At 43.5% G+C, this 115,343-nt stretch carries 108 protein-coding genes, 2 tRNA genes, 1 other RNA gene, 1 riboswitch and 3 other annotated features (2 of these 115 only partly in view); of the genes, 12 read left to right on the top strand and 99 right to left on the bottom strand.

Annotated features, from left to right (window positions below; translation table 11 throughout):
• The 4 genes in view from LCL96_RS03280 to LCL96_RS03265 are tightly spaced (at most 2 nt apart) and all read right to left on the bottom strand, a layout consistent with a single transcriptional unit that may run on beyond the window.
• On the bottom strand, positions 1-664 hold the 5' portion of the coding sequence (locus tag LCL96_RS03280) for an ABC transporter ATP-binding protein (protein ID WP_224940035.1). It extends 263 nt beyond the left edge of the window; 664 of the gene's 927 nt are visible here — the first part of the coding sequence; its start codon is at positions 662-664; its stop codon lies beyond the left edge, outside the window.
• A complete protein-coding gene (locus LCL96_RS03275; protein ID WP_224940034.1) occupies positions 661-1,374 on the bottom strand; it encodes an ABC transporter ATP-binding protein in 714 nt (237 codons plus the stop codon). The genes LCL96_RS03280 and LCL96_RS03275 overlap by 4 nt, the downstream gene beginning before the upstream one ends.
• A 2-nt stretch (positions 1,375-1,376) precedes the next feature.
• Positions 1,377-1,751, bottom strand: a complete 375-nt coding sequence (locus LCL96_RS03270; RefSeq protein WP_224940033.1) for a GntR family transcriptional regulator — start codon at positions 1,749-1,751, stop codon at positions 1,377-1,379.
• Positions 1,752-1,753: 2 nt separating this feature from the next.
• A complete protein-coding gene (locus LCL96_RS03265; protein WP_224940032.1) occupies positions 1,754-2,533 on the bottom strand; it encodes a hypothetical protein in 780 nt (259 codons plus the stop codon).
• A gap of 139 nt (positions 2,534-2,672) precedes the next feature.
• Between LCL96_RS03265 and LCL96_RS03260 the strand changes: the two genes are divergently transcribed.
• Positions 2,673-3,035: a hypothetical protein gene (locus LCL96_RS03260; protein WP_224940031.1), complete on the top strand. Its 363-nt coding sequence runs from the start codon at positions 2,673-2,675 to the stop codon at positions 3,033-3,035.
• A 62-nt stretch (positions 3,036-3,097) separates the two neighbouring features.
• Here the strand turns inward: LCL96_RS03260 and LCL96_RS03255 are convergent, their stop codons facing one another.
• From LCL96_RS03255 to LCL96_RS03235, 5 genes are all read right to left on the bottom strand, one after another.
• Positions 3,098-3,862 (bottom strand): ThiF family adenylyltransferase, encoded by a 765-nt coding sequence (locus LCL96_RS03255; protein ID WP_224940030.1) that lies wholly within the window; start codon positions 3,860-3,862, stop codon positions 3,098-3,100.
• Positions 3,863-4,059: 197 nt separating this feature from the next.
• Positions 4,060-4,249, bottom strand: a non-coding RNA gene (gene ssrS / locus LCL96_RS03250) — 6S RNA.
• Between the two features lie 70 nt (positions 4,250-4,319).
• Positions 4,320-6,086 (bottom strand): aspartate--tRNA ligase, encoded by a 1,767-nt coding sequence (gene aspS / locus LCL96_RS03245; protein WP_224940029.1) that lies wholly within the window; start codon positions 6,084-6,086, stop codon positions 4,320-4,322.
• A gap of 30 nt (positions 6,087-6,116) precedes the next feature.
• Entirely contained in the window at positions 6,117-7,391 is a 1,275-nt protein-coding gene (gene hisS / locus LCL96_RS03240; RefSeq protein ID WP_224940028.1) for a histidine--tRNA ligase, read from the bottom strand.
• 65 nt (positions 7,392-7,456) lie between these two features.
• Positions 7,457-7,686, bottom strand: a binding site (T-box leader).
• Positions 7,687-7,756: 70 nt separating this feature from the next.
• Positions 7,757-7,933: an RNA polymerase subunit sigma-70 gene (locus tag LCL96_RS03235; protein WP_098353229.1), complete on the bottom strand. Its 177-nt coding sequence runs from the start codon at positions 7,931-7,933 to the stop codon at positions 7,757-7,759.
• 177 nt (positions 7,934-8,110) lie between these two features.
• Between LCL96_RS03235 and LCL96_RS03230 the strand changes: the two genes are divergently transcribed.
• Positions 8,111-9,871 (top strand): SH3 domain-containing protein, encoded by a 1,761-nt coding sequence (locus LCL96_RS03230; protein WP_224940027.1) that lies wholly within the window; start codon positions 8,111-8,113, stop codon positions 9,869-9,871.
• A 59-nt stretch (positions 9,872-9,930) separates the two neighbouring features.
• On the opposite strand, the gene dtd is transcribed toward LCL96_RS03230, so the two are convergent.
• The 8 genes from dtd to LCL96_RS03190 form a co-directional block, all read right to left on the bottom strand.
• On the bottom strand, positions 9,931-10,374 hold the full coding sequence (dtd, locus tag LCL96_RS03225) for a D-aminoacyl-tRNA deacylase (RefSeq protein ID WP_224940026.1): 444 nt from the start codon (positions 10,372-10,374) through the stop codon (positions 9,931-9,933).
• A 13-nt stretch (positions 10,375-10,387) separates the two neighbouring features.
• On the bottom strand, positions 10,388-12,577 hold the full coding sequence (locus LCL96_RS03220) for a RelA/SpoT family protein (RefSeq protein WP_224940025.1): 2,190 nt from the start codon (positions 12,575-12,577) through the stop codon (positions 10,388-10,390).
• Positions 12,578-12,836: 259 nt separating this feature from the next.
• Positions 12,837-13,349 (bottom strand): adenine phosphoribosyltransferase, encoded by a 513-nt coding sequence (locus LCL96_RS03215; protein WP_044339542.1) that lies wholly within the window; start codon positions 13,347-13,349, stop codon positions 12,837-12,839.
• Positions 13,340-15,703 (bottom strand): single-stranded-DNA-specific exonuclease RecJ, encoded by a 2,364-nt coding sequence (gene recJ / locus LCL96_RS03210; RefSeq protein WP_224940024.1) that lies wholly within the window; start codon positions 15,701-15,703, stop codon positions 13,340-13,342. The genes LCL96_RS03215 and recJ overlap by 10 nt, the downstream gene beginning before the upstream one ends.
• Positions 15,704-15,819: 116 nt before the next feature.
• Positions 15,820-16,155, bottom strand: a complete 336-nt coding sequence (locus tag LCL96_RS03205; protein ID WP_224940023.1) for a lipopolysaccharide assembly LapA domain-containing protein — start codon at positions 16,153-16,155, stop codon at positions 15,820-15,822.
• A gap of 14 nt (positions 16,156-16,169) precedes the next feature.
• The gene (locus LCL96_RS03200; protein ID WP_224940022.1) at positions 16,170-17,096 is read right to left on the bottom strand and encodes a cation diffusion facilitator family transporter; all 927 of its coding nucleotides are present in this window, start codon (positions 17,094-17,096) and stop codon (positions 16,170-16,172) included.
• A 104-nt stretch (positions 17,097-17,200) separates the two neighbouring features.
• Positions 17,201-19,465, bottom strand: coding sequence for a protein translocase subunit SecDF (gene secDF / locus LCL96_RS03195; protein WP_224940021.1), 2,265 nt, complete (start codon positions 19,463-19,465; stop codon positions 17,201-17,203).
• A 129-nt stretch (positions 19,466-19,594) separates the two neighbouring features.
• Positions 19,595-19,915, bottom strand: coding sequence for a post-transcriptional regulator (locus LCL96_RS03190; protein ID WP_224940020.1), 321 nt, complete (start codon positions 19,913-19,915; stop codon positions 19,595-19,597).
• Between the two features lie 125 nt (positions 19,916-20,040).
• Here LCL96_RS03190 and spoVB point away from each other — a divergent pair, with 125 nt between their 5' ends.
• Complete coding sequence (gene spoVB / locus LCL96_RS03185) at positions 20,041-21,591, top strand: stage V sporulation protein B (protein ID WP_224940019.1); 1,551 nt, start codon at positions 20,041-20,043, stop codon at positions 21,589-21,591.
• A 45-nt stretch (positions 21,592-21,636) separates the two neighbouring features.
• Here spoVB and LCL96_RS03180 read toward each other — a convergent pair whose 3' ends face one another.
• Together LCL96_RS03180 and LCL96_RS03175 are read right to left on the bottom strand one after the other, a co-directional pair.
• A complete protein-coding gene (locus tag LCL96_RS03180) occupies positions 21,637-22,281 on the bottom strand; it encodes a DUF421 domain-containing protein (RefSeq protein ID WP_224940018.1) in 645 nt (214 codons plus the stop codon).
• Positions 22,282-22,350: 69 nt separating this feature from the next.
• Positions 22,351-23,646 (bottom strand): SLC13 family permease, encoded by a 1,296-nt coding sequence (locus LCL96_RS03175; protein ID WP_224940017.1) that lies wholly within the window; start codon positions 23,644-23,646, stop codon positions 22,351-22,353.
• Between the two features lie 161 nt (positions 23,647-23,807).
• On the opposite strand from LCL96_RS03175, the gene LCL96_RS03170 reads away from it, so the two are divergent.
• Positions 23,808-24,179 carry a TIGR04086 family membrane protein gene (locus tag LCL96_RS03170; protein ID WP_224940016.1) on the top strand — a complete coding sequence of 124 codons (372 nt, stop codon included), beginning with the start codon at positions 23,808-23,810 and terminating at the stop codon, positions 24,177-24,179.
• 71 nt (positions 24,180-24,250) lie between these two features.
• Here the strand turns inward: LCL96_RS03170 and yajC are convergent, their stop codons facing one another.
• From yajC to nadB, 13 genes are all read right to left on the bottom strand, one after another.
• Positions 24,251-24,523: a preprotein translocase subunit YajC gene (gene yajC / locus LCL96_RS03165; protein ID WP_224940015.1), complete on the bottom strand. Its 273-nt coding sequence runs from the start codon at positions 24,521-24,523 to the stop codon at positions 24,251-24,253.
• 41 nt (positions 24,524-24,564) lie between these two features.
• Complete coding sequence (gene tgt / locus LCL96_RS03160) at positions 24,565-25,731, bottom strand: tRNA guanosine(34) transglycosylase Tgt (protein WP_224940014.1); 1,167 nt, start codon at positions 25,729-25,731, stop codon at positions 24,565-24,567.
• A gap of 24 nt (positions 25,732-25,755) precedes the next feature.
• On the bottom strand, positions 25,756-26,781 hold the full coding sequence (gene queA, locus LCL96_RS03155) for a tRNA preQ1(34) S-adenosylmethionine ribosyltransferase-isomerase QueA (protein WP_224940013.1): 1,026 nt from the start codon (positions 26,779-26,781) through the stop codon (positions 25,756-25,758).
• 38 nt (positions 26,782-26,819) lie between these two features.
• Positions 26,820-27,002, bottom strand: a complete 183-nt coding sequence (locus LCL96_RS03150; RefSeq protein ID WP_263628096.1) for a DUF2905 domain-containing protein — start codon at positions 27,000-27,002, stop codon at positions 26,820-26,822.
• 14 nt (positions 27,003-27,016) lie between these two features.
• Positions 27,017-28,018, bottom strand: a complete 1,002-nt coding sequence (gene ruvB, locus LCL96_RS03145; protein ID WP_224940011.1) for a Holliday junction branch migration DNA helicase RuvB — start codon at positions 28,016-28,018, stop codon at positions 27,017-27,019.
• Between the two features lie 28 nt (positions 28,019-28,046).
• On the bottom strand, positions 28,047-28,658 hold the full coding sequence (gene ruvA / locus LCL96_RS03140) for a Holliday junction branch migration protein RuvA (protein ID WP_224940010.1): 612 nt from the start codon (positions 28,656-28,658) through the stop codon (positions 28,047-28,049).
• Between the two features lie 221 nt (positions 28,659-28,879).
• Positions 28,880-29,428: an intercompartmental signaling factor BofC gene (locus LCL96_RS03135; RefSeq protein WP_224940009.1), complete on the bottom strand. Its 549-nt coding sequence runs from the start codon at positions 29,426-29,428 to the stop codon at positions 28,880-28,882.
• Positions 29,429-29,594: 166 nt separating this feature from the next.
• On the bottom strand, positions 29,595-30,332 hold the full coding sequence (locus tag LCL96_RS03130) for a YhcN/YlaJ family sporulation lipoprotein (RefSeq protein WP_224940008.1): 738 nt from the start codon (positions 30,330-30,332) through the stop codon (positions 29,595-29,597).
• A gap of 102 nt (positions 30,333-30,434) precedes the next feature.
• The gene (locus tag LCL96_RS03125; protein ID WP_224941274.1) at positions 30,435-31,301 is read right to left on the bottom strand and encodes a phosphotransferase; all 867 of its coding nucleotides are present in this window, start codon (positions 31,299-31,301) and stop codon (positions 30,435-30,437) included.
• Positions 31,302-31,410: 109 nt separating this feature from the next.
• On the bottom strand, positions 31,411-32,979 hold the full coding sequence (gene safA, locus LCL96_RS03120) for a SafA/ExsA family spore coat assembly protein (protein WP_224940007.1): 1,569 nt from the start codon (positions 32,977-32,979) through the stop codon (positions 31,411-31,413).
• 159 nt (positions 32,980-33,138) lie between these two features.
• Entirely contained in the window at positions 33,139-34,245 is a 1,107-nt protein-coding gene (nadA, locus tag LCL96_RS03115; RefSeq protein WP_224940006.1) for a quinolinate synthase NadA, read from the bottom strand.
• Between the two features lie 2 nt (positions 34,246-34,247).
• Entirely contained in the window at positions 34,248-35,093 is an 846-nt protein-coding gene (gene nadC, locus LCL96_RS03110; protein WP_224940005.1) for a carboxylating nicotinate-nucleotide diphosphorylase, read from the bottom strand.
• Entirely contained in the window at positions 35,062-36,645 is a 1,584-nt protein-coding gene (nadB, locus tag LCL96_RS03105) for an L-aspartate oxidase (protein WP_224940004.1), read from the bottom strand. Before nadB ends, nadC begins: the two co-directional genes overlap by 32 nt.
• Before the next feature lie 121 nt (positions 36,646-36,766).
• On the opposite strand from nadB, the gene LCL96_RS03100 reads away from it, so the two are divergent.
• On the top strand, positions 36,767-37,909 hold the full coding sequence (locus tag LCL96_RS03100; RefSeq protein WP_224940003.1) for an IscS subfamily cysteine desulfurase: 1,143 nt from the start codon (positions 36,767-36,769) through the stop codon (positions 37,907-37,909).
• Between the two features lie 53 nt (positions 37,910-37,962).
• Positions 37,963-38,505, top strand: a complete 543-nt coding sequence (locus LCL96_RS03095) for a transcription repressor NadR (RefSeq protein WP_263628045.1) — start codon at positions 37,963-37,965, stop codon at positions 38,503-38,505.
• A gap of 75 nt (positions 38,506-38,580) precedes the next feature.
• Here LCL96_RS03095 and pheA read toward each other — a convergent pair whose 3' ends face one another.
• The 30 genes from pheA to LCL96_RS02945 form a co-directional block, all read right to left on the bottom strand.
• Positions 38,581-39,435, bottom strand: coding sequence for a prephenate dehydratase (gene pheA / locus LCL96_RS03090; protein ID WP_224940002.1), 855 nt, complete (start codon positions 39,433-39,435; stop codon positions 38,581-38,583).
• A gap of 91 nt (positions 39,436-39,526) precedes the next feature.
• A complete protein-coding gene (locus tag LCL96_RS03085) occupies positions 39,527-39,982 on the bottom strand; it encodes an ACT domain-containing protein (protein WP_044339521.1) in 456 nt (151 codons plus the stop codon).
• Between the two features lie 135 nt (positions 39,983-40,117).
• Entirely contained in the window at positions 40,118-41,404 is a 1,287-nt protein-coding gene (gene obgE, locus LCL96_RS03080) for a GTPase ObgE (protein WP_224940001.1), read from the bottom strand.
• A 32-nt stretch (positions 41,405-41,436) separates the two neighbouring features.
• Positions 41,437-41,970, bottom strand: coding sequence for a Spo0B C-terminal domain-containing protein (locus tag LCL96_RS03075; RefSeq protein WP_224940000.1), 534 nt, complete (start codon positions 41,968-41,970; stop codon positions 41,437-41,439).
• A 391-nt stretch (positions 41,971-42,361) separates the two neighbouring features.
• Entirely contained in the window at positions 42,362-42,652 is a 291-nt protein-coding gene (rpmA, locus tag LCL96_RS03070) for a 50S ribosomal protein L27 (protein ID WP_032087495.1), read from the bottom strand.
• Positions 42,653-42,664: 12 nt separating this feature from the next.
• Complete coding sequence (locus LCL96_RS03065) at positions 42,665-43,000, bottom strand: ribosomal-processing cysteine protease Prp (protein WP_224939999.1); 336 nt, start codon at positions 42,998-43,000, stop codon at positions 42,665-42,667.
• Between the two features lie 11 nt (positions 43,001-43,011).
• Complete coding sequence (gene rplU, locus LCL96_RS03060; protein ID WP_224939998.1) at positions 43,012-43,320, bottom strand: 50S ribosomal protein L21; 309 nt, start codon at positions 43,318-43,320, stop codon at positions 43,012-43,014.
• 12 nt (positions 43,321-43,332) lie between these two features.
• Positions 43,333-43,411 (bottom strand) — a sequence feature (ribosomal protein L21 leader region).
• Positions 43,412-43,478: 67 nt separating this feature from the next.
• Complete coding sequence (locus LCL96_RS03055) at positions 43,479-44,915, bottom strand: Rne/Rng family ribonuclease (RefSeq protein ID WP_224941272.1); 1,437 nt, start codon at positions 44,913-44,915, stop codon at positions 43,479-43,481.
• Between the two features lie 106 nt (positions 44,916-45,021).
• Positions 45,022-45,888, bottom strand: a complete 867-nt coding sequence (locus LCL96_RS03050; protein WP_224939997.1) for a M50 family metallopeptidase — start codon at positions 45,886-45,888, stop codon at positions 45,022-45,024.
• Positions 45,881-46,657: a M23 family metallopeptidase gene (locus LCL96_RS03045; protein WP_224939996.1), complete on the bottom strand. Its 777-nt coding sequence runs from the start codon at positions 46,655-46,657 to the stop codon at positions 45,881-45,883. Before LCL96_RS03045 ends, LCL96_RS03050 begins: the two co-directional genes overlap by 8 nt.
• Positions 46,658-46,889: 232 nt before the next feature.
• Entirely contained in the window at positions 46,890-47,693 is an 804-nt protein-coding gene (gene minD / locus LCL96_RS03040) for a septum site-determining protein MinD (protein ID WP_224939995.1), read from the bottom strand.
• A gap of 1 nt (position 47,694) precedes the next feature.
• Entirely contained in the window at positions 47,695-48,375 is a 681-nt protein-coding gene (gene minC, locus LCL96_RS03035) for a septum site-determining protein MinC (protein ID WP_224939994.1), read from the bottom strand.
• Positions 48,376-48,458: 83 nt separating this feature from the next.
• On the bottom strand, positions 48,459-48,980 hold the full coding sequence (gene mreD / locus LCL96_RS03030) for a rod shape-determining protein MreD (RefSeq protein ID WP_224939993.1): 522 nt from the start codon (positions 48,978-48,980) through the stop codon (positions 48,459-48,461).
• Positions 48,977-49,855, bottom strand: a complete 879-nt coding sequence (gene mreC, locus LCL96_RS03025) for a rod shape-determining protein MreC (protein WP_224939992.1) — start codon at positions 49,853-49,855, stop codon at positions 48,977-48,979. Before mreC ends, mreD begins: the two co-directional genes overlap by 4 nt.
• 163 nt (positions 49,856-50,018) lie before the next feature.
• The gene (locus tag LCL96_RS03020) at positions 50,019-51,026 is read right to left on the bottom strand and encodes a rod shape-determining protein (protein ID WP_224939991.1); all 1,008 of its coding nucleotides are present in this window, start codon (positions 51,024-51,026) and stop codon (positions 50,019-50,021) included.
• Between the two features lie 255 nt (positions 51,027-51,281).
• On the bottom strand, positions 51,282-51,992 hold the full coding sequence (gene radC, locus LCL96_RS03015; protein WP_318246398.1) for a RadC family protein: 711 nt from the start codon (positions 51,990-51,992) through the stop codon (positions 51,282-51,284).
• A gap of 28 nt (positions 51,993-52,020) precedes the next feature.
• Positions 52,021-52,593, bottom strand: coding sequence for a Maf family protein (locus tag LCL96_RS03010; RefSeq protein ID WP_224939990.1), 573 nt, complete (start codon positions 52,591-52,593; stop codon positions 52,021-52,023).
• Between the two features lie 147 nt (positions 52,594-52,740).
• Positions 52,741-53,718, bottom strand: coding sequence for an SPOR domain-containing protein (locus LCL96_RS03005; RefSeq protein ID WP_224939989.1), 978 nt, complete (start codon positions 53,716-53,718; stop codon positions 52,741-52,743).
• Positions 53,719-53,818: 100 nt separating this feature from the next.
• The gene (locus LCL96_RS03000) at positions 53,819-54,259 is read right to left on the bottom strand and encodes a type II secretion system protein (RefSeq protein WP_224939988.1); all 441 of its coding nucleotides are present in this window, start codon (positions 54,257-54,259) and stop codon (positions 53,819-53,821) included.
• Between the two features lie 11 nt (positions 54,260-54,270).
• Complete coding sequence (locus LCL96_RS02995; RefSeq protein ID WP_224939987.1) at positions 54,271-55,035, bottom strand: hypothetical protein; 765 nt, start codon at positions 55,033-55,035, stop codon at positions 54,271-54,273.
• Positions 55,032-55,655: a hypothetical protein gene (locus LCL96_RS02990; protein ID WP_224939986.1), complete on the bottom strand. Its 624-nt coding sequence runs from the start codon at positions 55,653-55,655 to the stop codon at positions 55,032-55,034. The genes LCL96_RS02995 and LCL96_RS02990 overlap by 4 nt, the downstream gene beginning before the upstream one ends.
• Positions 55,655-56,617, bottom strand: a complete 963-nt coding sequence (gene pilM / locus LCL96_RS02985; protein WP_224939985.1) for a type IV pilus biogenesis protein PilM — start codon at positions 56,615-56,617, stop codon at positions 55,655-55,657. The genes LCL96_RS02990 and pilM overlap by 1 nt, the downstream gene beginning before the upstream one ends.
• Positions 56,618-56,632: 15 nt before the next feature.
• Positions 56,633-57,388, bottom strand: coding sequence for a prepilin peptidase (locus LCL96_RS02980; RefSeq protein WP_224939984.1), 756 nt, complete (start codon positions 57,386-57,388; stop codon positions 56,633-56,635).
• 34 nt (positions 57,389-57,422) lie between these two features.
• Positions 57,423-57,866, bottom strand: coding sequence for a competence type IV pilus major pilin ComGC (locus LCL96_RS02975; protein WP_224939983.1), 444 nt, complete (start codon positions 57,864-57,866; stop codon positions 57,423-57,425).
• Between the two features lie 107 nt (positions 57,867-57,973).
• Positions 57,974-59,188 (bottom strand): type II secretion system F family protein, encoded by a 1,215-nt coding sequence (locus LCL96_RS02970; protein ID WP_224939982.1) that lies wholly within the window; start codon positions 59,186-59,188, stop codon positions 57,974-57,976.
• Positions 59,189-60,232 (bottom strand): type IV pilus twitching motility protein PilT, encoded by a 1,044-nt coding sequence (locus LCL96_RS02965; RefSeq protein ID WP_224939981.1) that lies wholly within the window; start codon positions 60,230-60,232, stop codon positions 59,189-59,191.
• Between the two features lie 9 nt (positions 60,233-60,241).
• Positions 60,242-61,903, bottom strand: coding sequence for a GspE/PulE family protein (locus tag LCL96_RS02960; RefSeq protein WP_224939980.1), 1,662 nt, complete (start codon positions 61,901-61,903; stop codon positions 60,242-60,244).
• Positions 61,904-61,924: 21 nt separating this feature from the next.
• Positions 61,925-63,277: a G5 domain-containing protein gene (locus LCL96_RS02955; protein WP_224939979.1), complete on the bottom strand. Its 1,353-nt coding sequence runs from the start codon at positions 63,275-63,277 to the stop codon at positions 61,925-61,927.
• 25 nt (positions 63,278-63,302) lie between these two features.
• Positions 63,303-64,043: a PRC-barrel domain-containing protein gene (locus LCL96_RS02950; protein WP_224939978.1), complete on the bottom strand. Its 741-nt coding sequence runs from the start codon at positions 64,041-64,043 to the stop codon at positions 63,303-63,305.
• A 23-nt stretch (positions 64,044-64,066) separates the two neighbouring features.
• Positions 64,067-65,221: a hypothetical protein gene (locus tag LCL96_RS02945; RefSeq protein WP_224939977.1), complete on the bottom strand. Its 1,155-nt coding sequence runs from the start codon at positions 65,219-65,221 to the stop codon at positions 64,067-64,069.
• Positions 65,222-65,335: 114 nt separating this feature from the next.
• On the opposite strand from LCL96_RS02945, the gene LCL96_RS02940 reads away from it, so the two are divergent.
• Genes LCL96_RS02940 through LCL96_RS02930 form a run of 3 tightly spaced genes read left to right on the top strand, consistent with a single transcriptional unit; the run spans position 65,336 to position 68,291 of the window.
• On the top strand, positions 65,336-65,866 hold the full coding sequence (locus LCL96_RS02940) for a prepilin-type N-terminal cleavage/methylation domain-containing protein (protein ID WP_224939976.1): 531 nt from the start codon (positions 65,336-65,338) through the stop codon (positions 65,864-65,866).
• Entirely contained in the window at positions 65,808-66,395 is a 588-nt protein-coding gene (locus LCL96_RS02935) for a Tfp pilus assembly protein FimT/FimU (protein ID WP_224939975.1), read from the top strand. The genes LCL96_RS02940 and LCL96_RS02935 overlap by 59 nt, the downstream gene beginning before the upstream one ends.
• Positions 66,396-66,410: 15 nt before the next feature.
• Entirely contained in the window at positions 66,411-68,291 is a 1,881-nt protein-coding gene (locus LCL96_RS02930; RefSeq protein ID WP_224939974.1) for a polymer-forming cytoskeletal protein, read from the top strand.
• 40 nt (positions 68,292-68,331) lie between these two features.
• Here LCL96_RS02930 and LCL96_RS02925 read toward each other — a convergent pair whose 3' ends face one another.
• The 4 genes from LCL96_RS02925 to LCL96_RS02910 all read right to left on the bottom strand — a co-directional run bounded on the left by LCL96_RS02925 (position 68,332) and on the right by LCL96_RS02910 (position 77,268).
• On the bottom strand, positions 68,332-71,217 hold the full coding sequence (locus LCL96_RS02925) for a vWA domain-containing protein (protein WP_224939973.1): 2,886 nt from the start codon (positions 71,215-71,217) through the stop codon (positions 68,332-68,334).
• Positions 71,218-71,350: 133 nt separating this feature from the next.
• Complete coding sequence (locus LCL96_RS02920; RefSeq protein WP_224939972.1) at positions 71,351-73,063, bottom strand: sensor domain-containing diguanylate cyclase; 1,713 nt, start codon at positions 73,061-73,063, stop codon at positions 71,351-71,353.
• Between the two features lie 109 nt (positions 73,064-73,172).
• Positions 73,173-74,486 (bottom strand): bifunctional folylpolyglutamate synthase/dihydrofolate synthase, encoded by a 1,314-nt coding sequence (locus LCL96_RS02915; RefSeq protein WP_224939971.1) that lies wholly within the window; start codon positions 74,484-74,486, stop codon positions 73,173-73,175.
• A 130-nt stretch (positions 74,487-74,616) separates the two neighbouring features.
• On the bottom strand, positions 74,617-77,268 hold the full coding sequence (locus LCL96_RS02910; protein WP_224939970.1) for a valine--tRNA ligase: 2,652 nt from the start codon (positions 77,266-77,268) through the stop codon (positions 74,617-74,619).
• Positions 77,269-77,334: 66 nt separating this feature from the next.
• Positions 77,335-77,561, bottom strand: a binding site (T-box leader).
• Positions 77,562-77,725: 164 nt separating this feature from the next.
• Between LCL96_RS02910 and LCL96_RS02905 the strand changes: the two genes are divergently transcribed.
• Positions 77,726-77,914 carry a hypothetical protein gene (locus tag LCL96_RS02905; RefSeq protein WP_034760497.1) on the top strand — a complete coding sequence of 63 codons (189 nt, stop codon included), beginning with the start codon at positions 77,726-77,728 and terminating at the stop codon, positions 77,912-77,914.
• Between the two features lie 35 nt (positions 77,915-77,949).
• On the opposite strand, the gene ysxE is transcribed toward LCL96_RS02905, so the two are convergent.
• The 8 genes from ysxE to hemA form a co-directional block, all read right to left on the bottom strand.
• Positions 77,950-78,987 (bottom strand): spore coat protein YsxE, encoded by a 1,038-nt coding sequence (gene ysxE / locus LCL96_RS02900; RefSeq protein WP_224939969.1) that lies wholly within the window; start codon positions 78,985-78,987, stop codon positions 77,950-77,952.
• A gap of 138 nt (positions 78,988-79,125) precedes the next feature.
• Positions 79,126-80,331 carry a stage VI sporulation protein D gene (gene spoVID, locus LCL96_RS02895; protein ID WP_224939968.1) on the bottom strand — a complete coding sequence of 402 codons (1,206 nt, stop codon included), beginning with the start codon at positions 80,329-80,331 and terminating at the stop codon, positions 79,126-79,128.
• 354 nt (positions 80,332-80,685) lie between these two features.
• Positions 80,686-81,978 (bottom strand): glutamate-1-semialdehyde 2,1-aminomutase, encoded by a 1,293-nt coding sequence (hemL, locus tag LCL96_RS02890; protein WP_224939967.1) that lies wholly within the window; start codon positions 81,976-81,978, stop codon positions 80,686-80,688.
• A gap of 55 nt (positions 81,979-82,033) precedes the next feature.
• Positions 82,034-83,008: a porphobilinogen synthase gene (gene hemB / locus LCL96_RS02885; protein ID WP_224939966.1), complete on the bottom strand. Its 975-nt coding sequence runs from the start codon at positions 83,006-83,008 to the stop codon at positions 82,034-82,036.
• A gap of 25 nt (positions 83,009-83,033) precedes the next feature.
• A complete protein-coding gene (locus LCL96_RS02880; RefSeq protein ID WP_224939965.1) occupies positions 83,034-83,816 on the bottom strand; it encodes a uroporphyrinogen-III synthase in 783 nt (260 codons plus the stop codon).
• Positions 83,816-84,748 (bottom strand): hydroxymethylbilane synthase, encoded by a 933-nt coding sequence (gene hemC / locus LCL96_RS02875; protein ID WP_224939964.1) that lies wholly within the window; start codon positions 84,746-84,748, stop codon positions 83,816-83,818. The genes LCL96_RS02880 and hemC overlap by 1 nt, the downstream gene beginning before the upstream one ends.
• A gap of 17 nt (positions 84,749-84,765) precedes the next feature.
• Positions 84,766-85,599, bottom strand: coding sequence for a cytochrome c biogenesis protein CcsA (gene ccsA, locus LCL96_RS02870; RefSeq protein ID WP_224939963.1), 834 nt, complete (start codon positions 85,597-85,599; stop codon positions 84,766-84,768).
• Positions 85,600-85,614: 15 nt separating this feature from the next.
• Positions 85,615-86,967, bottom strand: coding sequence for a glutamyl-tRNA reductase (hemA, locus tag LCL96_RS02865; protein ID WP_224939962.1), 1,353 nt, complete (start codon positions 86,965-86,967; stop codon positions 85,615-85,617).
• A 399-nt stretch (positions 86,968-87,366) separates the two neighbouring features.
• On the opposite strand from hemA, the gene LCL96_RS02860 reads away from it, so the two are divergent.
• Positions 87,367-87,852 carry a LiaI-LiaF-like domain-containing protein gene (locus LCL96_RS02860; RefSeq protein ID WP_224939961.1) on the top strand — a complete coding sequence of 162 codons (486 nt, stop codon included), beginning with the start codon at positions 87,367-87,369 and terminating at the stop codon, positions 87,850-87,852.
• Positions 87,853-87,901: 49 nt separating this feature from the next.
• On the opposite strand, the gene LCL96_RS02855 is transcribed toward LCL96_RS02860, so the two are convergent.
• The 24 genes from LCL96_RS02855 to LCL96_RS02740 form a co-directional block, all read right to left on the bottom strand.
• Positions 87,902-88,636 carry an amino acid ABC transporter ATP-binding protein gene (locus LCL96_RS02855; RefSeq protein WP_318246397.1) on the bottom strand — a complete coding sequence of 245 codons (735 nt, stop codon included), beginning with the start codon at positions 88,634-88,636 and terminating at the stop codon, positions 87,902-87,904.
• A gap of 22 nt (positions 88,637-88,658) precedes the next feature.
• Positions 88,659-89,306, bottom strand: coding sequence for an amino acid ABC transporter permease (locus tag LCL96_RS02850; protein WP_219166796.1), 648 nt, complete (start codon positions 89,304-89,306; stop codon positions 88,659-88,661).
• A gap of 84 nt (positions 89,307-89,390) precedes the next feature.
• The gene (locus tag LCL96_RS02845) at positions 89,391-90,173 is read right to left on the bottom strand and encodes a transporter substrate-binding domain-containing protein (RefSeq protein WP_224939960.1); all 783 of its coding nucleotides are present in this window, start codon (positions 90,171-90,173) and stop codon (positions 89,391-89,393) included.
• A 576-nt stretch (positions 90,174-90,749) separates the two neighbouring features.
• The gene (gene yihA, locus LCL96_RS02840; RefSeq protein WP_224939959.1) at positions 90,750-91,334 is read right to left on the bottom strand and encodes a ribosome biogenesis GTP-binding protein YihA/YsxC; all 585 of its coding nucleotides are present in this window, start codon (positions 91,332-91,334) and stop codon (positions 90,750-90,752) included.
• A complete protein-coding gene (gene lon, locus LCL96_RS02835; RefSeq protein ID WP_224939958.1) occupies positions 91,331-93,655 on the bottom strand; it encodes an endopeptidase La in 2,325 nt (774 codons plus the stop codon). Before lon ends, yihA begins: the two co-directional genes overlap by 4 nt.
• A 173-nt stretch (positions 93,656-93,828) precedes the next feature.
• Positions 93,829-95,487, bottom strand: a complete 1,659-nt coding sequence (gene lonB, locus LCL96_RS02830) for an ATP-dependent protease LonB (RefSeq protein WP_224939957.1) — start codon at positions 95,485-95,487, stop codon at positions 93,829-93,831.
• Positions 95,488-95,775: 288 nt separating this feature from the next.
• Positions 95,776-96,492, bottom strand: coding sequence for a diphthine--ammonia ligase (locus LCL96_RS02825; protein ID WP_224939956.1), 717 nt, complete (start codon positions 96,490-96,492; stop codon positions 95,776-95,778).
• Positions 96,493-96,574: 82 nt separating this feature from the next.
• On the bottom strand, positions 96,575-97,846 hold the full coding sequence (clpX, locus tag LCL96_RS02820; RefSeq protein WP_113969530.1) for an ATP-dependent protease ATP-binding subunit ClpX: 1,272 nt from the start codon (positions 97,844-97,846) through the stop codon (positions 96,575-96,577).
• Between the two features lie 643 nt (positions 97,847-98,489).
• Entirely contained in the window at positions 98,490-99,776 is a 1,287-nt protein-coding gene (gene tig, locus LCL96_RS02815; protein ID WP_224939955.1) for a trigger factor, read from the bottom strand.
• Between the two features lie 160 nt (positions 99,777-99,936).
• Complete coding sequence (locus LCL96_RS02810; RefSeq protein ID WP_224939954.1) at positions 99,937-100,935, bottom strand: tetratricopeptide repeat protein; 999 nt, start codon at positions 100,933-100,935, stop codon at positions 99,937-99,939.
• A gap of 108 nt (positions 100,936-101,043) precedes the next feature.
• Positions 101,044-101,120 (bottom strand) — tRNA-Arg (locus LCL96_RS02805).
• A gap of 142 nt (positions 101,121-101,262) precedes the next feature.
• A tRNA-Arg gene (locus tag LCL96_RS02800) sits at positions 101,263-101,339 on the bottom strand.
• A gap of 170 nt (positions 101,340-101,509) precedes the next feature.
• A complete protein-coding gene (locus LCL96_RS02795) occupies positions 101,510-102,019 on the bottom strand; it encodes a metallophosphoesterase (protein WP_224939953.1) in 510 nt (169 codons plus the stop codon).
• 12 nt (positions 102,020-102,031) lie between these two features.
• Positions 102,032-102,628, bottom strand: coding sequence for an XTP/dITP diphosphatase (locus tag LCL96_RS02790; RefSeq protein ID WP_224939952.1), 597 nt, complete (start codon positions 102,626-102,628; stop codon positions 102,032-102,034).
• Positions 102,629-102,643: 15 nt separating this feature from the next.
• The gene (gene rph / locus LCL96_RS02785; RefSeq protein ID WP_224939951.1) at positions 102,644-103,381 is read right to left on the bottom strand and encodes a ribonuclease PH; all 738 of its coding nucleotides are present in this window, start codon (positions 103,379-103,381) and stop codon (positions 102,644-102,646) included.
• Positions 103,382-103,500: 119 nt separating this feature from the next.
• Positions 103,501-104,577, bottom strand: a complete 1,077-nt coding sequence (locus tag LCL96_RS02780) for a GerMN domain-containing protein (RefSeq protein ID WP_224939950.1) — start codon at positions 104,575-104,577, stop codon at positions 103,501-103,503.
• A 570-nt stretch (positions 104,578-105,147) separates the two neighbouring features.
• A complete protein-coding gene (gene racE, locus LCL96_RS02775) occupies positions 105,148-105,948 on the bottom strand; it encodes a glutamate racemase (RefSeq protein ID WP_224939949.1) in 801 nt (266 codons plus the stop codon).
• Between the two features lie 9 nt (positions 105,949-105,957).
• A complete protein-coding gene (locus LCL96_RS02770) occupies positions 105,958-106,416 on the bottom strand; it encodes a MarR family winged helix-turn-helix transcriptional regulator (protein WP_224939948.1) in 459 nt (152 codons plus the stop codon).
• A gap of 259 nt (positions 106,417-106,675) precedes the next feature.
• The gene (locus tag LCL96_RS02765; RefSeq protein ID WP_032087424.1) at positions 106,676-106,900 is read right to left on the bottom strand and encodes a helix-turn-helix domain-containing protein; all 225 of its coding nucleotides are present in this window, start codon (positions 106,898-106,900) and stop codon (positions 106,676-106,678) included.
• Between the two features lie 144 nt (positions 106,901-107,044).
• Positions 107,045-107,515 carry an acyl-CoA thioesterase gene (locus LCL96_RS02760; RefSeq protein ID WP_224939947.1) on the bottom strand — a complete coding sequence of 157 codons (471 nt, stop codon included), beginning with the start codon at positions 107,513-107,515 and terminating at the stop codon, positions 107,045-107,047.
• Between the two features lie 445 nt (positions 107,516-107,960).
• Positions 107,961-109,559, bottom strand: coding sequence for a bifunctional metallophosphatase/5'-nucleotidase (locus LCL96_RS02755; RefSeq protein ID WP_224939946.1), 1,599 nt, complete (start codon positions 109,557-109,559; stop codon positions 107,961-107,963).
• Positions 109,560-109,670: 111 nt separating this feature from the next.
• Positions 109,671-110,438, bottom strand: coding sequence for a succinate dehydrogenase iron-sulfur subunit (sdhB, locus tag LCL96_RS02750; RefSeq protein ID WP_060671328.1), 768 nt, complete (start codon positions 110,436-110,438; stop codon positions 109,671-109,673).
• Positions 110,438-112,201 (bottom strand): succinate dehydrogenase flavoprotein subunit, encoded by a 1,764-nt coding sequence (gene sdhA / locus LCL96_RS02745; RefSeq protein ID WP_224939945.1) that lies wholly within the window; start codon positions 112,199-112,201, stop codon positions 110,438-110,440. The genes sdhB and sdhA overlap by 1 nt, the downstream gene beginning before the upstream one ends.
• Positions 112,202-112,273: 72 nt before the next feature.
• The gene (locus LCL96_RS02740) at positions 112,274-112,882 is read right to left on the bottom strand and encodes a succinate dehydrogenase cytochrome b558 subunit (protein WP_098439694.1); all 609 of its coding nucleotides are present in this window, start codon (positions 112,880-112,882) and stop codon (positions 112,274-112,276) included.
• A 408-nt stretch (positions 112,883-113,290) separates the two neighbouring features.
• Between LCL96_RS02740 and LCL96_RS02735 the strand changes: the two genes are divergently transcribed.
• Entirely contained in the window at positions 113,291-113,671 is a 381-nt protein-coding gene (locus tag LCL96_RS02735; protein WP_397549668.1) for a YslB family protein, read from the top strand.
• Positions 113,672-113,735: 64 nt separating this feature from the next.
• Here the strand turns inward: LCL96_RS02735 and LCL96_RS02730 are convergent, their stop codons facing one another.
• Positions 113,736-114,974 carry an aspartate kinase gene (locus LCL96_RS02730; protein ID WP_224939943.1) on the bottom strand — a complete coding sequence of 413 codons (1,239 nt, stop codon included), beginning with the start codon at positions 114,972-114,974 and terminating at the stop codon, positions 113,736-113,738.
• A 192-nt stretch (positions 114,975-115,166) separates the two neighbouring features.
• A riboswitch (Lysine riboswitch) is annotated at positions 115,167-115,343 on the bottom strand; it runs 2 nt beyond the window's last position.

Raw genomic sequence — 115,343 nt, 5'->3', positions numbered from 1 at the left:
CTACAAAGTCCCTAACTTGTTGCACATCGACTAGCTTTCCGGATTGGATGATCCCGATTCGGTCACACATCATCTCCATTTCGGATAATAAGTGACTCGATACAATGACCGCCATACCTTCTTCCTGAGCGAGCTTTCTGATATAAGCACGAATCTCACGGATCCCCGCAGGGTCGAGACCATTTGTCGGTTCATCAAGGATGAGGAGCTTCGGCTTATGGAGAAGGCACTGGGCGAGACCCAAACGCTGTCTCATTCCAAGGGAGTACGTTTTTACCTTGTCATTGATGCGGTCAGTCAGTCCGACCAGTTCAATGACTTCTTTCATTCGTTCATCGGTAATCCCCTTTTGCATGCGGGCAAAGTGCTTTAAGTTTTGATATCCTGACATGAACTTGTATAGCTCGGGGTTTTCAACGATGGCACCCACATCCTTGATGGCACCTTCAAAGTCTTTCTTGATGCTTTTGCCTGAGATAAGGACATCTCCATTTGAAATATTCATCAACCCTACGATCATACGGATCGTCGTCGTTTTACCGGCTCCGTTTGGCCCGAGGAAACCGAACACTTCTCCTTCATACACGTCAAACGTTAATTGATCAATGATGGTCTTGCCTTTGATGACTTTGGAAACACTTTGTAATTGCACAACCGGCTTCATCGTTTCAACTTCCCTTCTGATTTTGTTGTTTTCTTCAACCATTGCAGGACTGATAGACCTTCTGATTCTCTCAGCTCTTCCACATCGCATTGTCCTTTGATTTCGCCGTCGGAGATGATGTATGCCTCATCGAGAATCGCTTCGATCTCATCGATTTCATGCGTGGCAATGATCACAGTCTGATTTCCGAAATCAATATAGGATAGGAGACCTTTCACGATTGTATCCCTCACCATGGGATCCAGTCCCGAGAAGGGTTCATCAAGAAGCAGCACCTCGGTATTCCGGGAAAGTGCCAGTACCAGCTTCAGCCTGCCCCGATTCCCTTTTGACAAGTGCTTGATCTTCTTCCCCCTGTCGAGTTCCATGAATGTGACCAGTTCATTCGCTCTATCTGGATCAAAATCTGGGAACTGAGAGGCATAGAACCGGATCATCCCTTCAACGGTGAAAGCTTCATAAAACATATCCAACTCAGTCAAATAGGCCACTTCATTCGCAATTTTCCTGGTGACCGGTTTGCCATTCAAGGTAACCGTCCCCTTATTGGGGAGCACAAGACCGGCAATCATCTTTAATGTCGTGGATTTTCCACTGCCGTTTGGACCAAGGAGACCATAAATCTTTCCCTTTTGAAACTCAAATGAGGTATCGTTCAATGCTATTTCGTTCCCGTACTTTTTAGTGACACCATCAAATTTTACAACCAACTCTATTCCCCTCCTTTCTCACTTAGATATTTTTCCACTCCCTGAATCATCTGTTCTTTTGTCAGACCAAGTTCCTTCATATTTTGAATGAAAGATTCGATCACTTCCTGCTGAACCTTTTCATTCATTTCGGAAAGAACGTCTTCCCTTTCCGTCACGAATGTTCCCTGCCCTCTTTTCGTCTCCACAATGCCCATCCTCTCTAATTCACTGTACGTTCGTTGAATGGTATTCGGGTTCACCCCGGATTGAACGGCCATATCCCGGACAGAAGGCAGCTTTTGCCCAGGAGATAATTCTTTCCTGACGATTTCCCGGATGATGCGGTCAGCAATCTGAATATATATCGGTTTGGAGGCTGTATAGTCTTCTGACATATCTACACCTCAACCTTGCGATCCAATAGTCTGCAGGAAATCATCAATACAATGATCATGATCACGCCTTCAAATAAGAAAGGAAGGACCGGTAATGGAATGGTTTCAGGATTAAAACCGGCATTCACCTCATTTGCTTCCACTGAGAAAAAGAATCCGGAACTTACCTTCAAAGTAAGGGTTTCAAAGAAAATCTTCTCCACCCAATCGATGCTCATCAGAAAGGCAACCACACTTTGATACAAAATGATGAATCCTGCAATAATGATCCAGCGCATGTTCTTTATGGCAGGATATTTGGAAAGGGAATGGTATAACGTCCATAAGAAGATTCCCCATCCCGAAAAGTAGAGACCGACAATGGTCACACCAAGATTAAAGAGAATCCCCTCTTTTACCGGCCAATACGAAAAGAGCGAGGACTCTGGATAAAGAAGCATCATCAGGACCCCTAAGCCATCTACTAGTAATAGAGACAATGTAGAGTATAAAAAAGCAATAATCACCTTAGGTAATAAAAGCATGTATCCCCCATGAGGACTGTGCAGCCAAAGCTGCGTCTTCCCCTCCAAACGGAGCATGGAACAGACCATTACCGGAAGAAAGGCTATATGGAAAACACCGATCATAATGAGGAAAAGTTGAGAAATACCTGGCTCATTGACATATTCACCAATGACCACCCCTATGATGAAAAGCAGAAAAAGAATGGCAATCCAGCCATAAAACCATGTGCTTGAAGTTTTAAAGTCTTTCCAGAGAAGACCTTTAAATGCAGTCATATTCACTCCTCCGTAACGTGTTTTAGTGTTCTAGTTAGATAGTACACTAAGACATCTAGAAAGGTCAATCACTTTTTCCCTTTTAATGGAATTTTTTTTTAGCACGTTGAGTAAAGCTAATATACAAGGAGGATGGAAGATGGATAAAAAAAGGCGTCACTGGACTCCAGAAGAAGAACAAACAGTAAAGGAAATCGTCCAGAATTACATGGATAAGGGCAAGTCAAAAAGAAAAGCGTTTGAAGAAGCTGCTCGAATGATCGATCGTTCTCCAGGCACATGCTCCCATCGATATTATTCAAAGATTCATAAAAAGCAGGATGAGTTTTCATTGGAAATGTGTATCGCCTTTCTAAAACAGGGATTAAACGATGATTCCACAAAAGAAAACCTTCAGCTACTCAATGAAAAAGAGCGATTACTGTTGGAACAGAAGGAACTGAAGAAAAATTATACGAAATTAAAAATGATGCAGGCTAAAGAGGTTCATCATCCACTATGAGGCATTGATTGGACAAAAAAAGGACTGAATTCACCTTGGAATTCAGTCCTTTTTGAAGGCCATTATTTATCTTTTACCCTTTTTATTTCAATGTCTTTCAATAGCTGATTCATCACATGGCTTGCTGCGATCAAACCTGCCACTGAAGGAACAAAGGCGTTGGAAGATGGAGGTAGCTGCGCTTTACGAATCTTCGCATCGTCTTTTCCTACTTCCTTGCGAATATCTTCACGAATGACGATTGGACTTTCATCAGAGAAAACGACCGTCACTCCTTTTTTAATGCCCTCTTTTTTCAAGCGTGTACGGATTACTTTTGCAATTGGATCTGTATGGGTCTTGCTGATGTCGGCAATTTTAAAACGTGTCGGATCGGTTTTATTTGCCGCACCCATGCTTGCTATTAGAGGAATATCCCGTTTCAGGCATTCCTTCATCAAATGAATTTTATAGGAAATCGTATCAGAAGCATCAATGACATAATCCAATCCCTGATTGAAGAATTCTTCGTATGTTTCTTCTGTGTAGAACATTTTCAAAGCGATGACTTCACAGTCTGGATTAATATCTTTAATGCGGTCCCGCATGAGATCGACCTTTGGCTGGCCCACTGTCGACAGCAGCGCATGCACCTGACGATTCACATTCGTGATGTCCACATCATCTTTATCCACTAACACTAGACGGCCTACACCTGACCGGGCTAACGCCTCAGCTGCAAAGGATCCCACTCCCCCGATTCCGAGTACTGCCACCGTGCTGTCTTTAAGGGTTTGAAGGCCTTCCTTGCCGATCGCTAGTTCATTACGTGAAAACTGGTGTAGCAAAATAATCAACTCCATTATAAGTATTCAACTAGGTTTATACTGAATTAGAATAAAGGATACAGAACCGAAAATCAATATGAAATGTTGTCCTTCTCTTTCGTTTACCCTAATAACGGGAGGTTTAGTCCCATTAAAAAACCAGGCTGGTACCAGCCTGGCTCTCACTCTATAAGATCATTGTTATCATTCGTGATTGGACGAGTCCCAATCGTGCCGTCGCCATCATTTCCTTCGTTTTGAACCCGCTCTCGGCAGGTGGGTGCTTTATTCCACTATTTGTTAGTCCCCGGCACGGGGCATGAACGCCTAGCAGAAATGTCAAGCTCCCAAAGTTTGAAGTGTTCGGTCAAAACTGTTAGGTAAAAACGTCGCACACATCAGGACTCGTTTGTGATTGTATACATAATATCATATCACCATGCTGATTTCAACGAATGACCCCCGGTATTTAGTTACATTATTCTACATCGAGCGACAAAGATAGCTCTTTTAATTGTGTGTGGCTGACTTCACTTGGCGCATTTGTCAGTACACAGCTTGCACTCGCCGTTTTCGGGAAAGCAATCGTATCACGAAGATTCGTGCGACCTGCAAGAAGCATCACTAAACGGTCAAGACCAAGGGCAATCCCCCCGTGTGGAGGTGTTCCATATTCAAATGCTTCCAATAGGAAACCGAATTGCTCTTCTGCTTCTTCTTTAGAGAAACCAAGTACCTTGAACATTTTCTCCTGAATGTCGCGCTCGTAAATCCGGAGTGATCCCCCTCCAAGTTCGTAGCCGTTCAAGACAAGGTCATATGCTTCGGCGCGAACAGATGCCGGGTCTGTTTCGAAAAGCTCTAGATCTTCTCTTACTGGCATCGTGAATGGGTGGTGGGCAGCATAGTAACGGTTCTCCCCTTCATCAAACTCAAGGAGCGGCCAGTCCGTCACCCACAGGAAGTTAAATTTTGTTTCATCAATCAGTTTTAAATCTTTTCCTAATTTCAAACGGAGAGCACCAAGGGCATCTGCCACTACTGATTTCTTATCCGCAACAAACAGTAGCAGGTCTCCTGTCTCTGCATGTGCTGAAGCTGAAATCGCGGAAGCATCTTCTTCTGTCACAAATTTAGATATCGGCCCTTTCAAGCCTTCCTCTTCCACCTTCAGCCAGGCTAGTCCTTTGGCTCCGTAACGGGAAACAAATTCCGTCAACCCATCAATGTCCTTACGGGAATACTGTGAAGCCGCACCTTTCACATTGATCAATTTCACCTGTCCACCGTTTGCGACAGCACCTGAGAAGACTTTGAAACCTGATTCCTTCACGATTTCAGATACATCGATCAGTTCCATTTCAAAACGTGTGTCCGGTTTATCAGATCCGTAACGGCTCATGGCATCGTCATACGTCATTCTTGGAATAGGCAATGAAACATTCACGTCTTTCACGTCACTCATCAGCTGTTTCATCATGTCTTCGACTAGTAAGATGATCTCCTCTTTGTCCATGAAGCTCATTTCCATATCGATTTGTGTGAATTCAGGTTGACGATCAGCACGAAGGTCTTCATCGCGGAAACAACGGGCGATTTGATAGTAACGATCGAAGCCGGATACCATCAAGAGCTGTTTGAAAATCTGCGGTGACTGAGGCAGTGCGTAGAATTCCCCTTCATGTACACGGCTCGGTACCAAATAATCACGTGCACCTTCTGGCGTACTCTTTGTTAAGATAGGTGTTTCAATGTCCAGGAATCCGTTGTTGTTCAAAAAGTTTCGGAACGATGTGGTGACATTATGACGCATTCTCAAGGTTTCCATCATCGCCGGACGACGAAGATCCACATAACGATGTTTCAAACGTACATCCTCTGACACTTCCATTTGATCATCGATCATGAATGGCGGTGTTTTGGCTTCATTAATGATTTGAACCTCTTCTACGTGAATTTCCACTTTTCCGGTCTTCAGGTTAGTATTTACCGTTCCTTCGCCTCTTGCCACAACCGTACCAGTAACGCTTAAGACATATTCATTACGAATCTTCTCAGCAAGGGCAAGCGCTTCTCCAGATAAGTCAGGATTGAACACGACTTGAACGATTCCCTCCCTGTCACGCAGATCGATGAAGATCAATCCACCAAGGTCCCTCCTCTTCTGTACCCAGCCTTTAATCGTGATTTTTTCACCGATGTATGATTCTGTTATGTCTCCACAATACGCCGTTCTTTTCGTCATCTTGTTCTCCTCCTTGTATAATCAACAGGTCTATTTTCCAAGCTTGTTCTTGATATTTTCAACGAAGCGGTCCAGGTTTATTTCTTCCTGTTCACCTGTAGACATATCTTTCAGGTTAATTTTATTCTCCTTTAATTCGTTATCCCCGATCACAGCCACGTATTTCGCTTCATATCGATCAGCCGCTTTAAATTGACCCTTCACCTTACGATCGAGATAATCCTTCTCTGAAGAAATACCGTTAGATCTTAAGTCGTGAAGAAGCTTGACGGCATAATCCTTGGCCTCTTCCCCTAGTGATACAATGAAGCACTCGACTCCCTTCTCAATCGGGAGCTCGACACCTTCTGCCTCTAATGCAGAAAGAAGTCTTTCGATACTAAAGGCAAATCCGATTCCAGGTGTCTCAGGACCGCCGATCATTTCGACCAGGCCGTTGTAGCGTCCCCCTCCACAAAGAGTCGTGATGGCTCCAAAGCCCTCTGCATCACTCATGATTTCAAAGGCAGTGTGATTATAATAATCAAGGCCGCGAACGAGTGTAGGATCCACTACGAAATCCACGTCCATACCGGATAAATGTTGTTGGACCTTTTCAAAATATGTTCTTGATTCTTCATTCAGGTAATCAAGAATGGAAGGTGCTGTAGACATCAATTCATGATCGCGGTCTTTCTTGCAATCAAGGATACGCAATGGATTCTTCTCTAAGCGATTCTGACAATCGCCGCAGAATTCATCGATTCTCGGTTTAAAATGATTGATCAATGCCTCTCTGTGGGCATTTCTGCTGCCGGAATCTCCAAGGCTGTTAATCACAAGCTTTAATTGAGTCAGTCCCAATTTCTTGTAAATTCCCATTGCGAGTGATATGACTTCTGCATCAATCGCCGGATCTTCACTTCCGAGAGCCTCGACACCAAACTGAACGAATTGACGATACCTGCCGGCTTGTGGTCTCTCATAACGGAACATCGGTCCAGAGTAGAAGAGTTTCGTCGGCTGATTGGGATGACCGAACATTTTATTCCCTACAAAGGATCGGACGACGGAAGCGGTTCCTTCAGGTCTGAGCGCTAAGCTTCTCCCTCCGCGGTCTTCAAACATATACATTTCTTTTTGGACGATATCCGTCGTATCTCCCACTCCCCGTGTGAATAATTCACTCGCCTCGAAAATAGGGGTGCGAATTTCTTTATATTGATAGTTATGACAAAGAGTCTTCGCCACTTCCTCAACATACTGCCACTTTTCCACTTCACCAGGCAGGATGTCCTGTGTACCTCTTGGAATCTGAATGGACAAGATGATTTCCTCCTTAAGCTGAACTTTATGTAAATAAAAAAAGCCCTCAATCCCTTGTATCATATACAAGGGACGAGAGCTGTTATTCCCGTGGTGCCACCCTAATTGAAGTCTATTAAGACTTCCACTTAGCCAGTTAACGCCTGGTACGTTCTTCTCCTACTAACAAAGCGTTTTCAGAGAGAAACCTCCTGAGTGTTCATTCACTAAGTCACATTGTAGAAATGCTCTCAGCCAAGGCATTTCCTCTCTTTACACGTGGGGTTTAGCTACTATGCTCGATCAACGGTTTTTGTAAATGTTATTTTATTTCTATAATGATACGGATGCCGTAAGTTCATGTCAAGAGGTTAAAGAAAATTTCGTCAGGATCTCTCCATTTTCTTTTTTAACAACTTCACTTCCCGTAACGATAACCCGAATTCAGATGCCAGCTCAACGTTAAGAGCATCTTTTTCACGTTCCAAAAACTGATGGAAGTCCACTCCAAATAACTGGTTATCTCCATTTGCATTCATAAACCCTTTTTCGCTTGACCTCAAGTCCCATCATCCTTTCAAAAACATTCCTACCCTTATCATTTCCAATTACCTATTTTTATTTCGTATTAGAGGGATTTTATTTTTTTTATCGTATTAGAACACTAAGGATTTTTTCAGGAAATATACAGTGTTGTTCAACACTTGGGGAGGAAGATCCGATATTAATAAGGGTGTTTGATGAATATTATGGAGGTGAAGAAGATTAAGAAAGTACTAGCATCAATATTGATTGTGCTCTTGATGTCCCCATTTCAGCCTGGTGTGGAAAATGTGCGTGCTGAAACAGGAAAGGCGACGATCAGCGTTTCGACCCTGAACGTCCGGACCGGACCTGGACTCAGCTTCCCGGTTCTCACAAAAGTACATAGAGGGGAAGAGTACAAGATAGTAGACTCACAAAAGGATTGGTATAAAGTAAAAACAAAAAGTGGTGAAGGCTGGGTCGCAGATTGGCTCGTCTCAGTAGAAACCGCAGCGACAGGAGACTCCTCTTCCTCCTTTAATGGCCGGGTAAACACCGACGGTCTCAGGGTTAGAAAAGGGCCCAGCACATCCGACGGGATTGTGACGGTACTTCAAAACGGGGATACTGTGACCGTGACAGATAAAGAGGGAGATTGGCTTCTTATTGAATCCGGGAGCACCCGTGGATGGGTTCACCATGATTTTATTTCGGAAACAAATTCCACTCCGTCTAAAAAAAGTGTGAACAAACAAGGAATCATCACAGATGACGCCTTGAACGTCCGGAATTCTCCATCTCTGCAAAGTAGCGTTCTCGGGGTATTAAATAAAGGGGATGCTGTAGAAGTGACAGGGAGCGTATCCGGATGGTACGAAATAAAGTTCGGGAACGATAAAGCCTGGATCAGTGAATCTTATTTAGAATTCTCTTCAGGCGGTGGTACTTCAAGTGAAAAAGCTGAAGAAACCTCAACCTCTGAAAACCTGACAGGTATCATCACGGTTCACGGCTTGAACGTTCGGGATGATACGTCCCTGAATGGCCGCATCGTCGGTAAAGTATCCAAAGGGGAACGATACACATTATTGAAAGAGAAAAACAACTGGTATCAAATTAAGCTCTCCAACGGAAATAAAGGATGGGTTGCCGGCTGGTATGTACAAAAAACGGTGACAGCCGCTGCTCATGAGGATAACACCTCGGATGAAAATATCACCATTTTATATAACGGGACCAATGTTCGCAGCGATGCAAGTACCTCTGCAAATGTCTTACTACGTGCGACAAGCGGTGATTCATTCCCCGTCAAAAGTAAAGACGGAGATTGGTATGAGGTAAGATTACCTGACGGCAGCTCTGGTTTCGTAGCCGGCTGGGTCGTGTCGATCCGTTCTGCTGCAGGGGAAAATACCACGCCGCGTAAACGAAGCGGCGGCCTTCAAGACAAAGTGATCGTAATCGATCCAGGACATGGAGGAAGAGATAGCGGGACTACAGGAGCCAGTGGGACACTGGAGAAGCTCTTGACCATGAAAACCGGGGAACTACTTGCTGAAAAATTGAAAAGTGCCGGGGCAAAAGTCATTTTAACCAGGAAAACCGATGAATATTTATCTTTACCTTCAAGGGTATCATTATCTCATTATTATCAGGCCGATGCCTTTATCAGTATTCATTTCGACAGCATTATGGATTCTTCCATCGCAGGTCATACCACATACTATTATCAGAATCAGCAAAAGGATCTGGCAGATGATATCCACGGAAGCCTTTCAGATCGATTACCTACCATGGACCGCGGTGTCCGCATAGGTGATTATCACGTCATCCGTGAAAACAATCGGCCCGCTGTCCTATTAGAGTTAGGTTTCCTCAGTAACCCTACTGAAGAAGCGAATGTAAATACTCAGTATTTCCAAGATCTTGCCGCCACGGCAATCTACCATGGGTTAGGCGATTACTTCTCAGAGTGATGCAAGGCAACAAGCAATAAAAAGGCTGATCCCGAAAACATATGGGATCAGCCTTTTTATTAAGATTTACTTTCGATTATAAGAGTCACTGGACCGTCATTGGTGAGATTCACATCCATCATCGCTCCGAAAACGCCTGTTTCCACCTTTACCCCTTTACTTTCCAGAATAGCATTAAAGGAATCATAGATGGACTCAGCATGAACAGGTTTGGCCGCATTCATGAAATTCGGTCTTCTTCCTTTTCGGACGTCACCATAAAGGGTGAATTGAGAAATAGAGAGAATCTCTCCCCCTGTATCCAGAAGGGAATGATTCATCTTCCCCTCTTCATCCTCAAAGATGCGCAGATTGACAACCTTATCTGCAGCATAACGGGCATCCTCTTCCGTATCCTCATGGGTGATCCCTACAAGCAGGACAGCTCCTGAACGGATTTCCCCTTTTACTTCTCCATCAACAGTGACAGAGGCTTCTTTACTTCTTTGAAGTACGACTTTCATAAAGAAATCTCCTTTAGTTCATGATTCTTCTTACGGCATAAATATCTGATATCTGTTTGATCCTTTCAACCACCTTGTGCAGATGAGAGATGTTTTGAATCGAAATCGACATATTGATTGTGGCTACTTTGTTCCGGTCCGATTTGCCACTGACAGCCGATATATTCGTCTTCGTTTCATTCACCGCCTGAAGTACTTCGTTCAAAAGGCCTCTCCGATCATAACCGGAAATTTCGATATCGACATTGTATTCCTTACGATCATTGCCATCACTTTCCCACGATACAGGAATAAGTCGCTGCTCGACCCCGTCTGCCATGACATTGGTACAATCGGCACGATGCACTGAAACACCGCGACCTTTCGTAATAAAGCCGACGATTTCATCACCCGGAACAGGGCTACAGCATCGTGAAAGCCGGATGAGGAGATTATCGATGCCCTCTACCTGTACGCCTGCATCTTTTTTACGTTTGACAGGTTGAGCATTCAATTCCTTCATCGTTTCTTCCAGGCTGTCTTCCTGTTCACGCTGCTTCCGGTGTTTATCCGTTAAACGGTTGGCGATTTGAGCCGCTGTGATCCCGTTATATCCAACAGCGGCATACATATCATCCTCGTTGGAGAAATTGAATTTTTCGGATACACGCTTTATATTTTCAGGGTTAAGGATTTCTTTCACATCAAAATCCTGATTCTTGATTTCTTTTTCGACCAGCTCACGGCCTTTTTCAATATTTTCTTCCCTACGCTGCTTCTTGAAGAACTGTTTGATCTTATTTTTCGCCTGGGAAGTCTGAGCAAGTTTCAGCCAGTCTTGACTCGGCCCGTAAGAATGTTTGGACGTGAGAATCTCGATGATATCCCCCGTTTTCAGCTTGTAATCCAGGGTGACCATCTTTCCGTTAACTTTTGCTCCAATCGTTTTGTTTCCGATCTCAGAGTGTATGCGGTAGGAAAAGTCGATGGGAACGGATCCTGACGGCAATTCCAATACGTCGCCTTTCGGTGTAAATACAAAGACCATATCGGAAAAAAGGTCGATTTTAAGAGACTCCATGAATTCTTCTGCATTGGCTGATTCATTCTGGAACTCCAATATCTCCCTGAACCAAGAGAGTTTTTTCTCAAATGAGACAGGTTCGTTAGCTTCTTTCCCTTCTTTGTATGCCCAGTGTGCGGCTACCCCGTACTCGGCGATCTGGTGCATTTCAAGGGTCCTGATTTGAACCTCAAGCGGATCTCCCTTAGGACCGATGACCGTCGTATGAAGAGATTGATACATATTCGGCTTCGGCATGGCAATATAGTCCTTGAATCTGCCCGGCATCGGTTTCCAGCACGTGTGGACAATTCCTAACACAGCGTAGCAGTCCTTGATGCTATCGACTACGACTCGTACGGCCAATAGGTCATAAATTTCATTGAACTGCTTGTTTTGAAGAGCCATTTTTCGATAGATGCTGTAAATATGCTTAGGACGCCCCGAAATTTCCGCAACAATTTTCACATCGCCCAGCTTATCCTTTACCTCATTGACGACTTCCTCTAAATACTCTTCACGCTCAGCACGCTTTTTCTTCATAAGATTGACAATTCGGTAATACTGTTGAGGGTTTAAATATCTCAACGAAGTATCTTCTAATTCCCACTTAATCTTCGAAATCCCTAAACGGTGCGCTAAAGGAGCAAAGATTTCAAGTGTTTCATTCGCAATTCTCCGCTGCTTTTCCTGTGGTAAATGTTTCAATGTCCGCATATTGTGAAGGCGGTCAGCCAATTTAATCAGGATGACACGAATATCCTGAGCCATGGCCACAAACATTTTCCGGTGATTTTCAGCCTGCTGCTCTTCATGTGATTTGTATTTAATTTTTCCGAGCTTCGTGACCCCATCAACGAGCATAGCCACTTCTGCATTGAACGCTTCTTCAATTTCACCAAGAGAAATACCCGTATCCTCCACCACATCATGAAGAAACCCTGCGGCGACGGTTGCCGGATCCATTTCTAAATCCGCCAGTATCCCTGCCACCTGGATGGGATGGATGATGTAGGGTTCACCAGACTTTCGGTATTGCTCACTATGGGCATCCCTTGCATATTCATATGCTCTCTGGACCATCTTGACGTTCTCATCATTTAAGTATTCTCTTGTCTTATCAATAACCTGTTCAGGGGTTAGTACTTGATCTTTCGCCATGATCAAAATCACCTTTGTATTTTAATATTGTTCAGTATGACTCCATTTTAATGTTGTTACTATTATCAAAAAAAAAAGAGGTTCTGTAAAGTGTTTAGAGAAAAAATATCAGAATCCATCTAATTTTGTCGAATGATGTCGTTTCTGTAAGAAATCATTAGAAATTAAAAAAATAAGGGCTGACATGTAAACCAGATGTCAGTCCCTTATTTCAGTATATCACAAAGTGTGTCCGTTTATCAGATTTTGATAATCGAAATTAATATTGCATTAATGTAAGAATGTCGTAGTTATCAAGCTTGTCACGACCGTCAAGGTAGGTTAGCTCGATTAAAAACGCAGTACCGGCAACAATTCCACCAAGCTCTTCAACAAGTTTGATCGTTGCTTCGATGGTACCACCTGTTGCAAGTAAGTCGTCCGTAATCAGAACACGCTGACCAGGCTTGATGGCATCTTTATGGATCGTCAGAGCATCTTTACCATACTCAAGTCCGTATTCCTTCTGGATCGTTTCACGTGGTAATTTACCAGGTTTACGAACTGGGGCAAAGCCAACACCAAGTGCATAGGCCACTGGGCAGCCGATGATGAAACCTCGTGCTTCCGGTCCTACAACCAGGTCGATTTGTTTTTCTTTTGCATATTCGACGATTTGATCTGTCGCGTATCTATAAGCATCACCATTATCCATCAATGTCGTGATGTCTTTAAACTTAATTCCTTCTTTCGGCCAGTCCTCAACGATTGTAACATATTGTTTTAAGTCCATGCTTTTACTTCCTCCTCAATTGTAACAGACTCTTCCATCCTTTCATTAAACCAAGTCTTCAACTCTTGATAGGAAGAATATAACAATTCGTTTTCAAGCTCGTATTGTTGTTGTTTCTTCTGATATGTTCGAGATTCAGAAAGATCTTTCTTGGTTTTCGCAGGATTAAGAGAAATAAATCCATTGTCTATTGTAACAAACTTCAAATCAAAAAACACCTGTGACATGAAATCGATCGTTTCTTTTGACCAGCCTTTGTATTTGGCCAGGTCATCTCCGTGCTTATTGACATCGAATGATCCACGCTTGGTCAAGAAACCGTAGTACCATTTGAAATGGTCACGGGTCGGCATTGTGCTGAAGAAATGATCTTCTTCCTGGAAGAAGTGAGCATAGACCCGATCCGGTCGCCCCTTCTTCAGAAGCTCAGCAAGCAGAGGCTTGGAGGACGGCAGATCCAGGAGAACGAGGCTCGCCTTGTCAGTTGACAGTCCCTCAAGATCTGAGCTTTCTTCTAATAGAAACACTTCTTCTTTTTGGAGATTCAGTCTAGTCAAAGTGGACGGATGAAAACAGATTAATTTCTTGTTTCCTGCAGGAATCAGTTCATTCCATTTATGGAATTGTTTAATCCCCCGCACATCAAATAATTGCCAATGATCGATTTTCACATCATGCAAAAACACCTGAGGTTTTTTGCGGTTATTCCATTCATTTATTGATAATTCACCAATCACAGAAGCGTTCGAGAATGGTGTCATATGGTCAGCGAGTTCACCAAGGCCGAACCCTACACCATCCAATTGGACACCGTTATCCTCTAGGACAAGCTTCAAATGATTCTGTTGGGATCCTATTTTTTTATAGTGTCCGATGCTTACGTTATCGATGATCCACTTTGGCTTCGGATTCTTCATTCCAAACGGTGCCAGAAGCTGAAGCTTTTCAATCGATTCCACTGAGATTTCATCCACCGTGACAGGTGCATCAAGTTGGGTGACGGGGATGAAGTCCTCTTTCGTAAGTTCTGCCTCGGCCAGCTCGTTCAACCGACTCCTCAGCTGTTCGACATCGTCTAATTGCAGGGTCATCCCGGCAGCCATAGGATGCCCCCCAAAGTGGGGAAGGATATCACGGCAGGTGGAAAGATTCTTGAATAAATCAAATCCGACAATGCTTCGCGCCGATCCTTTCGCCGTTCCTTTTTCTGAATCGTAGCTGAGCACGATGGTTGGACGATAAAACTTATCCGCCAGACGTGACGCAACAATCCCGACGACTCCAGGGTTCCAGCCTTCTTTTCCGATGATGAGTACAGAATTAGTTTCAAGAGGAAAGTCCTTCTCCACCATCTCCACTGCTTCCTCGGTCATTTTCGACACAATCGCCTGTCTTTCTTTATTTAAGCTGTCTATTTCTTCTGCAAGCGCCTTTGCTTCCTCTGCATCTTCTGTAAGCATGAGATCGACGGCAGGATCTGCATCCCCTAAACGACCGACGGCATTAATGCGGGGAGCAATCATGAAACCGACCGTTTCTTCCGTTATCTCCTGCTGCTGGGCATTGGCAAGTTTGCATAGAGCTTTAATGCCCAATCGGTTTGTGACACGGAGCTGAGCCAGACCACGCTTAGCGAGAAGCCGGTTCTCTCCTCTTAGGGGAACCAGGTCAGCAATGGTACCGATTGCTGCAAGATCCAGTAAGTGGGTAGGCAGTTCACCATAAAGGGCATGAGCCAGTTTGAAAGCGACCCCTACCCCGGCAAGTTCCCCGAATGGATAAGCCGTTTCCCCGACTTTTGGATGAAGAAGGGCATACGTTTGAGGCAATTCCGGACCAGGTTCATGATGATCGGTAATGATCAAGTCCATATCAAGCTCTTTGGCCAACTTCGCTTCGTTTACCGCCGATATTCCCGTATCGACTGTAATGATGAGTGAAAAATCCTCATCCTTCGCCCAGCGGAAAGCCCCTTCATTCGGGCCATACCCTTCACTAAAACGGTTCGGGATATAGAATTCCACTTCCGCTCCAAGGTCTTTGAGTACGGTCATCATCACCGACGTACTGCTGACCCCGTCAGCATCATAATCACCATAAACAAGAATTCGTTCACCGTTTTCGATAGCTTTATGAATTCGTTCGGTTGCTTTTTTCATATCTTCAAATAAAAATGGATCATGAAAGGAGTCGCCTGTATCAAATAAAAAATTCCGGGCTTCTTCAACATTATCCAAGTCCCGGTTGATCAATAATTTCGCCACAAGCGAGGGTACCTTTAGTTCATTTGCAAGTTCTGCTATTTTATTTTCGTCTGATTCTGTTAATATCCAACGTGTTTTTGAGTTTAACATACGTTCACCCCTCAGCCTTACTCATTATACAAAAGTGAGGGGGTTGTTTCAATGTAAATACGAGGCTGGTATTCCCGAAAACAAAAAAAGCCTGGTGACAAAAGCCACCAAGCCTATTATTCTCCTACTTCCCCTACTGAGTCAGGGGCTCGTTTCTTTAATGGGATATCTTCCGTTTTTACTTTATGCATTCCTTCAGCCTGTTCCCTCAATAACCGGTTTTCTTTTTCCAGGGATTTTACCTTTCGCTGGACGACGAATAATCGGAACAGTCCAACGGATCCGACGATGATGCCACCCATGAAGACAGATCCAAGTATGACTAAAATAAGAGGCCAGTCGGATTCACCGAATAAATAATTGACAGTGACGGGATCGACGTTGATGACAGCGAAAACCGAAACAACCAACGCAAAGAAAATACCTAATAATAAAGTCCATTGAAATTTCATGAGATTTCCCTCCCTTAACTTAAGTCTATTTGGTCATCACTTTCTTCAGAAGTCGGATTGAATGGATTGATATGGATAAATACATCATTCACATTCGATTCCACCAGGAGCTTCTCTTTCACTCTCTTCCCGACGCGGTGACCCTCTTCTACCGTCATGAAAGGATCAACGCTGATCTTTAAATCAATGATGACGTAGTGTCCATGTTCCCTTGCATGCAGCTCGTTGATTTCTTTCACCTCGGGGACGGACTCAACGATTTTTCGAAATGGAAGGATATCTTCTTCATGCATGACGTGATCAAGTGTCGTATGTATGGATTCCGCCCCTAAATGCCAAGCCATCCTAAGTACAAGCAGGGAAACGAATATCCCTGCGACCGGGTCCGCATATACGAGCCAGCCGATATCGAACTTGCCGCCAAGGATGGAAGCTGAAATCCCCACTAGAGCCGCAATGGAAGAGAAGACATCCGAGCGATGCTCATACGCATTTACGATCAATGCATCACTCTTTATTCTCTTACCCAAACGATATTTATATTGAAACATCGCTTCTTTCACAATGATGGAAATGATGACAGCATAAATCGCGATGGCTGTTGGAGGAGAAAGAGGATGAAAGAATGATTCGATCGATGATTTCCCAATTTCAATCCCCACCAAGAACAACAGGACCGCAACGATGATGGCAGCAATCGATTCCGCCTTTCCGTGACCATAAGGGTGATCTTGATCAGGAGGCTGTTTCGCAGCCCGTAAACCGATGAAGACGGCAAGGGATCCCGCTACATCCGAAGCAGAGTGAACCGCATCGGCAATCAGTGCTCTACTATTTCCAAGAATACCGGCTGCCCATTTAATAATCGCCAGTACAATATTCCCCACCACGCCGATCATGGCGGCAAATTCAGCTTTTTTAAAACGATCATCATGATTCATTTCGCGGCACCTCCCTTATAACTCCTATTATTGTAACCCAATGCCGTAAAAAAACAAAAAAGAATAGGTCCGGGAAGATACATCCCCCGCACCTATTCTCCATGTTATACCTGTGGTTCATCCGACCACGTTTTCTTTTCTCTTACGGTTTTGATGGTTCCTTTTTTCTTCAGTTCTTTCTTCTTCATGACAAGCCATACCTGAGAGGCAATGAACACAGAAGAATAGGTACCAGATATCAATCCGACCAATAATGCAATGGAGAAGTTACGGATGGACTCACTTCCGAAGATCATGAGTGCAAGGACCGTGAACACAACGGTCAGAACCGTATTGACGGAACGTCCCATCGTTTGCCTGATACTTTGGTTTACCACATCTTCAATGTCTTTATCCGTCTTCAATCTACGCTTCTTGTGCAGGTTTTCCCTGAGCCTGTCGAAGGTGACGATCGTATCATTGATTGAATACCCGACAATCGTCAGGACGGCTGCGATGAATGTGATATCCACTTCAAGCCTTGTAAGACTGAAGAAAGCGATGATGAAGAATGCATCATGCAGGAGGGCAAGGATTGCACCCACTGCCATTCTCCACTCAAAGCGGAAGGTCACGTAAATGATGATCCCGATGGACGCAATCGCCACAGCAATCATAGCGTTCTTCGCAAGCTCTTTCCCTATTACTGGCGATACGGTGCTGACGTTAGGCTCGGCACCATACAGCTTGTTAAAATGATCTTTTAGTTTAGCGACTTCATTCTTGTTCAGGTCATCCGTATAACGTACGACAGCAATATTATCTTTATCTCCTGATATCACTACATCATCAGAAGGTAATTTCATTTCCTTGAGTTCGTCCTGAACCTGTTCCGTCTTCAAACTTTGATCGGCCAGTATTTCCATACGGGAACCATGAACAAAGTCGATCCCGAGATTCAATCTGAAGATCGCAAGGATAATGATCCCGGCTGTAATGAGTATAGCCGACAATGTAAAGAATTTCTTACGCTGTGCGGCAAAATCAAAGCGGTCAAAACGGGTAGGCAGATCCAGTGTATCGTAGTTCTCCGCCAGATCTTTGATTTCGGATTTTTTGACCCCGAACCAGCCCGGCTTTTTATTAAAGATACGGCTGTTTACCCATAGGCCGAGTAACAGTCGTGAACCCCATACCGCCGTAATGAAGCTTGTCAGGATACTGACTATCAGCATCGTTGCGAATCCTTTAACCGAACTTGTCCCATAGAAGAAGAGTACGGCCGCTGCAAGGATGGTGGTTACGTTGGCATCCAGGATCGTTAAGAAAGAAGATTTATTACCTGCCTGGAATGCCGATCGTATCGGCTTCCCGACCCGCATTTCTTCTTTGATCCGTTCATACGTGATGATATTGGCATCGACGGCCATCCCCACCCCGAGGATAAGGGCTGCAATTCCCGGTAGGGTAAGAACCCCATTCATCAGATCAAAAATCAACAGTATCAAGTAAATGTAAACTGAAAGGGTGATTGTCGCGATCAGTCCCGGGAAGCGGTAATACGCTATCATGAATAAGAAAATGATGGCGATTCCGATAATCCCGGCAGTAACGGTTTTATCCAGTGCCTGCTGACCGAATTGAGCTCCCACAGATGTGGAATATTTCTCATCCAGTTTAACAGGTAGTGCCCCTGCATTTAAGAGGGAAGCGAGATTCTGGGCGCGTTCAACCGTGAAGTTCCCTTCAATGATGACTTCATCCGAGTTGATTGGCTTGCTCACCCCAGGATCGGAGATGAATTTCGGATCTTCCTTCCCTACTTCAGCTTTGTAAGAATCTTTTCCTTCCTCGAAATCCAGCCAGATGACAAGCTGATTCTGAGGAGCCATGGCTGAAATTTCTTTTGTTAACTCATAGAATTTAGAACGATCTTTCAGTTTCAACGAAACGATCGGGTTGTTCTTATCATCAAATGTTTGCTTGGCTGAATCTGATTCAAGATCTGATCCGTCCAGACGGACTTTGTCGTTAACGTCACGGAACGTCAGATTAGCTTGAGTGGAAAGGATCTCCCTTGCTTCGTTCTGATCCTCTACACCCGCAAGTTGAACACGGATGCGGTTCCCGTCTTCAATTTGGATGTTAGGTTCACTGACTCCCAGTACGTTAATACGCTTGTCCAGTGCATCTGCTGTATTGGCGACGGTCTCTTTCGTAATTTCCTGACCTTTTTTGATCGGCTGAACTTCATAAAGAACTTCAAACCCACCCTGCAGGTCCAATCCCAATTTAATGTTATCTACAATACTCTTCGTTGTTCCTCCCATAGTACCTGCAAGCAATACCACAAGTATAAAGAAGGCGATTATTCGGCCACGCTTTACCATTATGTATAGATCCTCCTTGCCGTTTTAAAAACCATACGAACTATGTGCTTCAAAAAGTAATATAATTCCTGAAAACTTCACCTTTCTCATTATCTACGAGAAAGAAAAGGGTGTCAATTTCTTTTCGGGTTATTTTCCGTTCTTGTTCGGGCGAAGAAGCTCATTCAATTCATCTTCATTCACTTCTGCGAACCAATTAGGAGACCTGTATGCTTCAATGGTTTCAAAACTCATATACTCTCCAGGCTTGACCGTTAATACATCACTCACCAACTGAAAGAATTTTACATCCACCTCGGGCTTTTTCCATTTTTTCTTCGTTAAGTAGGCCCATAGGCGGTCAGCGTCGGCCTTTCCATACCCAAGCACTTCAAATTCTTCTACCTTGCTTACAAGCGCTGGTACTAATGATTCATAAAAATGGTCATAAGGATGCTGATTATTCTTCATTCCCCGTTCACCCCATCTGGGCTATATTTAGCCGGAATTATTCACTACTTGTCATGCTTTGTCCACCTTTGTGCATATACATCATTGTAAACGATTATACCAATTTTGAGAAGGCAGGGAATTTTATGTCAAAATTTCTGAAAGGTACCATGATCTTAATGATGGCCGCCTTTATAACTAGAATATTAGGGTTCGTCAATCGGATCGTCGTTGCCAGATTCATCGGGGAAGAAGGCGTCGGCCTCTTTATGATGGCCTTTCCCACCCTCATCCTCGTCATCACCATCACTCAACTCGGACTTCCTGTAGCCATCTCGAAAAACGTAGCCGAAGCGGAATCAAAGGGAGATATCCGGAAAGTCAAAAAAATATTGGTCGTCTCATTATCTCTCACTTTGGGGTTATCCCTCATCTTCACCCCGGCTCTCATTCTCCTTGCCCCCTACTTAACAGACGTATTGTTCACGGATGACCGGATCTATTATCCTTTGATCGCCATTGCACCGATCATTCCGATCGTAGCTGTATCATCCGTCATCAGAGGGTACTTCCAGGGAAGGCAGAACATGAAGCCGTCCGCTTATTCCCAGGTCATCGAGCAAGTAGTCCGGATAACGCTGATTGCCTTATTGACCAAAACGTTTCTACCCTATGGAATCGAATATGCAGCCGCCGCTGCCATGGCTGCTTCAGTACTTGGGGAACTTGCTTCCCTCCTTTATCTGTTCGCGAGCTTTAAGGTGAAAAAGAAGTTCAAGATCAGGCGCAACTTCTTTACCTCCATCCGGAATGGTCGGGAGACGTTCAATGAGCTTATGAGTGTTGCCTTGCCTGCCACGGGGAGCAGGATGATCGGGTCGATCGCCTGGTTTTTTGAACCGATCGTGGTTGCAAACAGCCTAGCCCTTGCCGGAGTGGCGGCAGGTATGGCGACGAAGCAGTATGGTTCCCTGACAGGATATGCCCTTCCCCTCCTGTTTCTTCCATCATTCGTGACCTTGTCTTTATCACAATCCCTTGTACCTGCGATAAGTGAAGCCAATTCCCAAAAAAACTTCATCTTAATCGAGCACAGACTACAGCAGGCCCTGAGGTTCTGTTTGATCACCGGGGGAATTTCAGTCGTTATCCTCTACATCTATGCGAAGCCGCTCATGCAGGTTATGTACGGGAATGAAAACGGGGCAGGCTTCCTGATGATCATGGCTCCATTCTTTTTATTCTATTATTATCAAGGACCTTTACAAGCTGTTTTGCAGGCGTTAAACCTCGCGAGGGCCGCCATGATCAACAGCCTCATCGGTGCCGTGGTCAAGACCGGTGTCATTTTTGTTCTCGCTTCACAGCCCGCATTCGGAATCAACGGGGCGGCTCTCGGAATCGTGACGGGATTCATGCTCGTGACCCTGCTTCATTTCATGACAATCTTAAAATATATCCCGATGACGATTTACGCGAGGGATTACGTTAAGACGATCATTGTTCTCTTGGCAACTGGAGTATGGGGACACTATTCATACCTTTACCTGTTTGACGATGAATCTGCCATATTCAGATTACTATTTGGAGTACTGACTTCTTCAATTCTGTACACCATGCTCTCCATCGCGATGAAGCTCATTGTGAAAAACGACCTTGCAAGGATCCCGTTCATCAAGAGGTTCATCACTCTTTAGTTTCTCCATTAAAAAATACTCCTTAACATTGGTTAGGAGTATTTTTTAATGGTTTTTTTCATCAATATAAAACTGACCGTTTTGAAAGCTGCAAAAGGAGATTTCCTGGATATTCTTAAATCCTCTTTCCCTTAATTCCTTCCGTAACCAGAAAGCCGTTTTACCGATCATATCGAGATGTGTGGTTTGGACCTGCCCATCGAGAATCAAGGGCAGGGTGAGGGTTTGCGGCGTTTTTTTATCTTTCTTTAACACAGATAGTTTTCCTGAAGGTTCCAAAATGGCGAACTCTACATCCGCTAAGTTAAAAATATCTTTTTCCCGTAGTTGAAGGAGTAAATCATCATAATTGTATCGTTGTTTCTTCATGGCTTTGTCGTCTATCTTTCCGTTATGAATAATGACGGATGGCTTACCGTCCAACAGCTCCCTGAAGGATTTGGAACGAAGGGAAAACCATGCAAACAGGATCTGCACCAGGACGATGACCCCCATGGGAAGCACCGTATGAATAATTGGGTCATCCGGCTGTTCGATGGCCATGACAGCCATTTCGGCGATCATCATGAATACGACCAGATCGAGTATGCTTAATTCGCCAATCTCCCTTTTCCCCATGATTCTAAAAATAAATATGATCAAAAAATAAAGAAAAAGAGTGCGTGCAATGATGATAACGTATTCCTCCACTGCTTCTCCCTCCTATACACATGTCATTATGTAGTATCGACAGAAGGTTAAAATAAATCGGAGGAATTATTATCCACCTAAAAACGGCCGAATATATTTGAAATATACATACACAGTGGATACGGCAAGGGATATGATGGTGACGGGGATCCCGATAAGCAGATACTGATGGAATTTGATATGTACATTTTCCTTCGAAGCAAGTCCGGCGATGACCAGATTTGAAGAAGAACCGAGGAGTGTACCATTCCCACCAAGGCATGCACCCAAGGCCAACGACCACCATAAGGGATCCATGTTGACCATCCCGAATTCACCGAATTCCTGGATGACGGGTATCATAGCCGCCACAAATGGAATATTATCCACAACGGCAGATAGTAACCCTGTTCCCCACAGAATGACAAAGGCTGTTTTCTTCATATCTCCATCCGTTGCACGTAAAATCTCCCGTGCGATTTCATCAATGAATCCTGCCTCTTCAATCCCCCCTACGAGCAGGAATAATCCCATAAAGAAAAAGAGTGTCCCCCATTCCACTTCCCTCAAAATCTTCTCAGGAGGATAAATTTTTTCTAAGAGCAGCATGAGCAGAACAGCGCCTGCCAGGGATAGTGTCGTCACATCCAGATGAAACACCGGATACACAGAAAACCCCACCAACACCAGTGCAAGTACAAAAACAGACTGAAAAAGCCCTCTGTTTTCCTTTACATATTCGTTGGGATCGATCCCTTTCAGCAAAAGCTTCCGGTCCTCTTTCACATGTAGTACTTCCCTATATAGAACACACATGATCAACAGTGTCACACCATAAACCATTAAAACGACGGGTAACAAATTTTCCAGAAAGGCATTGAATGTAAAATGTTTCACTGCCTGCCCGATCATCATGTTTGGGGGGTCACCAATCAGGGTGGCCGTCCCTCCTATGTTACACGCAAGGATCGTCATGATCAGAAACGGGATGGGCGGAAGATCCAGGAGCCTGGTCAATTTGAAGAGGATTGGAACCAGCAGCATCGCGATGGTGACGTTTGCCAAAAAGGCGGAACCCACTGCGGCAAGTAAGGAAAACAGGATGAGGAGTGCCAACCCGTTTCCGTTCACCCATTGTGCGATCCGAATGGCAATATACTCAAATACCCCTGTTTTACTTGTAATGGTTACGATCAGCATCATGGAAAACAGAAGAGTGATGGTTTTCCAGTCGATATAGGTAAACAGCGCCTTTTCTATGGGAAAGGCCCCGATCAGGAGCATGGCGACCCCACCGGTCATGGCAGCAAGTACTCTATTCCACTTTTCGGTCATCAATAGGATGTAAACAGAAACAAACACGATTAACACAATCATCGGAGACATGGTCCCTTACCCCTCCTTCTCAAGGAAGTTTCATACTAGTCTATGAGGCTTGACCACTGAAAATTTCTAGTCTTTTTTTGGATTGCGATGAATATGCTTGTACTAATACGGAACAAAATTATCGAGATAGAAGGGAGAGGACCGTCATCGAAGCGAAAAAAATGGGTGGTGCCGTCCTTTACGGAACAACCACCATATTTGTCATAGCGATTGTCGCAAGTTTGTTATTTTCTTTGCTCCTCCGGTTTACTAATCTTACTGAAAACTCCATCACGTTATTTGTTACGATCATATCGTTTCTTTCATTATTTGCCGGTGGATTTATGTCAGGTGGCAAGGGGAAGACAAAAGGATGGGTACTGGGAGGATCTACTGGACTCATTTACACGCTGGTCATTTTCTTATTTCAATACCTCGGATACGATAGCCTGTTTTCTATGGAACAGCTCATCTATCACGGCTGCTACATCCTTACGGCCATGATGGGGGGCATCCTTGGTGTAAATATGAGTGGCGGTCCAAGAGAGAGCTAAGTACATCTATACAAATATGAAAGGGCCCCTCACCAATGTGCTTTAGCACCTTGATGAAGGACCCTTTTTTCTTATGCCTGCTCAGTTCTAACGACTTCCCTGATCGCATTGCGATCATATGTAAGACGGCTGCCGTCACCACACAGGATGACTATTTTACCTTCTTCGATGGCATCGATCGATCCGTGTAAACCGCCAATTGTGATGATTCTATCACCCTTCGCAAGCTCATTTTGCATTTTTGAGATCGCTTTTTGACGCTTTTGCTGAGGACGGATCAGTAAAAAGTAAAACAGAACGAACATTAATATCAAAGGTAGTATTGTTCCTAAACTTCCTCCCATTCTTTTCCCCTCCTTTCAATCATCTATTTATAGCTTGGCTTTTAGAAGTTTTTCGCATCAGGACGATTGAAGCCGTACTGCTCGAAGAATTCTTCCCTAAAGTCTCCTAGACGATCTTCACGAATCGCTTGTCTGACTTGTTCCATCAATTTTAACAGAAAATGAAGATTATGATAAGTCGTAAGGCGAATTCCGAACGTTTCGTCACATTTTATCAAATGACGGATATAGGCACGGCTATAATTTTTACACGTGTAGCAGTCGCAATTCTCATCGATCGGTCTGAAGTCCCGGGCAAACTTGGCATTTTTCACCACGAGGCGTCCTTCACTTGTCATCAAGGTTCCATTACGGGCGATGCGGGTTGGAAGGACACAATCGAACATGTCGATTCCACGCATCGAACCGTCGATCAATGAATCCGGAGATCCAACCCCCATCAGGTAACGTGGTTTATCAGACGGAAGATGCGGTGTCGTGAAATCAAGTACGCGGTTCATGACGTCCTTCGGTTCCCCGACAGAAAGTCCACCCACTGCATAGCCTGGGAAATCCATGGATACAAGGTCACGTGCACTTTGCTTTCGAAGTTCTTCATACTCCCCGCCCTGTACGATCCCGAACAATCCCTGATCCTGCGGACGCTGATGAGCTTCCAGACAGCGTTCTGCCCAACGTGTAGTACGCTCTACAGAACTCTTCATATACTCATACTCAGCAGGATAAGGAGGACACTCATCAAATGCCATCATGATATCAGATCCTAAAGCATTCTGGATCTCCATGGCTTTTTCCGGACTTAGGAAGAGCTTGTCTCCGTTCAGATGGTGACGGAAATGGACTCCTTCTTCTTCAATCTGACGAAGCTTACTTAAACTGAACACCTGGAAGCCGCCTGAATCGGTCAGGATGGCACGGTCCCAGTTCATGAATTTATGAAGTCCGCCCGCTTCCCTGATGATTTCATGTCCAGGGCGTAACCATAGATGATAGGTATTACTCAGGATGATACCGGATTCCATGGATTTCAGATCTTCCGGGGACATCGTTTTCACTGTGGCCATCGTTCCTACCGGCATAAAGGCAGGCGTCTCGAAGGAACCATGTGGCGTATGGACACGGCCTAATCTAGCACCGGTTTGTTTACACGTTTTAATCAATTCATATTTTATTGCAGTCAACTTAGGAATTCTCCTTCCAATATCCATTGGGTTTTCTAATTAGTTCTATCATTATTTAATCAACATGGCATCTCCGAAACTGAAGAATCGATACTTCTCTTTCACGGCCGTTTCATAGGCATGCATCACGTTTTCTTGACCGGCAAAGGCACTGACCAGCATGATCAGGGTCGATTTCGGCAAATGAAAATTCGTGATCAAACCATCGATCCCTTTAAACTCGTACCCAGGATAGATGAAAATGTTCGTCCAGCCGCTTTCTTCCACGAAAGTCCCATGCTTTGAAGCAATGGTCTCCAGGGTCCTGGTAGAAGTAGTCCCGACAGTTATGATGCGACCCCCATTTGCCCTGACATCGTTCAAAAGGCGGGCGGTCCCTTCAGAAACCTGATAGAACTCGGCATGCATATCATGTTCTTCAATGGTCTCCACGGAAACCGGTCTGAATGTTCCGAGTCCCACATGGAGGGTGATGAAGGCAATGTGCACACCCTTCTCTCTTAATTCATCCAACAGTTCTTCCGTAAAGTGAAGCCCTGCAGTAGGGGCTGCAGCTGAACCCCTTTCCCTGGCAAATACCGTCTGATAGCGGTCCTGTTCTTCCAATCGCTCACGGATATACGGAGGAAGAGGCATTTCACCCAATTCATCCAGTACTTCGTAAAAAATCCCGTCATATTGGAATTCCAGGATTCTCCCTCCATGATCTTTCAAACCGATACAAGTAGCTTTTAGCTTGCCATCGCCGAATACGATCTCCGTTCCAACACGGATCCGTTTGGCAGGCTTTACAAGCGTCTCCCACTGATCACCATCCTCCTGTTTCAGGAGGAGTACTTCAATATTGGCGCCTGTATCTTCTTTTTGCCCAAAAAGGCGTGCCGGCAGTACTCGTGTATCATTCAGAACGAGACAATCCCCTTCTTGAAGGTAATCGGTGATTTGTTTAAAACGAATATGATCTATGGAACCATCTTCTTTATCCAACACCATCAACCTACTCTCTGAACGGTTCTCAAGAGGAGTCTGGGCAATCAGTTCTTCAGGTAAATGAAAATCAAAATCTTCTACTTTCACAGTTCGTCACCTAGCTTATGTAAATCTCACTTATAGTCCTATTTGAATTTCCCGATAAAATAAAAGACAACGGAAAGTATAACACTTATCAGAATAGAAGTCATAAGTGGAAAATAAAATGTCGTGTTTTCTTTTTTGATGATAATATCACCCGGCAACTTCCCCAATTTGATGAATTGCATCAGAAAGCCGATCACCAGGATGATTCCACCGATGACCATCAAGAATTTCCCCGTCACTTGTCCGGCACCTCCAGCTGGAAGTGGTCATAAACGAGATGAGTGACGACTCTTCCCCTCGGCGTCCGCTGGATGAATCCAATCTGCAGCAGGTAAGGCTCGTATACATCTTCAATCGTATGTGACTCCTCCCCTATACTCGCAGCGATGGTATCAAGACCCACAGGTCCTCCCCTGAAGCGCTCGATGATGCCTTTAAGAAGCTTATGGTCAATGTGATCCAGGCCAAGCTTATCGACTTGAAGCAGTTCAAGTGCTTCCCTTGACAGAGAGGTGGTAATTTCCCCATCGCCTTTTACCTGGGCAAAATCCCTTACCCTTCTGAGCAATCGATTGGCGATACGGGGTGTCCCCCTCGATCTCTTCGCCAATTCTTCAGAAGCCGCCGCTTCGATCTTCGTGTTTAAAATCGTTGCGGTCCTCTGAACAATTTCGTTCAACTGTTCTTCATTATAATATTCCAAACGGCATAAAACACCAAATCGGTCTCGAAGCGGAGCCGATAATGCTCCGGCACGGGTCGTCGCCCCCACTAAGGTGAAAGGTGGAAGATCCAGACGGACAGATCGTGCACTCGGGCCATTCCCGATGACGATATCCAAACAAAAGTCTTCCATGGCGGGATATAGAACCTCTTCTATGGCCCGGGGCAACCGGTGGATTTCATCGATGAACAATACATCACCCGGCTCGAGTGCCGTCAGCACTGCGGCAAGGTCTCCCGGTCTCTCGATGGCAGGTCCTGAAGTGGTACGCAGGTTCACACCCATCTCATTGGCGATGACAGCGGCAAGGGTCGTTTTCCCCAACCCAGGCGGACCGTAAAGAAGGACATGATCCAGGGTTTCCTGACGCATCTTTGCCGCTTCGATGAAAACCTCCAGATTATGCTTCACCTTATCTTGCCCAATATATTGTTTTATCGTCTGAGGACGCAAGGAATATTCAAAGGAGTCTTCATGTAATTCTGATTCGCCCGATACGATCCGGTCTTCCATTTAAACTTCCTCCTTCCATACCATTCACTTATTTCAATAGAAGCTGAAGGGCCTTTCGGATGATCTCGTCCGACGAATGCCCTTCGCCTTTCAGCTTTGGAGTGATTTTCTTAATTTCACGTTCAGAGTAGCCAAGGGCTTTCAGGGCAAGGATCGCTTCATCAAACGCCTCGTCCTTCCCAGGTGACGCCTCCGCTTCCACAGGATCCGAGAAAAGGCTAGGGAAATAATCAGGCACGACATCCTGAAGCTTCCCTTTTAAATCCAGGATCATCTGACGGGCAGTCTTCTTCCCGACACCAGGAAACTTCGTCAAGAAACTTTCATTCTCTTCCTCAATGGCCGTGATCACCTGCTGAGGGGCGCCCGATGCCAAAATAGCCAGCGCCCCCTTCGGACCAATTCCCGAAACATTCAATAGTTTCATAAAAAGCAGCTTTTCTTCAATGGCAAGGAACCCATAAAGGGCAATAAGATCTTCCCTCACATGCTGATATGTAAAAATCTGAATCTCTTGATTTTGATATTTTGAATAAACAAATGGATTCGCGGTATACAACTGATACCCGATCCCATTATTCTCCACCACTACGTATTCAGGACCCACTTGACTGACTGTCCCTTTTATATATTCATACATTCCATTCTCTCCCCATACGGTACATATCGCTTACATTCATCTTTTTCTCTCATCCATATTCAAAAGACATATAAAATCTATTGTATCATATCACTATTTGAGAGGATGGGAAAGAGAGTTCAAAGAGAAACACTTGTTCTAATTTTATCAAATATTGGTTGTAATGGGGAGGGAAAATTCTGCAATAAAAAAACCAGTGTCATGTGCACTGGTTTTCATTCCTATTTAGGGACGGAATAGGGTTTATATTGTTCAAGAACCTCTTCATATTCCTGCTTCGACTTGATGGGAATGCCCTTGACCAGATCATCATGGCGCTTACTTTCAAGCTTCTCTACATCAATTTGAAAGAAGGATTGAATGATCTCTGCCTGTCCCGGTTTCCCGTTGAAAATGGACAGTACCCCTTTATCGGATATACCGAAATATCCATTTGTTTTTAAAAGAGGGGAAATATCATCCATCTTTTTCTGAAACACGATTTGTTCTTCCGTCATATCCATCAGTTGCCAGTCATCATAGGCAGCCCAGAAGTCTTCCATACTCCAGATCGTTTCCTGTACGATTTCCTCGCTCACTTCCCCATCGAGATATACTCTCTCCAGTATAACCGTGACCGTATGGGCGGATGCGACCTCAGCAGGCGTTTCATTCAGCATCTCCAGGGAACTTCCGTCAGCAGCCTGTTTCTCCTCTGTATAAAAAAAAGTGAAATAAAATGCACCGATTAACAACAACACCATAAACACGATTCGAACCTTCATCGTCATCGTGATCACCTCGAACTTGATTTATGTAACCCTCTATCCACTAGTCTTACCAAAGCCTGTTAAGAATATCCAAACTCCTTCAAACTTTTTAGGGACGGACCTTCATTCGAAAAGCAAACAAAAAAGGACTACTTAAAGAGAGGTTTCTTTAAGCAGCCCATCAAAATTATCGGTTCATGCGGTCCTTCACAGATCGGAACATATCATGAATATCAAAGTTGATCCCATCCCTCGGACCACCGTCACGTAAATCATTATCAATGTTTCTCACCCGGCTGAACGTCCCCTCATCTGTCACCACAGAAACCGTTCTTCCATGAAGATAAGGCTGCACCGCTTCTTTCACACGGGCTTTTGTTTCCTCGGTTTTACTATGATCTTCCACTTCTACAGCGATAAGGACATCCGATCCATAGGCGACGGCACGTACGTCACTGACGTTCTCTACTTTCCCTGTTACGTCCCCTATTTTCTCGGCCAGGTCGCCTTCATACGCTGTATAATAGGATCTTCTGGCATCCCTCGTATTATCATCAAGATGACCATGATAGTTTGCATCACCGTGGCTCGCACGGCCATCCCGTGCTAGGAAGTTCTGATCATAATCGGCAAGCGGCCGTGACGGGTTCTTTGGATTTCCGTTCTCATCCCTCACTTGAAGGAACTTTCGTTTCTGATTTCGGATATCCTTTCCCTCTTTGCCGACAGAATGATCATACATTTCAGTCAGAGGTCCGTCCCTCTCATCCCGGTTGTCTCCCCCATGTCCATCGTTGGAGTAGAAACCGAGTGGCTCGTAGGAGTCTGAATAGCGGTCTTGAGCTTTTTCTTCACCGCTATTACATGCAGCAAGACCGAGGGTCATAACGGCTGTTAACGGTACCATGAATAATCGTTTATTCAATGGTGATTCCTCCTTCAACCCAAACTTTGAGCATACGATCTGCTCACCATTAGGTTGTGAAAGGAGGTTATAATTCATTCGAACAAAGTTTGGAGACATCCCCTACAATTGGGTATTGATTCTCTTCAATTCAGCATGAAGCTCCTGATTGAATTGCATCCTCAAGGGAAATTGCTGCATTGTCAAATCTGTTAAATATCCCCATACACGTTGTTTATAATGCTGATCTTCCCTGATGAACCGATTCCACTCCCTGAACACGTCTGATGGATACATCAATCCGATGTAAAAGATCAGATGATCGGAATAGGACTCAAACGGCTTCATCTTCTTAATTTCACTGAGTGACCATTTCAAATATGGGGAAATCCGGTTGCAGTATTGCAGATCATCCGTTATCTCCGTAGAGCGGGACATAAGATCAAAATCGATGATATACACAATACCGTTTTTCCCTCTCAAAAAATTATGATGCGCCACATCTCCATGCGTGATGCAGTCACTATAATCATGCAGGCCGATGGATTTTAATTCTTTTAACGCCCATTTGCCCCATTCTAAATAAGTATACAAATAATAGGGCTGGATGAATGCCTGTAAATAGGGGAGATTATATTGAAACTGAATCATTCGCTTTTTCCATTTTTTCAACCATTTGTACTGAGGGATTTCTTCAGTCCATGACCCCTGGATCGTCTTTGAGATGGCATGATACCTTTTCAATACCTTTAATGCATCTTCCCTGTCTTTTGGCTGATCATAACGGATGGGGCTCGAGGTTTCCAACCACATCGTAATACCGATGGGAAACCCTTCAAATAGTAATAATTCCCGCTCATGTATAGGGTGAAACGGAAGTACGTGATAAAACTGTTCTCTTAACAGGGCTGAAATCAGCCGTTCCTGGAGTATGAATTTCAATTGATTGGGGAACCGTTTGACAAACCATTTTGTTCCTTGGCTTGTCATCACCCATTTTCCCTCTTTTATACTTTTCAGGGATGCCCCGGGATCTTGTAGCTTAAATTGTAAAAAAGAAAGGAGACGATGTGAATAATCGTCCCCTCGTGCGAGCATATTATCCCTCAAAATCATCGTCATTGAAGTTCGGCATGGCAAATGCTCTTGGACCGAACATTCCCGGTGATCCCATCTGCATTCCCGGCATCCCTTGCATACCCTGACCTTGCATTCCTGGCATCCCTTGCATACCCTGACCTTGCATTCCTGGCATTCCCTGCATACCCTGACCTTGCATTCCTGGCATCCCTTGCATGCCCTGACCTTGCATTCCTGGCATCCCTTGCATGCCCTGACCTTGCATTCCCGGCATTCCTGGCATGCCTTGACCTTGCATTCCTGGCATGCCTTGCATGCCTTGACCTGGCATTCCTTGCATGCCATATGGCATCATTGGTTGATGCATCATTGGACCATACTGTGGACCACCGCATCCGCAATCACCCTGGTCACTTGCTCCCATTACATTGGATGGTTGACCCATAGGCGATTGCGCACCCATCACTCCTGTCGGCTGACCCATCGGCGATTGATATCCGTTCATGGAAGGAGACTCTTCTGACATCGCCCCCTGTACCTGGCCTCCAGGTCCCATCGGATAACCGCCCGGCATGAATCCAGGTCCCGGCATAACTGGGGAGACTGGATAACAATTTCCCGGGTAAGGCATGTATGGAGCCTGCTGCTGCGGCATTTGAACGGATGGATAGTTCTGATCAGATGCACCCATTACTCCGGTTGGCTGCTGCATTGGCTGCTGCATTGGTTGCTGCATTGGTTGCTGCATCGGCATTTGCATCGGCATTTGTCCGTGAGGCATATACGGCATGACAGAAGAAGATTCCTCATCATAGCCCATTTGTGGCATCATCGGCATATTTTGCATTCCAGGCATCGATTGAGCACCTTGAACCTGACCGCCTGGCCCCATTGGCATTCCCTGCCCCATCGGCATCCCGTATCCTGCTCCAGGATGCATTCCTCCATGCGGCGGACAGAATCCTGATCCTGGCATGACAGGTGATACCGGTACGCAATTATTCGGGTTATAATACATAGGCTGGGTGTTCCCTCCTTGTGGTTGTGATGGCATTTGTAAGCTTTCTTCTTCTTGAACACCTTTCACGGCTTCTTGCTTTGGTTTTGGCTGTTCTTTCGCTTTAGGGAGTACATTGGTAGGTTTAGGCGGCGATTTGGGTTTTGGCATTGGTTTTGCCTGCTGTTTCGGTTGCTGCACTTGCATGTTCGCCATATTCATCATGTAGTAATTGTTAATATCAATTTCCGGGACTACTGGTTGAGGCATTTTTGGAGTAAATGGCTTTTGGACTTCTTTCGGCATTTCTTTCTTTGCTTCCTTTACTGGCATGGCCATAGGCTTTTGCTCTTTGAAAGGATGCTCTGCTTTTGGCATCTCTTTCTTTGGCATTTCCTTGGATCCGTATTTGATTTGTGTCTCTTTTTTCACGGATCCGCCCGCAGTCGGCACTTTTATTTTCATGCCGGGCATGATCATATCAGGGTTTGAAAGCTGGGCATTCATTTGTTTCAACTCTTCAAAATTCACGCCATACTTCTTGGCGATTTTCCAAAGAGTATCCCCTTTTTGAACAATATGGATTTTCACTCTGTTTCCCTCCTCAGGCATAAGTCTATATATCCTATGACAAGATAGGCAAATTGCTAATCATCTACATAAAAACTTATGAGATATCAAAAAAAAATATACCGTCCCGAGAAATGGGACGGTATATTTCAGATTGCATACATGATATTTTCACCTGCATTAAGCACGGATCAACATGCGTTCTAAAGCGAAAATCGCATTTTTTGAGACTTCATCATCCACTTTGATAATGTTTTGGGGATTTCCTTCCATCATTTTTTCCAATGACCACAGGAGATGTGGCAAATCGATTCGGTTCATCGTTAAACATGGGCACATGTAAGGATTCAAAGAAACAATCTTTTTATCCGGATGTTGATCGATCAATCTTTTGACAAGATTCATTTCTGTACCAATGGCGAAAGCTGATCCAGGGGGAGCCTGCTCAATCGTCTCTATGATATATTTTGTGCTTCCATTCAGATCGGACTTCTCAACCACTTCGCGGCGACATTCCGGATGGACGATGATCTTCATATCTGGATGATGAAGGCGGATGTCTTCAATATTCTTCTCTGTGAAATTTTCATGCACTGAGCAGTGACCTTTCCATAGTATCACCTTTACATGTTCAACATCCCCATCGTAAATGAGCTCGTTTCGTATAGGATCCCACACGGCCATCTCATGTAAGGCAATACCAAGATCAGCCGCCGTATTACGGCCCAAATGCTGGTCAGGCAAGAAGAGGATACGCTGTTTCTCCGAAAGTGCCCACTTCACCATTTTATGCGCATTGGATGAAGTAACCGTGGCACCACCATTCTTACCGACAAAGCTTTTAATGGCTGCAGTCGAATTCACATAGGTAAGAGGGATGATCGTTTCTCCATATACCTCCATGAGCTTCTTCCACGCCTTTTCTGTTTGATAAATATCCGCCATATCCGCCATGGAACATCCAGCCCTCATATCCGGTAAAATGACCGACTGATGATCCTCGGTTAAGATGTCTGCTGTTTCAGCCATAAAATGAACACCGCAAAACACAATATACTCTGCCTCTTTATTTTGTGCGGATATTTGTGCAAGCTGAAGTGAATCACCGACGGCATCTGCAAATTGTATCACTTCGTCCTTTTGGTAATGATGACCTGGAATAAAAAGCTTCTTTCCTAATTGGTGCTTTATTTCCCTCACTCTATTTTCCATCTCTTCCGTCGAGAGACTCGTGATCGATTCTGGCAATGCGCCTGTTTGTTTCGTTAATTCATCCAATAACCCCATGTTCATACCCCTTTCCCTATCCTTACTCTTGCACTGATATCAAGCGATTTCACAGAGTGTGTCAAGTAACCGAGGGAGATATACTGAACGCCAGTCTCTGCATAGGCAGGTAGACTCTCCCAGGTAATACCTCCGGATGCCTCCGTCACGATATGAGAAGGCACGAGCGGTATCCAATCACGGATCGTCTCCGGAGTGCAGTTATCGAACATGATGACATCGGCACCACTTTCAATCGCTTCCACTAATTGTTCCTTCGTTTCAATCTCCACTTCCACTTTCACCATATGACCGATTTGGGTTTTCACCTGCTTCACAGCCTCACTGATCGATCCAGCAAAGGAAATGTGATTATCCTTTAGCATTACCGCATCATAGAGACCATTTCTATGGTTAAACCCACCTCCGGTCCTGACAGCGTATTTCTCAAGCATTCGGAGTCCTGGCGTTGTTTTCCTTGTATCACATAATCGGACACCACTGCCTTTCACGTGCTCAACAGCCCGATACGTTTCCGTTGCAATACCGCTCATCCGCTGGATCAGATTCAGGACCACCCGTTCCGCTTGGAGGAGATCTCCCATGGGACCGGTGATTTCAGCAATCCTTTGTCCTGCTTCTACCCATTCACCATCTTCGACGAACAGCTGGACGGACACCGAAGAGCCGAAAAGGGAGAAGCCAATTTCCACTACATCCTTCCCACAGAAAACCCCATTTTCCTTCATTAGTAATGAAAATGACCCTTCATCACCTTTTCTGAACAAGGCATCAGACGATACATCACCATCTCCAAGATCTTCCTTATAAAATTCTTCAAGCATAGATTTTAGTTTCATTTTGTTCATGATATTCCACCCTCAATCGTCCATCATTGTTTTGCAGGACCGTTTTCCGTTTGAACCATTCATCATGATCTTCAACGGGGAAATCTGAGCGTATATGACCTCCCCTGCTCTCCCGCCGTAATAAAGCAGATTGCGTAACAAGTAAGCTAACAATCCACATAAAATACGTGTGAATTTCTTCACGTGAATTAACATCAATGTGCTCCCTGAATGTAAGCGGCTGTTCTTTCAACCATTTTAAATGGGCAAGTAAACCTTCTTCGTGCCGAATGATTCCCACGCGATTCATCATTCCTTCTCTTATTTCATCAGAATGAAAAGGAATATGCAGAGAATTTCCCTCTTTTATGTCATCTACAGGAACATGAGGAGAGCATCCTGCTCCCTTTTGTATCAGGAGATTCCCCAACCTTTCACCATATACCAATCCTTCTAACAATGAATTACTAGCCAGTCGATTCGCTCCGTGAATGCCACTGCACGCTACCTCTCCGATTGCGTACAATCCTGGTATATTTGTCCGTCCCTCATCATCCGTCACGATTCCCCCCATGACAAAATGACAGCCCGGAGAAACAGGGATCATTCCATCCTCGATTGAGATTTGATGTTTTAGGCATAGAGCGGATATCGAAGGGAATTTCTCCTGAAAATCTTTTATTCCTCTTATATCCAGATACACGCTTTTGCCCATTTGTCGTTCCTTATGAATACACTCTGCCACCACATGACGGGGCGCAAGTTCCAAGAGCGGGTCGACTTCCTCCATGATTCTCTTTCCCTCATCATTCAAGAGAATGGCGCCTTCCCCTCTTACCGCCTCTGAAATGAGCCCGCATGTTCTCCCGTTCACCCAAAGAAGGGTAGGGTGAAACTGAATGAATTCCATATCTGAAAGCTTAGCCCCTGCAAGAAAGGCAAGAGCCATCCCATCTCCCGTTACAGCCGGATGATTGGACGTAGAGGGATACAAACCGCCGATCCCTCCAGTGGCAAGCACTATATGGGGGGCATAATAAGAGCGGATTGCCTCATCCTTATTCTTCGTTTTCACCCCGCAGCAGCGCCCCTTGTCATCTTTGACAAGTTCGTAAACCATTTCTCCTTCAACGAATTCAACCTTTTCTCCTGAAAGGGATTTCAAAAGAAATTCCACTAAATATTTACCTGTCTGATCTCCACCGCTGTGAAGGATGCGCTGTTCACTATGAGCCCCTTCCATCCCAAGAGACAGACTTCCATCCTTTTGCCGATCGAATGGTGCTCCATCCTTCAACAAGGATTCTACAATCATTTTTCCATCTTCTATGAGCCGTTTCACACTATCTTCGTCCTGATGATAGCGTCCTGCTTCCAATGTATCTCTGAAATGGGCATGGACGGAATCCTTTAACCCTAAAGGTGCCGCAATGCCTCCTTGAGCAAGGTACGAGTTCCCGCTTTTAATTTTATCCTTTGTGATAATCATCACATAAAAATGGTCTTGAAGCCGGCGTGCCAATTGCAAAGCGGCAATGCCACTCCCTATGATGATAATATCGGCTTTTTCCATCAAAAAACCCTCCTGATTATTTACAGGTGTCTTGACACATATATTTACACATATTTAAACTAATGACAAGAGTTTTTTACAAGACTCATATATTCAGACAATTCCATTAAAGGCGGTTTACATGATGAACTATTTTGATTACGCTGCTACGACCCCTGTAGACCCTGAGAGTTTACGTGTCTATCAGACCGTAAGTGAAGAGTTCTGGGGCAACCCGAGCAGTCTTCACGATATTGGGGGAAAAGCACAGCAACTCCTGTCAAATTGCAGAGAGAAATTGGCAGACATGCTCGGTCTTCCCTCTAAAGGGATATACTTTACTTCCGGAGGAACTGAAGGGAACCAATTGGCGCTTGTCACACTGGCCCTCTCAAGATGTGAAAAAGGAAAACATATCATCATCGGAGGTGCCGAGCATTCGTCACTTCATTCCGCTGCCGGTTTTCTTGAACAATGGGGTTTTACCGTTACGAAAATTCCTTACAACTCTAAAGGGTTTGTTGATCTTGAGCTTTTTGAGGAATCCATAACAGATCAGACGACCGTAGTATGCATCGGACACGTCAATGGAGAAATTGGAACAATACAGCCACTACATGATATAAAAAATATCCTTCGAACCACTGACATTCTGCTTCATAGTGATATGGTTCAATCATTTGGAAAAATGGATATCACTGAGTGCACTTCCCTAGTGGACAGTTTTACCGTTTCGTCACATAAAATTTACGGCCCCAAAGGGGTAGGAGCTCTTTATATCAACCCTGCCCTCGACGTCTCTCCGATGATGCCGGGCCAGACACATGAGGGGGGTTTCAGGGGAGGAACCGTGAATCTTCCGGGGATAGCAGGATTTGTGACAGCCGCAAACATGTGCCATGACTCTTTTTCAACTCCCCATTATGTGGAGCTGAGGAATCATTTTTTATCCCGACTAGAAGCATTACTGCCAGATTCTTATACCCTTTACGGAGGTCCTGAGCACGTACAGCTCCCTCATGTCATCGGTCTTGGAATTCACGGTCTTGAGGGTCAATGGCTCATGCTCGAATGCAATAGGAGAGGAATTGGCATATCCACCGGCAGTGCCTGTGGGGCAGGGTCACAGAATATGTCTAAGACGATGGCAAGCATGGGAGTCAGTCAAAGAGCAGGAAAAGAATTTTTCAGGATCTCTTTCGGAAGAGAAACAGGGAAAGAGCAGATAGAGACTTTGGTCCACACGTTAGCTGACATACATGCTTCATATGTCTCCTTAACTTGAGATTCAACTTGTGGTATGATTTCCTATATGAATTTGGGACGGAGGAGATATCTTTGACAGGAAAAAAAATCCTTGGGGATGAAAGAAGAAAATGGATCCTCGATAAACTTATCACGGAACAGGCCCCTATAACAGGTGGAGATCTCGCCAAGCAGTCCAATGTCAGCCGGCAAGTGATTGTAAGTGACATTACGCTGCTGAAAGCAAAAGGTGAACCGATCATCGCAACAAGTCAAGGATACTTATATATGCCTGCTTCGAATCAGGACACCATGATTGAAAGAACCATTGCTTGTCAGCACACCCCTGACAAGTCGGAAGAAGAGCTCTTCTTACTGGTTGACCACGGGGTCACTGTCAAGGATGTAAAGATCGAACACGGAGTTTACGGGGATCTGACCGCATCGATCATGGTATCGAACCGAAAAGAAGTAGAACAATTCATGAAGAAAATAGATGATACAGGCGCTTCCTTTCTCTCCGAGTTAACCGATGGCGTGCATTTACATACGATCATGGCCCAATCGGAACAAACACTTGAAAGAGCTGAAAAAGCGCTTCATGATGCAGGATTTTTAATTTCGAATGATCATTAACGTCGTTGCTGTGACCCGAAAAGGGGCCAGAAGACCGACAAAAAGGCAGAATCCATAAAGGAATCTGCCTTTTTATTATTGATCCAATAAATAAGAAGAATATGTACCGATCATTTTCACCTTGCAGCCAAGTGCCTCCATTTCATTGATGGCGCCGGGCAGAAGGACATCATCCAATCCTTGAGCCACATCAATCAAGAAGAAATAATCGCCTAGCCCGGTTTTAAGGGGTCTTGATTCAATTTTGCTCAAGTTCAGCTGTCTCCAGGCAAACGTGGACAACACTTGGTGGAGTGCTCCCGATCGGTCTTTCGGAAGGGTGACCATCAAAGTCGTCTTCTCCATTGTTTTTTCCTGACCTGATAGTGTCAGCGGTTCAGCCTTCTTATGCAACACAATGAACCGTGTATGATTATAGGCAAAATCATGGATGTTTTCATGCAGGATGTTCAGCCCGTACTTTTCAGCTGCCAGCTCATTTCCGATCGCACCGAGAAAGGTCTCAGGATGCTCACTCACATATTTAGCAGCCGCAGCTGTACTTGTCGTTTGTTCCAGAGTAGTCCCCTTAAACTGCTTATGTAGAAACTTATGGCACTGCGCCAGTGCGTGAGAATGAGAGAGGACCTTCTGAATATTCTCTTTCCTCCCGCTCCATTCAGGGTGGACCATTAAATGCTGCTGAATGGCCGACGTCAACTCTGCGACAATCGATAGGTCTGCTTCATGAAACAAATAATCCACCGTAATATGCACCGAGCCTTCCAACGCATTCTCTAATGGCACTACGGCATAATCCACTTCATTCTCTATCACCGCTTCAATACAATCGGGGATCGTTACGTACGAAACGGTTTCTTCTTCAGGGAAAGCCTTCTTGACTGCTAAGTCTGTAAAGGAAGCTTCCGGTCCTAAGTATGCAATCTTCACTCTGATCTTCCTCTCACTCACTTGAAATTTATTGAACATTCTAACACGTAAAGGGGTAAAGGGGAAGGATTTCTTATAAAAAAAAGAAGCGTCAGGCTCCGGAACCCAACACTTCTACCTTCTCCACAAATTCTAATCTTCTTAGCTTTGAGAGTAAGTCTTCCAATCCGATCGTCAGGTCCGTCACGTTTAAGGAGAGCGTCACATTCGCTCTTCCCTGTAACGGGATCGTCTGATGGATCGTTAATATATTACAGCCATGCTTGGCCGTTTCACTTAATAGGTGAGACAACGTGCCTGATCGGTCCTCCAAATGAAAGAATAACGTGATGATTCTCTCCTTCACCACAGTATGGAAAGGAAAAACGGTATCCCGGTATTTGTAAAAGGCACTCCGGCTAAGATCTACCCGGTGGACCGCTTCCCACACGGAATCCGCCTTGCCCCTTTCGATTAATTCTTTTGCATCCAGGGTTTTCTTCATCGCTTCCGGCAACACGTCTTCACGTACTAAATAAAATTTGCCTTCTTGAAATTTTTTCCCCAATGACGATTCCTCCAATTGTCTAGCTGCAGAGGTCAAAGGCAGCATGCCCCTTTAAAAACCGCTTTCGCTTTCTATTGTAGAGCAGGTAGCAGCAGCCGCCACCTGCTATCTGTCTGAAATAGGTGAAGGATGGACTTAATCTACAAATTCGAACTCGTATTTTATTAATCGGATCGTATCGCCATTTTTGGCACCACGTTCACGAAGGGCATCATCTACACCATAAGAACGAAGCTGTCTGGCGAAACGTCTTGCCGAGTCTTCACGTGAGAAATCCGTCATTTTGAACAAGCGTTCTATTTTCGCACCTCCGACCACGAATGTTCCATCAGGATCACGCGTGATCTCGAAGTCCCTCTGCTCTTCTTCATGCTTGTAAACAACACGGTGAATCCCAGTCTCTTCTTCTTCATGGATCGGGAATTCATCAGTCGTTTCCACTTTATCCGCAACGGCATACAACAGTTCAGCAAGACCCTGTCTTGTAACCGCTGAGATAGGGAAAACAGGATAATCCTCCTGCATCTTTTCTTTGAAGATCTCAAGATTCTCTTCTGCATCCGGCATGTCCATCTTATTCGCAACGATGATTTGAGGTCTCTCCGTTAAACGAAGATTGTACTGCTTAAGCTCTTCATTGATGGTCAGATAATCCTCGTATGGATCTCTTCCTTCCATTCCACTCATATCAATCACATGCACAATGACGCGCGTACGTTCAATGTGACGTAGGAACTGATGACCGAGCCCGACGCCTTCGTGGGCACCTTCGATCAATCCAGGTAAGTCTGCCATCACAAAGCTTCTTCCATCACCCGTTTCTACCATCCCTAAATTCGGAACGATCGTTGTGAAATGGTAAGAAGCAATCTTAGGCTTCGCTGCTGACACAACGGAAAGTAATGTGGACTTCCCAACGCTAGGGAATCCTACCAGTCCGACATCAGCCAGAAGCTTCAATTCCATAACGATATAACGCTCTTGTCCCGGCTCACCCTTCTCAGAAAGCTCCGGTGCAGGATTGGCCGGAGTCGCGAAGCGGGAATTCCCTCTTCCTCCACGGCCGCCTTTCGTGATGACGGCACGTTGACCATGCTGCACAAGATCCGCAATTGTTTCTCCAGTATCGTCATCCTTCACAACGGTACCCGGCGGAACTTTGACAATCATATCCTCCGCATTGCGCCCATGCTGATTCTTACTCATCCCGTGCTCACCACGAGGTGCTTTGAAATGACGTTGATAGCGGAAATCCATTAAGGTTCTTAAACCTTCATCCACTTCGAAAATGACGTCTGCTCCATGACCGCCATCTCCTCCGGCAGGACCGCCTTTCGGTACATATTTCTCACGACGGAAGGCAACCATACCGTTTCCGCCGTCACCGCCCTTTGTATAAACCTTGACCTGATCTATAAACATACTTTCACTCCTAACTGATCCGTACAGTCGTCCTATTTAACGACAACATGAACGACAAGAACCTCTTCTTGAAGTTGTTCTATTTCTATATTTTCTCCGTTTAATTGTTGATTCTTAATCCAGTCTTCCACCATGCTTGTACTCTTTAGTATACCTGTGAAATCAAATATAAAACGGGATTGTTCTTTTGTAATGTCCAGTAAGATGGATAATTGATTCTCTACATTGTTCATTACATTTGATTCAAGGAATTCCAGAAACTCCTTGCACCAGTTGTAAAGTCTTCGGTCTTCAAGTCCATGTGCCGACTCGATCCGAAGGACTTCAAACTCCAGCTTGATCAAATGTCTTGACCAATTATAGGTTAATATCCATTCTGCCAATAGTGGAAGCTTTAGATTCGATAGCTTCGACTCATTTTGTGCAACGAGAACCATTTCCTCGATTACCTGCTTCGCCCGTTCCACACGGTCAAGATCCAGGTTCCCTTTAATTAATTGCAAGTCGTTCATCCAGTCGTGGCGAGCATGCCTCAATGCCTCGACTACACCCCAATTTTCGCTCATAATCTAACTCCTATACTTTAAGTGCTACCTGTAAGTATATCAAAGATAGGCGTGATGCGTATATTGTTTCTGTGAAATTGGTGGGTGGGGGATGATGGATTCTTAATGAATTGAAAATAAATCTCTCGTTTTGAAAATAAATGCACGAGAATTGAAAATAAAATTCTGTTTTTGAAAATAAAAGGGGCAAATTTGAAAATAAATCTCTTTGTGCAACTAAAATTTTAATCAAATTCTATCTATTTTAACCCTAATACTCACTAAATTCTCCCTAAGTCAGCAGTTTCAGACGTAATCCATCTAAAAAACATCAAAATCCGAGCACACACTTCTCTAATAAAAATAAAACTCTAACCGAAAGTCGGTTAGAGTTTTCGTTAAAGATATGCGATTAAGCTTCATTCGCAACTGGGTATACGCTCACTTTTTTCTTGTCACGACCCATGCGTTCGAAACGAACAACACCGTCGGTCTTAGCGAAAAGTGTATCGTCGCCACCACGGCCGACGTTTAGGCCTGGATAAATTTTTGTACCGCGTTGACGGTAAAGAATTGATCCACCAGTAACCATTTGACCGTCTGCACGCTTAGCACCAAGACGCTTTGCAATAGAGTCACGACCGTTTTTAGTCGAACCTACTCCTTTTTTAGACGCAAAAAACTGAAGGTCTAATCTTAACATCTGTTCCACCTCCTACTTTTTGAAGGTTATTTTAATAAACTCACTGTAGTCTCGTTCAATCGTTTGGAGGCTGATAAGCATGCTGTTCAACAGCAGCTGAATCTTGCCCTCTGTTTCTTCCGGAAGGTCATCAGGGATGACACAGCGAAGGAATCCACCATCAGAAGATTGCTCGATGGACGGTTCAACACCGGTTAACGCCATAATGGCATTGATACTGCCGAATGAAACAGCAGAAGCACCTGCACAAACAATGTCTTGCCCATTTTCGGCAAAATCAGCATGTCCATCCATAGAGAAAGAACGGATTCTTTTCTTGGAGGAACACTCTACGTAAACGTTAATCATGATATCACGCCTTACGCGTTGATTGTGTCAATGACAACTTTAGTGTAAGGTTGACGGTGACCTTGCTTACGACGGTAGTTCTTTTTCGCTTTGTATTTGAATACTACAAGCTTTTTCGCGCGGCCTTGTTTTTCAACTTTCGCTGTTACAGTAGCTCCATCCACTAAAGGACTTCCTACTTTAACATCGTCACCACCAACGAATAGAACTTTGTCAAAAGTTACCGTATCGCCTTGCTCAGCGTTTAGCTTCTCGATGTAGATTTCTTGACCAGCTTCTACACGGATTTGCTTACCACCTGTTTCGATAATTGCGTACATAATCGCACCTCCTTATAAACTCAGACTCGCCAATGACAGGTGTTGGATTTCTCCACACTTATGTACCTGTAATGTGCGGTTGTAGCACGGGTGCTACAATCAATAACATTAGAATCCTATCATATAAATGAATACACTGTCAATAACATTCATGAAATTCATATGATTTTCGTTATATGATAATACGGATGATCGTGAGTGATTTTCGTTAAGGTGATTTTTTTATTCAATGCGTTCTGAAGTCTATCAAGGTGAATGCCCTGTTTTCCTGCAAACACATCCACTACTTCTTGGGTGGCCTCCACTTGGATTTGTGAAGCATCCAGTCTTTCACATTCCCACAGTTCCCGTTCGAGCTTGAAAGCCATCGTTTCAGGACTCATCACCCTCCCTGTCCCGTGGCATACCGAACAAGGTATGGTCAAGGAAGCAGCGAGGGGCTGACGGGTCCTTTTTCTGGTCAATTCCAGGATCCCAAGTTTCGTGAACCCGACGATGGTTGTGCGCTGCCGGTCAGAGAGAAGGGCTTCTGAAAGTGATTCAATCACTTCATTCCGATGAATCTCCTTCTTCATATCGATGAAATCAATCAGGATCATCCCACTCAAATTACGAATAGTCAGCTGTTTGGCCATTTCTTTTGCCGCGAGTTTGTTCGTTTGAAGGATGGTGCCTTCTAAATTGTCTTTTCCAGTGAATTTTCCTGAATTGACATCTACCACCGTCATCGCTTCCGTTGTTTCTATGACTAGAAAGGCCCCGTTCTCCAGCCACACCACTTTCTTCATTGCGGTTTCCCAGATAGAGAAGATTCCATATTGTTTAAAAATATTTTCGCGACCTTGATAAAGCTCGAATCTCCATTTTTCTTTAGTCTCTTCCCCACACATCTCCTCCACCTGAAGCATGCTCTCATACTCATCGAAGACAATTTTGCCTCCCCCGCCTTTTTTCAGATGTTCGTGGAGATCTTCATAAAAGGTATCCTGCCGTGATAGGAGGGACGGACACTTTGCCCTTAGGGAAACTTTCTGAAGACGTTCATAAAGAGATCGTAAAGCGATTAATTCTTCATGTAAATCGGCTTCCTTCACACCGGAAGCATTCGTACGCATCACAACGCCTTCTTCCGGACGTTTCCATTCATTCCCTAATCGTCTTAACACCTTTCGATTCTCATCATCCACTTTTTTGGATACCGCGACATAGTGACCTTTAGGCATATATACCATATGTTCGCCCTTCATTTCAATGACCGCAGTCAACCTGGCGCCCTTTGCCCCGATCTCATCCTTGGTGACCTGAACGATGATTTTCTGACCTTCGTGGACACATTTACTGATCGGCACCGGAGGACTTCCCGCGTGATACGCTTCTACATTTTGTGGGAAATCCTTTTCGTGGAGGTACCCGTTCTTCCCCTGCCCGAAATCGATGAAGGCCGCACCAAGTCCTTTTTGTACCTTGTCGACTTTCCCCAAGTAAATATTGCCTGTTAAGCTTTCTTCTCCAGGCTGATATGTATATAAACCGATGATTTCATTATGTGAACGATGTACCCACCGTTTTTCCCTGCTTTTACTATGTACGATCATTTCTTCCACAATGGAACCCTCATTTCTTTAATGGATGCCCTGAACAACAGAAAAAAGGGTTGAATTCAACCCTTTTAATCAGTATGCCCTTATTTTATACGGTTCGTCAATATAAGTAGAGTAGATCCTTCGTTTTGGCAGAAGTCATCTTTTCAGCAAAAAAGGCGTGGAGAAGTTCGTTTTCATCGAGCTTCCCCACTTCGACTCCTTTCTCAAATACAACCAGGGGATGCTTGACTCCGCGCTGAAACCGTTCTACCACTGTAATGATGGAATCATCACTTTCAATGGGTAATGGCCGCAACTGAACAAATTGATGACTCTTCCCGTAATACCTCTCTAATAAGAACTTCATGAACGCATACCGCCTCTGTTTCCAGTCCACCCAAAGGGAGAAGTAAAGGAAAGAAAGGACAATCCACAGATTCAGGTGCAAGGGAGCCGTCATGAGCACAATCAGATGAAACAGTAGTAGTAAACCAAATGAAAAGAGGAGCGTGTATTCATACGCTCTCAAATAATTGAACTTGGTAGCAAGCATCAAAGAAACCATCTTCCCGCCGTCCAGCGGCCAGATGGGAAGGAGGTTAAACAGTAACACCATCATATTTAATTGAAAGAAAAGCGAAAAAACATCCTGACTGATCACACCAAAGGAGTGGAGTCCCCATCCTAAGGCAATGAGCCACACATGCTGCAGGGGGCCAGCTACCACCACCAGGAACTCCTCCTTTAATGAGCGATTCCCGTGCTCATCCATCTCCGCCACCCCGCCAAAAGGTAACAGGGCGATTTTCTTCACTCTCCAGGAGAAGGACTGGGCCATTAATCCGTGCCCCAATTCATGGATGGTGATGATGACGAGCAGAAGAATCAGCTCGAAAAAGTGCGCCGTCATGATGGCAATCCCGATCACAAGCCACAACAATGGATGGACGTAAAACTTCTTCATAAGTGAAATGATATTAGTCAAATGACATCACCTGTATCGGGTCGATGAATTCATCTCCCATTTTAATGGCAAAATAAAACTCTCCAGACGCTTCGTCCTGACTGCTTGAGGAAACCTTCCCTACAAGAGAGCCCTTCTCGATTGATTCATACTGTTTCACATCAATCGATTCCAAGTTTCCGTACCAGGATTCTGATTGATCTGCATGTTGAATGACCACTGTATTCCCCAGCCCCTCCTTCTTTCCTGCAAAGATGATCAAGCCTCCCTTCATGGCGGTCACATCTTCACCCAGAACGGTTTGAAGCATGATGCCCTGCCCGTTTGTCTTAAAATTCTCTACGACTTTCCCAGAGGCAGGTCTCGCATATTCGGCACTTTGTGTGGAGGTGGACTTTTTATCCGCATTGCTGGCAGGCAATAAGGCAAGTGGTTTGCCGAATTGATCTTCATACCAGGTGGATATAGCGGCGAATTGAAATTCTGTATCCATCGTCTTCATCACAACAGACTTGGCCTCGTTAAAAACCGGAGAAGGACTCTTGAACATGATGGCCGTCACCAATACCATGATCCCCGCTCCGAGAATTTTCAGCATAAAGGTTTCCTTTTTGAAAAGTGGATGAACGCCTTCCGGTGGAGGACCGCCTTCAAAGCTGGTTTGACGCTCCAGTCCATAGCGCTCCTCATCACTCGGCAAAAAGTAGGTCGGGTGCTGCGTCCCCCCTGAATTCCCCATTTTTTTTCGTTTTGCTATCCGTTTACGTATTTCATCCGCACGATTCCCCATGTACACCATTCCTTTTTGTAAGGTATTGTTTCATAACCATTGATCTCTTAACTCTGATCAAGAGCGGCTGGGTCCAATCCTGATGATGGGCAAATGGGTGTCAGATCCATACCATGATTCCATTTCACGTGTTTTGCTACAATGTATGACTTGTCCCGTGAGAATATTCATGGGTAAAATAAAAAAGCCCCGGCAGAACGCAATACGCGCCCTGCCAGGACCTTGAAGAACTCTAGGCTTTCACACCGAATAATTTTTTAATTTTCATAAAGACACCGGTTCTTTCTTCATCCAGGGATTGAAGCGGAACGGATTCTCCCAGGATTCGTCTCGCAATATTCCGGTAAGAAATAGAGGCTTTACTTGTCGAATCAAGAGCTATTGGTTCACCTTTATTGGAAGACTTGATTACATTCTCGTCATCGGCGACGATTCCAAGAAGATCGATGGAAAGATGCGTGGTGATTTCATCCACATCCAGCATTTCTCCGTTCTTCATCATATGACTTCGGATACGGTTGATCACAAGCTTCGGCGGCTCGATGTTTTCCTTTTCCAGCAAACCGATGATCCGGTCTGCATCCCGTACTGCCGAAATTTCAGGAGTCGTCACGACGATCGCACGATCCGCTCCTGCTACGGCATTTTTATATCCCTGTTCAATTCCTGCAGGGCAATCGATGATGATATAATCATAGTCTTGCTTTAAGTCCAGTACCAGCTTTTTCATCTGTTCAGGATTGACAGCGGATTTATCACTGGTCTGTGCAGCGGGCAGTAAAAAGAGTTTGTCCTCGAAACGCTTGTCTTTCACAAGGGCTTGATGGATTTTGCATCTACCCTCGACAACGTCCACTAAGTCATATATGATTCGGTTTTCAAGTCCCATCACCACGTCCAGGTTTCTGAGGCCGATATCCGTATCAATCAAACAAACCTTTTTGCCTTGTAGAGCTAATGCTGTACCAACATTGGCAGAAGTAGTCGTCTTTCCTACTCCTCCTTTACCTGAAGTAACAACTATGGCTTCACCCACATTAGCTTCCTCCTTTAAAACTAGTAATATTTGGTCTAAGATGCTTCAAAACTTGTAATCTGTCGACAACAATCTGTCCACTGTCATCCACATACGCGCATTCCATTTCACGGTGATCCCCATCTTCTACCCGATCGGGTGCCCGGTTTAAGGAATCCGCGATTCGCAGCTGGGATGGGGCCATTTTCGATGCCACAATAACCGATTCCTTATTTCCATTGCAGCCGGCATGGGCAATCCCTTTTAATGAACCTAATATGTAAATATTACCTCCAGCGAGGACTTTTCCCCCTGGGTTGATATCTCCCACAACGAGAATGTCGCCGGATACTTCCACGACCTGTCCCGAACGGATGACCCCAGTGAGGGTTTCGATATTTCGTTCATCTATAAGTTTCTCAGCATCATTCTTTGTTATGACATTGCTCAATACTTCGTTTACAACTAAATTGCGTTTTTGTCTAACAATATCCTTCAGCTCTTCAACTTGGTCTTCTGCTAAGTACCGGTTGCCGGTTTGTATATTGACCGTTAAAAGAGGGGTACCTTCTGTTTCCCGATAGTGGGCAGACAGCTTATCATCCAATTCCTTCTTTAACTCGCGAAACGAGCATTGATCGTTGAGATGAAGGGTCAGACCTTCTTTTGTTCCTTTTATCATCACATTTGGCTTCTTATTCATGTCGCAATTTTCACCTCAGTCGTCTATAAATTCGACATAAGCAGTGTCATTTCCTCTTTTTATGAAAAAATTACTAATTGTATTTATTCATCCAACCATTCTTTCCGTTTCTTCAGAAGATAGTTTCTAAATGGAAACGCAAGAATGATATAAAACAGGATATTCAAGACCAGTGTAGGCCATAAACGCCAATCCACAAACTGCATGAAAGTCAAATCCGTCCTCTTGATGATCAGATTGATCTGGTAGACCAAAAATTCCAATACAGAGATGTTCACCATGGAAATGATCCCTAACACGAAGAGGTTATTATGTAACACTTTCATCATCTGATGGGATAAAAAGATGACGAACGGAAATAACACCAGGTAAATTCCATTGATTTCAGTGTAATAGATATCAAATAGGAAGCCAAAAATGAGCCCATAAAGAAGTGCGGTCCGATATTGATAATAGGCACAAATAAAGAACAGCACAATAACAAGGAAATGGGGAACAATTATTTTCTGATCAAACCACTCTTCACTAGGGAACAAATGAACAAATAAGCTTTCGCTATAGTAAAAAATAATAGTCAATAAAGGAAGGAGGAGCCTGCTGATCATTGCTCTTCCTCCTCAACCGCATCTTCTTCTGTCACACCTTGAATTTCACGATCGATTACCATAACGTGCTCTAGATGATAGAAATCAGCAGCCGGCTTCACGTATGCCGTTTGCGTCAATCCATATTGATCAGGCTTGACTTCCTTTACTTCACCGATGACCAATCCCTTAGGAAATACACCGCCGAGACCAGAAGTCATGACTTTAGATCCTTTTTCGACCTTCATATCGTTGGAAATGCGTTTAACCAGAATCTCTTCTTCTTTGTTGTCATAACCTTCGATCCAGCCGTTAATATCCTCTTCTTTACTTTGAATGACAGTGGAAATTCGATTTTTTGTATTATTGGTCGAAATTAATTCCACTGTAGATGAAAATTTATTGACGCTTTTAATTTTCCCAATCAATCCTGCAGAAGAAATGACGGCCATATCAGACTTAATCCCGTTCACTTCACCTTTATCAATGGTGATGAGCTCCTGCCATTGATCCGGGTTTCTTGCAATGACGGTTGCCTGAATCGTACTATAGGCACGAAGGTTTTCCTTTTTATCCAGTACCGCCCGTAGTTCATCGTTATCTTGCTTCAGGTCTTTCACTTTTGTTTCAAGCTTGATTAATTCATCCAAGCGTGTTTTCAGCTTTTCATTTTCTGTGTATGTATTTTGAAGATCTTGAACGTTATCAACAACTCCGGCTACATAATTGACAGGTTTTGAAACCAACGACTGTCCGAATCCTACCATATCTTTCACAAACTGCTCAGGCCAGCTGATACTGTCCCGGTCCCGCAAAGAAAAACCGATTAATCCCACCAGGACGATGACACTGACGAGCAGAATGATCAAACGTTTATTCAGGAAGAATTGTGGCATGATGTACACCTCAACCTTTTCTCATTCTAGTAAATACTATATCAAAAATGATGATTTTTTGATATCATTCGTCAAAATATTCATGGTTCTTCGAAAAAAGATGGGGCCGGCCTTAAGGTTGCACCTGCACCCATAAGGAGACGTCCCCTATTGCTATCCTTTATTATTTTCCTCTTGTTTTGAATAAGTGAATGTGATCAAGGGCTTTACCAGTCCCAATCGCCACGCAATCCAGAGGCTCTTCCGCGATAAGGACCGGCATCTTCGTTTCATCGCTGATCACTTTATCCAAGTTACGCAGAAGTGCACCTCCACCTGTCAGCACAATCCCTCTATCCATGATATCCGCTGCAAGTTCCGGTGGTGTCTTTTCAAGCGTACTCTTAACGGCATCGACAATCGTGTATACGGTATCATGAAGGGCTGATGCAATTTCAACAGCTGTGATTTCAATCGTTTTCGGTAACCCTGTCAGCAGGTCACGACCGCGGATTTCCATCGACTCAATCCCTTCTGCATCTCCGGCAGATCCCACTTCCATCTTGATGGTTTCCGCTGTTCGGTCCCCAATCATCAGGTTATATGTTTTACGGATATAATTAATGATACTATCGTCCATTTCATCACCGGCAACACGGATCGACTGACTCGTCACGATTCCCCCTAAAGAGATGATGGCTACTTCCGTCGTTCCACCACCGATATCCACGACCATGCTACCCGTCGGTTCCCATACAGGTAGATTTGCCCCGATCGCCGCTGCGAAAGGCTCTTCAATCGTATAGGCATCACGTGCTCCCGCTTGTCTAGTGGCATCGATGACGGCTCGTTCTTCCACACCGGTAATGCCTGAAGGTACACAAACCATGACATAAGGCTTTCTGGAAAACGCACCTTTATTCCGTGTCGCCTGTTTTATGTAGTACTTCATCATCGTCGCTGTCGTTTCATAGTCAGCGATCACTCCGTCTTTCATCGGGCGAAGCGCGACTACATTCCCCGGTGTACGACCGATCATATTCTTCGCATCGTTCCCTACAGCAACGATCTGCTTGTTATCTGTCTGAAGTGCAACAACAGAAGGTTCGCGAACGACAATCCCCTTGCCTTTCACGTACACCAAAGTGTTAGCAGTTCCTAAATCAATCCCTAAATCTTTCGTTCCAAACATGGATGGTATCTCCCTTTCTGATACAAATTGGCTGGTTTTTAAAAGGTTTTATGTGTTTTCATAGGAGAGTTGTCCAATCACTCTCTATCTTCTTAATTTTCGTCACAATAATTGTTCGTTCATGCATAACGAAAAGACTCATTCTCTTGTAGAATGACTCTCTTATTTCAGTAAGCTCACGTTATATTGAATCACCATATTGTTTGTAAAAATCATAAGCTTTATTATAGCGTAACCAGGAAAAAAATCATAGTGTCATAAATACCCTTTTTCCTTTAAGCTGATAAACTTCTTCTCCCCTATTATAAGGTGATCGAGGATATCAATTCCAATGATTCGACCACACTCCACTAATCTTTTTGTCACTTCTATGTCTTCCTTGCTCGGTGTCGGATCTCCCGATGGATGGTTGTGAATACAAATGATGGAGGCTGCGGAGCGGCGGAAGGCTTCTTTAAAGACTTCTCTTGGATGAACAATGGAGGCATTGAGGCTTCCGATAAAGATGGTTTGCTTGTGGAGAACTTGATTCTTAGTGTTGAGGTATAAACAGACAAAATGCTCCTGTGCCAGGAACCTCATATCATTCATGACATAATTGGCTCCGTCTTCGGGGGAGCGGATCGAATATCTGTCGTCAAAGGCGAGATTACTGATGCGACGGCCAAATTCAACGGCAGCCATGATCTGGACGGCCTTGGCAAGTCCGATCCCTTTCGTTTTCGTAATCTCTTCAAGGGACGCATCCTTTAATAGATTCAATCCATCAAAATGAGTCAATAGCCTGTTGGATAATTGAAGTACAGACTCGGACTTTGTGCCTGTCCGGAGTAAAATCGCAAGCAGTTCCTGGTTGGATAAACTGGCTGCACCGCTTTGAATCATTCTTTCCCTTGGTCTCTCATCCTGGGGAAAATCACGGATCATCAACCTGTTTTCTTCCTGCTGAGGGATTGTTTTAACCATAGGTTCCTCCTATTCTTACGTGAAGGAGTCATTCTGAGTGAAGATAGCCCATTTCAAGTAAAACGCGGTTCACCCGTGAGATAGGCAAGCCAACGACGGAGAAATAATCTCCCTTGATTTTTTTGACGAATTTCGCTCCTATTCCCTGGATCCCATATGAACCCGCTTTATCAAATGGTTCTTCAGATGCGATATAATCATCGATCTCTTTGGAGCTCAACTCCCAAAACGTAACATCCGTTTTTTCATAAAAGAGTTTCTCCACCTCACCATGGACGATTGCGACACCTGTGTACACTTCATGGGCAGATCCCGATAGCATACTGAGCATTTCTTTAGCTTCTTCTTTAGACCCTGGCTTTCCAAGGATCTTTCCATCCTTTGTCACGACGGTGTCTGAACCGATGACATAATGAGTTGGATATTGATTTGATACTTCCTTGGCTTTTTTCTGTGCTAGATACATCACGACTTCATGTGGCATTAAATCGGATGAAAAGCTTTCATCTACATTGGAGCTCATAACAGAAAAAGAGAGTTGGATTTGTGCGAGTAGTTCTTTTCGACGGGGAGATTGTGAAGCGAGTATGAGGTTGGACACACCATACCAATCCTTTCAGAGTGAAAATTGGGAGATACAAGAATATACTACCAAAATCCCCTACTGTAAACAAGTGAAAAGAGAGCTGGTCTTAGACAGCTCTCTTCGTATGATTATTTCCTAGAAAATAGTCAGAATCAGTCGAAATCATAATCCGCCGTATAGGTGAAGATAAGATAATAATTCCCCTTGAATTTTTTGTGCATCCTCAGGAGATTTCATCGACGCAGCCATTTTCCCCGCGTCCACTAAGGACTTCTTCATCGAAGCAATGGACTCTTGACCTACCTGGATGCCTTCCAATTCCTTTATTCCCGATTGAACGGTCTTCATCGTTTCCTCATCTGGAGTCCCTCCAATCATCCCACTGCTGCTAACCTGTGCGATTGAAGTAAAGAGGGCATTCCCTTTTTCAAGAAATGTTTTCTCTTCTTTAGAGGCGTTGATTCCCTTAGATCCGAGAACAAAATCCTTAGCATACACCTCTACTCCTTGGTCCTTGAGTTTACTTCCAAGGGTTTTGGCCGTTTCCAGATCTCCCGAAACACCCAGAAATAAAAAGAATTGTCCGTCTTTCTCTACACTTGCATGAGAAAAGCCTTTTGCTGACAAAGTATCCTGCATGGCTTTTAATTGCTCCTCTGTCGAATACACACCTCCCTGAACGATTGAGGTGGAGAAATCTCCTAATTCGACGGCGGAAACCGCCTGTTGACCGTCCGCTTTCCCTGTAACTGTGTCGTCCTGCAGCGTCGCCGCCGGTGCAGCAGGTCCTTCAGTGGTTGTGATCACTTTAAGCGTCCCAAAGCCAAGGACCGCCCCCACGACAATCGCTCCGATCAAAGACATAATCAGATTAACCGAATCCTGAAAAGGGTTTGTGAAAGACCTTTTCTTCTTTTTACTTCCCGACACATAATGAATCTTTTTATATTCCTGCGGAGGCTCGGCTTCTTCATCAGGAAGGATCCAATCAAAACTGTCATCCTTCGCCTCTTCACCGGCAGCTGTTTCCGACTCCCCCAGCTTCCAATCATACACAAGAAGATCTTCATCGAACTTCGTTTTTTCCCCATTAATTTTGATAGAAATCTTTTTGTCGTTTTTCCCACGATTACCCATCATCGCCACCCTCCTTCATCTATTTTTTTCCATGCTATCACATCCCATAAAAAAAAGAACAAGACTTTTGTCGTCTTGTCCTAATAGGTTTTCGTCAAATTTTTTAGTTTTTCTTCAGGGATTTGATTGATAGAGTAGAAAACGGAATTTCTTCTTTTTCGCCACTATCATTTGTACAAAGATTGTATTCAATTCCCCTTAAACAGATGGATATCACGCTCTCCCCGTTCGCCAGGACATACGATTCATCATCCGGTGCCAAAACGGTTTTGGAATGGGGATCGAGTATCGGTTCGATCAAATTGGCCTCTACCAATTCTTTATAGGTTATCTTATTGATTTGCCGTTCCTGAAGCATGGCGTCTTTTGCATAGTATTGTGCAGAGCTTTTCATCGCCAGGGCATTGGCCACAAAGGCTTGGTGTTTGGATTTTTCAATGATCGTGTTGATCGCCAAAATGGCGATGACGGCAATGATACCTAGTATGACAATCACAGCCAGCAATTCAACAAGCGTGTAGCCTCTTTCATTTTTAATCATCATTCATCAGACCTTTAATGGGTATCTTGTTCTTCTGACTTTTGTTCTGGGAATTGCTGAAAGGGATTCTTTTTGTTTGATGGTACAGGTGCATCCAGCTTAGGGAGTTCCTTCTCAAGTTCTACTAAACCGGGTAAGTAAAAAGCAGAAACAACGATATTCAATTGAATGTTTTCGAATTCATCCTCGTACTGCAGTAATTCCGCAGGACCACTGAAAGAAATCTGTTCCACTTCGACGATGCGGTGCAGTTCTTCTAATTTCTTGATGAATTCTTCTATTTCAAAATAGCTCTTCGCTTCGACAGACATGGTGGCAGTCAATTTTTGAAGACCAGAAGGAAGAACCTCAGCAGGTTCAGCGCTGTCTGTTGATACAGCCTCATCCGTTTCTGAGGTTGCCTCAATGGGAGACGTAACCGCTTCTTCTGTTACAGGAAGAGCCACTGTACCTTCTGTAAATTCAATACTCGTTATCAAGCTATCCGAGACGATTTCAGCCTTCTCGAGGTCGATGAGAAGCTGCTGTGTCAACGGTTTTACCGGCACCTTCTGTTGAAGGGAACTTGAATTTTCAAATGAATCCTGTTTGATGGAGGCAATTTTGTTATCCAATACTTCTACCAGTTTCGTTTCAGTCTGAATTTCATTTTGTAGACTTTCTTTTTGACTCTTGACCGGTAAATAGAAAAACCAGACACAACCTAAGATCAAACTCAACACTAAAACGCTGGAGGTACCGATGAATAGCCATTCTTTTCTATCGAACTGAATGTTCATTCCGAATCGCCCCCTTGTTCATCGGAATTTCCTTCTGTTTCGATCTCTTTGATTGCGACTCTATTTAATATGATGTCATATTGAGCTATGTATCTAGGTAGAACAGATTCTGTATTGACGGCAGATTGTTCTTTTTCCGAGATGGCTTCCGTAGCCAGGGATGATAGTTTGGCATCCTCGATGTACTTAGATTCTTTCAGATGTGTTAAATAGTAAGCAGCTTCACTGCTTGTATCAAATTGAATGGATAACTGGATACTACCATCTTCTGCATATGTGAATTCTTTCATGAATCCCCGCTCCGGGAGCAATTCCACAAGATGATCCAAAACCGGTAAGGTATCGATCGGATAGTTCTCTGCCCAACCCACCGCACTTTCTAATTGTACCCACGCATCCGATGACTCAAAGTCTGAGATGTTTTGTTCTTTTTCAGCTCTTTGCTGCTTGGTACTCTGTAACTCAGTCGTTAGAGCATCGACATCTTTTCCAATATTCCCCACAAGAATAAAAAGAACGATAAGTGCAAGGATTCCGAGGGATATGACTCCTGTGACGACATACAGCCACTGGGGGCTCCTTTTTTCGCTTTGAGGTAATAAATTGATATCAACGAGCACTATATCACCTCTTTTAATCCCAACCCGATGGCAAGGAGGAATTCACTTGATAGTTTTTCATTGGAATGGGCATCACGTGCGACTGAAGGCACCTCGATGATGTCGATTTCAAATCGCTTTGACAAGAGGGTATGAATCTCCCCTACCATGGGATGATCGCCGGCAACGTAAATTTTGTTGATGGTTGATTCATCATTTGTAAGCGTATAGCGGTAAAAGCTGATCACTTTGTCGATTTCTTTCATAACGTCATCAAATGGCAGGGATTGAAAATTATTTTGATATGTTCTTTCCTCTACCACTTCCCTCTCATCCCCTAAACCGATCGGTCTGAAAAAGACAGGCTGATGATCATGGAAGATGGATACAGTGACATTTGACTGACTGAAATAGAGAAGCATTTCATGACTTTCTCTTTGAGTCATATCTAAAGAATGAATATAGCGATAATAAGCAAGCGGACTAATATCAGCCACAACGGGCTTTAAATGGGCACCGGTCAGCATCTGCTGATATTCCATGACAATATCTTCTGGTGCAGCGACAAGGATGATTTCTTTCTTATCTTCTTTATTGCCTACCACTACGACATCAAACACCGGATTCTCAAAAGGGAGATGGATACTCGTCCCAATCTCCAGGAACAAGTGACTCTTTACCTCATCGTCTTCGATATCGGAGGAGATAGACATCTTCCTGATGATCATCTGTGTATTCGGTACGATGAATTGAACTTCCCTCTTCTTCATCCCCCAATCGAGGACACATTCCTCCAAAAAGGCTTGAAATGCTTCTTTTTCAATGATTTTACCATCCGAGATCATTCCGTCCGCAATTCGTTTCTCTCCAAATTGATGGATATGTAGAGGAGATACAGACTTCAGTTCAACAAACCGAATCCATTGATCACTGATGACGATATTGATTTTGTTTTTATTCTTATTAAAGAGACGTGATAACATCTTGAATGACCCCTTTTAGCTGTATAAAGAAAAATACCAATACAGGATTGGCTGATGAAAGAAGTATGCCGCGAGCGTCCCTAAAACAATATAAGGTCCGAACGCAATGGGTTGTCCTTTTTTAAAGATGCCAAGTAGCAGTCCTGATATGCCGGCAACTGCCCCAAAAAGCGTGGAGAGGAAAAAGGAAAGCATCATTAGCTTGACCCCCACAACGAAGCCGATGACAGCGAATAGTTTAATATCACCACCGCCCATACCACCTTTACTGATAATAGCAATCAGGAGAAGAAGGCAAAAGCCGGTGAGTGCCCCCGCTATACTGTCCCACCAAGGGTGTAACGGAATGAATATGCGTTCGACGATAAACAGCCCCGAAAAAAACAACAGGACTTTATCGGGAATGACCATATATTTCAGGTCACTGACCGTGATGATCATGAACAGGGAAACAAGGGTCAGAGCGACAATCAGCTCAGCCTGTAAGCCCAGCATGGTATATGATAGTAAGAATAATAGTCCGGTTGATAATTCCATCAAAGGATAGAGAGGAGAAATGCGCCCTTTACACTGAGCGCATTTTCCACCTTGCATGATATATGATACTACCGGGATCAGTTCTCTGGCCGTCAGAGTATGCTGGCAGTACGGGCAGGCTGATCTTGGTTTGACGATTGACTTTTTTAGCGGTATCCGGAGGCCGACTACGTTGTAGAAGGAGCCTAGGAGGAGACCGTAAACAACTAGGAACAAAGTTATAACATTAACCATTTCCTAATTCTCTCGACTTATTGATATTCATTAGTTAATTTAGCTTAATATCGTCTCTTTTAAGATCTGCTGGATCTTTAGAAACAAAATATTTAGTATTATCTTCACCTATTAGAGTGACACTATAATCGTAGTTATTTGCATTTTTTGTAACTACAACTTTACTTTTTTTATCTGAATATGTTCCACCCGAGGGGTTATCCATATCTTCTACATATCCTCCGTCGACTAGTTCTTTCAAAGTAAATGTTTTTCCATCAGTAGCATCAACTTCAATTGAGGTAACTGCCAACCTAGCTGCGCTCACTATTTGCTGACCATTAGCTATGTGAGCATCTTTCTTGGAATTATTAATTAGTCCTCCAATACTTGGTACAGCAATCGCCGCGATGATTCCCAAAATAACCACAACAGCCAGTAACTCGATAAGCGTCAATCCACGCTCATTTTTCAATCTTTGACCCATTTTCTTTAACATGGTAATTCCTCCTGTTTATTTATCTTTTACTAAAAACTAGTAATCTAGTACTAGTATACAACAATCATCCGACAAAAAAATCATATTTTTTGTAAAATAATTGCTATTTACTGATAGTTCTGAACACTATTGAAGATTTCGAACATCGGAACGAGAATCGAGGTCACGATGGTCCCGACAAGTCCTGCAAGCATCACAATCATGAGTGGTTCAATCAATGATTTCAATCGGTCCGTTGCACTTTCCACTTCTTTTTCATAGAAGTCTGCCACCTTTGCAAGCATGGAGTCCAGTGACCCCGTTTCTTCTCCAATTGCAATCATCTGCGTCACTAATGGAGGAAAAGCCCAATGCCGTTTCATCGGATCCGTTAGGGAAGTCCCTTTTTCCAGTGATCTTCGGGATTCACCAATCACACGGGCGACGACTTCGTTTTCCACCACTTTTTCCACTATAGCTAACGCCTGCAAAATAGGGACCGAACTTGAAAATAATGAACTTAACGTTCTCGTCATTCTAGCAAGGACCGCTTTCTGAAGCATCCTTCCAAAGATCGGTATCCTCAGGACAGCATAATCCAGATAATATTTCGATTTCTTGTCTTTTCTTAAAACGGCAAGGATGACTGCGATAAGTACGAAAAACAATATGATGATGTACCAGAATTTTTGCATGAAATCACTTGATGCAATGACAAATTTGGTGATGGCAGGCAGTTCGCCGCCGAAATCGTTCAGCATGTTCACAAACGTCGGAACAACGGCAGCCAGAAGGAAGATCACGACCCCGATGGCAATGACGCCGACCAGCATTGGATAAGCAAGAGCTGAGATGATTTTCTGTTTCGTGATATGCTGCTTTTCATAATGGGTTGCGAGCCCTTCCAACGTTTCATCCAGGCTCCCCGATGCTTCACCTGCTTTGAGCATATTGATTAAGAGCGGCTCGAAGATTTTCTTATGTCGTGAAAAGGCTTCAGACAACGGATTTCCGTCCCTGAGCTCATCCTCGATTTCCTTCAGTGCTTTACTAAGTGCCTTACTCTCTGTCTGTTCGCCCAAAATATGAGTGGCATCGACGACGGTTACCCCGGCTTGAAGCAGTGTGGCAAACTGACGCAAAAAAATGACGAGATGCTGTAATTTAACCGGGTTCCCGATCGTGATGTCCTTTGTCATAAGAGTTTCCGGCATCTCAAGGATATCAATGACCCTTACTTCCTGCTTCTTCAACTGAATGAGGGCATCCTTCTTGGATGATGCCGTGATGATTCCCGATTTCTTTCCTTTTTGTCCTCTACCGGTATACTTATAACGTCCCATTTATTGAGGAATCTCCTCTCTGATATAAGGAAACGCCATTTCCTTAGAAATGATGCCACTCTCATACAGTTTCATTATACTGTCACTCATGATGTGCATACCTGAAGTTTTGGACGTCTGCATGACGTTTTGGATCTGATGGACTTTCTCTGAACGGATCAGGTTGGCGATTGCCGCGTTGTTCATCAAAAGCTCGGTCGCAGCCCTTCTTCCTTTCTTATCCACGGTTGCAAACAATCGTTGGGAAAGGATCCCGACAAGGACCGATGCCAACTGCACCCGGATTTGTGACTGCTGCTCCGGAGGGAATACGTCTACGATCCGCTCAATCGTGGCTGGCGCACTCGATGTATGAAGGGTCGCAAGGACAAGGTGACCGGTCTCTGCTGCCGTAATGGCAGTATGAATGGTTTCCAGGTCCCGCATCTCCCCTACAAGGATGATGTCTGGGTCCTGCCTCAAGGCACTCCTCAGCCCTTTAGAAAATGAATGTGTATCAAATCCCACTTCACGCTGATCAATGATGGACGCCCCATGCTTATGGAGGTACTCAATCGGATCCTCAAGGGTGATGATATGCTTCCTCATTTTCCGGTTCATATAATCTACAATGGATGCGAGTGTGGTTGACTTTCCACTTCCCGTAGGTCCAGTCACCAGGAACAACCCCTGTGGTTTTTCAGCGATTGTCTTTAATGCATGAGGGAGAAATAATTCTTCCATGGTCGGAATGGAGGTTGGGATGACGCGAATGGCTAAAGATACGCATGATCTTTGCTTGAATGCATTCACCCTGAATCTCGATACACCAGGAATGCCGTAGGAAAAATCCAATTCTCCTGCCTCTTCGAATGCAGGGTACATATGATCGGAAATAATCGCCTTCGCCATCAACTCTGTGCTGTCTGGCACTAAATGTTCTTTACCGAATCTTTTTAAATCACCATGAATGCGGAAGATAGGAGGTGATCCCACTGTTAGATGGATATCGGATGCCCCCAGCTCGTATGCATTCTTTAAGAGATAATCAATTTTTTCTTTCATTGCTTTCACCTACTCTGAAATCGCTACTCGTAATACTTCTTCCGTCGTGGTCAAACCTTGTTTCACCTTCAACAAGCCGTCATCGATCAAGAATATGGTTTTGTTTCGTACCGCGTGCTCCCTAAGCTTGGAGAACGGTTCGTTATTCAGGATGACTTTCTTCATTTCATCATCCATGACAAGGACCTCGTGAATGGCGATCCTTCCTTTGTAACCGGTCATATTACAAGAGGAGCATCCTCTCCCCCGGGTGATGGTCTCAATCTTCATTCCCCTTTTGGCGAATATTTCGACCTCCCGTTTAGTGGCCGGCACCTCTTGTTTGCAGTCTCGGCACACCTTCCGGATCAAGCGTTGAGCGACGACCCCGCTCAGTGAAGAAGCAACTAAAAATGGCTCCACTCCCATATCCAATAGTCTCGTCACTGTACTGATCGAATCATTCGTATGAATAGTACTCAGGACAAGATGACCTGTTAAGGAAGCACGAATGGAAACTTCTACGGTTTCCCTATCCCGGATCTCCCCGACCATAATGATATTTGGATCTTGACGCAGTATCGCACGGAGACCCTTCGCAAAGGTCAAGCCAACATTTTGATTCACACCGATCTGATTGATTCCCTCAAGCTGATACTCAACGGGGTCTTCTATGGTAATGATGTTCACCTCTTCACTGTTGAGGTGATTTAACGCCGCATATAAAGTTGAAGACTTTCCTGAACCGGTTGGTCCTGTGATGAGGACGATTCCGGTGGGCTGTTGGATCATCTTCATGAATCGCTGATGATTCACCTTGTTGAACCCCAGTTTCGATAAGTCATTCAGGCTCGATCCTAAATCAAGAATCCTCAGTACGATCTTTTCCCCATAAACGGTCGGCAATGTCGATACACGCAAGTCGATGGGATGGAAATCGATATTCACTTTTATTCGCCCGTCCTGAGGGACCCTGAATTCGGTTATGTCGAGATTCGCCATGATTTTAAGCCTGGCAATCAACATGCTTTGCATATGCTTGGGAAGATTTCGTTCCGTTCTAAGAATGCCGTCCACTCTGTAACGAATAACGACTTTCGTCTCCTGCGGGTCGATATGTATGTCACTTGCCTTTTGTGTCACCGCATTGGAGAGAATTCCGTTGACTAATCGGACGATGGGTGAGTCAGAGTCAACCACCGTCTCTTCTTCTACTCGATTTTGATTCCGATTTTCCTGGAAAAGATCTTCAAATCCATCCTCTAAGTCATAGAACTTATTGATGACTTTGAGGATGTCATCCTTCGTCGCAATCGCTGTTTCAATTTGGAAGCCTGTCGCTAAACGCAAATCCTCGATGGCGTAAAAGTCCAGAGGATCACTCATCGCCACAAAAAGCTTGTCCCCTTCTTTTTTGAGGGGAATCATCAAATTCCTTTTCGCTGATTCTTTCGGAATCAAATGGAATAAATTCGTCTCAAAAGGATATCGGTATAAGCTGACATGGGGAATCCCCAATTGGAATTCCAATACTTCAATCAACTGCTGCTCTGTTATATATCCCCTTTGAAGGAGGGCATCCCCCAACTTCTGCCCCTTAGCCTTATCTTTCAGCGTATCCTGTAATTGTGATTGTGAGATAATTCCTGCGTCGACCAGGAGGTCTCCAAGCCTCTTTCTTATGGTGGTCACCTTATCACCCGCTTTTATGGCTTATTTATAATCTTTTTTCTTTTGGGTTGTGCTTTTTTCTGATGAAGTGGAAGAATCCTGATTAGCGGATTCTTCATTTTGATCACTTTCGGAGCTGCTTCCCTGCTCAACATCATCCACTGAGGAATTCTCATCGTCTCCGCCAGTTTCTTCGCCATTTTCACTCTCTGGTACATTATCATATGTTTCACTAGGGGTTTCCTGGATCTCCTGAAGTGGATAAACCATCACCTTATGCTGTGGTGCATAAAAATCTTCGTTGATCAGTTCTTCTGAGAGGATTTCCCCTGTAGTACTCAATTTTTGTTTATAGACCCGGATCAGAATTCCGTCTTTTCCTTCCTGTTGAATATCGACGCTTCCTTTTTCAACAAACGGGCTGAACTGTTTGATTACCCGTGGAGGAAAGGTTTCTTTTTCTGACAATCGGACGTTATACGAATTCGGAAAAGGGATTCCCTGCAAATGCGCCTTGATTCTATTATCTTGAATGGCAAGCTTCAATTCATAAACGGTTGAGTTCGGATTGGTGATGACAAAGTCCTGATTATTCAATGGATTGAACTTTGCTTCAAACCCCAAGGTCGCATAGTCAGGAAGCTCTTTACTTATGTTTCGTTCAATGATGGAAAAGTTGGAATGTAAGGTGATCTGGTAGAGTAATGATGCAACTGGACTTAAGTCGGTCTGAGATTCAACTACAAATCCTTCTGTTTCCAGGAAGTCCGAGAAGGAAAACTGAGAATTCGGTTCAATGAGAATGGAGGGGTAATTGTCAATAAAGCTCTTAAGCGTTGGTGTAACCTCTAATTCATTAGAAACTGCTTCAAATATGATTTGTGTAGATTGATTACTGGATAAATAGTCGAATACATTGACCGTTTCTCCTTTGTTGAGACTCCCTGCTAAGGAAAGGATGTATTCCTTTAGAGAAGCAGAGTTCAGGTCATCACTATTATATTCTGGAAGATGATTGGATAAGAAAGAATTCAATTCTTTATCATCCATCGTTACGATTAAGCTCGTGCTATCATTATCGGTGAGTTTTTCTATACTTTCTTCCAGATGGAATTGAAAGAGTGACGGATCGAGCCTGACACTCTCTCCGTCGAGCTGGATCAGGATATTTTGATTCCGTTTCCACTCCGCTATTTTTTCGTTCAGGATCTTCACGGCTTCTTCTTTGTTTGCTCCACCCAGATGAATAGATGCAACCGCTGCATGTTTCGAAAGATTGAGTGACTTAACAAAGAACGTTTCATAAGCAAAAACGCCTAAATGAGAAAAACCATAAAGAAAAAACGTGGAAAAGAATAAAACGGTCATCAACTTTACAAGCAGACCTTTTTTCACATCAGGCGCTCCTTCCTGCTACTTCCTACTTTATATTCATCGTTAAATCAACAAACACAGACGGACCTGCATCTTGTGCGGCTTTAATATCTGATTCCGTCAAAGAGGAGCCCTTGGCAATCAACAAATCCCCCTCTAAATTATAAATATCTTCTGTCACTCTTTTTCCCGTTAATAATTCAGTCTGCTTCGATTTGATGGTATGCAAACCATATGGTTGAGTGTGGGTGTGAGTGACTTCGACCTCTTCATCCACTGGCAGAGGGCTTTCAATTTGATCAAAAGCGCCTTTAAAGTTCTCAGCAGCATCTTCGTTTACGATGATGATATCCTTTCCGAAAGTTAATACATGTTCTGTTCCAAGGAAATAGGTATTGTCCTTTGCATGTAGCTCCAATGAAACGATGGCTCCTGTTTCATCATCCACATAATATTCTTGAATGCTCCCAATCATTTGCCCTTTGCGGGTCATGACACGGGTATCATTGATTTTAATCTTTTTGTTCACAAGCTGATTGGCAATCGGAATTTCATTCAAGTCGATGACCGCATTTTCATTTTCTACTGTGACGGCGTACTCCCCGATCCCGACAACCTTTTTAAATGGTATTGCCTTGACACTTACTTGCCAATCTTCATGTTCAATCGTAAGGAAGTCTACGGATCCTTTTTCCGGGTTGATCACGAGTGATTTAACTCTCCCTATTTCACTTCCATCGTTAATACTGATAATGGGTAATGTTTTCATTTCTGCACTTTTCTTCATGTCATCTCACCTATTCTATCATTTTATTTCGTTTGATTTTCCATCGCCATTTCTTTGGTTTGCTCTATATCCAATTTGATATAAGGATACTCTTTGAACCTCTCTTCGATCCCTTTGGTGAACATAGCCAAATCTTCATATTGCTTTGTTGTCATGTAATGATCCATTAGTATCCTTGCAAATGTATAGTAATCTTGATCATGTAAACTTGGGTGTAGATAATGCTTAAGCATGTTCTCCATCTGGTCAGTGGATAATAGACTGCGAGATAATGAGATTTGTTCAATCATCGTCTTCATCACTTCCCGCATGATCCTGTTACGCTTTGGCAGTTGATCTTCATGCGATTCTTTTTCTGCCGGCTGGTATATGTCATTTTCCGGGCCTTCAAGTAGATTCTCTTCTTCCAATAGCTCAGCCTCAAGGTCTGCTTTTTCCTCTTCGTCGGCTAATTCCTCATTTTCAGTTTCATCACGGACTACTGGAATAACTTCCATTTCTTCCACTGCTTCTTCTAAATCAGAATCATTGATCATGCTTTCAATTTCACTTAAATCAACATCAATTAATTCACTTTCTTCCAGCACTTCCTGTTCAGCCATCATTTCGTTCGTATTCTCAATAAACCATTCACTTTCATCATCCTGAATCGGTGTTGATTCTGTTTCAGAAGCTGCTACAATATGTTCAAGTAATATTTCATCCTGATCCTGTAAAGGCTCTTTAGGATCATTGGACTCCAGTATCTCGGTTTCATTCTCTTCAACATGCTCTTCAAGGTCTATCTGTTCCATCTCTTCTTCTTCTGAAATCTCTTCTGTAACATCTCTCACTTCCGGAGTATCTTCTGACACTCTCTCTTTATGTATATCTAACTCTTGTGGTTCTTGGACTTCGATCTTTTGCTCCTCATACATATTCGATCCTGCTCCTGCCGTCACCAACATCAATCCACTGAATCGCTGCTCGATCATATAAGACGCCAACCCCAATAAAACGACTAACATGATCGAAATTGCCCAGATCGGGTATTGACTCGAAGCAACAATCCCAAGGAGTGTCAAACCAAATGATAAACCCGCTATCAATAATTTCCCCTGCTTACTGATGCCTATCGGGACAAAATATAAAATAGGTAACAATAGAATAAGTGCAACCAACGAAAATAGGTAAATCATCCTAAACCTAACTCCTTCCTGTGATAAATTTCTTACAAATTAGACTTTTTTTAACAAGTTTCGACTATTAAATATTGTATAATAAAGTCAGGTATTTTGAAAGCAGGTGTTGAAGTGAAACGTATAAAAATAGTAAAAAATAATAGAGGCTTGACACTGATTGAACTATTGGTTTCCATTACGATTCTTGGAATTGTTCTTCTAAGCTTCATGAATTTTTTTCTGCAATCTAGTACATATACAAACAATAATCAAAAGAAGACCGTGGGAGTCAATGTAGCCAGAAATGTCCTCATGTTCATGGAAAAACAGGATTTCCTCGAGATGAGAAATTATTTTTACGAAGTAAACACCGGACAGAAATCTTCAGATGAGGATTTCCTTGCATTATACATATGTGAAGATAAATATCATACATTCTCTAACTCTACTTCTGAATCAGAAATAAATAATGCATGCCCTAACAAAAAGAACATTACAATCAATGGATTGGAATATGAAGCCAGCATTTTTTCAGAGGAAGTATCATCCCCTGAGGAGATGGACTCCTACATTCCCATCATTATCAAAGTGAGGTGGACGATAGATGACCGTGAATACAGTACGACAGTGGATGGAAAACTTAAAAGCGAAGATATCCGATAACAAGGGAGTCACACTGATCGAATTATTAGTTACACTTACTATATCGGCCATTCTTCTACCCGTTACATACGGAGCACTTATTTCTGGCTATAAAGTCTATGAAAAGGTTTCAATTGACGCCCAATTACGGGAGGATGCTGATTATGTATCTGCCATGGTAATGAAGAATCTATATTCATATCCTTTTGACAGAATTGCAGAATGTTCACCTCAAAGGGCCAGTTGCATTACATTCGTTAATGACAGTGAAAAGAATGTGACACCCTACTCCGATAAATCTTTTTATGATGTAGAGGAGGAAGAGGTGATAAATGATCAACAGACACTTGAGCTTGTTCAAGTTGACGGGAAAGAGCAATGGAGCTTCAACGGTGAAATACTCGCCACTCCATCGGATTTTTCCGGTTCAAAAATCTCCACTAGCTGCACATCCAATCCGTGTGAAAATGCGGTCATTCAATTAACGTACAACGTGAGCCATACTAGTTTTCATAAAACACTTCAATTAGAAAGCAGCTTCGGGTTTTAGAAGGGAGGGAAATGCATGTTAACGAATCAAAGAGGAAATGCCCTGCTCACCGTATTAATCACCACCCTGGTCATGGTTACCATCGGAATGGCGATTATCAGCTCTACTATCGGCGGGGCAAAACGAACAGAAGTAAGGGAAACGGATATCGATATTACATACGAGGGCTTAAAAGCGGTTGAAGAAATTTCTGCGAAGCTTGTCTCCGAGCTTCAGCCATCGAAAAAGTTGGACATCAACCAACTGACTACAGGCACTATAAATTCAAAAGTCGCTGATTTCATACAATCTGACATCATCCCAACCTATCAATCCTCTAATACGATCAAATGCATTACAGTCGTTGATGTGAGTAGTAATAGAGCTTCGAATTTATTGGGCGATCATTGCGGGAGGGCGAATACCCTTCAGTATCACACTTTCGGATTAGATTTTTTAGACACAAACCTTACAAGAGTCTATGAGATTATCGTACACACCAAAAATCCTGAATCCGAGCAAGGAAAAGTCGAAAAGATCGTTCGAAAGAGAATCATTCTTTCTCCTATTCCAAGTTTTCTGAAATACACACTGGGATCTCGGGAACTGCTTGAGTTGAATGGCTCACCGCATCTCGTCGGAAACGTATATGCTCATTCCCTTGACATCAGTGAGGATGCAAACTACCAGCTATCCAATCAAACAGATAAAAAAGTGAGCGCACCTTTCCCTTCTATTATTGGTGATATTTACACGAGTTATGAAAAAACAAATTATACACATATGAAATCCCTGGTGGACACCCATCAGTTTTACCCGAGCATCTCAGCACCCGATATAAAGCAGGACAGTCAATTTACAGACATCTCTTTCGATCAGACATACGGAGAAGAGGTTGGCAAAGTGTTAAGCTCTCTTGACCTTTCACTTAACAACAACTTGACTCAGACAAATTTAAGGAACACCATCACCAATAACCTTCTAACAGACGGCTCTCTATTCTTCCCCTTGGTGAAGGGTATATTGAACGAAAATGTACAAGGGGTAGTAAAAGCGGATAAAAGTATCACAGTAAAGAGGCTTATTCACAGCGGAGTCGATCTTATCGTCAAAGGGGACGTTAACATTCTTGCAGACTCAACAATGAATATTGGAAACATCATCTCTACTGGAAATGTAACAATCTCGAATGTCACAGGGGATATGTCCATCGGAAATATCGTGGCAGCCGGCAAAGTGTCGATCGAAGCAAATGCACCTGTAGTACTGAAAGAAAACATCGTCAGTTTCGACAATATTTCATTCCAATCACAGAACTCAACTTCAAGCATCGAAGGGAACATCTTCTCTGGTAAGAATTTAACGATACAAGGTGACTCCAATGACCCTGATGGTGAGAATGATGAAGTGAAATTCAATTCTGTCATTTATGCCAAAGGAAAGACGAGCATATCGAACTTGAACATCACTGGAATAAAAGATGCATCTGAAACCAGTCCGACCGGACAGCTGATTTTACTTTCTAAAGGAGAACTGTTGGTCACGAGAATGAATGAATTTCACTATTATTCGAAGGAAAAAGAAAAGAAGGAGAACGACCTATTACCTGATACTTCTGAGACTATTAAACCATTACAGGCATTTCTATATACAGACAGTGATGCTACTTTATATGGTGTCGGATCTCTTTTTTATGTGAACGGCGGCGTCTTTTCAAAGGGGAACCTGACAGTAAATGCCGTTCGGGGCAAAGTAGATGACATGGACCGGATTGAAAGTGATCTATTCTCTAACCAGGAACAGAAGCTATCACGCTTTATCGTACATTATAATCGGGATGTACTTCTCTCAAAGCTGGAGGCTCTGCCAAAGGTGGAATCCCTCTCCCTCATAAGTGACGAAATAATCGTACAGTAAAAAAAGCGGGTCTATGATTTCTCATAGACCCGCTTTTTCGTTACCATCTGCCATCAATACTGCCGTCTTCTGTATCAGGATCTTCCTCTTCTTCTGATACAACTTCGAAAATAGCCCTGGCTTTAATATCCGGATTTTCGTCTGATATAACCGTAATGGTTGTCACTCCACTATTCTCCGGAACCACTTTCCATTTTCCGTTTTCCTTTATAATATCCACGACACCATTACCCGTATCCGTCACAGTTTTGATATTCTTGTTTGTTGCATTATCCGGATTGAATAGTAAATTCGAAAGGATGTCAAAATGGTCTCCCTCAAGAAGCAGGGTGTATTTTGATTGATTAAAGTCCATACTTTCTAGTTTGACAATCCTGGATTTAACGATGACTTGGATATATTTTTTGTACTTACCGTTTTTAGTTTCTACTACAACAATATCCACTCCAGGGGATAGACCGGTCATTTTATTTTCCTTAGTAGAGATGACTTGCGTATAAACCGAGTTAATCAGATTATCGTCACCTGGGGTCACGTTGACACTATAATTATTATTTGGTTTTCCAAAAGGAAACAGATCAATTTCGAATGACTTTGTTTCCCCTACATACAGTTCGATTATGGAAGGCACACGTATTAAATCGTCCCCTTCAATCCAAACGGTCTTCTCGACAATGTAGTCATCGATTGCAAAACCACCGTTCGCTTTCACCTGGATTACATTCTTCCCGAACATTTCAATGGTCTTCAACTCTTGTAGAGTAATCCCTGTCCAACCCTCTAACGGATCATCCTCATTCAGCACTCGGTATTGATAGGTCACATCATTACCAGGAACCCCGGTTGATACGCTGAATTCTGCCTCATTCGGGATAGAAGCACCATCTACCAGAATATTATTAGTAACAGCGTCTCTCACCGTCAATGCAGGAATAAATGATAGGGCAGAACTTGATCCATCTTTATACGTGATCATTAATTGAGTCGTATTCGCCACTAGATCCTTCACGGCTTTATTCGGGAAGTTATTATTCACTCCTGGTTCCAGAACTGAGACAGGAGTCTCCACCAATCCTAAAATTCTTACCTTTTTTATCGTTCCATTTGAGAAACCGTCATAGGCATATTCCTTTAAATTTTGATACTGTCGAGTACGTACTTTTGCACTGATTTCACTTTGGTCAGGATTCAAATTACCGACTACTTTTGTCCCGTATCTGGAATCAATGTAAGATACTTTCGGTTGAGGCATCTTTGCATTATGAATGGCCCAAGCGGCCTTCATCTTCATGTTGACCGAAAGTGTAGGCTGAGAAAAAGTTCCATTCTCAAAGTTCACCCTTTGAGTCAGTTTTATGATTGCGTTTCGTTGACCTTCCACATTTTCAACTGATATGCCAGTGCCTTCCACCACATCTACACCCTCAGGTAACGGCTGGTAGATGGTGATATCGCTCAAATTCCCCTTGGCATTTGGGTTCACCAGACCGCCAAATTCCAGCTGATACTTACCTGTAAAGGAGTTTGTATCTTTTCCTTGCTCAATAATTAAATTGAACAAATCCTGATTGATTTTATTCAATTCCAACTTTCCTGTCACGGAAGCAGGTGCATCATCTTTCACCTGAATGGTTACGGATTTTTTATCAGTATACCTCCATTCATTTTCTTCTGCTGTTTTATATTGTATTTTTAAATTATTAAATGTGTAAGAACCCTTTGCAGCAAATTCCACCGGTAATGATAGTGTAATAGGCGACGGAGCTCCTTGGCCAGCTTCATACACAGTGGAAAACGGTAAATATACGGAATTATTGACTACTTTATACTGATTACGGTCAACGGTTACATTTGCCGGCAATGGAACAACTATTTCGCCATCCAATTTGACTGAGTTTAATTTATTCGCTAACTTTTCAAACGCATCAGAGACACTGCCTTCGCTAGCTTTAATGAAGCTGCCGGAAGTTTGCCCAGCAAGCATTTGAAGATACCGATCGTCAAGGTCTCCCTCCCCGTATCCGAGTGTATGCATGGTGATTTTTGAGTTGTATAACTCTTTGGAGACCTCAAGGCCTTTTTGTTTGATCAAAGCCTGCATTTTCTGACTGTTTGTTTCCAGAACACCTGGATTGTACCAACCCGAACTAAAAGAAGTACCATCCATTGAAAAAGCAGAAGGTATGTATAATGACTTCAACTTACTATTTTCCGGTGAGTAAATTTTATGTAGCCAATTATTGTTACTGTATCGATTTTGATAATCATAGATTATTTGTTGATCGCTTTCAACCACTCCTGTTTCGGTACAAAAAAAATCCAGCCAATATTTCGTACAGACTTCTTTTTTCACCTTTTCAACAGAAGACGCAATCATCGGCTGTCCATCAGTCAAAAACACAATATATTTTTCATTAGGAGAATCTTTCAGCATGTATTTCGCAGCACGTAAAGGATCTGTGTAATTTGTTCCTCCATTTGCGGTGGTATATAACATAGAAGTTTTGATGGCATCGAGGTTATTGCTTAATGGAAGAATCGTTTCCACTTCAGAAGAGAAGGTAATGAGAGAAAAGCGATCATTTTGTTGCTTGTTTTTTTCAAAGAACTGAACGGCATTTGTGAGTCCATCTTTTGCGTTTTGCAACTTATTATTCGTACTGTTCATCGAACCTGATTTATCAAAAACAAAAACGACATCAATAGGAGGTCGTGTTGCCTCTTTCATCTCACCTGCAGGAATGATATTAAAGTCTAAAGACGCCTTAGCATTCCCATCAATAGGTTTGACAATCACTTCTTGTGAAGGAGTTGCATTAAAGTTCACACGTAAATTTTCATTACCAATCGCAGAGGCATTGGTTGAATGGAATAGAAACGCAAGCAGTAATATGATTAGCAACGGAATTTTTGGATGATTTCTCATAATATCCCTCATTTTGGTATCCTATAATACTTTCATTATATCAATCATCTATTTATTTTAATAGGACTTAATACTCATTTCATATATTTTTTACAAAGAAAGGATGTCCAACATATATCAGACATCCTTTTCCTCACTTCACATACTGAGCCACCCGATTCCTTCCAGCCTGCTTCGCCCCTGTATAAAGCGCCCGGTCGGCATGGCGGATCAGCGCTAGTGTATCGTCTGCATCTTCTGGTGCAGTGGATACGCCGATGCTCGCCGTGATGCGAACCATCATCTTCTTATTGGACTCGTCCAGGCTGTCATGCAGGGTGAAAGGTTGATTCGCTATCGTGCTCCTGACATACTCTGCAATACGAAGCGCCTCTTCCCGTTCGGTGTTGGGAAGGAGAATCACAAACTCTTCCCCTCCGTATCTCGCAACCGTACCTTTGAAATCGATCAATGTACGCAAGCGGTCGGCGAGCTCGATCAATATTTCATTGCCGCTCTGATGACCGTAGTTATCATTAATAACTTTGAAGTGGTCCAAATCAAGCATGATGAGTGACAGATTCCTTCTTTTTCCTGCCTCAAGATTGTTGTATTCCATGGAAAGGAGGTCTTCGAAGTAACGATAATTGTAGAGACCTGTCAGGGCACAGCGTTCACTGTTTTTCTTCGTCCGTTCATGATGCCTTGCATTGGCAATCGCAATCCCGAAATAGGAGCATAAGATATCGACAATCATCAATTGGAATTTCTCATAGGCTTTCTTTTTGGAGGAAGCGAGAAGGAGAATCCCCCTCACCTTCTGGCTTCGGACGATGGGTACGCATAGCACGCTTTCCACACCCTCCGGCATATAGCCTTCTGCGATATCGGTCCATTCAGATCGGGAAGTGTACAGGACGGATTTACCCGTTTCCCAAACCACACCGCTGATTCCCTGGTTTTTCTTGAGAGGGAGAAGATTATTCGATTTCATTTCTCCATTTTCGACACGACGAAGAAGCACTAATTCTTCCTCATGGCAATCAAGGATGTACGCATATTCGACAGGCAGGGTCTCGATGATTTTCTCGATAAAAATATCGAGTACTTCTTTGACCTTCAGGCTCTCTGTTAGCTGGTGACCGATCTCTCCTGCTTTTTGAAGGTATTCATTGATTTTTTCCGAAGAATTATACATCTTCAAGATGATGGAGAGACTGACGAATGGGACCCCAATCAGTAAGGACGCGATGGCTCCAAGGTCGAATGTTAGATAATAGAGTGATAGAGATAGAGGGAACATGATCATATTCGCTGTAAAATCCCACACAAAATCCTTACTGTAAAACCGTACATCATTGTTAGCCACATAATGATGATAGAGTAGGAGCAGGATCTGATTGATCATGATGGATACGACCTGATAGCAAAGGATCGGGAAGATCAGTAGACTCAGTTCCCTTTGAGCGATTTCCCCGCCGAGCATAAAGTAGATTAAACCGCTGGTGAGTGAAACCAAAAAGAACATCAGTGAATTTAAAGGTATTCTGTGCCAGTCATTTTTCGTCACCCTTAGCCTGATCAGTAATGGAATAATCGAAAACTGCATGAGGACGATCTCAATAAACAGACCATATTTGATGAAACCGACGAGGGTCACCCATTGGATGAAGAAAATGGTCGCGCCGTTGATCACAATGGGCATGAGGGGGATAAAAGTGGCGAATGCCACTAATGTGATAAACTCCAGCTCATTTCCTGCAATATTTTCAGGGGGATAGTATTGAAATGTAAAATACAGGCCTGCAGGTACAACGACCAGCCACGCCAGCAACAAGGAAAGCTTTTTCTTTAACGGTAAGGTCATATATATCCCCCATAGGTTTTTCATTCGTTTATTATAGTCCGATCATACTATACTAGTTAAATAGTCACAAGTTTAAGAATATTTTATCAAAGCACCCAAATAAAGTCACTTACTTTTTTCTGTAATTTTCCAATAAAGGAAGTAAATATGGTTTTACTTCAGATAAAAAGTAGAGCGATCCTGTTATGAGCAGAACTTCATCATCTAGCATGACCGGCACTTTATTCATTAGATACTCTTTCCAATCATCAACTTCTGCTTTATAAGGGTGAGAAGACGCTTCATAAAGTTCCTTGACGGATGCTACTCTGGGAAAGTCAAAGGTCGTGAATCCAATGGAATCCACTACTTCTTCCAAATCATGAATCATTGGTTTTAATTCTTTATCATGAAGCGCGGAGAAGAGCACGGTCACTCTCTTATGAAGGAAGCGTTCCTTAATTGTCTTGACCAGGGCAGCCACTCCTTCTGGATTGTGGGCGCCATCGATGTAAATATCACGAGTGCTTGATAAAGCCTCCATTCTCCCCGGCCAGGCTGCCTTCTTCAAACCAGCCTTAGTGTTTACGGTTCCTACTTTCAATCCATTACTTTTCTCGAGAAGCTCGAGAGTCTTTATGGCGATAGCCGCATTGTTGATTTGATGCGTTCCGATCATGGAAAGCTCATATGTATCATGTTGGAAAGGGGACCTATACTCGAACATCTCCCCTTTCTCCAAAAGGGCAGTCCGCTCTGCAGAAAAATCCTCACCAAATTGAAACAATTCACTCCCCATTTCTAAGGCTTTTTCTTCTATCACCTTACTTGCTTCCGGTTGATTTACTCCCGAAATGACAGGCACATGTTGTTTGATAATCCCTGCTTTTTCATAGGCGATATCTTCTATCCTGTTGCCAAGAAACTGCATATGATCCATTCCGATACTTGTGATCACTGAGATCATGGGAGTGATGACATTCGTGGAATCAAGCCTCCCCCCAAGCCCGACCTCATAGAGGACCAGATCAACGGGGTTCATTTCGGCAAAATAATAAAAGCTCATGGCCGTAATGATTTCAAATTCAGATGGTGCCCCCCATTCTGATTGTTCCATATTTTCCGCAATGGGCTTGATCTTCTCTACCAGCCGTGTCAAATCATCATCGCTGACTGGATGCCCATTGATGCTGATTCGTTCATTGAATCGTTCAAAATAAGGAGAGGTAAACGTACCTACTGTGTATCCAGCTTCCTGTAACGCATTTCTCAGATAAGTGACGGTGGACCCTTTTCCGTTCGTTCCACCGATATGGACGGTCTTTTGTTTTCGATGGGGGTTCCCCAGTTCGTCCAAAAGAAGATTCATCCGCATTAAACCAGGCTTGATTCCAAGTCTGAGCCTTGAGTGTATCCAATCGACAGCAGATTCATAATTCAACAATTCTTTCACTCCCACTCGGGTTTCATTAGAAAAAGGGCCCACATCAAGCCTGACTGTCTGGGGGTTGCACCCCCGTTTCCATCAGACCTGATTCTGCAGCCCTCTTCTTACCACATTTCAAACATTCACATTAAACTGATTTAAGCTCTTCGATTCTTGCTTTAACAGTCGCTTGTTTCTCTAAATAATCTTTTTCTTTCTCTTTTTCCTCATCGACTACTTTCTGAGGGGCTTTGCTGACAAACTTTTCGTTGTTTAGCTTACCTTGAACACGGGAAACTTCTTTCGTCCATTTCTCGAGTTCTTTTTGAAGGCGCGCGATTTCTTCCTCGATATTGATCAGCCCTTCTAGCGGAAGATAAAGATCCACTCCCGTAACGACTGCCGTCATCGCTTTCTCAGGAGCTTCTAATTCTGTACCCATTTCAAGTTTCTCAGGGTTACAGAATTTCTCGATATACGATTGATTCTTTTCGATGATTGCAAGGGTATGGGCATCTTTCGCTTTCAGCATCAAGTTGATCTGCTTGCTCATTGGTGTATTCACTTCTGCACGAACGTTACGTACGGCACGGATGATATCAACCAGTAGCTTCATCTCTTCTGCTGCCGCTTTGTCAGTCAGCTTTTCGTCCACTGTCGGCCATGCTGCTACAGTGATCGATTCGCCTTGATGCGGCAAGTTCTGCCATATTTCCTCGGTAATAAACGGCATGAATGGATGTAGTAGTCTCATGGTGTTGTCGAGAACATACGCCAGGATCGAGCGGGTCGTCTTTTTCGCCGCTTCGTCCTCACCGTATAGAGGAAGCTTCGCCATTTCAATGTACCAATCACAGAAATCATCCCAGATGAAGTTGTATAATAGGCGACCCACTTCACCGAATTCATAACGATCCGCTAAACGAGTAACCGTTTCGATCGTTTCATTCAAGCGAGTGAGGATCCATTTATCCGCCACGGACTTTTCACCTGATAAGTCGATCTCGTCGTATGTCATACCATCCATGTTCATCAATGCAAATCGGGAAGCGTTCCAGATTTTGTTTGCAAAATTCCAAACACTTTCCACTTTCTCAAATGAGAAGCGCAGATCCTGCCCTGGTGAACTTCCTGTTGTCAGGAAGTAGCGAAGGGAGTCGGAACCGTATTTTTCGATGACGTCCATAGGGTCTACACCGTTTCCTAATGATTTACTCATCTTACGTCCATCGGCATCTCGAACTAAACCATGAATAAGAACGTCTTTAAATGGCCTTTCACCAGTGAACTCTAATCCTTGGAATATCATTCGGGATACCCAGAATCCGATGATGTCATATCCTGTAACAAGTGTATTGGTTGGATAATATCGCTTAAAGTCTTCTGCGTCTAAATCCGGCCAGCCCATCGTTGAGAATGGCCATAATGCTGAACTGAACCAAGTGTCCAACACGTCTTCTTCTTGTGTCCAGTTTTCGATGTCTTCCGGTGCTTCTTCCCCTACATACATTTCACCTGTTTCATTGTGATACCAAGCAGGGATTCTGTGGCCCCACCATAGTTGACGGGATATACACCAGTCACGCGTGTTTTCCATCCAGCGTAAGTAGGAGGTTTCAAAGCGGTCAGGAACAAAGTTAACTTTGTTTTCACCTTCTTGAAGTTTAACCGCTTCTTCTGCCAATGTATCCATCTTAACGAACCATTGAGTAGAAAGATAAGGCTCAACCACTGCCCCACTACGCTCCGAATGCCCAACCGAATGCATATGTTCTTCAATCTTGAACAATACACCCGCATCTTGGAGATCCTTCACGATTTGTTTGCGACAGTCAAAACGGTCCATTCCATTATATTTGTCCGCCTTCTCGTTCATCGTTCCATCTTCGTTCATGACTAAGATGCGTTCAAGATTATGGCGGTTTCCGATTTCAAAGTCATTCGGGTCATGGGCTGGTGTGATTTTCACCGCTCCGGAACCGAATTCCATATCCACATAATCGTCACCAACAATCGGTATTTCACGTCCTACGATTGGAAGGGTAACTTTTTTCCCGATCAGGTGCTTGTAACGATCGTCTTCAGGATGTACCGCAACCGCCGTATCTCCGAGCATCGTTTCCGGGCGGGTTGTGGCGATTTCAATGTGTCCACTTCCATCTGTGAGTGGATATCTCATGTGATAGAAAGCGCCTTGAACATCTTTATGAATAACTTCGATATCCGACAGGGCCGTTTTCGTCGCAGGGTCCCAGTTGATGATATATTCACCGCGGTAGATTAAACCTTTGTTATAAAGATCGATGAAAACCTTCTGTACCGCATCCGATAATCCTTCATCTAGAGTGAAGCGTTCGCGGCTGTAATCAAGGCCAAGTCCGACTTTTGCCCATTGCTGCCGGATGTGCTCGGCGTATTCCTCTTTCCATTTCCATGTTTCTTCCACGAATTTCTCACGACCGAGGTCATAACGTGAAATCCCCTGGTTGCGAAGTTTTTCATCTACTTTCGCTTGTGTTGCGATTCCTGCATGGTCCATTCCAGGTAACCAAAGGACATCGTACCCCTGCATCCGCTTCATTCTTGTCAGGATATCCTGAAGGGCTGTATCCCAGGCATGACCAAGATGAAGTTTCCCCGTTACGTTTGGTGGTGGAATAACGATGGTGTACGGCTCTTTCTCCTTATCATTCGTGGCTTCGAAGAACTTTCCTTCTAGCCACCATTTGTATCTGCCTTGTTCAATGGCATTTGGATCATATTTTGTTGGCATTGCTAACTGTTGATCTTGTGTTTCCATGTAAATTCCTCCTATCTCATACTAAGCACACATTTCTAAAAACAATAAAAAAATCCCCCGTCCTATGAAAAGGACGAAGGATTCCATTCGCGGTACCACCTTTTTTCTCAGGAGACCTACTTCTCCTGAACTCTCGACGGATGTAACGGCTTTTAACCGGCTTCTACTACTGACATTCATAGAAGCAGCTCTTCAGGCGACCTTCCATTGACTTAACGTAGAAAATCTCTCAGCAAACGATTTTCCTCTCTGAAAGTAAGGATCAATGTACTCTTCCTGTTCATTGCTTTTCGTGATTATTCATTTATTCATTATAGTATAGGAAAAGATAAACTTTCGTCAATCATTATTGGCCATTTTGTTGAAAAATATTCATTTCGCCTATACATAGGCACCATTCCATCCTTCATTCATAAGATAAAGTAGTGAATACACCCAGGAAAGTGAGTGGACGATTATGAAAAAAATCAACCAGTACACCTTGCAGAAATGGATGGGGAATGCGCGATTAATATGTAAACAATTCATTATTCCTTTTACCATCTTTCAAGGGATCCGCACCATTCTCTTACCAACCACTTTTGATGTCCTCCTGTTGACCCTGTTCATCGGTATCGGTCTTGCCATTTATTTCGACTGGATTTAAAGAACTGACGACATGTGAATTCGTCAGTTCTTTTTTTATTCTGATTCAGCCGCCTGCGCAGCCTGCTCCTGCTTTTGTTTTTCCATTTCGTCCAGTCGCATCACCACATATTCAGTATTTTTCAAGAGCCAATAGTGGCGTTGCAGCTTCTTGAGGGACTTCCGTTCATTCCTCTTATCCTTCGGAGTATGAAAATATTTCTCCACTACGGAAATGACCGAGCTGGGATAAGCGAGATAACTCATGAACAGGAGCCGTTCTTCATTCCGCACGGTGAAATGCTGAAAGTAGGTGGTGAGCCATTCAATGCACTCTTCATAATATTTTGGGTAGGTTTTCAATGTTCTCGACAAAAATGGCAAAAGATCATGAAATGGGGATGCCATCTTCGAGTTTTCAAAGTTAACGAAATATCCCAATCCTCTTTCATCGAATAAAAAGTGCTCTGTTGAAACCTTTCCATGAGTTATGACGGTCCGGACCTTTTCCAGTTCTTTCGTATCCTCGTACCATTCATCAAGCATCTTCCGGGAAAACTTCAGCGCTTGAGAGGCATCCTTATAATACATACAGAAATGATATTGAAAAGGGGACATATACGTCGTCTTCTCACATGCTTCCACGTACTCATCAAGAAATTCCTGTTCTTTATCCCATCTTGATGTCAACTGCTCGTAATGGGATTCCCTCTCTTCTTTATCGATTTTCACTTCATGGGAGGAAAGTGTATGAAGTCTGGCCAATTCCCTGAACATCTTCTGGTGCTTTTCAAATTGATCTTCTCTTTCCTGATTCAAAAGCCAGGGCATGACATAGTACAAATCCCCTTCATTCCACACAGCATAGCGCCCATCCAAAGTTGGATAGATCGGTACAATCCGATTATAGCCCCGCTGAAACAGCATTTGCACATTTCGGACAAAGTCCACACCGTTTTGTGCAGGCAGCTGCTTCACCGCCAAAGTACCTTTATTTGAAAAAACCTTCGAAATCCTTCCGTAACTTTCAACAAAATGGGGTTCGACCCCATATGGCTGTAAAACAGGCTTCAATCCCTCCAGCGTTTGTACCATTCCTCTCACCTTCTAAGATTACTTTTCTAAAAAAAACGGACCAACTCCAATGAATATGGTGTCAGCCCCGTCGTTTTTTTATTTCATAGTTTTCTTTTTCTCCGGTCCTAAAGATGGGCACGACCTTGCTATTTGCCTCTACCCCTTGAATACAAACTCGCTATTCGGGATATAAAGAACCTGCCCTGCATACACATCCTGATTCGCTTCAAGCTGATTCACCCTTAATAACTGCGGGATGGTCAGATCATATTTTTCGGCGATGTAATCCAGGTTCTCACCTTCCTGGACGATACACACACGGAGAGTCGCCCCTTTTTCCTCTTCTTTACGGGCAAAGAAATCCGTTAAGGAAATGGATTCGTACTTCTTTTTACTCTTGGTCTTTTTCTTTTCTTCCTCTTCCTCCTCCATCTCTGCTTCAACGGCTGAGGATGAGGAGGATGACTCTTCTTCTTCCTCTTCCTGCTCCTTGTATTTAGGTGCAGGTGGAGGCGTATAGGCAGCCTTCGGTTCAGCGTGCTGTTCCTCCGAAGATTCACTCAGCTCATGCTGTGGTAGCTCGAATACATTCTCTTTACGGTAATTCACTTCTTCATAAGAGAGAGCCGGATTTGCATCATACTGAATCTGGACGGGAATTTCATCATCCTGCTCTGAAGGAGGAGTCCTTCCTTCCAGGTTGAACGGCTGATACTCGTCGTCAGCCGTATCATCATCATCCTCTTCTTCTTCATCATCATAGGTGGTCAATTCATCTTCATCATAATTTTCGTATTCGTACACTTCTTCACGATCTTCCTCTTCTTCTGTTTCCACTTCTTCCTCTACCTCTGCGACGGCACTTGACCGGTAAAGAGGCTCAAATTCTTCCTCTCTTTGATATTCCGTTTCAAAAGGTGTGTGCGCTTGCTGCTCACCGTAAATTCCCGTGATGGTCAGATCCGCATTCAGCTTTAAGCAGGCATTTTCAGGGACGATATAGTCGAAGGACTCGACATACACATCGATATCACCTAGATTGGCAATCCTGTTTTTCGGGATCGTCACATCCACCGGGAACCTGTGAACAAATTCATATTCACCCTTTTCCCGCTTTTCTACTGTTTGCACAAACTTTCCACTTGCTTCAAAATCATCTTCCACTTCATCCCTCGGTGACGATGGTAAATATTCACCGGTCAGGTCAAGGCTCCCCCTGATAAGTACGTACTGTTCTTGCTCTTGTATCGTTATATGAGGATCTAAGGAGATAGATAGCAATTCTTCAACTTCCTGTCCTTTTTTAAACCAAATTGATTCTTCCAAAGAAAATCGCAAGCACGATTGTTGCTCTTGTGACAAAGAAATTCCTCCTTTCAGGTTCCAAACAAAGAAATAGTAAACAATGCCATTATCACTTTATGAAACAGAAAGGAGGAATATGATAGGAAAACGAAAAGTTGTTGTGAGGTTTTGGTATTTTAGAAACGCGGGTGTTGCCCATGATGAAAGATTGATTTTTGATTTATCAACCCATTATCGGGATTTTTCAACCGTTAATTCCATTTATCGACCCCCAAATGGTTTTATCGACCGTTCTTTCATTTTATCAACCGTATTTTGAGGGTATCGACCATTCTGCAAATTTCGACACCGATACACACTACTCTCCCCACAAAAAAATAGCCGACCCCTCAAAAAGGATCGGCTACCTCATTACTTCTTACTAATCTTTTCAAACGCTTTTTCTGCAGCTTGAAGGGTCTTTTCAATATCGTCATCCGTATGGGCTGTCGATAAGAAGAGCCCTTCAAATTGAGAAGGAGGCAGGAATACGCCTTCATGAGCCATTTCACGGTAGTAATCAGCAAACATCTCAAGATCCGATGACTTGGCACCTTCGTAGTTCGATACTTCTTCATTCGTGAAGAAAATGCCGATCATGGAGCCTGCACGGTTAATTCTGTGAGGAATGTTGTGCTTTTCAGCCGCTTGCTTTAAGCCTTCCTCCAATCGATCTGCTTTACGGGAGAACTCATCATATGTTTCTGGAGTCAACTGACTGAGTGTCTCATATCCAGCCGTCATGGCCAAAGGATTCCCAGACAGGGTCCCCGCTTGATAAATCGGACCGCTTGGCGCGATTCTTTCCATGATTTCCGCTTTCCCGCCGTATGCACCAACAGGAAGTCCACCACCGATCACTTTCCCTAAGCAGGTTAAGTCTGGTGTGACATTGTAATAGCCTTGAGCACAGCCATAGCCGACACGGAAACCGGTCATGACTTCATCGAAGATCAGAAGGGCACCATGGTTTTCCGTTACCTCACGCAGGCCTTCCAAGAAGCCGGGTTGCGGAGGTACGACGCCCATGTTTCCTGCTACCGGCTCGACGATTACACCGGCGATGTCATCACCAAACTGTTCAAACGCATAGCGGATGCTTTCTAAATCATTGTAAGGGACTGTGATCGTGTTCTTTGCCACGCCTTCAGGTACACCCGGGCTATCGGGTAAACCGAGTGTTGCTACTCCGGAGCCTGCTTTGATCAATAAAGAGTCCCCATGACCGTGGTAACAACCTTCGAATTTGATGATTTTATTTTTACCTGTATACCCACGGGCCAAACGGAGCGCACTCATCGTCGCTTCTGTACCAGAAGACACCATACGTACGACTTCGATACTCGGTACGCGCTCAATCACCAGTTGAGCCAGTTTGTTTTCAATTTCTGTCGGTGCACCGAAGCTTGTCCCATTTTCGGCCACTTTTTTAATGCTTTCTACAACCCTGTCATTGCTGTGACCGAGAATCAGCGGTCCCCATGACAGTACATAGTCGATGTACTCATTTCCATCGATATCGTATATTTTTGATCCTTTTCCTCTTTCCATGAAGATGGGATCCATCTTGACGGATTTGAATGCACGGACCGGACTGTTCACGCCGCCTGGCATCAATTTGACTGCTTCTTTGAATGCTTGTTTCGATTTCTCATATGAACGCAATATGGTTTCCTCCTTTAGTGATCTTTCAGTCATCCTTATACGAACTTTCCACCAATTAGGATAACCAATTCGCTACGTCTTTTGCGAAATACGTAATGATAAGATCTGCTCCTGCACGTTTCATGCTCGTCAGTTTCTCCATCACAATCTCTTGTTCATTTACCCAGCCGTTTTGAGCTGCAGCCTTTACCATGCTGTACTCCCCACTTACGTTATATGCAACGATAGGAGCATTGAATCGATCTTTCACTTCACGCATGATATCGAGATAAGACAGGGCAGGTTTCACGATAAGGAAATCCGCTCCCTCTTCCATATCGGACTGGGCTTCCCTTAGAGCTTCCATACGGTTCGCAGGGTCCATTTGATACGTTCTGCGATCTCCGAATTGCGGCGTTGAATGAGCCGCATCGCGGAAAGGACCATAGAAGCTGGATGAATATTTCACAGCGTAAGACATGATCGGCACATCATGATATCCCGCTTCATCTAGGCCGTGGCGTATGGCCGCGACGAATCCATCCATCATGTTGGACGGGGCAATGATATCTGCACCGGCTTCAGCTTGGCTGACCGCTGTTTTCGCTAGAAGGTCCAGCGTCTGGTCGTTCAATACTTTTCCATCTTTGACGATGCCACAATGACCATGGCTAGTATACTGACAAAGACATGTATCGGCTATGACAACAAGTTCAGGATAATGTTCCTTCACAAAGCGTGTTGCCACCTGGACGATTCCGTGATCATGATAGGCCTGTTTTCCGAGTTCGTCTTTTTCAGCTGGAACACCGAACAGGATAATGGATTTAATCCCTAGTGAAACAACTTCATCCATTTCAGCTTTCAGGTTATCCAGTGAAATATGATAAACACCAGGCATGGACGGAACGACATTCTTGATGTTTTCCCCTTCCACGACAAACAATGGGTAAATCAGATCTTCTTTTCGCAGATGAGTCTCTCTAACCAGCGAACGCATCGTTTCCGATTGACGCAAGCGGCGGTGACGATTAAATTGCAGGTCTTTCATAATAAAAGCCTCCTAAGTTATATGTCTAGCGGGAAGAGATGAAGTCCTTCATCTCTTTCACCATTTCAGTTACAGTATAAACGCTTGGACAGATTTTTACATTCAATCCGTATTGTTCTGCTGTATTTTTTGTAATTGGACCAATACATGCAATGGGTATGTCCTGGATGTGTTCATGGAGTGAATATTGACGGATGACCTTCATAAAATGATGCACCGTAGATGAACTCGTGAACGTGATAATATCCACTTGTTCTGTTTCAATGATTTCTTTCAACTGCTTCATGCTTTCTTTCGGAAGGATTGTTTCATAAACAATCCACTCCTGACACACGATACCAGATGCATGTAATTCAGTTGCAACCACATTCCTTGCAAGATTCCCTTTTGGGATCAAAACGGGCCCAGAAGGCTTCACTTTCGCTATGAATTCTTCGACAAAATCGTCTCCAGTGAACGTCTGTGGTACAAATGAAACCGGCATTCCGTATTTATGACAGTACTGCTCTGTTTTGCTCCCGACTGCAGCGAACTTCCCGGTGTAGGATGCTAAAGGGATCCCTTGTCTTTCCAATGCCTCCAGAAAGAATTTCACGCCGTTTTTGCTGGTGAAAATAATCCAATCATATGTATGTATCCTGGTTTGGAGTTCATTCTCCCACGGGTCTATATGGGACTGAAAGTGAAGGAGGGGAACCAAAATGGGCACCCCTCCCTCGCTTTCGATGAGGGAACCCGTATCACTGGACCCCTCATTGCCACGAGTAATCAAAACCTTTACATGTTCTAAAGGCCCCTTACCCTTCATTATTGATCAAGCTCCTCTTTCACCTGATCAATCAAGGCTTTCGCACCTTGCTTTGTTAAGCTTTCAGCTACTTTTTCTCCAACTTCTTTTGGGTTCTTACCGGTCATGTACTCTTTGTAGATCGTTTTTCCATCAGGAGAAGCGACAAGTCCGGTTAAGGCAACGTCTCCATTGTCCTTCAGCTCGGCAAAACCGGCAATCGGAACCTGACAACCGCCTTCCATTTTATGAAGGAACGCTCTTTCTGCCGTAACCGTAATCGTCGTTTCTTCACAGGCGAATTTCCCAAGAAGCTCAAGAACTTCAGAATCGTCTGCTCTGCACTCGATCGACAGGGCTCCCTGACCTACTGCGGGTAAACAAAGGTCCGGATCCAGGAATTCTGTGACAACATCCGACGTCCATCCCATGCGTGATAGTCCTGCTGCTGCCAGTATGATCGCATCATAATCTTCATTTTGAAGCTTAGAAAGACGCGTATCGATGTTACCGCGAATCCATTTGATTTCTAGATCAGGACGGACAGAAAGGATTTGGGCCCCTCTTCTGAGACTGCTCGTTCCGACAATCGCTCCACTCGGAAGGTCTTTAAGGGCCACATGGTTCTTACTGATAAATGCGTCACGATGATCCTCACGCACCGGTATGCTTCCGATGGTCAGTCCTTCTGGTAAAACAGCCGGCATGTCCTTCATGCTGTGAACGGCCATGTCGATTTCTTTATCCAGCATCGCCTGCTCAATTTCCTTTACGAATAACCCTTTACCGCCCACTTTGGACAAGGTAACATCAAGGATCTGGTCCCCTTTCGTGACAATTTCCTTCACTTCGAAATCGAAAGAAGGGTCCAGTGCCTTCAATTGATCGATTACCCAATTGGTCTGGGTAAGGGCTAATTTACTTCGTCTTGATCCAACAATAATTTTTCTCATAATGACCTCCTGAAAACTTATGAATACCAGAAATGAAATGAAGACAACCGGCTACCTAAGAAAAAGTTGATTAATATAATCAAAAAGGCTGCAACATTCAAATACGCTAATGATTTACCAAATACATTCTTTTTGATGCGAAGGTATAAGTAACTGCTATATAAAATTAATAGAATGAATGATCCCACTATTTTCGGGTCATACCATAGAAATTCCGGCAGTTTGATATAAGCCCATTGAAGCCCCAGGATCAGGCTCAACAACAGCATCGCTACACCGATGGAATTAGAGATATAAGATATCTTTTCAAGCTTGGACAAATCACTGATCCTCCATAACCTCTGCCCCCATTTTTTCTCCTTTAACAATTTAAACTGCAGGAGATAAAGAAGGGAAAACACAAAGGATAAACTGAAGGCACCATACGACAGGATCGCCATCGTAATGTGAATCAATAATAATTCAGACACCAATTGTTCTGCCATTGCCTGGGACTCTACCTGTACCGGGGCGAATGTATGGATCGCCATAATGATGAAACCGAGTACATTTGTGAAAAACACGGTGAAGTCCACACTCAACAGTCGATTGATAACAAGGGACAGGGTAATGAGAACCCATGCGTAAAAATAAAGTCCCTCAAAGATGGTGAGAACAGGGAACCTGCCGGTATTCTTCATGTATAGAAATAAAAAGATTGTTTGAAGGACCCAAACAATCGCAAGTAACCAGAAGGCAAATAGATTCGCCTTCCGGTTTTTGTTTAAGAAATCTATAAAATAAAAGAGAATACTAATAGCATACAGAACAATCATAAGTTCGTGCAGCCTAGTCATCGTTTGTTCAAACATCGACAATAACCTCACTTATGCTTGAAAAGAGGGTTGTGGTGTAAAGCCATGATTGCTCTCAGTCTTTTCGTTGGCTGCTTTCAGTTGTTTCTGCTCTAGCACTTGTTGTTCAATGTTAAAAATGTTGATGAATAAGTCCAATTTATCATCAGCATCCGGAAGCCCGGCAAATTCCTTCGCCTGCAGGATCGGATCCTTTAATAACTGATTGATAATACTCTTCGTGTGCTTATTCAACACTTTACGTTCACGGTCTGTCAAATCAGGCATTTTCCGTTCAATGCTTTCCATTGTGTCCGCCTGAATGGACAGTGCTTTTTGTCTTAAGGCAGAAATGACAGGAACCACGCCCAGCATATTCAGCCATTCTTTAAATGCAACTATTTCAGCTTCAATCAAGAGTTCGATCTGCTCAGCCGCTTTTTTCCGTTCAGCCAAATTTGCCTGGACGATTCCTTCCAAATCATCGATATCATAAAGGAATACACTTTCAAGCTGACCAATGGCTGGATCTAAGTCCCTTGGCACGGCAATGTCCACCATGAAAAGGGGACGACCCTTTCTCATGCTTTCGACATGGGCCATCATTTCTTTTGTAATGACAAAATCCTTTGCACCTGTTGAGCTGATCATGATATCGGCTTCCACCAGGGCACATTGAAGCTCCTGCATCGTCTTCGCATTTCCACTGAAACGCTCTGCAAGGGTTTGTGCCTTTTCATATGTGCGGTTGATCACCGTCACCTTGGTGGCTCCGCTGCCATGAAGGTTCTGGATGGCAAGTTCCCCCATTTTACCAGCTCCAAGGATAAGGACGTGCTTTTTATCCAGGCTTCCAAAGACTTTCTTGGCCAATTCAACTGCTGCATAGCTGACAGATACCGCATTTGAGCCGATCTCTGTTTCAGAGTGGCCTTTCTTCGCAACCGTCACTGCTTGTTTGAACAGGTGGTTGAAGACTGTACCAGTCGCCCCTGATTCCTGAGCATTCAGGAAACTCGAGCGGATTTGTCCAAGGATCTGGGTTTCCCCGAGAACCATGGAGTTCAATCCACATGCAACTTTAAAAAGGTGTTCGACTGCCCCTTCCTGTTCATAAATGAACAAATAAGGTGTGAACTCCTCTTTATCTATATCAAACCATTGAGATAAAAAATCTTTAATATAATAACGACCTGTATGAAGCTGATCAACTACCGCATAAACTTCCGTCCGATTACATGTAGAAACAATCACATTTTCAAGAATGCTTTTCTTTTCCTTTAATGATTTCATTGCTAAAGGAAGATCAGTTTCATTGAAAGATAAACGTTCGCGAATCTCTACAGGGGCCGTTTTGTAATTTATACCAACGACTATTGTATACATGCTATGCACTACACCCCCAAGTAAAATCATTACTTTTATTATAACATGTCCGAATAAGAGCCTGACCCCGAAATGTGAACAGAAAATGAAACCTAAATATGATACATTAAAAGGGTAGAAACTACTGCTTCTTACGGGACTTGCTAAACATTCATTTCATCATTACATTTAAGAGGAAGAAAGAAAAACGCTTGTAAGCATTTTCATTTCTCAAGAAATCTCTTATATTTCGACATTCCCTACTAATGTAGGGTACCAAAACAAGCCTAAAGAATCAAGTAATGGAAAGGTTTCTCACTATTTATCGTCATATAGGGATCCGTTTAGTATAGTATGTGTCTTTTTCCCTTAAAAAATAGGATTCAATCCTTATTTTCACTATTGTTCAGGAGGAAGAGTATGAAACAACAACGAATTTTCCCGGGGATCATATTAATTGGCTTTGGGGCTTATTTTTATCTACAGCAAGCAAATATAGTATTGTTTCAGGAATTTTTTACATGGCCCACTCTGCTGATCATTGTCGGACTTGCCTTTCTTGGTCAAGGGTATGGAGCAAGGGATTATGAAGCCATCCTTCCAGGTACAATTCTTGTAGGATTCGGCTTACACTTTCATGTTGTCAATAAGCTAGATATCTGGCCGGATCATATGGGGACATTCATTCTTATCATCGCACTGGGCTTCCTGCTGAGATACCAGAAAACTCGGGCAGGCTTATTTCAAGGGGTACTCTTTTTGACGCTCTCTATCATTCTCCTTTTCTATGATAAAGTAGTGCGCTGGTTAGGCTTTATCGAGGGAAGTGTAGGGACGGCCTGGGAATTCTGGCCGATCGTCATCATCGCTATCGGTGTCTATCTATTGTTTGTAAGGAAAAAGTAACCCATACGAAAAAAAGCCCGGAACGTCATCCGGGCTTTTCTCGTGTCTATTAGAGTACCGAGTCTAAAAACTCTTTCGTCCGCTGCTCTTTTGGTGAATGGAACAGCTCCTGCGGAGGCCCTACTTCTACGATGCGGCCATCATGCATATAGACGACCCAATCGGCTACTTCACGGGCAAAGCCCATTTCGTGGGTCACGACGACCATCGTCATCCCTTCTAAGGCAAGCTCCTTCATGGTTGCGAGGACCTCACCCACCAATTCAGGATCCAGGGCCGAAGTAGGCTCATCAAACAGCATGATATCCGGCTTCATGGCAAGAGCCCTTGCGATGGCCACACGCTGCTTCTGTCCACCTGACAGCTTAGAAGGGTACACTCCCTCTTTATCCCCGAGGCCGACTTTCTTCAACAGTTTTTGCGCATCTTTCTTTGCATCCGCTTTTGACATCCCTTTTACATAAACCGGTGCCTCCATCACATTTTCCAAAACGGTTTTGTGAGGGAAGAGGTAAAAATGCTGGAATACCATTCCTACCTTTTGACGGATTTTGTTCAGATCATGGGTATCCTGATTGACTTCATCACCTTCGATGACAACCCTCCCATTATCTTTCAGTTCAAGGAAGTTAAGACAGCGGAGCAATGTACTCTTTCCTGATCCACTGGCTCCGATGAGGCAAACAACGTCACTTTCTCTTACACTGATATCAATATCCTTCAATACATGCAAATCACCAAAGGATTTATTTAATTTCTCTACTTTAATCATTTCCTGACTCATTCTCATCCCTCCCGCATCATTCTTAATCACTGATAGACATACGTTTTTCGATAATATTGACGATCGTCGAGAATAGTAATACAAGAACCAGGTAGTAGATCGCTACAACAAGCAGGTATGTCATATAATCAAAGTTATTCGATCCGAGTGTCGTCGCCACGCTGAACAATTCGAACATTCCGATGAAGGAAGCAAGGGACGAATCCTTCAAAGCAATGATGAACTGGTTTCCAAGGGGCGGCAGGGCTCGCCTGAATGCCTGAGGCAGGATGATCCTTCTCATGGAAAGCCCCAAAGACATCCCAAGGGAACGGCCCGCTTCCATCTGTCCCTTATCAATGGATTGAATGGCACCGCGGAAAATCTCTGCAATGTAAGCCCCATTATGGAAAGCAAGCCCCATGACGACAGACCAGAAGCCTGATATATTCAATGAAGTCAAACCGAAATAGAATATGAAGATCTGAACGATCAATGGCGTACCCCTTACAACGAAAATGTATAAATCCGCTAGAAGAGACAAAGGTTTGATCCCTGATATCTTTAGGAAAGCGAAGAACAAACCGATCACAATCGCAATCAGGATCGAAACAAAAGTCAACTGGAATGTTAACAACATCCCTTTAAGAAAAACATCATATGTACCGGCAAAGGTTTCTAAAAAGTGCATGAGCTTCCCTCCGTTCGTTTTAGTTCCCCGTTAAGACAAAAAGCGAATGCGCATAGAAGCACATTCGCTCTGTGTCATGCTGCTTTACTCTTTCTCGGGATCTGATGTAATGTCTGTATTGAAATATTTTTCACTGATTTTCTTTAATGTACCGTCTTCTCTTAATGATTCAAGAGCTTTATTGACTTCTTTAAGCAGTGCTTCATTGTCTTTACTTACAGCGATTGCCTGTTCACTGCGGCCGATCAGTTCACGAGCTTCAATGTCGAGTCCAGAAGCAATCGCTTCTTTCCCTGTGATGAAATCTGTGATGACGGCATCATGCTTCCCTTTATTTAACGCCTCAAGGGCTACAACATCACTATCATACGCCTGGATCTTATCCGTTACTTCCTTTGCTGTGTCCGCATAGGTAGAACCTTTTGAAACGGCAATTTCCATATCCTTCAAATCGTCCAGCGTTTCTACATCGCTGTCTTTACGAACAAAAATCTGTGGTCCAGAATAGTAGTAAGGAGTTGAGAAGTCCACTTCTTTCAAACGATCTTCCGTGATCGTATGACTGGCTACCGCCGCGTCGAATCGTCCGGATTTCACACCTTCTACAATTCCTGCGAATTTAAATTTCTTCTGTTCGGGTTCAAGACCCATTTCTTTGGCAACAGCTTCTGCCACTTCAATATCGAAACCAGACATGGTTCCATCATTATTCGTTACACTAAATGGCTTAAATTCACCTGAAGCTGCATAAACGAATTTGCCTTCCTCCACTAACTTCGCACCACTTTCTGTTGTGGCTTTGTCTCCGCAAGCGGATAGAAGAAGTGCAGCAAGTACTAGCAAGACTAGGCTTTTCCAATTCTTCACTGTCTAGAGTCCCCCTTATGTAGCTTGTAATATTTTTAATCTTTCATAATTTTATCAACAAAAGAGAAAATTCTCAAAATTCAAATAGAGCTTCTGCAGCTTATAATTTTCCATTTTAGTGGATGAAATGAATTCAGCTTTGATATTGATAGATATGCGTCCCTATCCTTTCATTTCCTTTCATATGCTTGGACGATATAGGTCCATGAACCTTATACGGACTTCGGTATTCCTTCTTTCAGACTACATTCCTGTTTTCAGTTGCTGTCATTATTTAGTAATATAAAAACTTTTTCTTTGTTGAGTGTTGTTACATTTATTATTATCGCTCTGTCAACGAGAGTGTGGTGGAGGGTGTGGGGAACTGCTCCGTTTTCGCGGACGTACGGCCAAGTCTCCTTAGCACACTTCACCTCCGAGATCTCTTGATTTGTAGTTGGACATTTTGAAAGCAGGAGAAGACTTAATTTATGCTCACGGAAGCAGCAATCACCTCTATCCGCCCCATTGCCGCAATATTGTTTGCAAAGAAAAGAACCGTTCTCCACTCATGCGGAGAACGGTTCTTTTTAATACTTATTTATAGAAAGACTTGATCGCGTCCCAGGCTTTGTCTTTCCCAAGGCCCGTTTCGGAAGAGAACATAATAAGGTCATCTTCACTGTCCATATTCAATGTTTCTCTTGTGACTTTCAGGTGTTTCTGCCATTTGCCTTTCGGAATCTTATCGGCTTTAGTGGCAATGACGATACAAGGCAGCTCGTGATGCTTGAGGAAATCATACATCATGACATCATCATTCGTTGGAGGGTGGCGCAGATCTACGATCATGATGACCGCCCTTAGCTGTTCACGGGAAGTGATATACGTTTCAATCATCTTCCCCCATGCTTCACGTTCTGTTTTTGACACTTTGGCAAATCCGTAACCAGGAACATCGACATAATAGAGAGTCTCCTCTATTTTATAAAAATTCAGCGTCTGGGTTTTACCCGGCTTGGAAGAAATCCTTGCCATGCTCTTGCGACCGATCATTTTATTGATGAACGAAGATTTCCCTACGTTCGAGCGTCCAGCCAAGGCAAACTCAGGAAGATAATCGCCAGGATATTGTTCTGGCCTGACTGCACTGATGACTAACTCAACTTGATTTACTTTCACTTCTTTTCACCTACTAATGCTTTCTCTAAGACTTCATCGATGTGGGAGACAAGGATGAACGTTAATTCTCCCCTTACACTTTCAGGAATGTCCTCGATATCCTTTTCATTATCTTTCGGAAGGATGATCGTTTTAATTCCGGCACGATGAGCACTTAATGTTTTTTCTTTCACTCCGCCGATTGGAAGAACTCTTCCTCTCAGGGTCATCTCACCCGTCATCCCCACTTCACGGTTCACGTATTTCCCAGTCAACGCTGATACGAGAGCCGTTGTGATCGTAATACCGGCTGAAGGCCCGTCTTTCGGGACTGCACCTTCCGGAACGTGGATGTGAATATCATATTTCTCATGGAAAGACTCGTCAATGCCTAGCGCCTCTGCCTTCGAGCGTACGTAACTAAAGGCAGTCTGAGCCGATTCCTTCATGACATCCCCTAATTTTCCAGTCAGGACAAGCTTTCCTTTACCTGGTGCAAGGGAAACCTCGATCTGGAGGGTATCCCCACCGACTGTAGTATAGGCAAGACCTGTTGATACACCGATTTGATTTTCCACTTCTGCCTGCCCGTAACGGAATTTCTTCTTACCCAGGAACTCTTCAATATTGCTTGACGTAATCACTACGCGCTTCTTATCGCTTGAGACAATGATCTTCGCCGTCTTTCGGCATAGGGCTGCAAGCTGGCGCTCGAGGCTCCTCACACCGGCTTCCCTTGTATAGTAACGGACGATATCAACGATGGCCTCATCTCTTACTTGAAGCTTCGATTTCGTCAAACCATGATCTTTGATTTGTTTCTCCAATAAATGATGCTTGGCGATATTCAACTTTTCAAGTTCTGTATATCCGGCAATCGTAATGATTTCCATTCTGTCTCTCAATGGTCCTGGAATGGTCGATAAATCATTTGCCGTGGCAATGAACATGACTTTTGATAAGTCGTAAGTCTCTTCAATATAGTGATCGCTGAAGTTCGAGTTCTGTTCTGGATCAAGCACCTCAAGCATAGCAGAGGATGGATCCCCTCTAAAGTCCGAGGACATTTTGTCGATTTCATCGAGTAGGAAAACAGGATTGATGGTTCCTGCTTTTTTCATGCCGCGAATGATTCTTCCGGGCATTGCACCTACATACGTACGTCTATGCCCCCTGATTTCCGACTCATCTCGAACGCCTCCAAGTGAAATGCGGACAAAATTCCGGCCCAGTGATTCAGCAACGGAACGGGCAAGACTTGTTTTCCCTACCCCTGGAGGTCCGGCAAGACACAGGATCGGTCCTTTTAGCGATTGAGTCAATTGCTGAACAGCCAGGTATTCAAGAACTCGTTCTTTTACCTTTTCAAGTCCGTAGTGGTCACGGTTCAAAATCTGTTCAGAGCGTTTGATGTCCAATTGATCTTCTGTTTCAGTGGACCACGGTAAGGATACAAGCCATTCGATATAGTTTCTGATCACGGAGCTTTCAGCTGAGCTTGAAGGAACTTTTTCATAACGGGCAAGCTCTTTTAATGCCGTATGTTCCACATCTTCCGGCATGTCGGCTTGCTCGATCTTCAACGTCAGATCTTCAATTTCTCCGGTCTTTCCTTCTTTATCGCCTAGCTCTTTTTGAATGGCTTTCATTTGCTCACGCAGATAGTATTCTTTTTGAGTTCTTTCCATTGAACGCTTTACACGCTGGCCGATTTTTTTCTCTAAGCTCAGCACTTCTTTTTCATTATTGATCGTTTCGATCACCATTTGAAGACGCTTCTTAATATCAAGTGTTTCCAGGACGTTCTGCTTTTCCTTCATTTTAAGGGGCAGGTGAGACGCTACGATGTCCGCGAGCCTCCCTGGTTCTTCGATATCAGAAACAGTCGAATAGGTTTCAGCTGAAACCTTTTTGGATAGCTTTATGTATTGTTCGAAATAGTTCAATAACGTTCTCATTAAGGCATCAGTTTCCGATTCCTTCTCTTGGGAATCATGAAATTCCTTCACCGATACTTCATAGAATTCTTTTTCCTCGGTGAATGAGGTGATCGACGCCCGGTTCAATCCCTCTACCAGTACCCTAATGGTACCATTAGGAAGTTTAAGCATCTGCTTAACCTTCGTGAGGGTTCCCATTTCATAGAAATCTTCCTGGGTAGGCTCATCTATGTTCATATCTCTTTGAGTCGTTAAGAAAATTAAATGATCATCCATCATAGCTTTTTCTAAAGCTTGAACGGAGCGCTCACGTCCAACATCTAAATGCAAGACCATTGTTGGATACACAAGTAAGCCTCTTAATGGAAGGAGGGGAACCGTTAAATTATTTTGTTTTGTCACATATAACACCTCCGGATTATGCTCTTCTAGTCTTTGTACAATTCTAACTTATTTACTAGGTAGTGTCTATTAAATAGGTATTTACAACTTTATTCGGATGGACCAGCGCATATTCCTGTTACCACCCGATTCAAAAACAAACCGATTCGGATAGACCCGAATCGGTCAACAGTCTATACACTTTTCTTATTTTGTTCTGGAACAAGATCGGTTTGCGGTAAGTGGTCCTTCATCAGGGCCAGATCAAGCACTTCCTTTAGTTGTTTGACAGGAACCACTTCGATTCCTTCTATTTCACTTAACATGGCTTGTTGATTGTCGTAAGGGATGATGGCCATGGTCGCGCCTGCTAATTTTGCACCCTTCACCTTTGGGAATACCCCGCCGACAGGTTTAACGGATCCATGAATACTGATTTCACCTGTTACAGCAATGGTGTGTTTGATAGGGATTCGGTAAATGGCCGAATAGATGCCAAGTGCCATGGCGATCCCAGCGGAAGGTCCGTCAACCGGCACACCACCCGGGAAGTTCACATGAATATCATATTGATCGGCAGGAACACCCATGGATCGAAGGACTGTTATGACATTTTCAATCGATCCTTTCGCCATACTCTTACGCCTGATTGATTTGCTTCGATCACCGATGCTTTCTTCTTCTACTATACCCGTTACGTTAATGGTCCCTTTATCACTTGAAGGAATGACGTTCACTTCGATTTCAAGCAGTGATCCGGTGTTTGGTCCTGTAACGGCTAAACCATTGACCAGACCAATCGTTGCTTCTTCGTTGATTTTTTTCTGATAACGGGGGGACAGCTGGCTGGATTGTATGATCCACTCAAGCTCATGATCATAGATTTCTTTTCTATTTTCTGTAATGGCGACTCCAGCCGCGATTTGCACCATATTAACGGCTTCACGCCCATTTCGTGCATAAGACGCAAGGGTGTCGAGACCTTTTTCACTGATAGTCATCCCAACTTTATCCACGGCCCCTGCCGCAACTTTTTTCACTTCATCGTGCTCTAGCTCCCTGAAGAAAACTTCCATGCACCTTGAACGGATGGCAGGAGGGAGTTCACTTGGTGTACGTGTCGTTGCACCAATTAAACGGAAATCAGCGGGAAGGCCATTCTTGAAAATATCATGAATATGAGTCGGGATTTGGTGATTTTCTTCATTGTAATAGGCGCTCTCAAGGAACACTCTGCGATCTTCTAACACTTTTAAGAGCTTATTCAATTGAATAGGATGTAACTCTCCGATTTCGTCAATGAATAATACGCCACCATGAGCATTTGTCACGGCCCCTTGTTTTGGCTGTGGAATCCCGGCCTGTCCCATGGCTCCCGCTCCCTGATAAATAGGATCATGGACGGAACCAATCAACGGATCGGCAATTCCACGTTCATCGAATCTTGCGGTCGTGGCATCCAACTCAACAAAAACAGCAGAAGGTTTAAACGGGGATTTCATATTTTTCTTGGCTTCTTCCAGGACCAATCGGGCTGCTGCCGTTTTTCCGACACCAGGAGGTCCATAGATGATGACGTGCTGAGGATTGGGACTGCATAGTGCCGCTTTCAATGCTTTTATCCCATCTTCTTGACCGACAATATCTTCAAAGGTTGATGGTCTTACTTTTTCAGCCAGGGGTTCGGTTAATGAAATGGATCTCATCTTTCGGAGTTCTTCCATCTCTTTTTTTGATTCACGGTCAATGGAAACTTTTTGAGTTCGCTGGTTCTTTAACAGGTTCCAGAAATACAATCCAATGATGATTCCGAAGAATAATTGGATGAATAAAGCGATGCTAGTAAAGCTCATTCGTCTCCCTCCAAGTAGATACAAGTTGTTATCGGTTAGTATCTCCTTGACCTTGTGGGAATAAACAAAAAAGTTCGGTGAATGGATGGGGTAAAAAGAATGTATAGAACTTCAATTTCATACCTAGCGTGTGCTGGTTGATTTCCGCTACAGGTGCTCGCTTTCCGCGGGGCGTAAGTTGAGCACCTGTAGCGGAAATCAACATCTTGATCTTCATCTTTTGTGTATTAAAAGTTATTATTTTAAATTTCTTTTCCCCTTACATTTTTATGTTAAATTCGACTATCTCTAAAGTTGGTTTATGCCCTCCATTTCGCTTTTCTTCTCTAATAATTGGCAATCCTCAATGTCCAGTGACCAGAGTCCGGAATTCAATACCACTCCAGATTTTTCAAGCTGAATTGTTTTAGAAAAGATTGGTCCGTCCAGGACAAATGTATGGTATTCTCCTGCTTCTCCCATGACACAACAGTCTTTTTTGTTGTGTATATCTTCATAGAAATCCCGATCAAGCATCCTGCCAGCCCAAGATGGATCGAATACTTTGTCAGAAGCCCTGCATACGACTGCAGAAAAGCCTAGTGTTATGAATTCTTTTAGTAATAGACTGCTTTCATTCTCTGAAATCCATACAGGAAATGAGGATGTCAGTCCCGCTTTCATAGCTACTTCTTCGTTCCACTTTCTATCCTCTTCAGCATATAAGCTTCCAAAGACGATTTCGTCCACACCTCTATCCTGCTTTATATCATATAATGCTTGAATCAGTGCTTGTTCATAATCTTCTCCGGAATTCACCAGTACAAGAGGAATATTCATTGCTTCTGCTTGCTGCTTCAAGATGTCCAATCGCAGACCGTGTGCATGATTTCGTTCATATTTTTCAGAGACCATGGAGACAAGGCACTCTACTTCTTTTTCTTCTTTTAAGGTACGGTACAAAGCGAGACAACCATCTTTCCCCCCACTCCAGCTAATGGCCACCTTTGTTTTCTTCCGATCCAATTCTTCCATCTCCTATCTATTTCATCTTCATCCGTAAAAAAAGCCAAGAATGAAGGATCATTCTTGGCTTTACGTTAAGGTATTAAGCTGATGTCTTTTCCTCATTTGGATCGATCATCGTTCCATCCTCAAGCATGAGGTGAGGAGCTGCATCTTCAAGGATCGTTTCTTTAGTAATGATACATTTTTTAATATCATCACGGGAAGGAAGATCAAACATGACATCCAACATCATCGTTTCGATGATAGAACGTAATCCACGTGCTCCTGTTTTACGCTCAATGGCTTTTTTAGAGATTTCAAGCAGTGCATCTTCTGTGAATTCCAGTTCGACATCATCTAATTCAAGCATTTTTTGGTATTGTTTTACCAATGCATTTTTAGGTTTTGTCAGGATTTCAACCAGCGCTTCTTCATCTAGAGGCTCTAGGCTTGAAATGACTGGTAAACGACCGATGAATTCAGGAATCAAACCGAATTTCAACAGGTCTTCAGGTACAACTTTAGAAAGAAGGGATTTATCTTCTTTTACTTCAGCATTTTTAGGATCAGAACCGAAGCCGATGACCTTCTGGCCTAAGCGGCGTTTGATGATTTGCTCGATGCCGTCAAATGCCCCACCACAGATGAACAGTACATTGGACGTATCGATTTGAATGAACTCCTGGTGAGGGTGCTTACGTCCGCCTTGTGGTGGAACGCTTGCTACCGTACCTTCAAGAATCTTCAATAGGGCTTGTTGCACCCCTTCACCTGAAACATCTCTTGTGATAGACGGATTTTCAGATTTTCTTGCCACTTTATCGATTTCATCGATGTAGATAATTCCTTTTTCAGCTTTTTCTACATCGTAGTCAGCTGCCTGGATCAATTTCAATAGGATATTTTCTACGTCTTCCCCAACATAACCGGCTTCAGTTAGTGAAGTGGCGTCAGCGATGGCGAAAGGAACGTTAAGAATACGAGCCAATGTTTGGGCAAGTAAGGTTTTACCGCTACCAGTCGGTCCAATCATGGCAATATTACTCTTTGACAGTTCGACGTCATCCACTTTGCTGCTGGAGTTGATACGCTTGTAGTGGTTGTAAACCGCTACAGCGAGTGATTTCTTCGCTTGGTCCTGACCAATGACATATTCGTCCAGGATTTCACGGATTTCACGTGGTTTTGGTACGTCTTTAAATTCTACTTCTTCTTCTGTACCAAGCTCTTCTTCTACGATTTCCGTGCAAAGCTCGATACACTCATCACAAATATACACACCTGGTCCAGCGACTAGTTTACGAACTTGGTCTTGTGTTTTTCCGCAAAAAGAACATTTTAATTGCCCTTTTTCATCATTAAATTTAAACAATGATTTTCACCCCTTCGTTAAAACTTCATAAAATCGTGCTTTGTTTCATCAAACGAACGATTCCTTACATCCCTATTACCTAAAGTTATGTACTGCATTTTATCATATTATATGTTCGTAAAGAAATGGATACGATTCTTAAGAATCATCTTATTATGTAATACGCATTTTAGCAAATATTTTACATTGCTAATGTCTAGCTTGTCCAATTGAAGTCAGGTAATGTAAGGAATCTGATTATGTATGTTCCTGGTGAAAGTAATGCAACCCCGTTTCATAAGCTTTTTCCAAAAATAGTGGTTCTTATTCTTATTGGGGCGATAAAAGTTTCTTATTCTATAGAGTACAATATTTTGGTCCTTTTTTCTATAAAAAACGGTTGTAGAAAATTTGAGCGCCAGGGTAAAAAATTACCAAATCAAGCTTAGCATAGTAATGATTTTGACTCATTTACGCCACTATCATCAAAAGCGATAGAGCAAAACAATTTGCTCTTTCACTTTTGATGATGATGGTTACTTTTCAGCATAGCTGAAAAGCATGTGAAACATTCGTTTCGCACGAATGAGTCAAAATCATGAAGTTTCTATGCTTCATTGTACAAAACAAGGCACGAAGATTCGCGCCTTGTTTGCTATTTTTATTATGCTACAGTTTTGCTGTTTTCTACAAGGAATTCTACTGCTTTACGAACTTTAAGGTCAGCTTTAAGTGTGTCTAGACCACCTAGTGCTTGTTTGATGTTGTCAGCAGACATGTTGTATTGTTCAGCCATTTTGTTTACTTCTTCTTCTGCTTCTGCGTCTGTCACTTCAAGGTTTTCTGCTGCTGCGATAGCTTCAAGTGTCAGGTTAGTGCGAACGCGTTTGCCGGCATCTTCTGTCATTTGACCGCGAAGATCTTCTTCTGTTTGACCAGAGAATTGGAAGTATAGGTCAAGGTTCATACCTTGCATTTGAAGACGTTGACCGAATTCCTGCATCATGCGGTCTACTTCAGCTGTTACCATTACTTCTGGAATTTCAACTTCAGCATTGTCAGAAGCTTTATTTACAAGAGTTTCACGAACAGCTGTTTCAGCTTCGTTCTTTTTAGACTCTTGAAGACGTTTTTCGATTTTTTCTTTCAGTTCAGCAAGCGTTTCAACTTCTTCGTCAGCGTCTTTCGCGAACTCATCATCAAGTGCTGGAAGTTCTTTCGCTTTGATTTCGTGAACTTTAACTTTGAAAGTAGCTGGTTTTCCAGCAAGTTCAGCTGCATGGTATTCTTCAGGGAAGTTTACTTCTACTTCTTTCTCTTCTCCTGATGCTACACCCACTAATTGCTCTTCGAAGCCTGGGATGAACTGACCAGAACCTAATTCAAGTGAATAGTTCTCAGCTTGTCCACCTTCGAATGCTTCACCGTCAACGAATCCTTCGAAATCCATTGTTACAGTATCGCCTTCTTCAGCTTTTCCTTCTTCTTTAACCGCAAGCTCAGCTTGTTTTTCTTGAAGTGAAGTAAGTTCAGCTTCAACGTCTTCAGCTGTTACTTCCGTTTCCATTTTTTCTACTTCAAGACCTTTGTATTCGCCAAGTTTCACTTCTGGTTTCACTTGTACTTTCGCAGTGAAGATTAACTCTTTTCCTTTTTCCATTTGCTCAACATCGATTTCTGGACGGTCGATTGGATCGATTCCAGTTTCTTCGATTGCTTTCGCATATGCTTCAGGCAGGATGAAATCTAATGCGTCTTGGTAAAGTGATTCTACTCCAAAACGTTTTTCGAACATACCGCGAGGCATTTTCCCTTTACGGAATCCTGGTACGTTTACTTGTTTTACAACTTTTTTGAATGCCGCGTCTAAACCTTCATTTACTTTCGCAGCCTCTACTTCAATTGTAAGTACTCCTTGGTTTCCTTCTTGCTTTTCCCATTTTGCAGACATACTGTTCCCTCCAACAATCTATGATTGATCTTAAATTTTTTACGCATAGTAGTAGATAGTCCCGTGTGAATCTAGCACTATCATCGTAAATATATGAAAAACTTTTACATTACAACCATTACATTATAACATACAGCCACTGTCTTTCAACAGAGAGCGTTTAAATATTGGGAGAGGAAATTTCCTCTAGTTCCTCTACTTTAGCTAAAATCCCTTTAGCTTGTGCATTTTCAATTACCTCTTCCAACTCTTCCTCAAGGATCGAATCGGCAAACATCCCCGCTGTGTAGTAGGCATAGACCGAAGCGATTTCTTTCGGATCCCCTTCAAGTGTAAAAGGGTAGAGAAGGAAAACATGCCGCTTCACCAATTCCAACGCATGCTGAAATAGAGTAGGGTTCGTTTGTGCTAGGAGGTCATCCAGAGAGTCTGTAACACCTTTGAAGAACCCAGATTCGAATACATCGGTCAATCCTGATGGATATACCTTCTCTTCCTTATCAAACTTCACCACGACTACTTGTTTATCCATTCCGTGCTCTCTTAAAACATTTAAGATCATCGTTTGTAAAAACGGATGGGCATCCGGGTCCCTTAATACCCTTACCAACTCCCGTCGAAACGGTTGAATATTCCGATGAACGAGCTGTGCCACGATCAGCGTCTGCTCCTCCAGGCTCTTTCCAGCCAGGATTTGTTCCTCTTCCGGCTCTTCTTTTTCAGGGATCGTCGCTTTCCCACTCACGACCTTTTCACTGAATTGAAGAAGCTTCCTGAAATGTTCTTCCTTTTCAATCGGAACTTCTTTTTCATCAAAAAGGGCATTGATCGTATCGATCACTTCCTTATGCTGATGAAGCTGAATGAGAATCATTAAATACATATCAACAACCTCGAAGTAGTCACCGATCCCTTCAAGGAGCATCTCTTTACATATGGATCCCGCTTCGTCATATTGCTTGCTTTCATAGAGGGATAATACAAGTGCTGTATTGATATCCGGGTTATCCGGGTCAAATTCATAGGCTTGTGCGAGGAGTTCCGACGCTTCATGGACCTCACCCTGTTCCAGTGCCAGCACCCCTTTTTCCAGCAGCCGATCCTTCAATCCTGGAAAATGTACAATCTTTCCTTTTCCTTCTTGGTTTCCCTTATTCATAAAACGTACCTGCCTATACTGTTTAGTTGCCTTAAGTTTAGCACGATATCTATTGGATAACAAAAAAAGCTTACCTTCTGCAAGGTAAGCTTTGGTATGTAGGATTGATGGCGTCCCAGAAGAGATTCGAACTCCCGACCTACAGTTTAGGAAACTGTTGCTCTATCCTGCTGAGCTACTGGGACATAATCGGTATAATATGATAACTCGTAGAATATAAGTTATCCAATCAAGTATTGGATAAAAAAAGGGATACCCTCACAGTTTAGTGTGTCAGTATCCCTTGTTGGTCAAAACCCTGAAATCAAGGTATTTATGTAATGAGTATGGCGTCCCAGGAGAGATTCGAACTCCCGACCGACGGCTTAGAAGGCCGTTGCTCTATCCTGCTGAGCTACTGGGACTTGCTTTGTTTTTCTTGATTTGTTTATCAAGGACAATATTTATTATATTCACATAGCATCAATAAGTCAACAGGTTATTTAAAAAAGATTAATTTTATTTTTTCATTTCTCATTTCTCAATCTTCAACAATTGAAGAGAACCCGTATTATACGGGTCCTCATTCCTTGTTTTATAGTTGGAATGTTTGCGTCAATTCATCCAGCACCACGTGATCATGAGTGAGAAATGTTACGTTTATTTCTTGTTCCTCGGCATTCACCAATGCATAGGTACGTTCACTTCTTCCCCGTGGCAACAAAATACTACCTGGGTTTAAGAATAGTATGCCATTATTCAATTCTGCCCCGAGTGTATGCGAATGTCCAAAGAACACAAACTTTGCCCCGACCTCTTCTGCCCTGTAACGGAGCTTCATCAATGACATTTTGATCCCATAGAGATGACCGTGGGTCACCATGATGGAGTGACCATCGACATCCTCTACCAGATCATCCGGTAATCGTGCATCCATGTCACAGTTCCCCCGAACGATAAGGTAAGATGATAAGGCAGGGTCATCTGCACTCAATTCGGAGTCACCACAGTGAATCATGGCATCGACATCCGACTGATATTTCTTCGAAAGATCCACCAACTCTTCTTTGGATCCATGACTATCACTCACTACTAATAGTTTCATTCAGCTCACCCTTTAAACTAAGTCTGAAATCATATTTCCTAGCTTTTTTAATGCATGGCCGCGATGACTGATTCCGCTCTTCTCTTCTTGTGTTAATTCGGCCATGGTTTTCTGTAGGGAAGGCACGAAGAAGATCGGATCATAACCGAAACCATTCGTTCCTCTCTTATCGCGTAAAATCATCCCTTCGCAAGTCCCAGTGACTGTCTTCGTTTCCATTTCAGGCCCTGCAATGGCCAGTACACAGTAAAAACGGGCCGTGCGATCGGAATCTTCAACAGATTCAAGTTCTCCTAGAACCTTTTCCATATTCGCTTCATCGCTTTTTTCTTCACCTGCATAACGTGCAGAATAGACGCCGGGACGCCCTTCAAGCGCATCGATGGAGAGGCCTGAGTCATCCGCTATCACCAATGCTCCTAATTCCGCTGCTACGGTTTCTGCCTTTAATACCGCATTTTCCTCGAACGTAACGCCGGTCTCCTCCACGTCCTCAATATGCGGAAGGTCTAGTAATGTTTGTACCTCATATCCGTATGGTGCAAACATATGTTGAAATTCTTTTGCTTTACCCTTGTTCTTCGTCGCTATGATCACTCGTTTAGTCATCGATCTCTCATCCCTTTATTGAAATCTATTTACTATTTCTCCTAATGCTTGCTTCTGGATTTGGAATAGTTCATGAATTCCTTCTTGCCCGAGCTTCAATAATTCCTGTAATTGGTCCATTGTAAAAGTCGCTTCTTCACCGGTTCCCTGAAGCTCGACAAATTCACCTTCGCCCGTCATGATGATGTTCATATCCACCAATGCACTGCTATCTTCAATATAATTCAGATCAAGGACCGCCCCGTGCTCTTCTACAATACCGACACTTGTCGCTGCCAGAAAGCTCTTCAATGGGAAGGATGAAATCTTTTTATTATCCTGCAGCTTCGCAAGGGCCAGTGCCATGGCAACGAATGCCCCGGTAATCGATGCCGTTCTGGTTCCGCCATCTGCTTGTATGACATCACAATCGATCCAGATCGTGCGCTCACCCAGTGCATCTAAATCCACAACCGCTCTTAGGGCACGTCCGATCAATCGCTGAATTTCCATCGTTCTTCCTGATATTTTCCCTTTGGATGATTCACGGATATTCCTTGTTTCTGTCGCTCTAGGAAGCATGGAGTACTCTGCCGTGATCCATCCTTTCCCACTATTTCTCATAAATGGAGGCACTCTTTCTTCGATGCTGGCATTACAAATGACTTTCGTTTCTCCCACCGTGATTAATACTGAACCTTCCGGGTGTTTGACATAATCTGTTTCAATTTCGATTGGACGCAATTGATTTTTTTCTCTGCCGTCTGTTCTCATTTATTTCCCTCCTGTAAATTCGTATGTTATGTAAGAAGTTCTAATCAAAAATAGAAGAGGTGGCATTCTGCCAACCTCTTTTTAAGTGATTCTATAATAGTATATCAAAAAATCGGTATTTAAAAACTAATTGCGTTTACATTTTCCGGTCTCGTCACGGGCTCGGTTACCGTTTCACCATCTTTAGACACTTTGGTGGCTTCCCCATTGACCAACACTGAGACGCCTTTGATCCCCTTTTGTTCTGTTAATGAAAGGACGAGGGAATTCAGCATGTGCTCAGAAACCAATTTTTCCTCCAGGCTACCAAAAACCGCTTCATTAAAGTTCAGAGTAACCGTACCATCCTCAAGCTTCGGATCATCCAATAACTTCGCCCCGGTAAAATCACTTGCAAGAGATGATGAATATCCTGGTCCATCAATCAACTCTTTCACCACTGCTTTGACTTCATCGACTGATTTGGAGCTGACCCGTTTTGTGACTGGGACATAATACGTTTTATCATCGGTTTGCGAGACGTAATAAACCGTCAGCGGCTTTGTACTCGTTGGATCCACAACCCCTGAGGTATCCACGTTAATTCCGATTTTTCGCGTTAATCCATTTTCATCGATCGGTGTACCATTGACAGGCATCTCCGTTAAAGGATATCCGTTTACACGAAGCTCGACTTTTTCCACCGAATCGAACTGTGTCAATGTCCACGTGACGGATTGAAGAATCTTCTGCTCATCTTCCGGTTGGTAATTGTTGAATTCCGGTGAAAAGTCCGCTATTGCTTTTCCATCTTTAATATCCACCGTTACTTGTGTATCAGCCGGCAATACAGCCCTGAATCCGTTTGGCAGGATATTTTCAACGGGACCATTCTTCACAAGATATTCAAGCGCTTGTTTCGCCACGCTTTCCTGACCTGGCAAAGGGATGGACTGGGAAACGACATACCCGTTTTTATCGATTAAGTACAATTCTGTCATCACGGTTTGTGCATCCGCTTCTTCCTTGCTCACCTTTTTCTCTGAATCCTCTCCTTTAGCTGTATCGACTTTCTCCCCTTCTTTTAAATAGGATAAGTCCTGAGGAGGATCAATCTTTTCTTTATCATCGCCGAAACTGAGCAGCCCACAACCTGAAAGATATACTGAAGAAGCTAAAACCGTTACCGCTATTGACACTTTTGCTTTTTTTGCCATTGGGAAACCTCCTAAAAGACAGTTTGTACTAACATATATACGAGCCCCGTCCAAAAAATAGACCGAAACTTTTTGAAAATAGTACAAACAAATGCGGAGGCGGCTTGGTCAGCCCCGACAAGCATATGACGAGCTTGCACTAAAGGCGTTCTTTGCCTTTGGGGCAAGATTGGCTTATGACCTCGAGGGGCTAGCCGCCGTAGCTGGATGATACAAAAGCGGAGGCGGCTTGAACAGAGGCGACAAGCATATGACAAGAACACCGGAAAGGCGCATTTTGCCTTTTTGGTGTTCTTGGCTTATGACCTCGAGCCTCTAGCCGCCGCAGCTGGATGATACAAAAGCGAAGGAGGCTTGATCAGATTAGACAGCTGAAACAGCAAACCGGATTTTTTTAAATTTGATAGAACGGTCGATATCATGAAAACAAGGTTGATAAAATGAAAAAACGGTTGATAAATTCATTTGAGGGTCGATAAATCAGAATAAAGGTTGATATCTCCTTTTCCAACCCCACTCCCACTTCCAACCACCCTCCAATCATCAAAAAAACCACCCGATCACAAGATTCTACTCTTGCAACCGAATGGTTTCTGCTTTTACTTCCCCGATTGTCAGCCAATCGGAGGCAATTGTTGAAAAGATGGAAGAGGATCCTGTGTTAAAGAAGCGGTGCTCAGGCTGCTGGACACCCCTGTACAGGAGGTTGTAATAATCAAGAATCGTACTGACTTCACGGGCCGTTTCGTCCCCGGAGCTGATCACACTGACTTCAGGACCCATATACTCCTGGATCTTCGGCTGTAACAACGGATAATGAGTACAACCTAAGATCAAGGTATCTACGCCGGAATCTTTAATCGAATGCAGGGTCTCTCGCACGATTTCATCAGCCATGGAGCTATCGTACTCTCCACTTTCCACTAAAGGAACAAATTTCGGGCAGGCGAGTGAAGTGACGTCCAAGCTCCCGTGGAGGGAGTGAAGGGCCTCCACATAGGCGCCGCTACTGATCGTCCCCACTGTTCCAAGGACACCGATTCTCTTATTATGAGTATGCTTGATCGCTGCACGCGCTCCAGGGTGAATGACCCCTATCACGGGAATATCCAAGTGAGTCTGAATTTCATCAAGGACCACCGCTGTGGCTGTATTGCAGGCAATGATCAGCATTTTGATGTCATATTTCAGAAGATATTGAGTCATTTCCCACGTAAACATTTTGACTTCTTGAGCTGATCTGGGTCCGTAGGGACAACGGGCTGTGTCGCCAAGATAATAGATGGTTTCTTTCGGCAGCTGTCGCATCACTTCCCGCGCGACGGTCAGACCCCCTACCCCAGAATCGATGATACCGATTGGTTGAATCACATTATTCCCTCACTCTGGTTTAATTTCTTGATGAAGTTTCGCTAAATTATCTTTTAATAATAGCACTTCCTGATCCGAGAAATCCGTTAAGACACTCTGGAGATAATTCTGCCTTTTCTTGATCACTTCTTCAATAATTCTTTCGCCCTCTTTTAACATATGAATGCGGACGACGCGGCGGTCATTTTCATCTTTTACACGTTCAACTAACTGGTTTTTCTCCATTCTATCAACCAGATCTGTCGTCGTACTGCATGCGAGGTACATTTTATTCGAAAGATCTCCAATCGTCATGTCCCCATATTCAAATAACCATTGCAGTGCGATGAACTGAGGTGGCGTGATGGTATATTGGCTTAATATCTCTCTTCCTTTTTGTTTGATGATGGATGATATGTATCGAAGGTCTTTCTCAATATCTGCAACAACTTGTAAATCTCCAATGGATTGGTCTTTAGGTTTCGTCATGATTTCTCTCCTTTTACTTCAGAAACTGAACAAGTACTCCTATGAAAAACGGGAACGCTTCAGCCTTCCTGTTTCGTTTCTCTATCTATTATGGGGTAAGTCCAAATTACCCTTACTAGCATTTTCGCCTTTTTCAGGTGAAATTTCAAGACAAGTTCGAAAGCACACAACTAAAAGAGACTGACTCTCATTCAAACATTAATAGGCATCGTGTTTAGAAACCCGTTAATTGTTCGTCATCAGAATCAGTCCCTTACATTTAAAGCTTGAGTTCCCCCATGCGAAGAAGCTCTACAACAGCTTGAGATCGCCCCTTCACTCCAAGCTTTTGCATGGCGTTGGAAATATGATTTCGAACTGTTTTTTCGCTAATAAATAGATCACTAGCAATTTCTTTAGTTGTTTTGTCTTGAACTAACAGTTCGAATACTTCTTTTTCTCTTTTGGTGAGCAACGGTTTGTGTGTAAAATCATTGTCCTTCAATTATGGTAACCCTCCTTGCCTTCGCCAGCTTTAAACCGCGGGGATGGGTATTGTCGGTCGTCAGAATATCATATGTGAAGGTAGGGTTTAGAGTGACATAGAGAAGGAAGTTAAATGAAAAATAGGCATTCGTTTCTTTACATCCTACACCGGGCTCGAGACGACCCTTTCGCACTCAAGCTTCGCCTTCATTTCTTCCGACCAAGGAACACCTTTTCCGGTTTGCTTCGAAATTTGCACCATGGTCCCTCTGCCTGTAAAGCAAATCTCTCCTTCTTCATTAAGTCCCATATAGTGTAAATCTACTGAAGAACGCCCAATACGATTTGCCTTCACAAAGATCTTCAACGTTTCGTCAAAGAATACTTGCTTTACAAAATCACACTGTAAGTCTGCAACGACTGGAATCGAATCATGTTCAGGCTTCACCCAGTTTTGCATAAATCCAATGTGTTTTAAATATTCGATCCTGGCTTCTTCAAAGTATGTGAATGGAACCGTATTGTTCATATGGCCAAACATATCAGTCTCAGAAAACCGGACCTTTATATGGATAGAAAATGAGAATTCTTTTTGCCATGTTTCTATATCTTCAATGTATGTAAAATGCTTCAAATTGGCTCCTCCTTTTATCAATAGAATATGGAATGATGAAAATGAATGGCGATTCATTTTATTATACCCTTTTTCAGAACAATAAGAAACCTTATAAATAAAAGTCTGCTTTGTTATTTTTACAGGGGTAATCATCTTAAATGCTCTGTCATTGAGTGTGTGCTAGAGGATGAGGGGAACTACTTCGCTTTCCACGGACGTTCGGCCGAGCCTCCTCAGCAAAAAACGCTTCCGGGGTCTCGGCACGCCCGTTTTCCGTAGGAGTCTACGCAGTTCCCCTCATCCTCTATAGATGCCTTTGGTGACAGAGCTAGATGGTTCATAGAAAGTTAATATGGAGAAGAGCATTTTTTCAAAAACTACTTCATACTTTCGAAGATGATTTGATTGGAAGGAGGCATATTAACTGAAATAGCCAAATAAAAGAACCGGCTCTTGTCTTTTATCACCCTTCTTCCACGATTCTACCTTCCACTTCAGGGGAATTGGGTGAGTGGCTGGTGAGGTATTCACTCACCAACTCGTATAGATTTAAGTACAACTCTGAAACCCTCCCGCTTTCTTTTGCCTCCCGAAACATGGTAAAACCATCTCCTCCGTCGGCAAGAAATGCGTTAACTGCCACCCTGTATGACTTCGCAGTGTCAAGATTTTCTCCTTGCACCTTCACGTCCATGATCCGTTCCCCAGCCGGCCTTTCCGGATTAAAGTGAAATGATATGCCTGATACCTGTAGGAACTGCCCCGCTTCTTCATCCACTTTTGACACGCTATGTTCTAATGCTTGAAGGATTTCTTCTCCTGTCAGTTCCAGCGTAACAATGCTGTTGCCAAAAGGCAGAACTTCCAGCACATCTCCCAATGTGATGTCCCCTGCCTCGATCGAATTTCTGATGCCTCCCCCATTTTGGAAAGCGGCTTGAGTTGGGGCGTACCGGTTCGCTTTTTCCAGCATGGCATCTGTGATGAGATTGCCTAAATTGGTTTCTTTTGTCCGAACGTCATGACGGTTTCCGTTTAACGGTACGCTTGCAGATCCAATAAAAGTGCTCTTTAATTCTTCAATCGGCTCCTTTAATTGTGACAATCGCTCGAGAGCCCACGGATCAGGACGGAATATGTTATTTCCTTTTTTATCTTTTGCTAATACATCGATCAAACCAGCGTTCCAACTTGTTAATACACCCTCTTTCGAAAAAACCGCATCCACCTCCCCTAAAAACTTTCCGTACTCATTGGCTTGCACAATGATCGTTGGCTCAGATTTCAGGTTATATACAAGTGGACTGGTTAATTTAGAATGAGAGTGACCTCCAATGATGATGTCAATTCCTTTTACATCTTGAGCTAATTGTTTGTCACGGGATAAACCTAAGTGTGACAACAATATGATATGATGCACACCTTTTTGTTGCAGTTGAGCTATCTCATTTCTCACTTTTTTCTCAGCATCCTCGAACACAATCTTTTCATTTGGTTTTGAAAGAAATACTGTATCCTCTGTGGTTAGACCAATGATTCCAACTTTCACACCTTTCACAGAATGAATGATAGCAGGGTAAATACTGCCACCTTCCGCAGAGTCAGAGATCCGATCCTTCATTAGCGGGGCAAGATAACGATCAGCACGCACATCCACATTGCTGCTCACCACTGGAAAAGACAGTGATTTAATAAAATCTGCCAGTACCTTACTTCCTTTGTCGAATTCATGGTTTCCAAGAGTCATGGCGTCATACCCTATGTTGTTCATAAATTCGGCATCCGCTTGTCCGAGATATTGATTAAAAAAGAGCGTCCCTGAAAAGACATCCCCAGCATCCAAAAGAAGGATTTCCTTCTCCTTTTCTCGCACTTCCTTTATGGCCGTGTGCAGATATGGAGTGTTTTCTAAATGGGCATGCACATCATTTGTATGTAATATCGTTAATTGGAGCGAGCCCCCTTTTTCGATCGCTATTGCCTTTTCTTCTGGGACTAATGGATGTACGGTGGTCAATATGATGACAAGTAGGATGGCTAATGACATTCTGTTCTTCTTCACTTTCATCACTCCTGCAATGAACTCATTTGTGTCTACTATGCATCAAAAACCCTTGTTTTATGAGGAAATAAAAAAGCACTCCCCCGAAGGAGAGTGCTATTGAAATATAGATTAGTCAACCATATGGTCGCTTCCGAAGAAGTTTTTGAACATTTGGAATGTCGTTTCCCTGTTCAATGCGGCAATTGAAGTCGTCAAAGGAATTCCTTTCGGACAAGATTGCACACAGTTTTGTGAGTTCCCACAGTTGGCAAGTCCACCGTCGCCCATGATCGATTCAAGACGCTCATCCTGATTCATGGCACCCGTTGGATGCGCATTGAATAAGCGAACTTGAGATAATGGGGCAGGCCCGATGAAGTCTGATTTGCTGTTTACATTCGGACATGCTTCCAGACATACACCACAAGTCATACATTTTGATAGTTCATATGCCCACTGACGTTTCTTCTCAGGCATACGTGGTCCCGGACCAAGATCGTAAGTTCCATCAATCGGAATCCATGCTTTGACTTTCTTCAAGCTGTCGAACATGCGACTGCGGTCTACCTGCAGGTCACGAACAACAGGGAAAGTACGCATTGGCTCAAGACGGATCGGCTGTTCTAATTGATCAACCAACGCCGTACACGATTGTCTCGGCTTTCCGTTGATCACCATTGAACAAGCTCCACATACCTCTTCCAGACAGTTCATATCCCAGTTGATCGGAGTCGTGTGTTCCCCTTTTGCATTGACCGGATTACGACGGATTTCCATCAACGCGGAAATCACGTTCATATTCGGACGATAATCAAGTTCGAACTCTTCTTGGAAAGGGGCAGTTTCCGGGCTTTCTTGACGAGTAATGATAAAACGGACTTTTTTATTTTCACTCATCATTTATTTCCCCCTTTGCTCTTAGAATAGTCACGCTTACGCGGTGCGATTAGTGAAGTGTCAACTTCCTCGTAATGGAATTCGGGTGAATTCGTTGAAGCATTGTACTTAGCCATCGTCGTTTTCAGGAATTCTTCATCATTACGTTCAGGGAAGTCAGGCTTGTAATGAGCTCCACGGCTCTCATTACGGTTTAATGCACCGATTGTAATAACACGGGCAAGCTGCAGCATGTTCCACAATTGACGTGTGAACGTCGCTCCTTGGTTGCTCCATTTAGCCGTATCATTGATATTGATATTTTGGTAACGTTCCATCAGTTCCTGAATCTTCTCATCCGTTTGTTTCAGCTTGTCGTTATGGCGTACAACTGTAACATTATCCGTCATCCATTCACCAAGCTCTTTATGAATGACATACGCATTTTCCGTGCCATTCAGGGACATGATGTTGTTCCATTTTTCTTCTTCCTGTTTTACATAGCGGTCGAATACGGATGAAGGAACAGATTCAACCGTTTTCTCAAGACCCTCAATATATTTAATGGCATTAGGTCCGGCAACCATACCACCGTAGATAGCAGATAGTAATGAGTTCGCTCCCAATCGGTTTCCACCGTGCTGAGAATAATCACACTCACCAGCTGCGAATAAACCAGGTATATTGGTCATTTGATCATAGTCGACCCATAGACCACCCATTGAATAGTGAACCGCAGGGAAGATTTTCATTGGTACTTTACGTGGATCATCACCCATGAACTTCTCATAAATTTCGATGATTCCACCAAGCTTGATATCAAGCTCTTTTGAATCTTTATGAGATAGATCCAGGTACACCATGTTTTCACCGTTGATACCAAGCTTCTGGTTTACGCACACATCAAAGATTTCACGTGTTGCGATATCACGGGGAACAAGGTTTCCGTATGCAGGATACTTCTCTTCAAGGAAGTACCAAGGCTTACCGTCTTTATACGTCCAGACACGTCCACCTTCTCCACGTGCCGATTCACTCATGAGGCGAAGCTTATCGTCCCCAGGAATGGCTGTCGGGTGAATTTGAATGAACTCACCATTTGCATAATAAGCACCTTGCTGATAAACGATCGAAGCAGCTGAACCTGTATTGATGACAGAGTTTGTAGACTTTCCGAAAATAATTCCCGGTCCACCAGACGCCATAATAACGGCATCCGCTGCGAAGGATTTGATTTCCATCGTTTGAAGGTTTTGAGCAACGATCCCACGTGCGACTCCTTCGTCATCGATGACGACTCCAAGGAATTCCCAGCCTTCAAACTTGCTTACTAAACCTGCTACTTCATGACGGCGTACCTGCTCGTCCAAGGCGTATAATAATTGCTGACCAGTCGTAGCACCTGCGAAAGCGGTTCTATGGTGCTGTGTTCCACCGAAACGACGGAAATCCAGCAATCCTTCAGGTGTACGATTAAACATAACTCCCATACGGTCGAGTAAATGAATAATCCCTGGTGCTGCTTCAGTCATTGCCTTAACAGGCGGTTGATTCGCTAAGAAATCCCCACCGTATACCGTATCATCAAAATGTTCCCAAGGAGAGTCTCCTTCTCCCTTTGTATTAACGGCTCCGTTAATACCACCTTGTGCACATACAGAGTGGGAACGCTTAACGGGTACCAGTGAGAATAAATCCACTTGCGTTCCTTTTTCTGCTGCTTTAATTGTGGCCATCAGGCCGGCTAAACCGCCACCGACAACGATGATTTTGCCTTTACTCATCGTGACTCACTCCTTTTCCTACCATACTTCAGAGCACTTACTTAATCTATCAGACTCGTATATCGTTTCTGCTTATACGAAGGCAAAGATTGCACGCATACCGACAATCGATAACGCAACAAAAATCCCGATCGTAACATATGTAGCAATTAATTGAGAACGTGGTGTAACTGTAAGTCCCCAGCTAACGCAGAATGACCATAATCCATTTGCAAAGTGGAAAATCGTTGAAAGAACACCCAGCACATAAAATCCTAGCATCAATGGATTAGATAAAATGTTTTCCATCATTTGAAAGTTCACTTCAGCTCCAAAAGCTGCCGCGACTCTTGTTTCCCAGATATGCCATGTTACGAAAATGAATGTGATCACTCCAGATACACGTTGAAGTAAAAACATCCAGTTACGGAAATATCCAAACCTACTTGCATTATTCTTTGAAGTGAATGCAATGTAAATTCCGTAAATTGCATGGAAATACAATGGAAGGAAGATGATAAAGATTTCAAGGAAATAACGGAAAGGAAGACTTTCCATAAAGTGTGCCGCTTGGTTGAATGATTCTTCCCCACCAGTGGCAAAATGGTTCACGACTAAATGTTGTGTTAAAAATAATCCAACTGGAATAACACCTAGCAATGAATGAAGCCTGCGATAATTAAATTCTCGATTTCCAGCCATGATTTACCCCCCTTAATGATAAAATATGAATTCGTTTTCTAATGCCATTCATTACCAATTAGACGACGATACATATTTTATATTGTAACAATAATGTGACATGTTCATTTTACTCCCAAGGAGTGGAAGCGTCAAGAAAACGTATACATAAATTCGACAATACCGCAAAAATATTTTTAATATATTGATAACAGAAAAGACGAGGTTTCGTCCAATTAAATGTCCGAAAATTCTAATAAACGGACAATAAATATTATATCACCAAAATATCCCAAGGTTCTTTTTTCGACATATGGGATGATAATTCCCCTTTTCACGTATATAATAGTTTTATAGAAAGAGGGGATTTACTTGGAACAGAAAAAAGAAGAAGTGCATGAACCGTCCGTTCCAATCTTCGGATATGAAATGCTGCGCGACATATTGATTCCAGAAATATTAGGGAAGCATACGCCCGACATTCTTTACTGGGGTGGAAAACAACTCTCCCGGAAATTCCCACTGCAGTCAACGGAGGAAGTATCCTCTTTTTTCAATGAGGCCGGCTGGGGTGTCCTTACACTTCTGGAACAGAAAAAGAACGAAATGACCTTTGAGTTAAACGGACCAGTGATCGAACGGCGTCTGTCTATGAAAACAGATGTAAACTTCAAATTGGAAACAGGCTTTATTGCCGAACAAATTCAGCTTCAAAGAAAATGCGTGGCAGAAGCTGCTGATGAATTACATAAACGAAACAAATCAGTGAAAGTGGTTGTGAGATGGGACGATAAAGACCGAATTGAATAGGCCTGTTCAATCTCTAATAAAGGGTTGCTCTGTATGTCCAGGGCAACCCTTTTTTATGATAATTTTACAGCGTGATTTCTTCCATTTTCACTGCATCAAGATTGAAGGCAGTATGTAAGACACCGGCTGCCTTTTGCATATTTTCCCCGTCTACGACCGTAGACACCTTAATCTCAGAGGTACTGACCATCTTCACGACAATGTCATGCTGAGCCAGTACTTCAAACATTTCCGCAGCAACACCAGGATTGGAAATCATACCTGAACCGACGATCGATACTTTCGCCAGCCCGCTTTCATGCTCGATATGTGTGAAATCCAACTGCTCTTTATTTTGCTCCAGCACAGCAAGGGTTTCCTCAAGATCCTGCTCTTTGATGGAGAAGGAAAGATTCGTTGTATGTTGATCCGTCTGGGTCTGAATGATGATGTCTACATTTAAATGATTTTTTGCTAACGTGGTGAATACGGATGAAAGTCCTGTTAAAGCGTTTTGTAGTCCAAATACAGTAACACGCGTAATTTCATTTTCAAAGGCTACGCCTCTCACAATTAAGTTCTGTTCCATGCTTGCTTCCTCCTCAATATACGTTCCTTCCACTCTTTCAATGCTGGATCTGACTTCTAACGGTATCTGATAATTCTTGGCAAACTCCACTGCTCTTGGATGCAGGACCCCCGCCCCAAGGTTCGCAAGTTCAAGCATTTCATCATAGGAAATGGACGGTAACTTTCTTGCCCCTTGAATATATCGTGGATCTGTCGTGTATACTCCGTCCACATCTGTATAAATGTCACAGCGTTCAGCCTTGAGGGCGGCCGCTATGGCTACGGCAGTAGTATCGGATCCGCCTCTTCCAAGTGTGGTGATCTCTCCTGCCTCAGTCATCCCCTGGAATCCAGCTACGATAACCACCCTGCCTTCCTGAAGGTGAGCCGACATTTTTTCGGTATGAATATTGGTAATCCGCGCATTGCTATGAACAGATTCCGTCTCAATACCTGCCTGCCAGCCGGTGAATGAAATGGCATCATGCCCTGATTGGATGAGGGCCATCGTCAGGAGGGATATGGTCACCTGCTCTCCGGTTGAAAGCAGCATATCCATTTCCCTTTTACTCGGCTGTGACGTAATTTCCCTCGCCAGTCCGACGAGTGTATCCGTCGTTTTCCCCATGGCAGATACGACGACGACCACATCGTTTCCCCTTTCTTTCTCTTCAATGATCCTTGACGCAACATTTTGAATTCTTTCCACAGATCCTACAGATGTTCCTCCGAATTTTTGAACAATAATACTCACGACTTCTCCCTCTTTCTGAGCGCATACTCGCTACTCTTTTTGATGATGAAGAGTACAATCACAATCATCCTAAACGTTCATAGAACAGGATTTGTTTGACCAAACCCTGCGCTGATAATAAAAAAAGCAATGAGAATAATATCTCATTGCTTTATGAACATACAGCAGAACATACAAATAGGTTCATCGGCATTGTGAGATAGCTCTCCAAGATTGAATCATCTTGACAATCCTACATTTCTTAAACGTAGAACCAGCGGATACAGCATGAGACTATAGCCACTTCGGCGATTCTCCCCTTTCCAGACATCTCAATGGAGCTCATTCTCCTCTTTGCCTGTACTCTTGAAGTTCGCACCTCTATCACCA

This window comes from Rossellomorea aquimaris (assembly GCF_020172085.1).
GTDB lineage: Bacteria > Bacillota > Bacilli > Bacillales > Bacillaceae_B > Rossellomorea > Rossellomorea aquimaris_E.
Note: the sequence above shows the minus strand (reverse complement) of the source record. Positions and strands in the feature narration are given on the sequence as shown.

Bases quoted from the DNA above. Each gene is read 5' to 3' on its own strand.
- minC (WP_224939994.1), bottom strand. From the start codon at position 48,375: ATGAATAAGAAGCCAAATGTGATGATAAAAGGAACAAAAGAAGGTCTG.
- LCL96_RS03175 (WP_224940017.1), bottom strand. From the start codon at position 23,646: ATGTCTCCGATGATTGTGTTAATCGTGTTTGTTTCTGTTTACATCCTA.
- LCL96_RS02970 (WP_224939982.1), bottom strand. From the start codon at position 59,188: ATGGGACGTTATAAGTATACCGGTAGAGGACAAAAAGGAAAGAAATCG.
- spoVB (WP_224940019.1), top strand. From the start codon at position 20,041: ATGTCAAAATTTCTGAAAGGTACCATGATCTTAATGATGGCCGCCTTT.
- LCL96_RS03005 (WP_224939989.1), bottom strand. From the start codon at position 53,718: ATGATGGGTAATCGTGGGAAAAACGACAAAAAGATTTCTATCAAAATT.
- pilM (WP_224939985.1), bottom strand. From the start codon at position 56,617: ATGTTATCACGTCTCTTTAATAAGAATAAAAACAAAATCAATATCGTC.
- LCL96_RS03265 (WP_224940032.1), bottom strand. From the start codon at position 2,533: ATGACTGCATTTAAAGGTCTTCTCTGGAAAGACTTTAAAACTTCAAGC.
- LCL96_RS02910 (WP_224939970.1), bottom strand. From the start codon at position 77,268: ATGGAAACACAAGATCAACAGTTAGCAATGCCAACAAAATATGATCCA.
- secDF (WP_224940021.1), bottom strand. From the start codon at position 19,465: ATGGTAAAGCGTGGCCGAATAATCGCCTTCTTTATACTTGTGGTATTG.
- hemB (WP_224939966.1), bottom strand. From the start codon at position 83,008: ATGAAAGACCTGCAATTTAATCGTCACCGCCGCTTGCGTCAATCGGAA.
- LCL96_RS03100 (WP_224940003.1), top strand. From the start codon at position 36,767: ATGATGAACTATTTTGATTACGCTGCTACGACCCCTGTAGACCCTGAG.
- LCL96_RS02850 (WP_219166796.1), bottom strand. From the start codon at position 89,306: ATGCACTTTTTAGAAACCTTTGCCGGTACATATGATGTTTTTCTTAAA.
- rplU (WP_224939998.1), bottom strand. From the start codon at position 43,320: ATGTACGCAATTATCGAAACAGGTGGTAAGCAAATCCGTGTAGAAGCT.
- LCL96_RS02945 (WP_224939977.1), bottom strand. From the start codon at position 65,221: ATGATTTACCTATTTTCGTTGGTTGCACTTATTCTATTGTTACCTATT.
- rph (WP_224939951.1), bottom strand. From the start codon at position 103,381: ATGAGAACAGACGGCAGAGAAAAAAATCAATTGCGTCCAATCGAAATT.
- LCL96_RS02735 (WP_397549668.1), top strand. From the start codon at position 113,291: ATGCTGCGCGACATATTGATTCCAGAAATATTAGGGAAGCATACGCCC.
- nadA (WP_224940006.1), bottom strand. From the start codon at position 34,245: ATGGGGTTATTGGATGAATTAACGAAACAAACAGGCGCATTGCCAGAA.
- LCL96_RS03200 (WP_224940022.1), bottom strand. From the start codon at position 17,096: ATGAATCATGATGATCGTTTTAAAAAAGCTGAATTTGCCGCCATGATC.
- LCL96_RS02965 (WP_224939981.1), bottom strand. From the start codon at position 60,232: ATGAAAGAAAAAATTGATTATCTCTTAAAGAATGCATACGAGCTGGGG.
- yajC (WP_224940015.1), bottom strand. From the start codon at position 24,523: ATGGGAGGAAGTTTAGGAACAATACTACCTTTGATATTAATGTTCGTT.
- mreC (WP_224939992.1), bottom strand. From the start codon at position 49,855: ATGCCACAATTCTTCCTGAATAAACGTTTGATCATTCTGCTCGTCAGT.
- LCL96_RS03230 (WP_224940027.1), top strand. From the start codon at position 8,111: ATGAATATTATGGAGGTGAAGAAGATTAAGAAAGTACTAGCATCAATA.
- LCL96_RS03045 (WP_224939996.1), bottom strand. From the start codon at position 46,657: ATGGGGAATCGTGCGGATGAAATACGTAAACGGATAGCAAAACGAAAA.
- LCL96_RS03020 (WP_224939991.1), bottom strand. From the start codon at position 51,026: ATGTTTGGAACGAAAGATTTAGGGATTGATTTAGGAACTGCTAACACT.
- dtd (WP_224940026.1), bottom strand. From the start codon at position 10,374: ATGAAAGTCGTACTTCAAAGAAGTAAAGAAGCCTCTGTCACTGTTGAT.
- ruvA (WP_224940010.1), bottom strand. From the start codon at position 28,658: ATGTATGAATATATAAAAGGGACAGTCAGTCAAGTGGGTCCTGAATAC.
- LCL96_RS02855 (WP_318246397.1), bottom strand. From the start codon at position 88,636: ATGAGTCAGGAAATGATTAAAGTAGAGAAATTAAATAAATCCTTTGGT.
- LCL96_RS03215 (WP_044339542.1), bottom strand. From the start codon at position 13,349: ATGGACTTAAAACAATATGTTACAATCGTTGAGGACTGGCCGAAAGAA.
- LCL96_RS03055 (WP_224941272.1), bottom strand. From the start codon at position 44,915: ATGATCGTACATAGTAAAAGCAGGGAAAAACGGTGGGTACATCGTTCA.
- LCL96_RS03220 (WP_224940025.1), bottom strand. From the start codon at position 12,577: ATGGCGAAAGATCAAGTACTAACCCCTGAACAGGTTATTGATAAGACA.
- LCL96_RS03270 (WP_224940033.1), bottom strand. From the start codon at position 1,751: ATGTCAGAAGACTATACAGCCTCCAAACCGATATATATTCAGATTGCT.
- LCL96_RS03135 (WP_224940009.1), bottom strand. From the start codon at position 29,428: ATGACGATGAAGGTTCGAATCGTGTTTATGGTGTTGTTGTTAATCGGT.
- LCL96_RS02980 (WP_224939984.1), bottom strand. From the start codon at position 57,388: ATGGTTAATGTTATAACTTTGTTCCTAGTTGTTTACGGTCTCCTCCTA.
- LCL96_RS02935 (WP_224939975.1), top strand. From the start codon at position 65,808: ATGACCGTGAATACAGTACGACAGTGGATGGAAAACTTAAAAGCGAAG.
- ccsA (WP_224939963.1), bottom strand. From the start codon at position 85,599: ATGTTTGAACAAACGATGACTAGGCTGCACGAACTTATGATTGTTCTG.
- lonB (WP_224939957.1), bottom strand. From the start codon at position 95,487: ATGAGCTTTACTAGCATCGCTTTATTCATCCAATTATTCTTCGGAATC.
- recJ (WP_224940024.1), bottom strand. From the start codon at position 15,703: ATGTTAAACTCAAAAACACGTTGGATATTAACAGAATCAGACGAAAAT.
- nadC (WP_224940005.1), bottom strand. From the start codon at position 35,093: ATGAACAAAATGAAACTAAAATCTATGCTTGAAGAATTTTATAAGGAA.
- tgt (WP_224940014.1), bottom strand. From the start codon at position 25,731: ATGGATATTGGAAGGAGAATTCCTAAGTTGACTGCAATAAAATATGAA.
- LCL96_RS02995 (WP_224939987.1), bottom strand. From the start codon at position 55,035: ATGAACATTCAGTTCGATAGAAAAGAATGGCTATTCATCGGTACCTCC.
- ysxE (WP_224939969.1), bottom strand. From the start codon at position 78,987: ATGGTACAAACGCTGGAGGGATTGAAGCCTGTTTTACAGCCATATGGG.
- mreD (WP_224939993.1), bottom strand. From the start codon at position 48,980: ATGATCAGCAGGCTCCTCCTTCCTTTATTGACTATTATTTTTTACTAT.
- LCL96_RS03170 (WP_224940016.1), top strand. From the start codon at position 23,808: ATGGGTGGTGCCGTCCTTTACGGAACAACCACCATATTTGTCATAGCG.
- LCL96_RS02780 (WP_224939950.1), bottom strand. From the start codon at position 104,577: ATGGCAAAAAAAGCAAAAGTGTCAATAGCGGTAACGGTTTTAGCTTCT.
- LCL96_RS02920 (WP_224939972.1), bottom strand. From the start codon at position 73,063: ATGACCTTACCGTTAAAGAAAAAGCTTTCCTTGTTGCTGGCGTGGCTG.
- LCL96_RS02925 (WP_224939973.1), bottom strand. From the start codon at position 71,217: ATGAGAAATCATCCAAAAATTCCGTTGCTAATCATATTACTGCTTGCG.
- hemC (WP_224939964.1), bottom strand. From the start codon at position 84,748: ATGAGAAAAATTATTGTTGGATCAAGACGAAGTAAATTAGCCCTTACC.
- LCL96_RS03205 (WP_224940023.1), bottom strand. From the start codon at position 16,155: ATGAAATTTCAATGGACTTTATTATTAGGTATTTTCTTTGCGTTGGTT.
- LCL96_RS02790 (WP_224939952.1), bottom strand. From the start codon at position 102,628: ATGACTAAACGAGTGATCATAGCGACGAAGAACAAGGGTAAAGCAAAA.
- tig (WP_224939955.1), bottom strand. From the start codon at position 99,776: ATGTCTGCAAAATGGGAAAAGCAAGAAGGAAACCAAGGAGTACTTACA.
- sdhB (WP_060671328.1), bottom strand. From the start codon at position 110,438: ATGAGTGAAAATAAAAAAGTCCGTTTTATCATTACTCGTCAAGAAAGC.
- hemA (WP_224939962.1), bottom strand. From the start codon at position 86,967: ATGTATACAATAGTCGTTGGTATAAATTACAAAACGGCCCCTGTAGAG.
- LCL96_RS02810 (WP_224939954.1), bottom strand. From the start codon at position 100,935: ATGAATAAGGGAAACCAAGAAGGAAAAGGAAAGATTGTACATTTTCCA.
- LCL96_RS02930 (WP_224939974.1), top strand. From the start codon at position 66,411: ATGTTAACGAATCAAAGAGGAAATGCCCTGCTCACCGTATTAATCACC.
- LCL96_RS02795 (WP_224939953.1), bottom strand. From the start codon at position 102,019: ATGAAACTATTAGTAGTGAGTGATAGTCATGGATCCAAAGAAGAGTTG.
- LCL96_RS03190 (WP_224940020.1), bottom strand. From the start codon at position 19,915: ATGAAGAATAATCAGCATCCTTATGACCATTTTTATGAATCATTAGTA.
- sdhA (WP_224939945.1), bottom strand. From the start codon at position 112,201: ATGAGTAAAGGCAAAATCATCGTTGTCGGTGGCGGTTTAGCCGGCCTG.
- LCL96_RS03065 (WP_224939999.1), bottom strand. From the start codon at position 43,000: ATGATTAACGTTTACGTAGAGTGTTCCTCCAAGAAAAGAATCCGTTCT.
- LCL96_RS03075 (WP_224940000.1), bottom strand. From the start codon at position 41,970: ATGAGCGAAAATTGGGGTGTAGTCGAGGCATTGAGGCATGCTCGCCAC.
- LCL96_RS02770 (WP_224939948.1), bottom strand. From the start codon at position 106,416: ATGACGAAACCTAAAGACCAATCCATTGGAGATTTACAAGTTGTTGCA.
- LCL96_RS03000 (WP_224939988.1), bottom strand. From the start codon at position 54,259: ATGATGATTAAAAATGAAAGAGGCTACACGCTTGTTGAATTGCTGGCT.
- LCL96_RS03260 (WP_224940031.1), top strand. From the start codon at position 2,673: ATGGATAAAAAAAGGCGTCACTGGACTCCAGAAGAAGAACAAACAGTA.
- rpmA (WP_032087495.1), bottom strand. From the start codon at position 42,652: ATGTTAAGATTAGACCTTCAGTTTTTTGCGTCTAAAAAAGGAGTAGGT.
- LCL96_RS02860 (WP_224939961.1), top strand. From the start codon at position 87,367: ATGAAACAACAACGAATTTTCCCGGGGATCATATTAATTGGCTTTGGG.
- nadB (WP_224940004.1), bottom strand. From the start codon at position 36,645: ATGGAAAAAGCCGATATTATCATCATAGGGAGTGGCATTGCCGCTTTG.
- LCL96_RS02950 (WP_224939978.1), bottom strand. From the start codon at position 64,043: ATGAAGAAAAGTGCAGAAATGAAAACATTACCCATTATCAGTATTAAC.
- LCL96_RS02905 (WP_034760497.1), top strand. From the start codon at position 77,726: ATGAAAAAAATCAACCAGTACACCTTGCAGAAATGGATGGGGAATGCG.
- LCL96_RS02740 (WP_098439694.1), bottom strand. From the start codon at position 112,882: ATGGCTGGAAATCGAGAATTTAATTATCGCAGGCTTCATTCATTGCTA.
- radC (WP_318246398.1), bottom strand. From the start codon at position 51,992: ATGGTTAAAACAATCCCTCAGCAGGAAGAAAACAGGTTGATGATCCGT.
- LCL96_RS03125 (WP_224941274.1), bottom strand. From the start codon at position 31,301: ATGACAAGCCAAGGAACAAAATGGTTTGTCAAACGGTTCCCCAATCAA.
- LCL96_RS03150 (WP_263628096.1), bottom strand. From the start codon at position 27,002: ATGGTCATCGGTGGAATCATCCTGGTGATCGGCTTTCTGATGCAATTC.
- obgE (WP_224940001.1), bottom strand. From the start codon at position 41,404: ATGTTTATAGATCAGGTCAAGGTTTATACAAAGGGCGGTGACGGCGGA.
- ruvB (WP_224940011.1), bottom strand. From the start codon at position 28,018: ATGGAAGACCGGATCGTATCGGGCGAATCAGAATTACATGAAGACTCC.
- LCL96_RS02975 (WP_224939983.1), bottom strand. From the start codon at position 57,866: ATGTTAAAGAAAATGGGTCAAAGATTGAAAAATGAGCGTGGATTGACG.
- LCL96_RS02880 (WP_224939965.1), bottom strand. From the start codon at position 83,816: ATGAAGGGTAAGGGGCCTTTAGAACATGTAAAGGTTTTGATTACTCGT.
- aspS (WP_224940029.1), bottom strand. From the start codon at position 6,086: ATGACGAAAAGAACGGCGTATTGTGGAGACATAACAGAATCATACATC.